This is a genomic window from Streptomyces sp. RLA123, from assembly GCF_056270165.1.
In genome coordinates, this window is the sequence record NZ_JBWDOR010000003.1 from 5,780,455 (window position 1) to 5,894,019 (window position 113,565).

111 protein-coding genes and 1 riboswitch (1 of these 112 only partly in view) are annotated in these 113,565 nt (G+C 72.0%); of the genes, 77 read left to right on the plus strand and 34 right to left on the minus strand.

Annotated features, from left to right (window positions below; translation table 11 throughout):
• Positions 1-1,450, minus strand: the 5' portion of a protein-coding gene (locus RV983_RS26370) for an AMP-dependent synthetase/ligase (RefSeq protein WP_475988203.1). The gene continues 347 nt to the left of window position 1, outside the view; only the first 1,450 of its 1,797 coding nucleotides appear in the window; its start codon is at positions 1,448-1,450; its stop codon lies beyond the left edge, outside the window.
• Positions 1,451-1,728: 278 nt separating this feature from the next.
• Here RV983_RS26370 and RV983_RS26375 point away from each other — a divergent pair, with 278 nt between their 5' ends.
• The 6 genes from RV983_RS26375 (at position 1,729) to RV983_RS26400 (ending at position 6,614) form a co-directional block, all read left to right on the plus strand.
• Positions 1,729-2,496, plus strand: a complete 768-nt coding sequence (locus RV983_RS26375) for a metallophosphoesterase family protein (protein WP_475988204.1) — start codon at positions 1,729-1,731, stop codon at positions 2,494-2,496.
• 99 nt (positions 2,497-2,595) lie between these two features.
• Entirely contained in the window at positions 2,596-3,039 is a 444-nt protein-coding gene (locus RV983_RS26380; RefSeq protein WP_475988205.1) for an SRPBCC family protein, read from the plus strand.
• A gap of 1 nt (position 3,040) precedes the next feature.
• Positions 3,041-4,258, plus strand: coding sequence for an ArsA family ATPase (locus RV983_RS26385; RefSeq protein ID WP_475988206.1), 1,218 nt, complete (start codon positions 3,041-3,043; stop codon positions 4,256-4,258).
• 79 nt (positions 4,259-4,337) lie between these two features.
• Complete coding sequence (locus RV983_RS26390) at positions 4,338-4,739, plus strand: DUF5304 family protein (protein WP_475988207.1); 402 nt, start codon at positions 4,338-4,340, stop codon at positions 4,737-4,739.
• Between the two features lie 89 nt (positions 4,740-4,828).
• A complete protein-coding gene (locus RV983_RS26395; RefSeq protein ID WP_319662104.1) occupies positions 4,829-5,770 on the plus strand; it encodes an ROK family glucokinase in 942 nt (313 codons plus the stop codon).
• A 79-nt stretch (positions 5,771-5,849) separates the two neighbouring features.
• Complete coding sequence (locus RV983_RS26400) at positions 5,850-6,614, plus strand: endonuclease/exonuclease/phosphatase family protein (RefSeq protein WP_475988208.1); 765 nt, start codon at positions 5,850-5,852, stop codon at positions 6,612-6,614.
• Between the two features lie 6 nt (positions 6,615-6,620).
• Here RV983_RS26400 and RV983_RS26405 read toward each other — a convergent pair whose 3' ends face one another.
• Together RV983_RS26405 and RV983_RS26410 are read right to left on the minus strand one after the other, a co-directional pair.
• Positions 6,621-7,148, minus strand: coding sequence for a hypothetical protein (locus tag RV983_RS26405; RefSeq protein ID WP_475988209.1), 528 nt, complete (start codon positions 7,146-7,148; stop codon positions 6,621-6,623).
• Entirely contained in the window at positions 7,141-7,944 is an 804-nt protein-coding gene (locus tag RV983_RS26410; protein ID WP_475988210.1) for an alpha/beta hydrolase, read from the minus strand. Before RV983_RS26410 ends, RV983_RS26405 begins: the two co-directional genes overlap by 8 nt.
• Before the next feature lie 127 nt (positions 7,945-8,071).
• On the opposite strand from RV983_RS26410, the gene RV983_RS26415 reads away from it, so the two are divergent.
• From RV983_RS26415 to RV983_RS26435, 5 genes are all read left to right on the plus strand, one after another.
• Positions 8,072-8,788 carry a lysophospholipid acyltransferase family protein gene (locus tag RV983_RS26415; protein ID WP_475988211.1) on the plus strand — a complete coding sequence of 239 codons (717 nt, stop codon included), beginning with the start codon at positions 8,072-8,074 and terminating at the stop codon, positions 8,786-8,788.
• A 109-nt stretch (positions 8,789-8,897) separates the two neighbouring features.
• The gene (macS, locus tag RV983_RS26420) at positions 8,898-10,031 is read left to right on the plus strand and encodes a MacS family sensor histidine kinase (protein ID WP_475990463.1); all 1,134 of its coding nucleotides are present in this window, start codon (positions 8,898-8,900) and stop codon (positions 10,029-10,031) included.
• Positions 10,032-10,048: 17 nt separating this feature from the next.
• Positions 10,049-10,708: a response regulator gene (locus tag RV983_RS26425; RefSeq protein WP_475988212.1), complete on the plus strand. Its 660-nt coding sequence runs from the start codon at positions 10,049-10,051 to the stop codon at positions 10,706-10,708.
• 174 nt (positions 10,709-10,882) lie between these two features.
• Positions 10,883-11,911: a 6-phosphofructokinase gene (locus tag RV983_RS26430; RefSeq protein WP_475988213.1), complete on the plus strand. Its 1,029-nt coding sequence runs from the start codon at positions 10,883-10,885 to the stop codon at positions 11,909-11,911.
• Positions 11,912-12,042: 131 nt separating this feature from the next.
• Complete coding sequence (locus RV983_RS26435) at positions 12,043-12,693, plus strand: uridine kinase family protein (RefSeq protein WP_475988214.1); 651 nt, start codon at positions 12,043-12,045, stop codon at positions 12,691-12,693.
• A 508-nt stretch (positions 12,694-13,201) separates the two neighbouring features.
• Here the strand turns inward: RV983_RS26435 and RV983_RS26440 are convergent.
• Positions 13,202-15,154, minus strand: coding sequence for an anthranilate synthase family protein (locus RV983_RS26440; protein ID WP_475988215.1), 1,953 nt, complete (start codon positions 15,152-15,154; stop codon positions 13,202-13,204).
• A 486-nt stretch (positions 15,155-15,640) separates the two neighbouring features.
• Here RV983_RS26440 and RV983_RS26445 point away from each other — a divergent pair, with 486 nt between their 5' ends.
• The 3 genes from RV983_RS26445 (at position 15,641) to RV983_RS26455 (ending at position 18,022) form a co-directional block, all read left to right on the plus strand.
• Complete coding sequence (locus RV983_RS26445; RefSeq protein WP_475988216.1) at positions 15,641-16,147, plus strand: anthrone oxygenase family protein; 507 nt, start codon at positions 15,641-15,643, stop codon at positions 16,145-16,147.
• Between the two features lie 105 nt (positions 16,148-16,252).
• Positions 16,253-17,602 carry a class II 3-deoxy-7-phosphoheptulonate synthase gene (locus RV983_RS26450; RefSeq protein ID WP_475988217.1) on the plus strand — a complete coding sequence of 450 codons (1,350 nt, stop codon included), beginning with the start codon at positions 16,253-16,255 and terminating at the stop codon, positions 17,600-17,602.
• A gap of 141 nt (positions 17,603-17,743) precedes the next feature.
• Positions 17,744-18,022: a (2Fe-2S)-binding protein gene (locus RV983_RS26455; RefSeq protein WP_475988218.1), complete on the plus strand. Its 279-nt coding sequence runs from the start codon at positions 17,744-17,746 to the stop codon at positions 18,020-18,022.
• A gap of 9 nt (positions 18,023-18,031) precedes the next feature.
• Here RV983_RS26455 and bfr read toward each other — a convergent pair whose 3' ends face one another.
• The gene (bfr, locus tag RV983_RS26460; protein ID WP_475988219.1) at positions 18,032-18,511 is read right to left on the minus strand and encodes a bacterioferritin; all 480 of its coding nucleotides are present in this window, start codon (positions 18,509-18,511) and stop codon (positions 18,032-18,034) included.
• Between the two features lie 171 nt (positions 18,512-18,682).
• On the opposite strand from bfr, the gene RV983_RS26465 reads away from it, so the two are divergent.
• The gene (locus RV983_RS26465; protein WP_475988220.1) at positions 18,683-19,297 is read left to right on the plus strand and encodes a sulfite oxidase-like oxidoreductase; all 615 of its coding nucleotides are present in this window, start codon (positions 18,683-18,685) and stop codon (positions 19,295-19,297) included.
• A 16-nt stretch (positions 19,298-19,313) separates the two neighbouring features.
• Here the strand turns inward: RV983_RS26465 and RV983_RS26470 are convergent, their stop codons facing one another.
• The 6 genes from RV983_RS26470 to thiO all read right to left on the minus strand — a co-directional run bounded on the left by RV983_RS26470 (position 19,314) and on the right by thiO (position 25,018).
• Positions 19,314-19,811: a DUF4396 domain-containing protein gene (locus RV983_RS26470; protein ID WP_475988221.1), complete on the minus strand. Its 498-nt coding sequence runs from the start codon at positions 19,809-19,811 to the stop codon at positions 19,314-19,316.
• Positions 19,812-19,905: 94 nt separating this feature from the next.
• Entirely contained in the window at positions 19,906-20,766 is an 861-nt protein-coding gene (locus RV983_RS26475) for a deoxyribonuclease IV (RefSeq protein WP_475990464.1), read from the minus strand.
• A 23-nt stretch (positions 20,767-20,789) separates the two neighbouring features.
• Positions 20,790-22,688 (minus strand): Stk1 family PASTA domain-containing Ser/Thr kinase, encoded by a 1,899-nt coding sequence (pknB, locus tag RV983_RS26480; protein WP_475988222.1) that lies wholly within the window; start codon positions 22,686-22,688, stop codon positions 20,790-20,792.
• A 159-nt stretch (positions 22,689-22,847) separates the two neighbouring features.
• Positions 22,848-23,648 (minus strand): thiazole synthase, encoded by an 801-nt coding sequence (locus RV983_RS26485; RefSeq protein WP_475988223.1) that lies wholly within the window; start codon positions 23,646-23,648, stop codon positions 22,848-22,850.
• Positions 23,649-23,654: 6 nt separating this feature from the next.
• Positions 23,655-23,855 carry a sulfur carrier protein ThiS gene (thiS, locus tag RV983_RS26490; RefSeq protein ID WP_475990465.1) on the minus strand — a complete coding sequence of 67 codons (201 nt, stop codon included), beginning with the start codon at positions 23,853-23,855 and terminating at the stop codon, positions 23,655-23,657.
• A gap of 5 nt (positions 23,856-23,860) precedes the next feature.
• On the minus strand, positions 23,861-25,018 hold the full coding sequence (thiO, locus tag RV983_RS26495; protein ID WP_475988224.1) for a glycine oxidase ThiO: 1,158 nt from the start codon (positions 25,016-25,018) through the stop codon (positions 23,861-23,863).
• A riboswitch (TPP riboswitch) is annotated at positions 25,014-25,126 on the minus strand. It overlaps the preceding gene by 5 nt.
• An 81-nt stretch (positions 25,127-25,207) precedes the next feature.
• On the opposite strand from thiO, the gene RV983_RS26500 reads away from it, so the two are divergent.
• From RV983_RS26500 to RV983_RS26520, 5 genes are all read left to right on the plus strand, one after another.
• Positions 25,208-26,419 carry an NAD(P)/FAD-dependent oxidoreductase gene (locus RV983_RS26500; RefSeq protein ID WP_475988225.1) on the plus strand — a complete coding sequence of 404 codons (1,212 nt, stop codon included), beginning with the start codon at positions 25,208-25,210 and terminating at the stop codon, positions 26,417-26,419.
• A gap of 123 nt (positions 26,420-26,542) precedes the next feature.
• Entirely contained in the window at positions 26,543-26,908 is a 366-nt protein-coding gene (locus RV983_RS26505; RefSeq protein ID WP_475988226.1) for an Rv2175c family DNA-binding protein, read from the plus strand.
• Positions 26,909-27,049: 141 nt separating this feature from the next.
• On the plus strand, positions 27,050-27,715 hold the full coding sequence (gene thiE, locus RV983_RS26510) for a thiamine phosphate synthase (RefSeq protein WP_475988227.1): 666 nt from the start codon (positions 27,050-27,052) through the stop codon (positions 27,713-27,715).
• A 122-nt stretch (positions 27,716-27,837) separates the two neighbouring features.
• Positions 27,838-28,755 carry a methylenetetrahydrofolate reductase [NAD(P)H] gene (gene metF / locus RV983_RS26515; RefSeq protein WP_475988228.1) on the plus strand — a complete coding sequence of 306 codons (918 nt, stop codon included), beginning with the start codon at positions 27,838-27,840 and terminating at the stop codon, positions 28,753-28,755.
• Positions 28,756-28,811: 56 nt separating this feature from the next.
• Positions 28,812-29,846, plus strand: a complete 1,035-nt coding sequence (locus tag RV983_RS26520) for a hypothetical protein (RefSeq protein WP_475988229.1) — start codon at positions 28,812-28,814, stop codon at positions 29,844-29,846.
• Here the strand turns inward: RV983_RS26520 and RV983_RS26525 are convergent.
• The 5 genes from RV983_RS26525 to RV983_RS26545 form a co-directional block, all read right to left on the minus strand.
• Positions 29,843-31,342, minus strand: coding sequence for a phytoene desaturase family protein (locus RV983_RS26525; RefSeq protein WP_475988230.1), 1,500 nt, complete (start codon positions 31,340-31,342; stop codon positions 29,843-29,845). The genes RV983_RS26520 and RV983_RS26525 overlap by 4 nt on opposite strands.
• Before the next feature lie 10 nt (positions 31,343-31,352).
• On the minus strand, positions 31,353-31,967 hold the full coding sequence (locus RV983_RS26530) for a DUF4126 domain-containing protein (RefSeq protein ID WP_475988231.1): 615 nt from the start codon (positions 31,965-31,967) through the stop codon (positions 31,353-31,355).
• 285 nt (positions 31,968-32,252) lie between these two features.
• On the minus strand, positions 32,253-32,864 hold the full coding sequence (locus RV983_RS26535; protein ID WP_475988232.1) for a TetR/AcrR family transcriptional regulator: 612 nt from the start codon (positions 32,862-32,864) through the stop codon (positions 32,253-32,255).
• Between the two features lie 34 nt (positions 32,865-32,898).
• Positions 32,899-35,013, minus strand: coding sequence for a YhgE/Pip family protein (locus tag RV983_RS26540; RefSeq protein WP_475988233.1), 2,115 nt, complete (start codon positions 35,011-35,013; stop codon positions 32,899-32,901).
• Positions 34,985-35,782, minus strand: coding sequence for an ATP-binding cassette domain-containing protein (locus RV983_RS26545; RefSeq protein ID WP_475988234.1), 798 nt, complete (start codon positions 35,780-35,782; stop codon positions 34,985-34,987). Before RV983_RS26545 ends, RV983_RS26540 begins: the two co-directional genes overlap by 29 nt.
• A gap of 182 nt (positions 35,783-35,964) precedes the next feature.
• Between RV983_RS26545 and RV983_RS26550 the strand changes: the two genes are divergently transcribed.
• The 3 genes from RV983_RS26550 to RV983_RS26560 all read left to right on the plus strand — a co-directional run bounded on the left by RV983_RS26550 (position 35,965) and on the right by RV983_RS26560 (position 37,954).
• Positions 35,965-36,453 (plus strand): SAV_6107 family HEPN domain-containing protein, encoded by a 489-nt coding sequence (locus tag RV983_RS26550; RefSeq protein WP_475988235.1) that lies wholly within the window; start codon positions 35,965-35,967, stop codon positions 36,451-36,453.
• A gap of 87 nt (positions 36,454-36,540) precedes the next feature.
• A complete protein-coding gene (locus RV983_RS26555; protein WP_475988236.1) occupies positions 36,541-37,311 on the plus strand; it encodes a methyltransferase in 771 nt (256 codons plus the stop codon).
• 235 nt (positions 37,312-37,546) lie between these two features.
• Positions 37,547-37,954 carry a DUF3040 domain-containing protein gene (locus RV983_RS26560; protein WP_475988237.1) on the plus strand — a complete coding sequence of 136 codons (408 nt, stop codon included), beginning with the start codon at positions 37,547-37,549 and terminating at the stop codon, positions 37,952-37,954.
• A 266-nt stretch (positions 37,955-38,220) separates the two neighbouring features.
• On the opposite strand, the gene RV983_RS26565 is transcribed toward RV983_RS26560, so the two are convergent.
• The 4 genes from RV983_RS26565 to RV983_RS26580 form a co-directional block, all read right to left on the minus strand.
• On the minus strand, positions 38,221-40,704 hold the full coding sequence (locus tag RV983_RS26565; RefSeq protein ID WP_475990466.1) for a transglutaminase TgpA family protein: 2,484 nt from the start codon (positions 40,702-40,704) through the stop codon (positions 38,221-38,223).
• Entirely contained in the window at positions 40,704-42,047 is a 1,344-nt protein-coding gene (locus tag RV983_RS26570; RefSeq protein ID WP_475988238.1) for a DUF58 domain-containing protein, read from the minus strand. Before RV983_RS26570 ends, RV983_RS26565 begins: the two co-directional genes overlap by 1 nt.
• Positions 42,048-42,080: 33 nt before the next feature.
• Entirely contained in the window at positions 42,081-43,058 is a 978-nt protein-coding gene (locus tag RV983_RS26575) for an AAA family ATPase (protein WP_475988239.1), read from the minus strand.
• A 109-nt stretch (positions 43,059-43,167) separates the two neighbouring features.
• On the minus strand, positions 43,168-43,710 hold the full coding sequence (locus RV983_RS26580) for a beta-class carbonic anhydrase (protein ID WP_475988240.1): 543 nt from the start codon (positions 43,708-43,710) through the stop codon (positions 43,168-43,170).
• 243 nt (positions 43,711-43,953) lie between these two features.
• Between RV983_RS26580 and mraZ the strand changes: the two genes are divergently transcribed.
• From mraZ to RV983_RS26665, 17 genes are all read left to right on the plus strand, one after another.
• Positions 43,954-44,385 carry a division/cell wall cluster transcriptional repressor MraZ gene (gene mraZ / locus RV983_RS26585; protein ID WP_475988241.1) on the plus strand — a complete coding sequence of 144 codons (432 nt, stop codon included), beginning with the start codon at positions 43,954-43,956 and terminating at the stop codon, positions 44,383-44,385.
• 204 nt (positions 44,386-44,589) lie between these two features.
• Positions 44,590-45,558 carry a 16S rRNA (cytosine(1402)-N(4))-methyltransferase RsmH gene (gene rsmH, locus RV983_RS26590; RefSeq protein ID WP_475988242.1) on the plus strand — a complete coding sequence of 323 codons (969 nt, stop codon included), beginning with the start codon at positions 44,590-44,592 and terminating at the stop codon, positions 45,556-45,558.
• Complete coding sequence (ftsL, locus tag RV983_RS26595) at positions 45,555-46,025, plus strand: cell division protein FtsL (protein ID WP_475988243.1); 471 nt, start codon at positions 45,555-45,557, stop codon at positions 46,023-46,025. Before rsmH ends, ftsL begins: the two co-directional genes overlap by 4 nt.
• A gap of 64 nt (positions 46,026-46,089) precedes the next feature.
• Positions 46,090-48,120 carry a peptidoglycan D,D-transpeptidase FtsI family protein gene (locus RV983_RS26600; RefSeq protein ID WP_475988244.1) on the plus strand — a complete coding sequence of 677 codons (2,031 nt, stop codon included), beginning with the start codon at positions 46,090-46,092 and terminating at the stop codon, positions 48,118-48,120.
• A gap of 200 nt (positions 48,121-48,320) precedes the next feature.
• Positions 48,321-49,916, plus strand: a complete 1,596-nt coding sequence (locus RV983_RS26605) for a UDP-N-acetylmuramoyl-L-alanyl-D-glutamate--2,6-diaminopimelate ligase (protein ID WP_475988245.1) — start codon at positions 48,321-48,323, stop codon at positions 49,914-49,916.
• Positions 49,913-51,337: a UDP-N-acetylmuramoyl-tripeptide--D-alanyl-D-alanine ligase gene (locus RV983_RS26610; RefSeq protein WP_475988246.1), complete on the plus strand. Its 1,425-nt coding sequence runs from the start codon at positions 49,913-49,915 to the stop codon at positions 51,335-51,337. The genes RV983_RS26605 and RV983_RS26610 overlap by 4 nt, the downstream gene beginning before the upstream one ends.
• Positions 51,337-52,401 carry a phospho-N-acetylmuramoyl-pentapeptide-transferase gene (gene mraY, locus RV983_RS26615; protein ID WP_389251344.1) on the plus strand — a complete coding sequence of 355 codons (1,065 nt, stop codon included), beginning with the start codon at positions 51,337-51,339 and terminating at the stop codon, positions 52,399-52,401. The genes RV983_RS26610 and mraY overlap by 1 nt, the downstream gene beginning before the upstream one ends.
• 41 nt (positions 52,402-52,442) lie before the next feature.
• Positions 52,443-53,903 (plus strand): UDP-N-acetylmuramoyl-L-alanine--D-glutamate ligase, encoded by a 1,461-nt coding sequence (murD, locus tag RV983_RS26620; RefSeq protein ID WP_475990467.1) that lies wholly within the window; start codon positions 52,443-52,445, stop codon positions 53,901-53,903.
• Positions 53,904-53,944: 41 nt separating this feature from the next.
• Positions 53,945-55,351, plus strand: coding sequence for a putative lipid II flippase FtsW (gene ftsW / locus RV983_RS26625; protein ID WP_475988247.1), 1,407 nt, complete (start codon positions 53,945-53,947; stop codon positions 55,349-55,351).
• Between the two features lie 6 nt (positions 55,352-55,357).
• On the plus strand, positions 55,358-56,449 hold the full coding sequence (gene murG / locus RV983_RS26630; RefSeq protein ID WP_475988248.1) for an undecaprenyldiphospho-muramoylpentapeptide beta-N-acetylglucosaminyltransferase: 1,092 nt from the start codon (positions 55,358-55,360) through the stop codon (positions 56,447-56,449).
• Positions 56,450-56,563: 114 nt separating this feature from the next.
• Entirely contained in the window at positions 56,564-57,346 is a 783-nt protein-coding gene (locus tag RV983_RS26635) for a cell division protein FtsQ/DivIB (protein ID WP_475988249.1), read from the plus strand.
• A 246-nt stretch (positions 57,347-57,592) separates the two neighbouring features.
• Positions 57,593-58,828, plus strand: a complete 1,236-nt coding sequence (ftsZ, locus tag RV983_RS26640; protein ID WP_475988250.1) for a cell division protein FtsZ — start codon at positions 57,593-57,595, stop codon at positions 58,826-58,828.
• 15 nt (positions 58,829-58,843) lie between these two features.
• Complete coding sequence (pgeF, locus tag RV983_RS26645) at positions 58,844-59,581, plus strand: peptidoglycan editing factor PgeF (RefSeq protein WP_475990468.1); 738 nt, start codon at positions 58,844-58,846, stop codon at positions 59,579-59,581.
• A 12-nt stretch (positions 59,582-59,593) separates the two neighbouring features.
• Complete coding sequence (locus RV983_RS26650) at positions 59,594-60,334, plus strand: YggS family pyridoxal phosphate-dependent enzyme (protein WP_475988251.1); 741 nt, start codon at positions 59,594-59,596, stop codon at positions 60,332-60,334.
• Between the two features lie 63 nt (positions 60,335-60,397).
• Positions 60,398-60,997 carry a cell division protein SepF gene (locus RV983_RS26655; protein ID WP_475988252.1) on the plus strand — a complete coding sequence of 200 codons (600 nt, stop codon included), beginning with the start codon at positions 60,398-60,400 and terminating at the stop codon, positions 60,995-60,997.
• Between the two features lie 63 nt (positions 60,998-61,060).
• Positions 61,061-61,348: a YggT family protein gene (locus RV983_RS26660; RefSeq protein ID WP_319661048.1), complete on the plus strand. Its 288-nt coding sequence runs from the start codon at positions 61,061-61,063 to the stop codon at positions 61,346-61,348.
• A 46-nt stretch (positions 61,349-61,394) separates the two neighbouring features.
• Positions 61,395-62,591: a DivIVA domain-containing protein gene (locus tag RV983_RS26665; protein WP_475988253.1), complete on the plus strand. Its 1,197-nt coding sequence runs from the start codon at positions 61,395-61,397 to the stop codon at positions 62,589-62,591.
• Between the two features lie 234 nt (positions 62,592-62,825).
• Here the strand turns inward: RV983_RS26665 and ileS are convergent, their stop codons facing one another.
• Positions 62,826-65,954 carry an isoleucine--tRNA ligase gene (ileS, locus tag RV983_RS26670; protein WP_475988254.1) on the minus strand — a complete coding sequence of 1,043 codons (3,129 nt, stop codon included), beginning with the start codon at positions 65,952-65,954 and terminating at the stop codon, positions 62,826-62,828.
• 410 nt (positions 65,955-66,364) lie between these two features.
• Entirely contained in the window at positions 66,365-67,063 is a 699-nt protein-coding gene (locus RV983_RS26675; protein WP_475988255.1) for a hypothetical protein, read from the minus strand.
• Positions 67,064-67,085: 22 nt separating this feature from the next.
• On the opposite strand from RV983_RS26675, the gene RV983_RS26680 reads away from it, so the two are divergent.
• The 5 genes from RV983_RS26680 (at position 67,086) to RV983_RS26700 (ending at position 71,614) form a co-directional block, all read left to right on the plus strand.
• Positions 67,086-67,853 (plus strand): TraR/DksA family transcriptional regulator, encoded by a 768-nt coding sequence (locus RV983_RS26680; RefSeq protein ID WP_475988256.1) that lies wholly within the window; start codon positions 67,086-67,088, stop codon positions 67,851-67,853.
• A 109-nt stretch (positions 67,854-67,962) separates the two neighbouring features.
• Positions 67,963-68,523, plus strand: a complete 561-nt coding sequence (lspA, locus tag RV983_RS26685) for a signal peptidase II (protein WP_475988257.1) — start codon at positions 67,963-67,965, stop codon at positions 68,521-68,523.
• Positions 68,524-68,608: 85 nt separating this feature from the next.
• Entirely contained in the window at positions 68,609-69,544 is a 936-nt protein-coding gene (locus RV983_RS26690; protein ID WP_475990469.1) for an RluA family pseudouridine synthase, read from the plus strand.
• Positions 69,537-69,974 carry a GNAT family N-acetyltransferase gene (locus RV983_RS26695; RefSeq protein WP_475988258.1) on the plus strand — a complete coding sequence of 146 codons (438 nt, stop codon included), beginning with the start codon at positions 69,537-69,539 and terminating at the stop codon, positions 69,972-69,974. The genes RV983_RS26690 and RV983_RS26695 overlap by 8 nt, the downstream gene beginning before the upstream one ends.
• A gap of 44 nt (positions 69,975-70,018) precedes the next feature.
• Positions 70,019-71,614: a Na+/H+ antiporter gene (locus tag RV983_RS26700; RefSeq protein WP_475988259.1), complete on the plus strand. Its 1,596-nt coding sequence runs from the start codon at positions 70,019-70,021 to the stop codon at positions 71,612-71,614.
• Between the two features lie 33 nt (positions 71,615-71,647).
• Here RV983_RS26700 and RV983_RS26705 read toward each other — a convergent pair whose 3' ends face one another.
• Positions 71,648-72,751 (minus strand): mechanosensitive ion channel family protein, encoded by a 1,104-nt coding sequence (locus tag RV983_RS26705; RefSeq protein WP_475988260.1) that lies wholly within the window; start codon positions 72,749-72,751, stop codon positions 71,648-71,650.
• Positions 72,752-72,831: 80 nt separating this feature from the next.
• Here RV983_RS26705 and RV983_RS26710 point away from each other — a divergent pair, with 80 nt between their 5' ends.
• The 3 genes from RV983_RS26710 to RV983_RS26720 all read left to right on the plus strand — a co-directional run bounded on the left by RV983_RS26710 (position 72,832) and on the right by RV983_RS26720 (position 74,421).
• Entirely contained in the window at positions 72,832-73,413 is a 582-nt protein-coding gene (locus RV983_RS26710; protein WP_475988261.1) for a dienelactone hydrolase family protein, read from the plus strand.
• A gap of 57 nt (positions 73,414-73,470) precedes the next feature.
• Positions 73,471-73,953 (plus strand): hypothetical protein, encoded by a 483-nt coding sequence (locus RV983_RS26715; RefSeq protein WP_475988262.1) that lies wholly within the window; start codon positions 73,471-73,473, stop codon positions 73,951-73,953.
• Positions 73,954-74,049: 96 nt separating this feature from the next.
• A complete protein-coding gene (locus tag RV983_RS26720; RefSeq protein ID WP_475990470.1) occupies positions 74,050-74,421 on the plus strand; it encodes a hypothetical protein in 372 nt (123 codons plus the stop codon).
• 304 nt (positions 74,422-74,725) lie between these two features.
• Here the strand turns inward: RV983_RS26720 and RV983_RS26725 are convergent, their stop codons facing one another.
• The 3 genes from RV983_RS26725 to RV983_RS26735 all read right to left on the minus strand — a co-directional run bounded on the left by RV983_RS26725 (position 74,726) and on the right by RV983_RS26735 (position 76,743).
• Positions 74,726-75,058: a hypothetical protein gene (locus RV983_RS26725; RefSeq protein ID WP_475988263.1), complete on the minus strand. Its 333-nt coding sequence runs from the start codon at positions 75,056-75,058 to the stop codon at positions 74,726-74,728.
• Positions 75,059-75,107: 49 nt separating this feature from the next.
• The gene (locus RV983_RS26730) at positions 75,108-75,845 is read right to left on the minus strand and encodes a GNAT family N-acetyltransferase (RefSeq protein WP_475988264.1); all 738 of its coding nucleotides are present in this window, start codon (positions 75,843-75,845) and stop codon (positions 75,108-75,110) included.
• 304 nt (positions 75,846-76,149) lie between these two features.
• On the minus strand, positions 76,150-76,743 hold the full coding sequence (locus RV983_RS26735) for a TetR/AcrR family transcriptional regulator (protein ID WP_475988265.1): 594 nt from the start codon (positions 76,741-76,743) through the stop codon (positions 76,150-76,152).
• Positions 76,744-77,010: 267 nt separating this feature from the next.
• Here RV983_RS26735 and RV983_RS26740 point away from each other — a divergent pair, with 267 nt between their 5' ends.
• Both RV983_RS26740 and RV983_RS26745 read left to right on the plus strand, forming a co-directional pair.
• Complete coding sequence (locus RV983_RS26740) at positions 77,011-78,588, plus strand: MFS transporter (protein WP_475988266.1); 1,578 nt, start codon at positions 77,011-77,013, stop codon at positions 78,586-78,588.
• A 172-nt stretch (positions 78,589-78,760) separates the two neighbouring features.
• Positions 78,761-79,663: an NmrA family NAD(P)-binding protein gene (locus RV983_RS26745; protein ID WP_475988267.1), complete on the plus strand. Its 903-nt coding sequence runs from the start codon at positions 78,761-78,763 to the stop codon at positions 79,661-79,663.
• 958 nt (positions 79,664-80,621) lie between these two features.
• Here RV983_RS26745 and RV983_RS26750 read toward each other — a convergent pair.
• Both RV983_RS26750 and RV983_RS26755 read right to left on the minus strand, forming a co-directional pair.
• Positions 80,622-81,041: a DUF5958 family protein gene (locus RV983_RS26750; protein WP_475988268.1), complete on the minus strand. Its 420-nt coding sequence runs from the start codon at positions 81,039-81,041 to the stop codon at positions 80,622-80,624.
• Positions 81,042-81,372: 331 nt separating this feature from the next.
• The gene (locus tag RV983_RS26755; protein WP_475988269.1) at positions 81,373-81,912 is read right to left on the minus strand and encodes a VldE C-terminal domain-containing protein; all 540 of its coding nucleotides are present in this window, start codon (positions 81,910-81,912) and stop codon (positions 81,373-81,375) included.
• 170 nt (positions 81,913-82,082) lie between these two features.
• Between RV983_RS26755 and RV983_RS26760 the strand changes: the two genes are divergently transcribed.
• The 5 genes from RV983_RS26760 (at position 82,083) to dnaE (ending at position 90,693) form a co-directional block, all read left to right on the plus strand.
• Positions 82,083-83,399, plus strand: a complete 1,317-nt coding sequence (locus RV983_RS26760; protein ID WP_475988270.1) for a DUF2252 domain-containing protein — start codon at positions 82,083-82,085, stop codon at positions 83,397-83,399.
• 58 nt (positions 83,400-83,457) lie between these two features.
• Positions 83,458-84,111, plus strand: coding sequence for a hypothetical protein (locus RV983_RS26765; protein WP_475988271.1), 654 nt, complete (start codon positions 83,458-83,460; stop codon positions 84,109-84,111).
• A gap of 73 nt (positions 84,112-84,184) precedes the next feature.
• Positions 84,185-84,994, plus strand: coding sequence for a thioredoxin domain-containing protein (locus tag RV983_RS26770; protein ID WP_475988272.1), 810 nt, complete (start codon positions 84,185-84,187; stop codon positions 84,992-84,994).
• A gap of 127 nt (positions 84,995-85,121) precedes the next feature.
• On the plus strand, positions 85,122-86,786 hold the full coding sequence (locus RV983_RS26775; RefSeq protein WP_475988273.1) for an alkaline phosphatase D family protein: 1,665 nt from the start codon (positions 85,122-85,124) through the stop codon (positions 86,784-86,786).
• 328 nt (positions 86,787-87,114) lie between these two features.
• Positions 87,115-90,693: a DNA polymerase III subunit alpha gene (gene dnaE / locus RV983_RS26780; protein ID WP_475988274.1), complete on the plus strand. Its 3,579-nt coding sequence runs from the start codon at positions 87,115-87,117 to the stop codon at positions 90,691-90,693.
• 100 nt (positions 90,694-90,793) lie between these two features.
• Here the strand turns inward: dnaE and RV983_RS26785 are convergent, their stop codons facing one another.
• Positions 90,794-90,967: a hypothetical protein gene (locus RV983_RS26785; protein ID WP_475988275.1), complete on the minus strand. Its 174-nt coding sequence runs from the start codon at positions 90,965-90,967 to the stop codon at positions 90,794-90,796.
• A 197-nt stretch (positions 90,968-91,164) separates the two neighbouring features.
• On the opposite strand from RV983_RS26785, the gene RV983_RS26790 reads away from it, so the two are divergent.
• The 4 genes from RV983_RS26790 to RV983_RS26805 all read left to right on the plus strand — a co-directional run bounded on the left by RV983_RS26790 (position 91,165) and on the right by RV983_RS26805 (position 95,073).
• The gene (locus RV983_RS26790; protein WP_475988276.1) at positions 91,165-92,394 is read left to right on the plus strand and encodes an NYN domain-containing protein; all 1,230 of its coding nucleotides are present in this window, start codon (positions 91,165-91,167) and stop codon (positions 92,392-92,394) included.
• A gap of 61 nt (positions 92,395-92,455) precedes the next feature.
• The gene (locus RV983_RS26795) at positions 92,456-93,469 is read left to right on the plus strand and encodes an ABC transporter ATP-binding protein (protein WP_475988277.1); all 1,014 of its coding nucleotides are present in this window, start codon (positions 92,456-92,458) and stop codon (positions 93,467-93,469) included.
• Positions 93,470-93,548: 79 nt separating this feature from the next.
• Positions 93,549-94,382 carry an ABC transporter permease gene (locus RV983_RS26800; protein WP_475988278.1) on the plus strand — a complete coding sequence of 278 codons (834 nt, stop codon included), beginning with the start codon at positions 93,549-93,551 and terminating at the stop codon, positions 94,380-94,382.
• A 67-nt stretch (positions 94,383-94,449) separates the two neighbouring features.
• Positions 94,450-95,073 carry an ABC transporter permease gene (locus tag RV983_RS26805; RefSeq protein WP_475988279.1) on the plus strand — a complete coding sequence of 208 codons (624 nt, stop codon included), beginning with the start codon at positions 94,450-94,452 and terminating at the stop codon, positions 95,071-95,073.
• Between the two features lie 10 nt (positions 95,074-95,083).
• Here RV983_RS26805 and ybaK read toward each other — a convergent pair whose 3' ends face one another.
• The 3 genes from ybaK to RV983_RS26820 all read right to left on the minus strand — a co-directional run bounded on the left by ybaK (position 95,084) and on the right by RV983_RS26820 (position 98,034).
• On the minus strand, positions 95,084-95,584 hold the full coding sequence (ybaK, locus tag RV983_RS26810; protein ID WP_475988280.1) for a Cys-tRNA(Pro) deacylase: 501 nt from the start codon (positions 95,582-95,584) through the stop codon (positions 95,084-95,086).
• Between the two features lie 17 nt (positions 95,585-95,601).
• Entirely contained in the window at positions 95,602-96,312 is a 711-nt protein-coding gene (locus RV983_RS26815; RefSeq protein WP_475988281.1) for an LON peptidase substrate-binding domain-containing protein, read from the minus strand.
• 198 nt (positions 96,313-96,510) lie between these two features.
• Positions 96,511-98,034 carry an oxidoreductase gene (locus RV983_RS26820; RefSeq protein WP_475988282.1) on the minus strand — a complete coding sequence of 508 codons (1,524 nt, stop codon included), beginning with the start codon at positions 98,032-98,034 and terminating at the stop codon, positions 96,511-96,513.
• Positions 98,035-98,164: 130 nt separating this feature from the next.
• Between RV983_RS26820 and hisD the strand changes: the two genes are divergently transcribed.
• From hisD to hisF, 8 genes are read left to right on the plus strand one after another with little or no spacing between them, the layout of a single operon-like run.
• Entirely contained in the window at positions 98,165-99,487 is a 1,323-nt protein-coding gene (hisD, locus tag RV983_RS26825; RefSeq protein ID WP_475988283.1) for a histidinol dehydrogenase, read from the plus strand.
• Positions 99,484-100,584, plus strand: coding sequence for a histidinol-phosphate transaminase (locus RV983_RS26830; RefSeq protein WP_475988284.1), 1,101 nt, complete (start codon positions 99,484-99,486; stop codon positions 100,582-100,584). Before hisD ends, RV983_RS26830 begins: the two co-directional genes overlap by 4 nt.
• A 4-nt stretch (positions 100,585-100,588) precedes the next feature.
• A complete protein-coding gene (gene hisB / locus RV983_RS26835) occupies positions 100,589-101,182 on the plus strand; it encodes an imidazoleglycerol-phosphate dehydratase HisB (RefSeq protein ID WP_319661088.1) in 594 nt (197 codons plus the stop codon).
• On the plus strand, positions 101,179-101,331 hold the full coding sequence (locus tag RV983_RS26840) for a hypothetical protein (RefSeq protein ID WP_384284957.1): 153 nt from the start codon (positions 101,179-101,181) through the stop codon (positions 101,329-101,331). The genes hisB and RV983_RS26840 overlap by 4 nt, the downstream gene beginning before the upstream one ends.
• Before the next feature lie 13 nt (positions 101,332-101,344).
• Positions 101,345-101,995, plus strand: coding sequence for an imidazole glycerol phosphate synthase subunit HisH (gene hisH, locus RV983_RS26845; RefSeq protein ID WP_475988285.1), 651 nt, complete (start codon positions 101,345-101,347; stop codon positions 101,993-101,995).
• 14 nt (positions 101,996-102,009) lie between these two features.
• The gene (priA, locus tag RV983_RS26850) at positions 102,010-102,744 is read left to right on the plus strand and encodes a bifunctional 1-(5-phosphoribosyl)-5-((5-phosphoribosylamino)methylideneamino)imidazole-4-carboxamide isomerase/phosphoribosylanthranilate isomerase PriA (RefSeq protein ID WP_475988286.1); all 735 of its coding nucleotides are present in this window, start codon (positions 102,010-102,012) and stop codon (positions 102,742-102,744) included.
• Positions 102,741-103,139, plus strand: a complete 399-nt coding sequence (locus RV983_RS26855; RefSeq protein WP_475988287.1) for a RidA family protein — start codon at positions 102,741-102,743, stop codon at positions 103,137-103,139. Before priA ends, RV983_RS26855 begins: the two co-directional genes overlap by 4 nt.
• Before the next feature lie 3 nt (positions 103,140-103,142).
• Entirely contained in the window at positions 103,143-103,907 is a 765-nt protein-coding gene (hisF, locus tag RV983_RS26860) for an imidazole glycerol phosphate synthase subunit HisF (RefSeq protein WP_475988288.1), read from the plus strand.
• A 120-nt stretch (positions 103,908-104,027) separates the two neighbouring features.
• Here hisF and RV983_RS26865 read toward each other — a convergent pair whose 3' ends face one another.
• On the minus strand, positions 104,028-104,666 hold the full coding sequence (locus RV983_RS26865) for a TIGR03085 family metal-binding protein (RefSeq protein ID WP_475988289.1): 639 nt from the start codon (positions 104,664-104,666) through the stop codon (positions 104,028-104,030).
• Between the two features lie 39 nt (positions 104,667-104,705).
• Positions 104,706-105,479 (minus strand): hypothetical protein, encoded by a 774-nt coding sequence (locus RV983_RS26870; RefSeq protein WP_475988290.1) that lies wholly within the window; start codon positions 105,477-105,479, stop codon positions 104,706-104,708.
• Positions 105,480-105,562: 83 nt separating this feature from the next.
• On the opposite strand from RV983_RS26870, the gene hisI reads away from it, so the two are divergent.
• The 10 genes from hisI (at position 105,563) to RV983_RS26920 (ending at position 113,544) form a co-directional block, all read left to right on the plus strand.
• Positions 105,563-105,916, plus strand: coding sequence for a phosphoribosyl-AMP cyclohydrolase (gene hisI / locus RV983_RS26875; protein ID WP_475988291.1), 354 nt, complete (start codon positions 105,563-105,565; stop codon positions 105,914-105,916).
• Positions 105,917-106,086: 170 nt separating this feature from the next.
• Positions 106,087-107,607 carry an anthranilate synthase component I gene (locus RV983_RS26880; RefSeq protein WP_475988292.1) on the plus strand — a complete coding sequence of 507 codons (1,521 nt, stop codon included), beginning with the start codon at positions 106,087-106,089 and terminating at the stop codon, positions 107,605-107,607.
• Between the two features lie 43 nt (positions 107,608-107,650).
• Positions 107,651-108,331: a TIGR02234 family membrane protein gene (locus RV983_RS26885; RefSeq protein ID WP_475988293.1), complete on the plus strand. Its 681-nt coding sequence runs from the start codon at positions 107,651-107,653 to the stop codon at positions 108,329-108,331.
• Positions 108,332-108,451: 120 nt separating this feature from the next.
• Positions 108,452-108,667, plus strand: a complete 216-nt coding sequence (locus tag RV983_RS26890; RefSeq protein ID WP_475988294.1) for an HGxxPAAW family protein — start codon at positions 108,452-108,454, stop codon at positions 108,665-108,667.
• A gap of 112 nt (positions 108,668-108,779) precedes the next feature.
• Complete coding sequence (locus RV983_RS26895) at positions 108,780-109,196, plus strand: DUF2752 domain-containing protein (protein ID WP_475988295.1); 417 nt, start codon at positions 108,780-108,782, stop codon at positions 109,194-109,196.
• 170 nt (positions 109,197-109,366) lie between these two features.
• Positions 109,367-110,176, plus strand: a complete 810-nt coding sequence (trpC, locus tag RV983_RS26900; RefSeq protein WP_475988296.1) for an indole-3-glycerol phosphate synthase TrpC — start codon at positions 109,367-109,369, stop codon at positions 110,174-110,176.
• A 9-nt stretch (positions 110,177-110,185) separates the two neighbouring features.
• Positions 110,186-110,323: a tryptophan biosynthesis modulator TrpM gene (gene trpM / locus RV983_RS26905; protein ID WP_475988297.1), complete on the plus strand. Its 138-nt coding sequence runs from the start codon at positions 110,186-110,188 to the stop codon at positions 110,321-110,323.
• A 152-nt stretch (positions 110,324-110,475) separates the two neighbouring features.
• Complete coding sequence (trpB, locus tag RV983_RS26910; RefSeq protein ID WP_475988298.1) at positions 110,476-111,726, plus strand: tryptophan synthase subunit beta; 1,251 nt, start codon at positions 110,476-110,478, stop codon at positions 111,724-111,726.
• Positions 111,723-112,532: a tryptophan synthase subunit alpha gene (gene trpA, locus RV983_RS26915; RefSeq protein ID WP_475988299.1), complete on the plus strand. Its 810-nt coding sequence runs from the start codon at positions 111,723-111,725 to the stop codon at positions 112,530-112,532. Before trpB ends, trpA begins: the two co-directional genes overlap by 4 nt.
• Positions 112,533-112,608: 76 nt before the next feature.
• A complete protein-coding gene (locus RV983_RS26920) occupies positions 112,609-113,544 on the plus strand; it encodes a DsbA family protein (RefSeq protein ID WP_475988300.1) in 936 nt (311 codons plus the stop codon).
• Positions 113,545-113,565: the final 21 nt, after the last annotated feature.

The window sequence follows — 113,565 nt, forward strand, 5'->3', positions numbered from 1 at the left end:
CGCGGATGCGGTCCTCGATCATCGCCGGGGCGACGTTCTTGCCGCCCGCGGTGACGATGATCTCCTTCTTGCGGCCGGTGATGGTGATGTAGCCGTCCTCGTCCAGCGCGCCGATGTCGCCGCTGTGGAACCAGCCGTCGGTGACGGCCTCCGCCGTCGCCGCCTCGTTGTTCCAGTAGCCGCTGAACAGGTGCTCGCCGTGGAGCAGCACCTCGCCGTCGTCGGCGATGCGGACGGTGGAGCCGGGCAGCGGCTGGCCGACGGTGCCGATCTTCGTACGGTCCCAGGGGTTGAAGGCCGTGGCCGCACAGGACTCGGTCAGGCCGTAGCCCTCCAGGACGGTGAAGCCGATGCCCCGGTAGAAGTGGCCGAGCCGCTCGCCGAGCGGTGCGCCACCGGAGATGGAGTACTCGGCGCGGCCGCCGAGCACGGCGCGCAGCTTGCTGTAGACCAGCCGGTCGAAGACCTTGTGCTTGAACCGCAGGCCGAGCGCGGGCCCGTTCGCCGAGTCCAGCGCGCGGCTGTACTCGATCGCGACATCGGACGCCTTGTCGAAGATCTTGCCCTTGCCGCCCGCCTGGGCCTGCGCGCGGGCGGAGTTGTACACCTTCTCGAACACGCGGGGCACACCCAGCAGCATCGTCGGCCGGAACGCGGACAACTCGTCCGTGAGGTTCTTGATGTCGCTGACGTGCCCGAGCTTGATCGGGGCCATCACACTGGCCACCTCGACCAGCCGGCCGAAGACGTGCGCCAGCGGCAGGAAGAGCAGCACCGAGGAGTCGCCGGTCCTGAACAGCGGCTTCAGCCGCTCCACCACGTTGCCGCACTCGGCGAAGAACGCGCGGTGGCTGAGCACGCAGCCCTTGGGGCGGCCGGTGGTGCCCGAGGTGTAGACGATGGTGGCGGGGGAGTCGGCCTTGGCGTACGCGCCGCGCTCGTCGACGGTCGCCTCGGCGATGTCGGTCCCGGCGGCGGTCAGCGTCTCCACGGCGCCGCCCTCGATGCGCCACACGTGCTTGAGCTGCGGCAGGCGCTCGCGGACGGACTCCACAGACTTCTCGTGGGCCTCGGTCTCCACGATCGCGGCGACGGCGCCGGAGTCGGAGAGGATCCACTCGACCTGCTCGGCCGAGGAGGTCTCGTACACCGGGACGGTGACCGCGCCCGTGCTCCAGACGGCGAAGTCGAAGAGGGTCCACTCGTACCGGGTGCGCGAGATCAGGGCGACCCGGTCGCCGGGCTGCACGCCCGAGGCGATCAGGCCCTTGGCGGCCGCGCGGACCTCGGCGAGGAAGGCGGTGGCGGTGACGTCCGCCCAGTCCCCGGCGGCGGTCTTGCGGGCGATGACGGCAACGTCCGGGTGCTGAGCGGCGTTGCGGCGGATGAGATCCGTCAGATTGCCGTCCGCGGGGACCTCGTAAAGAGCCGGAAGGCTGAACTCGCGCAAGACTGCTGCTCCTCATCGGCGCCGGCGGCGGTGCTGGCTGCGTCCACTGCGGGGTTGAGCAGTGGACTGCCCGGACGTTACCCACCGGTAAAGCTTCAGCGGTAGGGGTGCCGTGTGGATGTTTTGTGTGTCACATCGTCGTCACATCCCGGCGGTCCGCTGCGGCGCAGCGCGTTTCCACTGGCTGGAAGCCTAGTCGAGCCCTTGATGACCCGCAGGTAACAGGGCTCCCGGCAGTCACCGCTCGCGGCCGGTCCCGGCGTCCTAGAGTGATCGCCATGCGTGTCCATGTCGTCAGCGATGTCCACGGCGCCGCCGAGGCGCTCGCCAGGGCCGGGGACGGCGCCGACGCCCTGATCTGCCTCGGCGACCTCATCCTCTTCATGGACTACGCGGACCACTCGCGCGGCATCTTCCCCGACCTGTTCGGCACCGAGAACGCCTCCCGGATGGTCGCCCTGCGCACCGCCCTGCGCTGGGACGAGGCCCGGGCCCTGGACCGCGAGCTGTGGGGCGGCCTCGGCATCGACCGGGGCACCGCCATCGAGGCCGCCGTGCGCCGCCAGTACGCGGAGCTGTTCGCCGCCTTCCCCACACCGACGTACGCCACCTACGGGAACGTCGACATCCCCGCGCTGTGGCCGGAGTACGCCGGGCCCGGCACGACCGTGCTGGACGGCGCCACCGCCGAGATCGGCGGCCTGGTCTTCGGGTTCGTCGGCGGCGGCCTGCGCACCGCCTACCGCACCCCGTACGAGATCGACGACGAGACCTACGCCGCCAAGGTGGCCGCCCTCGGCAAGGTCGACGTGCTCTGCTCGCACATCCCGCCCGCCGTGCCCGAGCTCTGCTACGACACGGTCGCCCGCCGCTTCGAGCGCGGCAGTGAGGCCCTGCTGGACGCGATCCGCAGCACCCGTCCCACGTACGCGCTCTTCGGGCACGTCCACCAGCCCCTGGCGCCGCGGATGCGCATCGGCACGACCGAATGCGTGAACGTCGGTCACTTCAACTCAAGGAGAACGCCGTGGGCGCTGCGGTGGTGACCGCCCCGGAGGTCTGCGGGCACCCGACCAGGCGGTAGCCTTCAGCGGCAGGCACACGACAGCAGGTACATGACGCGACGTCCCGGAGGGGCCACGGCGATGGCGGAACACACGAGGTCCAGCATCACGATCGACGCGGCCCCGGCCGATGTCATGAGTGTCATCTCCGACTTCGCCCGCTACCCGGAGTGGACCGGGGAGGTGAAGGAGGCCGAGATCATCACCGCCGACACCCAGGGCCGCGCCGAGCAGGTCCGCCTGCTCCTCGACGCCGGTGCGATCAAGGACGACCACACCCTCGCCTACACCTGGGTCGGCACCGACGAGGTGCACTGGACGCTGGTCAAGTCCCAGATGCTCCGCACCCTGGACGGCGCCTACATCCTCGCCCCCGTCGAGGACGGCAAGCGCACCGAGGTCACCTACCAGCTGACCGTCGACGTCAAGATCCCCATGCTCGGCATGATCAAGCGCAAGGCCGAGAAGGTCATCATCGACCGGGCTCTCGCCGGTCTGAAGAAGCGCGTCGAGTCCCAGGGCTGACGTGCGTACGGTCCTGGTCACCGGCGCGGGCGGCGCGGGCCGCACCACCGTCGCGGCCGCCACGGCCACGGCCGCGGCCGCCCCCGGGCGCCGGGTCCTGATTCTGTCCGCGGACCGCGACGGGGCGCTGGAGCGCGTTCTCGGCGCCGCCACCGGCACGGACACCACCCCTGACGGCCGCGCCCCCGCCGCCGTCGTCCCCGTCACCTCCGTGCCGGGGCTGTGGGCCGGCCGGATCGACCCGGCCGCCTCCTTCCGGGCCGACGCCATGGAGCTCCAGGGCCGGATCGGCGCCCTGCTCGAACTGCTCGGCGCCGCGCCGCTGGACCCCGAGGAGCTCACCGAGCTCCCCGGCGCGGAACCGCTCGCCCTGCTCCGCGCCCTGCGCGACACGGCGGACGGCTGGGACCTGGTCGTGGTCGACCTCCCGCCGGTGCGCGCCGCACTTGCCGCGCTCGCCCTCCCGGAGCAACTGCGCCGCTACCTCGCCCGGCTGCTGCCCGAACAGCGCCAGGCAGCCCGCGCCCTGCGCCCGATGCTCGCCCAGCTCGCCGGCGTCCCCGCGCCCGGCCCCTGGGCGTACGAGGCCGCCGCCCGCGCCGACCGCGAACTGGGCGCCGCGCAGGCCGTGGTGGAGGATGCGGCGACGACCGTACGGCTGGTGGTCGAGCCCGGCGCGCACGCCGCCGAGGCGGTCCGCCACGCCCGGGCCGGACTGGCCCTGCACGGCCACCGGCTGGAGGCGATCGTGGCCAACCGGCTGCTGCCCGCGCACTCGCCCGACCCGTGGCTCGCCGAACTGTCGGGACTGCAGCGCAAGGAACTGCGCGCCCTGCGCGCCGAGATCGCGGGCACCGGGACGGCCCTGCACGAACTGCCGCACCTGGGACGCGAACCGCGCGGGACCGGGGACCTGGCGCGGCTCGCGGCCGCGCCGCCCGCACCGGCCGCCGAAGGCCCCGCCGCGCCGCCCTGGACCACCGAGGACCGGCTCGCCACCGAGGGCCACTTCCTGTGGCGGCTGCCGCTGCCCGGCGCGCTGCGGCACACCGTGGACCTCGTCCGCCGCGGCGACGAACTCGTCGTGGACGCCGAGGGCCACCGGCGCATCCTGCCGCTGCCCTCCGCGCTGCGTCGCTGCACGGTGGAGGGCGCCGCCCTGCGGGACGGTGCGCTGCAGGTCCGGTTCGTTCCCGATCCCGCCCTCTGGCCCCGATGACGGCGATGGCCCCCTGAACGCACCGGCTTCGTTCGGGTAACGTCGTAGTCAAAAGCCGGAGCGCCCTACGGAGCCCACCATGAGCGAATCCACGGACCGTAACGACCGCCCCGAGGCCGATCACGACGCCTGGGCCAAGGCGAGCGCGGAGGACATCGCCGCGGAGAAGGCCCGCCGCCGGCAGCAGTCCGGACAGGAGCCGGGCAGCGCCGCGGAGGAACTGCGACGGCTCGCCGAGGCCGTGACCGAGCGGATCTCCCTGCTGCGCAGCCCCGCGGCCGAGATGGCGGCCCAGGGGATCATCGCCCAGGTGAAGCAGGCCGTTGAGCCCGTCGTCGAACGCAACCCCGAGGTCTTCGACCATCTCGCCGCGGCCGGCGCCGAACTGCTGGCCGCCTACCGGGCCGCCGTCAGCGGCCACGAACGGCGCTGGACCTCCGGTGGCGAGGGTTCCTCCAGCGAACGCATTGACCTGGACTGAACACGAACTGAACAACGGGCGGAACGGGGCGGACCTCGCCCTCCGGTACGGTTGGACGCAGCGGGGATCGACCGAATACTGAGGGATACATGGGACTCACCATCGGCGTCGACATCGGCGGCACGAAGATCGCGGCCGGCGTGGTCGACGAGGAAGGCTCGATTCTCGAAATCGTCAAGGTGCCGACTCCGTCGACCTCCGAAGGCGTGGTCGACGCCATCGCCGCCGCCGTCCACGACGTCAGCACGAGCCACACGGTCGAGGCCGTGGGCATCGGTGCCGCCGGCTATGTCGACGACAAGCGGGCCACCGTGCTCTTCGCGCCCAACATCCGCTGGCGGCACGAGCCGCTGAAGGACAAGGTCGAGCAACGCGTCGGTCTTCCCGTCGTGGTGGAGAACGACGCCAACGCCGCCGCCTGGGGCGAGTACCGCTTCGGCGCCGGCCAGGGCCACGACGACGTCATCTGCATCACGCTCGGCACCGGCCTCGGCGGCGGCATCATCATCGGCAACAAGCTGCGCCGCGGCCGCTTCGGCGTGGCCGGCGAGTTCGGCCACATCCGCATGGTCCCGGACGGTCTGCTGTGCGGCTGCGGCAGCCAGGGCTGCTGGGAGCAGTACGCCTCCGGCCGCGCCCTGGTGCGCTACGCCAAGCAGCGCGCCGTCGCCCAGCCCGAGAACGCGGCGCTGTTGCTCTCGCTCGGCGACGGCACCCCCGACGGCATCCAGGGCCAGCACATCAGCCAGGCCGCGCGCGGCGGCGACAGCGTGGCGGTGGACTCGTTCCGCGAACTCGCCCGCTGGGCCGGTGCGGGACTCGCCGACCTCGCGTCGCTTTTCGACCCCTCCGCCTTCATCGTCGGCGGCGGTGTCTCGGACGAGGGCGAACTCGTCCTCGACCCCATCCGCAAGTCCTTCCGCCGCTGGCTGGTCGGCGGTCAGCTGCGGCCGCACGCCCAGGTCCTCGCCGCCCAACTCGGTGGCAAGGCCGGCCTCGTCGGCGCCGCCGACCTGGCGCGCCAGGGCTAGTCGTTCCGTGCCGGTGCCCCCGTACCCCGCTTCCGCGGAGTACGGGGGCACCGTCGTGCGGGCCCGGTAGGGTGACGGCGTGAGCGAGGTCCCGCGGCCGGATCTGCCGGCATCCCGTACGGAGCCGGACGGCTCCGCCGTCATCCGCGTCCTGAGCTACAACGTCCGTTCCCTGAGGGACGACAAAGCCGCGCTCGCCCGGGTCATCCGCGCCTGCGCGCCCGACATCGCGCTGATCCAGGAGGCTCCCCGCTTCTTCCGCTGGCGCAAGGCCGCCGCCCGGCTCGCCCGAGACGCGGGAATGGTGACCGTCACCGGCGGGGCGACCGCCGCCGGCCCGCTGGTGCTGTCCTCGTTGCGGGTCACGGTGGAACGCACCGAGGACGTCCTGCTGCCGCGCACCCCAGGGCTCCACCAGCGCGGCTTCGCGACGGCCGTGGTCCGCGTCGGCGGCGCCCGGCTGTCCGTGCTGAGCTGCCATCTGTCGTTGCAGGCCCAGGAGCGCTACGAGCAGGGCGGGATGCTGCTGGACCGCCTCGCCGCGATGGGCGAGATCCACGCGGTGGCCGGCGGCGACCTGAATGACCGCCCGCAGGGCCGCACTTTCCGCCGGATCGCCGGCGCACTGCAGGACGCCCGGACGGTCCGGCCCTGGGGCGGGGAGTACACCTCCACGCCCGTCGACCCGCACCAGCGCATCGACGCCATCTTCACCACGTCCGGCATCGAGGTCCTCGGCTGCGGTGTCCCGGAGGCGCTGTCCGGCGTCACCCGGAGCGACCTGAGGGCGGCCACGGACCATCTTCCGGTCCTGGCCGCCCTCAGGGTGCCGTCGGTGCCGTGACCGCGGTCAGACGACCGCGCCGCCGCCCGGGAGGTCGTCGTCCTCGTCGCCGCCCGGCCGCATCCGCGTGACCAGGGTGGCGAAGCCGCCGAGGAAGCCGCCGATGCCGACCGTGACGGCCCACCACGGCATCTCCTCCTGGAAGAGGATGAACGCGAAGATCAGCAGCGGACCGCCCAGCGCCCCCAGCCAGGCGAACTTCGTGGTGACGTCGGCATTCGGCAGCGGAGGCGGCTCCGGAGGGACGAAGTGGCCCTCGTCGTCGTCCTCGTCGAGTTCGTAGTCGCGGGGACCGGAGATGACGGGGTGGATGACGATGGAGGTCGTCTCGGGCGTGCTCGGCACCACGAGGTGACCGGGCTTGGAGGAGCCCTCGGCGACGTCCTCGGCCTCCGGCCAGGACGCCGTACCGGGCTCCGGGTCGGCGTCGTACCCCGCCACGATCTGCGCCCAGGCCTCGGCCTCGTCGACCGGCTTGGGCTCGGGCTCGCCGCCCTCGGGCAGCGGACGGCGGTCGTCCTCGGGCTCAGCCACGTGCGGCGTCCTCCTTCTCGTTGCTCTCGTCGTCGCCCGCGGCCGGTCCGGCGCCGGTGAGCCGGCGTACGAACGCGGAGGACTGCTCGAAGATCGTCTCTGCGTCGTGGTCGAGGGTGGCGACGTGGTAGCTGCGTTCCAGCACCGTCTCGGTCACGTCCGTCGACGACACGCGGCTGAGCACGAGCGCCGAGTTGGACGGGTGGACGACATGGTCGACCCGGCTGCGCAGGAGCAGCAGCGGCTGGGTCACCTGGGGCAGGTCGCGTCGCACCAGGTTCCACAAGCGGCTCAGGGAGTGCACCGCGTGCAGCGGGGTGCGGTCGTAGCCCACCTCCACGGAGCCCTCCTTCGCGATGTCGCTGGCGATGCCGGGCACCGAGGGCACGAAGTGCCTCAGCACCGGCACGGCCTTGAGTTGATGGCTGTCGGCCTTGACCGACGGGTTGACGAGGGCGATGCCGCTGATCGCCGCGCCGTGTTGCGCGGCGAGGCGCAGCGTCAGGGCGCCGCCCATGGACATTCCGAAGACAAACACGCGGTCACAGCGTCCGGACAGCGCGCGGAATTCCCGGTCCACCTCGGCGTACCAGTCCTGCCAGCCGGTGACCTGCATGTCCTGCCAGCGCGTACCGTGCCCGGGCAGCAGCGGCGCCGACACGCTCAGACCGCGCCCGGCCAGGTACTCTCCCCAAGGCCGCATGGACTGCGGAGTGCCCGTGAAGCCGTGGCACAGCAGGACGCCGATGTCGCCACCGTCGTGGCGATAGGGCTCGGCCCCGGGCATGAGCGGCACCGTAGGTCTCCTGTTCGGTGGAATGCGCGGAAAGCGATACCTCACAGTACGCGGACGGCCCACACCGGGGGAGAGCCCTGCCCGATCTGGCGTTAAGGTCTTCCCGTCAGACACAGGAGGTCATCGGTTGTTGTACGGCGTGATGAAGATCGCGATCGGTCAGCCCCTGCGAGCCGCCTTCCGGCCGTGGGTGGAGGGCATGGAGAACATCCCCAAGCGGGGACCCGCGATACTGGCGAGCAACCATCTGTCCTTCTCCGACTCCTTCTTCCTGCCCGCCGTGCTCGACCGCAAGGTCACCTTCATCGCCAAGGCCGAGTACTTCACCACGCCGGGCGTCAAGGGCAAGCTCACCGCGGCCTTCTTCAAGGGCGTCGGCCAGCTCCCGGTGGACCGCTCGGGCGCGCGGGGCGCAGGCGAGGCGGCCATCCGCAGCGGCATAAAGGTCATCGAGTCCGGCGAGCTCTTCGGCATCTACCCCGAGGGCACCCGCTCGCCCGACGGCCGCCTCTACCGCGGCAAGCCCGGGGGCCTGGCCCGGATCGCGCTCGCCACGGGCGCCCCGGTGATCCCGGTCGCGATGATCGACACCGAGAAGATCCAGCCGCCCGGCAAGGTCGTGCCCAAGCTCATGCGTCCCGGCATCCGGATCGGCAAGCCGCTGGACTTCAGCCGCTACCAGGGCATGGAGCAGGACCGTTTCATCCTGCGCTCGGTCACCGACGAGGTGATGTACGAGATCATGAAGCTCTCCGGCCAGGAGTACGTGGACGTCTACGCCTCCGCCGCCAAACGCCAGATCGCCGAGGCGGCGAAGAAGCAGCAGGCAGAACCCGGGGCATAGCCCCGGCCAGGGGAACGGGGGAGGGCCCATGGCCAGGGACACGGCCCACGGGCCGGAGGCGCGCCCAGCCGCGGGGGCGGCCGGGCGCCCGCCGGGGCGTGTCGTCGGCATGTCGGTCGAGCAGCCGCTGTGGCGCGCCCTGACGGGTTACCGGGTACTCACCGCCGGCTACGCCGTCGCGCTGTTCGCCGTCGGCTACGAGGGCCACGCCCGGCCGGTGCCGGGCATGGCGTTCATGGCGCTGCTCGTGGTGTGGACGCTGGCCACGCTCGGCAAGGTCAGCTCGCCGCAGCGGTGCACCCGGGGCTTCCTCTTCGTCGACCTCGGCATCGCGCTCACCGGCATTCTGCTGACCCCGGTCATCGAGACGCACCAGCGCATCCTCGAGGGCGGGCCCACCTTGCCGTCGATATGGACGGCGGGCTCGGTCCTCGCGTTCGCGATCAAGGGCGGCTGGCGCTGGGCGGCGGCGGCTTCCTGCCTGGTCGGCGGCGCCAACATGGTCGAGCGCGGGGCGCTCGCACGCGACACCGTGCACAATGTGCTGCTCGTGGCCATCGCCAGCATCGCGATCGGCTACGTGGTCGAGGTCGCCCGCGCCAGTGAGCGCACCCTCGCCCGCGCCCTGCAGATCGAGGCCGCCACCCGCGAGCGGGAGCGGCTGGCCCGCGACATCCACGACAACGTGCTCCAGGTGCTCGCCATGGTGCAGCGGCGCGGCGCGGAGATCGGCGGCGAGGCCGAGGCGCTCGGCACCATGGCCGGCGAGCAGGAGGCCGCGCTGCGTGCCCTGATCAGCGCCGGTCCCGCGGTGCTCGGGGTTCCGGCTCCGCGCGACGCGGGACAGGACCCGGACGCCCCTCGCGACCTGCGTGCCCTGCTCACCCCGTACAGCGGCAGCCGGGTCACCGTGGCCGCCCCCGGCACCCCCGTCCTGCTGCCCTCGCACGCGGCCGCCGAACTCGCCGCGGCGGTGGGCGCCGCCCTGGAGAACGTGCGCAAACACGCGGGGGAGCGGGCGCACGCCTGGATCCTGGTGGAGGACGCGCCCGACGCGGTCCTCGTCAGCGTCCGCGACGACGGGCCCGGCATCCCCGAGGGCCGGCTCGCCGACGCCGAGGCGGAGGGGCGGCTGGGTGTCGCCCAGTCGATCCAGGGGCGGCTGCGCGACCTCGGCGGAACGGCGGAGCTGGTGTCGGTGCCCGGACAGGGGACAGAAGTCGAGTTGAGGCTCGGCAAATGAGAGAGGAGATTGGGTTCATGGCCGTAAAGGTGATGGTGGTGGACGACCACCCCATGTGGCGGGACGCGGTCGCGCGCGACCTCACCGAGGCGGGATACGTCGTGGTGGCGACGGCCGCCGACGGCCCGGAGGCGGTACGCCGCGCCAAGGCCGCCCTCCCGGAGGTGCTGGTCCTCGACCTCAATCTGCCGGGCCTGTCCGGCGTCCAGGTCTGCAAGGACGTGATCGCGGAGAACCCGGCCCTGCGGGTGCTGGTGCTGTCGGCGAGCGGCGAGCACGAGGACGTCCTGGAGGCCGTGAAGTCCGGTGCCACCGGCTACCTGCTGAAGTCCGCCGGCCGGGACGAGCTCCTCGACGCCGTCAGCCGCACCGCCGTCGGCGACCCCGTCTTCACCCCCGGCCTGGCCGGCCTCGTCCTCGGCGAGTACCGGCGGCTGGCCTCGGACCCCGCGCCCGCGACGGCCGACCGGCCCGAGGCGCCGCGGCTCACCGACCGCGAGACCGAGGTGCTGCGTTTGGTGGCCAAGGGGCTGAGCTACAAGCAGATCGCCGAACGGCTCGTCATCTCCCACCGCACCGTGCAGAACCATGTGCAGAACACCCTGGGCAAGCTCCAGTTGCACAACCGCGTCGAGCTGGTCCGCTACGCCATCGAGCGCGGACTGGACGAGGAGTAACCCGTCGGCGCGATCCTTGCGTTGCTCCGCCTGCCGCACTCGGACGAGTGAATCCGGGGTCTCAACATGCCCAAGCATCAAGGGATTTCACCGAACGGCCCATCCCGTATGTGACACCGGTCACGCTAGCGTCGTTGGCGCAGGCAAATGGTGCGAACGGGAAGGGGAACGATCATGCGAGTTGGCGTGCTGACCGGTGGCGGTGACTGCCCCGGGCTCAACGCGGTCATCCGTGCCATCGTGCGCAAGGGCGTCCAGGAGTACGCGTACGAGTTCGTCGGATTCAGGGACGGCTGGCGCGGGCCGCTGGAAGGGGACACCGTGCCCCTCGACATCCCGGCCGTCCGCGGGATCCTGCCGCGCGGCGGTACGATCCTCGGCTCCTCGCGCACGAATCCGCTCAAGACGGAGAGCGGCGTGCGCCGGGTCAAGGAGAACCTCGCCAAGTACGAGGTGGACGCGCTCGTCGCGATCGGCGGCGAGGACACGCTCGGCGTGGCGACCACCCTGTCGGACGAGTACGGGGTCCCTTGCGTCGGCGTACCGAAGACCATTGACAACGACCTCGCCGCCACCGACTACACCTTCGGCTTCGACACGGCCGTCAACATCGCCACCGAGGCCATCGACCGCCTCCACACCACCGCCGAGTCGCACATGCGCGTCCTGGTGGTCGAGGTCATGGGCCGGCACGCGGGCTGGATCGCCCTGCACTCGGGCCTGGCCGGCGGCGCCAACGTCATCCTGCTGCCCGAGCAGCGCTTCGACGTGGACCAGGTCTGCGCCTGGGTGGAGAGCCGTTTCAAGATCCGTTACGCGCCGATCGTGGTGATCGCCGAAGGGGCGATGCCGCAGGACGGCGACGTGGTGCTGAAGGACGGCAGTCTCGACTCCTTCGGCCATGTCCGCCTGTCCGGCATCGGCGAGTGGCTGGCCAAGGAGATCGAGAGCCGCACCGGCAAGGAGGCCCGCACCACGGTGCTCGGCCACGTCCAGCGCGGCGGCACCCCCAGTGCCTTCGACCGCTGGCTGGCCACCCGCTTCGGCCTGCACGCCATCGAGGCGGTCCGCGACCGGGACTTCGGGAAGATGGTCGCCCTGCGCGGCACGGACATCGTCCGGGTCCCCCTGGCGGAAGCGACCAAGCAGCTCAAGACGGTCGACCCGAAGCTCTACGCCGAGGCCGGCGTCTTCTTCGGGTAAACACCTCGTTTCCCCGAAGTCTCCTGGGCTTTCCCCGCTTGCCATGGGCGATCACGCGGCCTTACATTCCCTCCACCCGGCTTGTCCGGCCGCTTCGTTTATCCCCCTTGAGCACATGAGGAGCGCCCGGCATGACGGGTGTACTGGCGGTCGCAGGCGGCACCGCATCCGGCAAGTCCACACTTGCCGAGGCCCTGTCGCTGACGTGTCCCGAGACCATCGCACTGATCCATCTGGATGATTACTACGTGCCCGCGCACGACCCGCTCCGGGGCGTGTGGACGGTCAGCGCCGGCGGGCACGCCGTCCTGGACTGGAACCACCCCGGCTCCATCGACGAGACCGCCGTCGGTGAGGCCGTCGACGCGGCCAGGCTGCGCCCCGGCGTGCGCCTGGTCGTCGTCGAGGGGCTGTTCGCGCTCACCCTCCCGGCCGTCCTGTCTCGGGCGGCCTGGCGGGTGTACGTGGACGCCCCCGACGACGTCCGCCTGGCGCGCAAGATCCTGCGGAAGATCGAGGCGCAGCGGCAGGACCCGCGCCTGTCGCTGCGGAACTACCTGCAGACCGGCCGGGACCGCCATGCCGTCCATGTGGCACCCTCGCGGGCGCGGGCCGACCTGGTCGTCGACGGCACCACCGACGGCCCCGAGATGCTGGCCGCCGTCCTGGGCCTGGTCGGGCCCGCCCTGGCGCCCGCCCCCGAGCCCGTCGCCGCGGTGCGCCCCCGCCGCTCCCGCGCCGCCGCGCCCCGGACGCACCAGCTGCCCGCGGCCGCCGTCTGACGTCCCTCACGTTGTAGGCGTCGATGTGCACGTCCGCGGTGCCGTCGGCCCGGTAGGTCACGTGCACCCACATGGACCAGCTGCCGTCCAGGCAGAGGTCGGCGTCGCAGGGGAGGGGTCCGTGCCGTTCCGCCGGGGGAACGCGCTGGTCAGCAGCGAGCCGGCCCGGTCGCGCGGCAGCCGGAAGCCGACCGTGCGACCCGGTCCATGATCCCGCCGTCGTCCTGGCACCTGACGTCCGTGGCCTCGGACGGGATCGCGCCGCCGAGGAAGGACTCGGTCTGCGCGCAGTCCGCCGACGACGGCTGCGTCAAACAGCGGAAGACGAGGCCGGCCTGGGCGTGGAGGGCGACGCCGAAGGCCGGCAAAAGCGACGGGACCGTCGTCAGGACCCGCTCCCACCGCGTGCGGGACGGGACGGGTGTGCGCGGACTCCATGCGCCGTTCCACGTCCCCGCCCACCCCGTCCGTTCGCCTGCGGCGTGGCCCGGCCGGGCCACACTTCCCGTCAGCCCGCGACCACCACCGACGCCAGCAGCTCCGTCACGATCGCCGTGCCGTTCAGGGTGAGCACGGACTCGGGGTGGAACTGCACGCCGGCGAAACCGGGCCCGCGCATCGCGTGGACGTCGCCCGTGGCCGGGTCGCGGCTCAGCTCGACACGGTGCATGGCCAGCTCCTCCGCCGTCCTGTCGTCGCAGCGCGCGGTGAAGGAGTTGTAGAAGCCGACCGTCTCCATGCGCCCGAACAGGTCGACCGCCGTCTGCGCGCCCTGGAACGGCACCTCCTTGCGCACGAGGCCGAGTCCCAGCTCGGCGGCGATCAGCTCCTGGCCGAGGCACACGCCCAGCAGCCCGTGCCGGTGGTCGCGCACCAGGTCCGCGGCGAGGGCGCGCAGGAACGCCATCTTGGGGTCGGCGGTGTCCGCCGGGTTTCCCGGACCGGGGCCGAGCACGACCGGGCCGCGGTGCGCGAGGACGGTCTCGCGCAGACCCGGCTCGTCGTAGCGGCGCACGGTCACCTCCAGTCCCGACGAGCGCAGCACGTGCGCCAGCATCGCGGTGAAGGTGTCCTCGCCGTCGACCATGAAGGCGTGCCGTCCGGTGAGCGGGCCCGGCCGTTCCCCCTCGCCCGCGGGGGCCTGCATCCGCAGCCAGAACGGCGCGAGGTTGCGGCGCCGTCCCGCCAGCGCGGCCTGCACCCGCGTGTCGTCGCCGAGCCGGCGCCGCGGCCCTCCCGGCTCGCGCGCCGCGCCCGGCCGCACGCCCAGCGCCGCCAGCACGCCCGCCGCCTTCGCGTGCGTCTCGGCGACCTCGCCGTACGGATCCGAGCGGCGCACCAGCGTCGCCCCCACCGGCACCTTCAGACCGCCCGCGGCGTCGATGTCCGCGGTGCGGATCAGGATGGGGGAGTCCAGGGTCTGGACGCCGCCGCCGTCCCGTCCGATCAGCGCCAGCGCGCCCGCGTAGTAGCCGCGGCCCCCGGGCTCGTAGCGCTCGATGACCCGGCAGGCGTTCTGAACCGGCGAACCGGTGACCGTCGCCGCGAACATCGTCTCGCGCAGCACGTCACGGACGTCCATGGTGCTGCGGCCGCGCAGCTCGTACTCGGTGTGCGCCAGGTGCGCCATCTCCTTCAGGCGCGGGCCGACCACGACGCCGCCGAGGTCGCCGACCGTGCACATCATCTTCAGTTCCTCGTCGACCACCATGGTCAGCTCCTCCACCTCCTTCACGTCGCGGAGGAAGGCGAGCAGCCCGTCCATGTCCGGTCCCTGCGCCGGGTAGCGGTAGGTGCCGCTGATCGGGTTCATCACGACCGTGCCGCCCGCCATCCGGACGTGCACCTCCGGGCTCGCCCCGGCCAGCGTCCGCTCCGGCGTGCGCACCACGAACGTCCAGTACGCGCCGCGCTCGCCGTCCAGCAGCCGCCGGAACAGCGCGAGCGCGTCCGCCGCAGAGAAGCCCGGGATCTGTCCGCGGAAGGTCCTGCGGATCACGAAGTTCGCGCCCTCGCCGCGGCCGATCTCGTCCTCGATCACCCGCTCCACGATCCCGGCGTAGGTGTCGTCGTCCACGTCGAAGCCGCCGTGCTCCACGTGCACCCCGTGGCCGGGCAGCGCCCGCTCCAGCTCCGGCAGCGGGATTTCGTACGCCTCCCGCGGGTGCAGGACCACCAGCGGCGTACCGTCGTCCCGCGCCTCGAACCCGCGCTCCCTGATCTGCCGGTACGGCACCAGCGCCAGCGCGTCGGCGACCGGCCGTCCGTCCTCCGGCACCCCCTTCGGGAGCGCGATGTCCGTCAGGCGTTCCACCGCGGACACCGGGCCGAGCAGCACGTCGACCGTGTCCGTGTCCCGCCCCGGCGTTCTGCGCCGGATCAGTGCGAACGGCGGGCATGCCGGGTCCAGCAGCCGCTCCACGAGCGCTGCGGCGGAAAGCGGGTTCTTCTGGTCGTCCACGGCGGTTCCTTCCGATCGTCCGGTCATCCAGGAGGGGGACCACCAGGGAAGGGACGGCCGCGGAAACACCGAAGGCCGCCCTTCGGGCGGCCTTCGCGTCAGTCAGTGGGTACGCGTCGTCAGTGGGCCGCCGGATTCGCGGTCCACCACCACTGCAGGTGCGTCTGCTGTGCGTACATGTTGTGCACGATAACCCATCCTGCCGCCGCGCACGCCCGGAGCGCGACGCGACCGGGGGACCGGGACGGGGATCGCACGGCTGCGGCCCCCCGGCGCGGCGCGTGCCCACGGCGACGCCCACCGCCGAGCGGACGGCGGGGTCGAAGCCGGGTCCGTGCGAGGACTTCGCGACCGCCGTCGACGGACGGCTCCGGGCGGGCAGCCGGGGCGGCCGGGGCGGCCTGTTGTGACCCGGTGGACGTTCGCGTATGGGACCGAGCCTTCCGGCCATGTCGCGTCTCACGGTGCCGGCCCTTCACTGGTGCCATGACACCCCGAGACGCAGTCCTCACGGCGGCCGCGGTCGCCACCGGTCTGATGGCCGGCCTCTTCTTCGCCTTCTCCGTCGCCGTCATGCCCGGCCTCGCCAGGACCGGCGACCGGACCCTGGTGGACGCCATGCAGCGGATCAACGCCGCCATCCAGAACGGCTGGTTCCTGCTGGTCCTCGCGGGGGCCCTGCTGCTCGGCGCCGCCGGAGTGGTGCTCTGCGTCCGCGACGGCGCCCGGGGCGTCCTGCCCTGGGTCGTCGCGGGCACGGTCTGCTACCTGCTCGTCCTCGTCGTCACCCTCGCCGTCAACATCCCGCTCAACGACCGGCTGGACGCCGCCGGGACGCCGGATGCCGTCGCCGGCCTCGCCGCCGTCCGCGAGCGCTTCGAGGCCGTCTGGGTCCGCTGGAACCTGGTGCGCACCCTGCTGTGCACCGGCGCCCTGGCCTGCCTCTGCTGGGCGCTCGTCCTCAGCGGGCGTACCGGCGCGGCCGGGTGCTGACCCCGGCCCGCCGGCCCCCGACCGCCTGTACGCGATGTGGAATCGCCGTCTCATTGACTGGTCGGGTGCGCCGAGCGCCGGACACAACCACGTAATGTGGGGTGCGTGACCGTGAACGCTGATTCTCTCGCCGGGCGCAACACCTGGCGCTCTCTGCCCGCGGCCCAGCAGCCCGAGTACCCCGACGCCGAGGCGCTGAGCCGAGTGATCGCGGAACTCGAGTCGTATCCCCCTCTCGTCTTCGCCGGGGAGTGCGATCAGCTGCGCGACCGTATGGGGGCCGTGGCCCGCGGTGAGGCGTTCCTGCTCCAGGGCGGCGACTGCGCCGAGGCCTTCGACCACGTCGGCGCCGACCAGATCCGCAGCAAGCTCAAGACGCTCCTGCAGATGGGCGCGGTGCTCACCTACGCCGCCTCCGTGCCGGTGGTGAAGGTGGGCCGGATCGCCGGCCAGTACAGCAAGCCGCGCTCCAAGCCGACGGAGACCCGCGACGGGGTGACCCTGCCCACGTACCGCGGTGACTCGGTCAACGGCTTCGACTTCACCGAGGTCTCCCGTGTGCCGGACCCGGACCGGCTGAAGCGGATGTACCACGCGTCCTCCGCCACGCTGAACCTGGTACGCGCCTTCGCCACCGGCGGCTACGCGGACCTGCGCCAGGTGCACGCCTGGAACCAGGACTTCGTCAAGTCCTCGCCGTCCGGGCAGCGTTACGAGGCGCTGGCCCGGGAGATCGACCGCGCGCTGAACTTCATGCACGCCTGCGGCACGGACCCGGAGGAGTTCAAGACCGTCGAGTTCTACTCCTCGCACGAGGCGCTGCTGCTCGACTACGAGAGCGCGCTGACGCGCGTCGACTCGCGGACCGGCCGGCTCTACGACGTCTCCGCGCACATGGTGTGGGTCGGCGAGCGCACCCGGCAGATGGACCACGCGCACATCGAGTTCGCGTCCCGGATCCGCAACCCGCTCGGTGTGAAGCTCGGCCCGACGACCACGCCCGAGGAGGCGCTGGCGCTGATCGACCGGCTGGACCCGGACCGCGAGCCGGGCCGGCTGACGTTCATCACGCGCATGGGCGCGGGCAAGGTGCGCGACCTGCTGCCGAACCTGGTGGAGAAGGTCACCGCCTCCGGTGCCCAGGTGGCGTGGGTGTGCGACCCGATGCACGGCAACACCTTCGAGGCGGCCTCCGGCCACAAGACCCGCCGCTTCGACGACGTCCTGGACGAGGTCAAGGGCTTCTTCGAGGTGCACCACGCCCTCGGCACCCACCCCGGCGGTATCCATGTGGAGCTGACCGGCGAGGACGTCACCGAGTGCGTCGGCGGCGGCGACGAGATCTTCGTCGACGACCTGCACCAGCGCTACGAGACGGCCTGCGACCCGCGGCTCAACCGCAGCCAGTCGCTCGACCTGGCCTTCCTGGTGGCCGAGATGTACCGCGGGCAGTAACCCGGCGGACACCGCGCCGCGGGCGCACACGCGAAGGGGCGCGGATCACATCGATCCGCGCCCCTCGACTATTTTCAGCCACTCGATGGCCGGGTAAGGTTAGGTTAACCTCAGCCGGACCGGAGAAGGGGGTGAACCCGCGTGTACGTCTGCTCATGCTTCGGCATCACCGAAGAGCAGGTCAAGCGGCATGCGGACGCCGGCCGCTGCACTCCGCGCCAGATAGCCTCCGCCTGCAAGGCGGGCACCGACTGCGGTTCCTGTGTCCGCCGCATCCAGGCGCTTCTCGGCCGCGGGGAGAGCTGGGCCGGCCGTACCGTGCCTGCCGTCGGGAGCTCCTCGCCGGCGCCGCATCCCGCGTCCCTGCCGGTCGCGTCCCCCGTGCCCCCGGCGCTGCCGGCCGCGGCGAGCGCCGCCTGACCTGACGCCTCAGCTGTCCGGCTGCTCGATGACCTGGGCGAGGTACAGCGGCTCCCCGAGCTTCTCGATGAGTTCGAGCTGCGTGTCGAGGTAGTCGATGTGGTGCTCCTCGTCCGCGAGGATGTCCTCGAAGATGTTGGCCGAGGTGATGTCCCCCTTGGCCCGCATGACCTCGATGCCGCGCCGGAGCCGGTCGATCGCCTCCACCTCGACCTGGCGGTCGGCCTGGAACATCTCCGTGACGGTCTGTCCCACACGCACATGGAAGAGCCGCTGGTAGTTGGGCAGGCCATCCAGGAAGAGAATGCGGTCCGTCAGCACCTCGGCGTGCTTCATCTCGTCGAACGACTCGTGCCGCGTGTACTTGGCGAGCTTCGTCCAGCCGAAGTTCTCCTGCATCTTGGCGTGCAGGAAGTACTGGTTGATGGCGGTGAGCTCGCCCGTCAGCTGCTCGTTCAGGAACTCGATGACCTCGGGGTCGCCTTGCATGGCAAACCCGTCCTTTCCGGAGAAATCGACACGATGCGCGCATCCTCGCACCGTCGGGCGGGGGCGATCCAGTAAGTCCGCACTTACTCCGATAGACCGATTGGTCGGGATTGTTGGGATATGCCCCACACCTGGTCGGTAGCACTGCATCCGGTCTGTCACCATGGACGCATGGGTCAGTCCGAACGCCACGAAGGAGAGCTTCCTCCGGGGCAGCGGCTCCAGCGGGGCTGGCCGGTGACCCACTACGGTCCGGTGCCGAGGTTCAAGCCCGACCGGTGGGACTTCCAGGTCTTCGGTGCCACGGTGGACGGCGGCAAGCACGCCTGGAACCACGAGGAGTTCTCGGCGCTGCCGTACACGACGGTCATGGCCGATTTCCACTGCGTCACCAAGTTCAGCATGCTCGGCGTCGAGTGGGGTGGCGTCGCCGCCACCGAACTGCTGCGGCTCGCGCCGCCCGCCCCCGAGGTCACGCATGTGATGGTGTGGGCCGAGTACGGCTTCAGCTCCAACCTGCGGCTGTCGGACTTCGCCGCCGGCGGGTCCATATTCGCGACCCATCGCGGCGGCGAGCCGCTGACCGCCGAGCACGGCTTCCCGGCCCGGCTGGTCGTTCCCCACCTCTACGCCTGGAAGGGCCCCAAGTGGGTCAGGGGTGTGGAGTACATGACCGCCGACCGCCGCGGCTTCTGGGAGGAGCGCGGCTACCACAACGTCGGCGACCCCTGGTCGGAGCAGCGCTACTCGTACCAGGAGGAGCCCGGCGACGGGCCCGAGCTGTAGCCTCCCGCCCCGCTGCTCAGTGGTACCGGTGGACGACCGCGTGACCCTTGCCGCGGCCGAGCAGCCACTTGTTGACGGGCGTGGTGACCAGGAACGCCACCACGAAGGACAGCGCGAGACTGATCCAGAAGAGCGCGTCGGCGAGCGTCGCGTCCATGGCGCCGGGGAAGACCACGATCGTCGCGTTGTCGGCGAGCTCCATGAAGACGATCGAGACGGTGTCGGCGGCGAGCGCCACCCGCAGCGCGGTGCGGACGTCCACGCCGGCCCGCAGGACCGCGCGCATCGTGAGCGAGTAGCCGAAGACGAAGGCCAGCACGATGGCCAGGATCATGGTCGGCACGTTGTGCCAGCCGAGCGCGGTGCCGACGGCCATGCCGAGGATCTCGCCGATCGCGCAACCGGTCAGGCAGTGCAGTGTCGCCCGGACGGCGTCGGGCCAGCCCGAGGGCGCCGCGGGGTGGTGGTGCGCGGAGGTGGCGTGCGGTTCGTGTGCGTGCTCGATGTGCTGCATCGTGCGTCTCCCTCACCTGCGCGTCCGGTGGCGGGAATCCCGCCCGGCCGTCATGCAACAAGATACCCCCATGGGGTATTCCCGCACACGGGTGTCAGGCGTCCCGGAGCGCTTGGAGCGTGGCCACGTCCCGTGTCATCCCCGTCTTGTCCGGGCCGTCCGGCGTCTCCACGATCAGGGGGACCCCGGCGGCCGCGGGATGGCTGAACAGCTCCGCGAAGGCCGGAGCGCCGATGTGACCGGCGCCGATGTTCTCGTGACGGTCCTTGTGCGCGCCGACGACGTCCTTGGAGTCGTTGGCGTGGACCAGACGCAGCCGCCCCGGGCCGACCGTGGCGACCAGTTCGTCCAGTACGGCCTTCACACCGCCGGCCGCCGCCAGGTCGTGCCCGGCGGCGAAGACATGGCAGGTGTCCAGGCAGACCCCGAGGCGCGGATGGCGGTCGAGCGCGTCGAAGTACGGGCCCAGGTCCTCCACCAGGGCGCACAGCGAGAAGCCCTGCCCCGCCGTGGGTTCCAGCAGCAGCCAGGGGTCGTCCTCGTGCGTCAGCTCGTCCAGCAGCGGCAGCATTCGCTCCCGCACCTGCGCCAGAGCCGTCTCCCGGGCGCGTCCGCCGGTCGCGGACCCGGTGTGCACGACCGTGCCGAGCGCCCCGATCTCCCGGCCCCGGCGCAGCGAGTGCCGCAGGGAGACCACCGAGTGGTCGGCGGTGGCCGCGGTGTGCGAACCGAAGTTGATCAGGTAGGGGGCGTGGACATAGGCCGGGATCCCCTGCGCGGCGCAGTGCGCGCGGAACTGCTCGTCCTGCCGGGGATCACCCGCCGGGGTGGCCCAGCCGCGCGGGTTGGCGACGAAGACCTGCACGGCCTCCGCGCCCAGCCGTGCGGCCGCCGCGAGGCCCGTGGTGGCCAGGCCCCCGGCGACGGGCACGTGGGCGCCGACCGGGTTGCGCACGACGGCGGCCGTACGGGAACCGGTCAGCTCACCCACAGTGTGATCGTGCTCCCCTTCGGTGCCTCGCCGCCGCCGGCGGGCGACTGGTTGCTGACCTGGCCCGTGAAGAAGAAACGGATCACGCGCACGTCGAACCCGGCGGCCTTCAGCTCCTGGCGGGCCACGTCGGCGTCCTTGCCCCGGACGTCCGGGACCTCGATCATCTGCTGGCCTTTGGACACGGTCAGGGTGACCGTGTCGCCGGACGCCAGCTGCTGCCCGGCGTCCGAGCTCTGCGCGGCGACCCCGCCCTCGTCGGCCCGGTCGGAGAAGACCCGCTGCGCCGCGACCTTCACCCGCAGACCGGCCTCCTGCAACGCCCTGCGGGCGTCCTCCAGCGGCGCACCGACGACGTCGGGAACGTCCACCGGCGCGCCCTTGCTGACCACGAGCGCCACCGCGGAGTCGGGCTTGCGGGTCGTACCGCTGCCCGGGTCGGTGGAGATCACATCGCCGCGCGGGACCTCGCCACTGAACTCCTGGGTCACCCGGCCCGCCGTCAGGCCGGCGGAGGTCAGCTCCTCCCGGGCCCGGCCCAGTGACCTGCCCACCACATCCGGCACCTTCACCTGCTCCGGGCCCCTGGAAACGGTGATGGTGACCGTGCCGTCGTCGCGGATGCGCGTGCCCGGGCCGGGATCGGTGCCGCTGACCTCGCCCTTCGGCGTGGCCGCGTCGAACGCCTCGACCACCTCGACCTTGAGCCCGGCCGCCCGCAGCTGCTTCTCCGCCTCCGCCCGCGCCAGGTTCAGCACCGCGGGGGTCCTGGTGAACTGGCCGTCGTTGATGTACCAGACACCCGCGCCGATGCCGACGACGAGCAGCAGGGCGACCACCGCGGCGATCATGCCCGGCCGGGCCCGCAGCCTGGAGCCGCCGGCTGCCGCGTGCCCGCGGCCGGGGACGGGCTGCCGCCGCGTCGGCTCCGGCGGCATCTCCAGCCGCGTCGTGCGGTGCACCACGGAGGTCGCCTCCTCCGCCCCGGCCGGCGGCACGGGAGCGTGCGCCGTGGGCGGAGCGGCGTCCAGCTGCGCGGGGCTCAGGGCGGCGCGCGTCGTGTGCAGCCGGGCCAGCAGCTCCACCGCGTCCGCGGGACGCAGCGCGGGCCCCCGGGCCGCCGCGCTCGCCACGAGGTCGTCCAGCCGCGGCGCCAGTCCCGGCACAGTGGCCGAGGGCGCGGGGATGTCCTCGTTCAGATGCTGGTAGATCACCTGCATCGGCGTGCCGCCCGCCCGGGGCTTGCCGCCGGTGAGCATTTCGTAGAGCAGCACTCCGCAGGCGTACACGTCGCTGCGCGGGTCGGTCGTGCCGCTCTCGATCTGCTCCGGTGCCATATAGGACACGGTGCCCAGCACGACGCCGGTGGTCGAGGTCGTCGAGGTGTGCGCGTCCACGGCCCTGACCAGGCCGAAGTCCGCCACCTTCACCCGGCCGTCGTCGCCGATGAGGACGTTCTCCGGCTTCATGTCGCGGTGCACCAGGCCCGCCCGGTGCGCGGCGCCGAGGGCCGCCAGCACGGGCTCCAGGATGTCCAGCGCCGCACGGGGCGGCAGCGCGCCCCGGTCGCGCAGCAGGTCCCGGAGAGTGCAGCCGGCGATGTACTCCATCGCCAGGTACACATAGGTGCCGTCGGCACCCTGGTCGTAGATCTGCACCACATTGGCGTGGTCCAGCCGTGCCACGGACTTCGCCTCGCGGATGAAGCGCTCCACGAAGCCGGGCTCGGCCGCCAGCGCCGGGTGCATCACCTTCAGCGCGAGCACACGGTCCAGACGGGTGTCCAGCGCTCGGTAGACCGTCGCCATCCCGCCGACCGCGATCCGGGCTTCCACCCGGTAGCGGCCGTCGAGCGTGCGCCCGACCAGCGGGTCTTGAAGGGTCATATCCACAAACGTGCAGTTTACGGTGTTCGCCTTACCCGCTTGGGCTAACACGGCAACGTTGTGCCGCGGTCGTGCGGTACCGACACGAAACCGTGACGCGGTGCACCGGTCGCCCGCCGGACCACCGCACGTCACCCAGGGTGCGCCGGGCGCGGTGCCTCAGGCGCCGAAGGCCGGCCGCTCCGGGTCGAAGGCGGCGACGCCCTCGGACGGCGAGGAGGCCAGGGCGTGCCGTCGCCGCGGGATGCGGCCCGCACGGTGGGCGAGCCGGCCGGCCTCCACGGCGTGGCGCATGGCCTCGGCCATCAGCACCGGCTCCTGGGCCCGGGTGACCGCGGAGGCGAGCATGACGGCGGCGCACCCCAGCTCCATCGCGAAGGCGGCGTCGGACGCCGTGCCCGCACCCGCGTCGAGGATCACCGGCACGGCGGCCCGCTCCACGATCAGCTCGAAGTTGTGCGGGTTGCGGATGCCGAGGCCGGAGCCGATGGGAGAGCCCAGCGGCATGACCGCGGCGCAGCCGAGGTCCTCCAGCCGGCGGGCCAGCACCGGGTCGTCGCTGGTGTACGGCAGCACCGTGAAGCCGTCGTCGACCAGGGTCTCGGCCGCGTCCAGGAGCTCGACCGGATCGGGCAGCAGCGTGCGCTCGTCCGCGATCACCTCCAGCTTCACCCAGTCCGTGCCCAGCGCCTCCCGGGCCAGCCGGGCGGTGAGGACGGCCTCGCCCGCGGTCCGGCAGCCGGCGGTGTTGGGCAGGACGCGGACGCCTTGGCGGGCCAGCACCGACAGCACGGAGCCCTTGACCGTGGGATCGAGCCGCCGCATGGCGACCGTGGTGAGCTCGGTGCCGGAGGCGAGCAGCGCCTGCTCCAGCACCTCCAGGCTCGGCGCGCCCCCGGTCCCCATGATCAGACGGGAGCCGAAGGCCGTTCCGGCGATGGTCAGCGGGTCGTCGGCCATGTGCGGTCAGCCTCCCTGTACTGCGGTGAGGACCTCGACGCGGTCGCCGTCGCTCAGCGCGGTGGCGGGCCACTGCCCGCGCGGCACCACGGTCTCGTTGAGCGCGGCGGCGACACCGGAGGCGGCGGTGGTCAGCCCGGCGACCAGCCGGTCGAGGGTGAGACCGGGCGTCACCTCGTGCGGCTCGCCGTTGACGGAGACGGTCATCGCGGTCATACGTACTGCTCCTGGGGTGTGAAACGGCCGGGGGAGAAGGGGCGGGCCACCTCGGGCGGTTCCCCGCCCGTCAGCACCTCGGCCATCACGTCGCCGGTGAGCGGGGTGAGCAGCACGCCGTTGCGGTGGTGGCCGGTGGCCACGAGCAGGCCCTCCAGGGCGCTGCGGCCCAGCATCGGGGCGTTGTCGGGGGAGCCGGGCCGCAGTCCCGCGACCGTCTCCACCAGGGGCAGTTCCGTGAGGCCCGGCACCAGCTCGTGGGCGTCGCGCAGCAGCTCGTACACGCCGCCGGCCGTCACCGTGGTGTCCCAGCCCATCTCCTCGCTGGTGGCCCCGACGACCAGTTCGCCGTTCTCCCGCGGCACGAGGTAGACGTGCGCGCCGCGCACCACCGCCCGGACCGTGCGGGACAGGAAGGGCGCGTACGCCGCGGGCACCCGCAGCCGCAGGACCTGGCCCTTCACCGGGCGTACGGGTGGCAGCAGGCGCTCCGGCAGCCCGCCGATCAGGCCGCTGCGGCTCCCGGCGGCCAGCACGGTCTGCCCCGCGGCCAGCGCCGTTCCGTCGTCGAGCACGACGCCGCGCGCCCGGTCGCCGGCGACGTCCACGCCGGTCACCGCGGCGCGGCGGAACACCACCCCGGACAGTTCACAGGCCCGCAGCAGCGCCGCCACCAGCCGCCGCGGGTCGACCTGGTGGTCGCCGTCGACGCGCAGGCCGCCGCGCACGCCGGGCGCGAGCATCGGCTCCAGCCGACGGCACTCCCGGCCGCTCAGCCACTCCGCACGGAGCCCCAAGGAGGTCTGGAACGCGTGCAGTTCGCGCAGCTCGGCCCGGTCGTCGACGTCCAGGGCGACGGCGAGGGTGCCGCACGCCCGGTAGCCGAGGTCCAGGCCCGTGGTCTCCTCCAGCTCGGCCGCGAACGCCGGATAGCGGCGGATCGCGGCGAGGTTCAGGTCGAGCAGGGCCTGCTCGCCGTACTGCAGTTCGGTGACGGGGGCCAGCATCCCGGCTGCCACGAGGGCGGCGCCGCCGCCCGGATCGGGATCGGCGACGACCGTGCGCAATCCGCGCTGGGCCGCCCTCCAGGCGGTGACCAGTCCGATGATCCCGCCACCGATGACGACGACGTCGGACCTGTCATGACCTCGCACGATGTACCGCTCCTCCCTTCGCCGGCATGACCCGGATCAGGTTCGTACGGTCGGCGGCCGGCCAGCCGCCCTCTCAGCCCGGTGCGCCGGGCTCCCGCGAGTGCTTCGACCGCCACTTTAGTACGCACTCCTGGGAGCGAGTAGGGCGCCGCTACCGGGGCGCGCGCCGCGCGGCGTTACGGTGATCGCGTGACCAGCAGCAGCGAGCAGCGAGCCGTCGTCGTCGGGGCCGGGATGGCCGGGGTGCAGACCGCCGTGTCCCTGCGCGAGCAGGGGTGGGGCGGCACGATCACGCTGATCGGCGCGGAGCGGCATCCGCCCTACGACCGGCCCCCGCTGTCCAAGGGCGTCCTCTTCGGCGCCGACGAGGGTCCGGGCGCGCTGCTGGACGTGGACTTCGGCGGTATCGGCGTCGAGCTGCTCCTCGGCCGGCACGCGAGCGCGCTGCGCGCGGAGGAGCGCCGACTGCTCACGGACGCGGGCCCGGTGGAGTACGACAAGCTCGTCCTGGCCAGCGGCGCCGAACCGGTCACGCTGCCCGGCAGCGAGGGTGTGCCCGGCGTGCACGTACTGCGCACCCTGGACGACGCCGCCCGGCTGCGGCCCGTCCTGGAGGCGCGGAACACGGTCGTCGTGGTCGGCGCGGGCTGGATCGGCGCCGAGTTCGCCACCGCCGCCCGGCACGCGGGCTGTGCCGTGACCGTCGTCGAGGCCGCCGACCGGCCCCTGGCGGGTGTGCTGCCCGAGCGGATCGCCGACCGGATGCGCGGCTGGTACGCGGAGGCGGACGTCGCACTGCGCACGGGCGCCTCCGTCGCCGCGGTCGAGCCCGGCCTCGTGCGGCTCGCCGACGGCAGCGTGATCGCCGCGGAGGCCGTCGTCGTCGGCATCGGGGCCCGGCCGGCGACGGGATGGCTGGCCGGCTCCGGGGTCGACCTCGGCCCGGACCGGGCGGTACTCGCCGACGACCGGCTGCGCACCTCCGTGCCCGACGTGTACGCCGTCGGGGACTGCGCCTCCTTCCCCTCCGCCCGCTACGGGGAGCGGCTGCTCATCCATCACTGGGACAACGCGGTCCAGGGACCCCGCACCGCGGCCGCCAACATTCTGGGCGGCGACGAGGTCTACGACCCCGTCCCGTACTTCTGGTCCGAGCAGTTCGGGCGCTTCGTCCAGTACGCGGGACACCACGTCGACTCCGACGAGATGCTGCTGCGGGGCGACCCGGAGGGCCTCGCCTGGTCCGTGCTGTGGCTGCGCGGCGATGTGCTCGTCGCCCTGTTCGCGGTGGGCCGTCCGCGCGACCTGGCACAGGCCCGCAAGCTCATCGCCCGGGATGCCCGTCTCGACCGGACCCTGGTGGCCGACCCCGCGGTGCAGCTCCGGGCCGCCGTCCTGTGACGCTCCGGACGCGGCCGGACGGCCGGTCGGCCCGCCGTCGGCAGCACCTTCCGGAGCGCCCCGCGTGCCCCTGGTGGACGCCACGAGTACCGCGGTACGGGTCCGGGATGGCACGCTTGTCCTGTGACCGAGATCGACGCAAAGATTGATGCCCTCGTACCCTCCTGGCTGAACGTCCCCGACATCGCCGAGCAGCTCGACGTGGAGGTGACCCGGGTCCGCCAGCTGATCAAGGAAGGACAGCTCATCGCGGTGCGCCGCGGGGAGAACAGGGTGCTGATGGTCCCAGCCGACTTCATCGGCGACGGGAAGATCGTGAAGGGCCTCGCCGGCACGCTCAACCTGCTCAAGGACGACGGGTTCAGCGACGAGGAAGCCCTGGAGTGGCTGTTCACCCCCGACGAGAGCCTGCCCGGCACTCCGGTGCAGGCCCTGTGCGAGAACCGCGGGACCGAGGTGAAGCGCCGGGCCCAGGCGCTGGCCGTCTGAGCGGCCCCGCCCCTCCACCGCACCCACCGCGGGCGCTGCCCGTACCGTACGCACCGCAGCCAACGCTTGCACCGCACGTACTGCACGAACCGCATGTACTGCACGAAACGCACGAGCCGCACCTGAGGGGGACCCCACCGCATGAGCATCCGCGCGCGGCTCGCCGACGCCCGGCTCTACCTGTGCACCGACGCCCGCCGGCGCCAGGGAGGCATCGCGGAGTTCGCCGCCTTCGCGGACGCCGTGCTGGCCTCCGGGGTCGACGTCGTGCAGCTGCGCGACAAGGGCATCGAGGCCCGCGAGGAACTGGAGTACCTCGCGGTCCTCGGTGACGCGTGCCGGCGGCACGGGGCCCTCCTTGCGGTCAACGACCGCGCGGATGTGGCGCACGCGGCCGGTGCCGACGTCCTGCACCTGGGCCAGGGCGACCTGCCGGTCCCAGCCGCGCGGGCGATCCTCGGTTCCGGCGGGGACTCCCCGGTCGTCGGACGGTCCTGCCACTCCGAGTCCGAGGCGGCCGCGGCCGCCGTGGAGCCCGGTGCGGACTACTTCTGCACCGGGCCGGTGTGGCCCACCCCGACCAAGCCCGGCCGTCCCGCGCCGGGGCTCGGCCTCGTCCGGTACGCGGCGGGGCTCGGTACGGACCGGCCGTGGTTCGCGATCGGCGGCATCGACCTGGAGAACGTCGGGCAGGTGCTGGACGCGGGCGCCCGGCGGGTCGTCGTGGTCCGGGCCGTCACCGAGGCCGAGGACCCCGGCGCCGCCGCCTCCGAGCTGGCCAAACGGGTCCGCTCGTACACCGGCTGAGCGGCGCGCGCCGGCGTCCCGGACGGCGGGCGCCCCGTAGGGCGTGCCCGGCCTGTCCAGGGAGTGAACATTTCCCCGCGTCCTGTTGGGGCCCGCAGGCCCCCGCGGCTAGCCTGAGGCGCATGGCCCTCGGAACCGCTTCCACCAGGACTGATCACGCGGTCACCATTCGCGAACTGCTGGCCTCGGGGCAGCGCTCGTACTCCTTCGAGTTCATGGCACCGAGGACCGAGAAGGGCGAGCGGACGCTCTGGGACGCCATCCGCCGCATCGAGGCGGTCGGCCCCACCTTTGTCTCCGTCACCTACGGCGCGGGCGGCACCTCCCGCTCCGGCACCGTCCGGGCGACCGAGCGCATCGCCTCCGACACGACCCTCACCCCCGTGGCGCATCTGACCGCGGTCGACCACTCCGTCGCCGAGCTGCGCAACATCATCGGCCAGTACGCCGACGCCGGGATCCGCAACATGCTCGCGCTGCGCGGCGACCCGCCCGGCGACCCGCTCGGGGAGTGGCAGCGGCACCCCGAGGGCGTGGACTACGCCTACGAACTCGTCCGGCTCATCAAGGAGTCGGGCGACTTCTGCGTCGGTGTCGCGGCCTTCACGGAGATGCACCCGCGCTCGACCGACTGGGAGAGTGATACGCGTCACTTCATCGCGAAGTGCCGTGCGGGCGCCGACTACGCCATCACCCAGATGTTCTTCGACGCCGAGGACTACCTGCGGCTGCGTGACCGGGTCGGGAAGGGCGGTTGCGAGACGCCGATCATCCCGGAGATCATGCCGGTCACGAACGTGCGCCAGATCGAGCGCTTCGCGCAGCTGGGCAACGCGCCTTTCCCGCCGGAGCTCGCGGACCGTATCCTCGCGGTCAAGGACGATCCGGCCGCGGTGCGGGCGATCGGGGTCGAGTACGCGACGGAGATGTGTCGGCGGCTGATGGCCGAGGACATTCCCGGACTGCACTTCATTACCCTTAATCACTCCACGGCGTCGTTGGAAATCTACGAGAATCTGGGACTGCACCAGAGGCCGTGAGGGCGGAGCCGCCGCCCCGGTGGGCCGACGACGGTGAACGGTGAGGAAGTGCTCTCATGGCCTACACAGTGCTCTACATCGCCTTCGGGGTGGTCGCGCTGTGGCTGCTCGGCGAAGTACTGCTCCAGTACAAGGCCCGGCTGAGGTGGCGGCTGCTCGCCTTCGGGGGATTCATGGGCGTCGTCCTCGGCGTCTACATGCCGTCCGTCGTCGTGATCGTGCTGGGCGCCTTGGCCTTCGGCACCGGCCAGACCTTCGTCACGCTCTCCTACCGGCGGGGCTTCGTCGAGGGCTGGGCCCTCAACGTCCCCAAGGGTGACGACCCCGACAGCGACGACACCGATGCCGCCGACGACGCTGCCGAGCCCGCGCCGGCCTCGCGCCGCGCCGGCGGACGCCGCGGCCGGGGCGCGCGCGGCGAGGCCTCGGAGGCTCACGAGGGCTACGCCGCCGAGCCCGTGACGCAGGGTCCGGCCGAGGAGCACGGCGCCGGTGTCCCGGACGGCGCGGCAGTCGGGCAGTCGTACGACGCATACGCCGGTCCCCAGGGGGGCGGCCAGGCGCCGCAGGCGCCCGGCATGGACTCCACGCAGGTCTACCAGCCCATGCCCCTGCACGAGGACAGCGGCGAGTACCCGGCGTACAACGCGCAGCCCGGCCACACCCCCGACCCCTACACCAGCGGCGGTTACGAGGGCTACGGCACCACCGGCTACGGCGACTGGAACAACGGGGCGCAGCAGCAGCCCGCCGCGGCCTCGTACGACGCGTACGGCCAGCCGCAGCAGACCGGCGGCTGGGAGACCCAGCAGGCCTACGGCAACTACGGCGGCGGCTACCAGGACCCCTACCAGCAGGGGCAGGGCACCGGCGCCCCGCAGCAGGGATACGGCTACGACACGCCCGCGGGCGGTGTCTGGGTGCCGCAGCAGGGCGGCGAGCAGCAGCCGTACATCCCGCAGCAGCAGAACTCCTACGACCAGCAGCAGCAACAGCAGCAGCCCCCGCACGAGCAGCAGGGCCAGCAGGGCCAGCAGGGCCAGAATCAGGGTCAGTACGACCCGTACAACGACCCCTACCGCTACAACTAGCGGCTGCCGCCGGGACCGCCCACGATCAGGTCGGCGGTGATGGCGCCGGACATGCCGGTGTGCGCGAGCCCGCCGCCGGGATGGGACCAGCCGCCGACGAGGTGGAGGCCGCGCACCGGGGTGCGGTTGCCGGGGTGAAGATGCGCCCCGTCGGCGCCGGCGAGGGCGGGACGGGGGAGCCGTCCGCCCGGGAGCCCCGTCTCGTGCTCGGTGTCGGCCGGGGTGTGCACCTCGCGCCACAGCAGGCGGTCCGCGAGGTCCGGCAGGGCGGCCGAGGCCGCGGCCAGCGCCGCGTCCGCGTAACGGTCCGCGAGGCCGGGGGCGTTCCAGTCCGGGCCGCCGGCGCCCTGCGGGGGCACGGTCGCGCTGACGGTGATCGCCTCCGAACGGTCGTCGGGGCGCAGGGTGTCGTCGTCGGGCCGCAGCACTGTGACGGTCATCCGCTCGTGGAACTCCCCCCGGGCCAGGGCCGCCGCCTCCGCCGTCTGGTCGGGGGCGTGGACGACCGTGCGGTGCGCGGTGCCCTCGGGCCGGGCACCGCGCAGCGCGAGGCACACCGTCAGCCGGCCGGGTCCCTCGCCGTCCAGGCCGGGCGGAACGGCTTCCCCGGGGCCGGGCAGCAGCGCCGACAGCACCCGGGGCGCGATGCCCGCGACGACCTGGTCGGCCTCCACCTTGGTGCCGTCGGCGAGTTCGAGCCCGGCGGCACGGCCGTCCTTCTCCACGACGGCCGTCACGTCCGCGCAGAAGTGGAACTCCACACGCCGTTCCAGGCAGCGTTCGTACACGGCGTCCGCCAGCGCGCGCATGCCGCCGCGCACATACCAGGAGCCGAAGGTCTGCTCGATGTACGGCAGCACGGCGGCGGCGGCCGGGGCCGTCCGCGGGTCGAAGCCGTGGGCGAGGGCGTAGGAGCCGAGCAGAGCGGCGAGCCGCGGATCGCGCAGTTCGCGCGCGGCGGTCTCGGCCAGCGTCGGTGCCCCCCGCCGGAACATGCCGCGGCGGACCGCTGCCGCCGGGTACGGGTCACGGCCGAGGACGGCCGGGCCGGCGGCGAGCGCGTCCTCCAGCAGGGGCCTGCGGGTGGCGTCCCACACGTCGCGGGCGCGCACCAGCAGCTCGCTCCAGCGCTCGCCCGCGCCCTCGCCCAGGGCGGCGTCCAGCGCGGCCACCACACCGCCGCGCGACGCGTTCGGCAGCACCACGTCCGTGCCGTCCGCGAAGAGATGCCGGGCGGCGGGCTCCACCTGGGACAGCGCGACGCTCTGCTCCAGGCTCTTCTTGCCCGTCTTCAGGAACAGGTCGCGGTAGACCGCGGGGAGGTGCAGCAGACCGGGCCCGGTGTCGAAGCCGAAGCCGTCGCGCCCGTACCGGCGGACGGCGCCGCCGTGCGTGTCCACGCGCTCGTACACCGCCACCCGGTGCCCGCCCGTGGCGAGCCGGGCGGCGGCCGCCATGGCGCCCATACCCGCGCCGATCACCGCAATCCGTGCCATGCGCAGGACCCTATCCCCACCCGCTGAGAGCCCCGTGGCCGGACCGGCGCTGACGGCGGCGCTCCCTCCAGCGGCGCCAGTAGCGGCGGATCCGGGACATCACGAAGAACACCGTCATGGTGCCGAGCGCGAGCAGCGTCGCCGCGACGACCGCCGCGGGGACCGGATGGAACAGCGCGAGCACGATGACCCCGGAGACGCCGATGTCCTCGGCGAGACTGACCACGATGTTGCTCGCGGGCTCCGGCGAGGTGTTGACCCCCATCCGCAGGCCCGCCTTCACCAGATGGCTGACCAGGGCCGTCGTGCCGCCGACCGCCCCGGCCGCCAGCTCCGGCAGCGAGCCGTTGTGACCCGCAAGCAGGGCGGCCACGACGGCGCCCGCGACGGGACGGATCGCCGTGTGGACGGCGTCCCACGCCGTGTCGACGTAGGGGATCTTGTCCGCCACCGCCTCGCACAGGAAGAGCACGCCCGCCACGACCAGCACGTCCGTGCGCTCCAGTGCCGGGGGCACCTCGTCGCTGATCCCGGTGGCGCCCATGAGACCGAGCAGGAAGACCACGGCATAGGCGTTGATCCCGCTCGCCCAGCCGCTGGTGAATACGAGCGGAAGAACCGACATGGGCGCTGATGCTAGCGAAGCCGCGCGCGGGGCTTTGAGCGGTACCGCCCAGTAGTGAGTATCCGTACCTAGACGCGCACTTGAGTACGCGCGCGGATGAGAGGGACCCCGCCGGGACGCCAAGCTGGTGTCAACGGACGGGCAAGGCGCCGGGACCGCCGGCACGGGGCGGCGGAACGGCGCGGCGCCCGCCCGGGAACGGGGGCACCACGGGGAAGCGTGGCCCCGGTCCGACCCGGCGGGGGACCGGGTCGCACCGGGGTGACGCGCTCCCGTTTTCCGCTTCTAAGCGCGGGCCCGGCCCGCGACCCTGCCCTGCAACAGCCGGGACAGGGCGGCGTGCACGTCGTCGATCGACCTCTCCGGCTGGAACGACAGCCAGTCCAGCGCCGCCACCAGCACCATCCCGAACAGGGCGGCGGCCGTCAGCGGCACATCGATCTCGTCGCTCAACTCGCCCGCGTCCACGGCCGCCTGAAGCGTCCGCTCCACGACGGCCACTGCCTCCTTGCGCAGCACCATGAGCGTGTCCTGCCACGCCCGGTTGGTGCGCCACAACTCGGCCACGTACAGCTGCGTGAACGACGGGTACTCCGCGATGAAGGCCAGACCCGCGCGGATCATCGCGTCGATCGCGCCCACATGGGTGCCGCCGCGGGCGGTGACGGTGTCGCCCGCCTCCTTCAGGGAGGTGGTGAGCAGGCCGACGCCGTGCCGTAGCAGCTCCTCGAAAAGCTCGTTCTTGCTCGCGAAGTTGTAGTAGACCGTGCCCTTGGCCACGCCGGCGCGCTCGGCGATCTCGTCCACCGTGGTGGCGGAGAAGCCCTGCTCGGCGATGAGGGTGACCGCGGCCTGGTAGAGCTTCTGCCGGGTGGCCTGCCGTCGTGCACTGTTCATGACGTCGATTGTCTCCGGCCGCGCCGCCCCGGCGTCACAGGGACAGCTCCGGGTGCAGCCGGGCCGGCGTCCAGACCTGCTTGCGGCGCGCCGACCACGCGGTGAGCGCAAGCGCGCCCGCGGTGAAGGCCGCCAGCACCAGGCAGGCCCGCCACACCGGCCACAGGCCGCCGCCCGTGATGAGATGCCGCAGTCCCTCGACGACGTAGCTCATCGGCAGGAACGGGTGGACGGCGTTGAAGAAGCCCGGGCTGGTCTGCACGGGGTAGGTGCCGCCGGCCGAGGTCAACTGGAGCATGAGCAACGCCAGCACCAGGACGCGGCCCGCCGGGCCGAAGCGGGCGTTGAGCCACTGCACGATCGCGCCGAAGCAGGCGGTCACCAGCGCCAGGAAGCCGATCGTGCCCGCGGCGCGGGCCATGTGGAGACCGACGGCCCAGTGCAGCACCGCCATGAGCGCGACCGTCTGCAGGACGCCGACGGCGACGACCGGCAACCAGCCCGCCACCGCGATGCGCCACGCGGGGGCGCCCGCCGCCATGGCGCGCTTGCTCAGCGGCGGCAGCAGCATGTACGCCACCATGGCGCCCACCCAGAGGGACAGCGGGATGAAGTACGGGGCGAAACCGGTGCCGTAGTTGGGCGCCTTGTGCAGCGCGCCGGACGCCAGCCGCACCGGGTCGGCCATCACCTTGGTGCGGTCGTCGCGCTCCGCGGTGCCGTAGTCGGGGATCCGCGCGGCGCCGTCGTGGAGGCCGTCGGCGAGCTGCCCGCTGCCGTCGGTGAGCCGGGTCAGGCCGCTGGTGAGGCGGTTGCTGCCGTCCGACAGCCGGTACATGCCGCCGGCCAGGCCGTTCGCGCCGGAGGACAGTTCGGTCAGTCCGCTGTCGAGGCTGCCGGCGCCCGCCGTGGCGGTGTGCAGACCGTTCGAGACCTTCCTGGCGCCGTCGTTGAGTTCGTTGACGCTGTCGACCGCGCTGTGCAGCCGGCCGGCCAGGTGCGGGTCGGACAGGTCGGTGGCGACCGTGTGCAGCGTGCCCAGGTCGCCGCGGAGGTCGTCCAGCTGCGCGTCGTGGGTGCGCACATAGGTGTCGAGCCGGCCGGCGATCCGCACCACCTCGTCCGCGGCGTCCCCGGCCTTGTCCAGCGCCTGGCACTCGGGGGTGACGGCGCCGAGCGGGCACTGCTGCGCAGAGACGACGTGCATCTCGGCCGCGGCTGCCTTGGCGTCGGTGACGGCGCGCCCCGCCTGCCCCGGAAGGTCGCCGAGACCGTCCTTCGCCGCCTGGGATCCCTGCGCGACCAGCCGCGCCACCGCGTTGATCTCCTTGATGTGCTTCTTGACGAAGGCGAGTTCGTCGGACGCGCCGTTGACCTTGTCGGCGAGCGTCTGGGTGCCCGCCGCGACGCGGCCGGCGCCGGTGTCCAGCGTGTCCAGCCCGGTGGCGAGAGCGTGGCTGCCCTTCTTCGCGTCGCGCAGGCCGTCCGCCAGCCGCCGTGCCCCGTCCTCGGCGCTGCTGATGCCGTCACCGAGTTCCTCGGAGCCCGTCCGGGCCGAACCGGCTCCCTTGGTGACGTCGTCCGCGCCGTCTGCCGCCTTCACCGTCCGGTCGTGGAGGTCGGAGAAGGAGACGAAGATCTTGTCGTAGAAGCCGCGCGACGCCTTGGTGGAGGCGGCGGAGCGCACCTCGGAGAAGACCGTGCGGGAGATCTGGCCGACGATGTAGTTGTTGGCGTCGTTCGTGCGCACATGGAGGGCGCCGGTCTCGGGCCGCCGGCCCGCGCTGGAGCCGATACGGGCGCTGAAGTCGGACGGGACGGTCAGCGAGAGGTAGTAGGTGCCGTCCTCGACACCCCTGGCGGCCTCGGCGGCGGTGGTCTCGTGCCAGTCGAAGGTGTCGCTGCCGCGCAGCCCTTCGGCGATGGAGTCGCCCGCGGCGAGCCGGTGACCGTCCACGGTGGCGCCTTTGTCGGCGTTCACCAGGGCGACCGGGATCTTGTCCAGCCGCCCGTAGGGGTCCCAGAACGACCACAGGTACAAGGCGCCGTAGAGCAGCGGCAGAAGCAGCAGCGCCGCCATGGCCGCGCGGGGCAGCCGCCCCCTGCCGAACCTCCTCAACTCAAGCGCTGCCAGCCTCGGCGTGCGCATCCGCCGCCCCCTTCTCGCTCGTGGTGCCGGCGCTCCCACCGGTCCCGGTCTTGGTCTTGTCGCCGGTCGCACTCGTGGTGCCGGTCGCCGCCGCGGGTGCCCCCGTACGGACCACGACGGCGTCCTCGGGCGCCTGCGTGCAGACCGCAAGCACCGTGGTGCCGCCCGCGGCGATGCCGCGCAGCATCGCCCACGCCTGGTCGCGTTCGGCCGGGCCCAGCTTGTGGTCGGTGTCGTCGACGGCCAGGATCTCGGGGCGGCCGAGCAGCGCGAGCGCGGTGCCCAGACGCAGGGCCTCCAGCCGTTCCAGGTCGCGGGCGGCGGTGCGTTCGGCCTTGGGCAGCGTGGCCGGATCCAGCCCGGCCGCCTCCAGCGCCTCCGCGACACGCCGCCGTCCCGCCGCCTCCCGCTCCGCGCGGGGTCGCGCCAGTCCGCGCAGCGAGTCGCCGAAGCGCCTTTGCAGCAGGACCCGTTCGCGCAGGTGCTCGCCCACGGTGAGCGCAGGGTCCAGTTCGCAGACCCCGTCGACGGGGCCGAGGGCGGCGACCCGCCGGACGGCGGCGAGCTGACGGGGCAGCCGGTGCCCGGCCACCTCGGCGTGTCCCTCGCCGGCGCGCATGCGCCCGGTCAGCGCGAGCAGCAGACAGGTGCGGCCGGATCCCGAGGCTCCCTCGACGGCGATCAGACTGCCCGCCGGTGCCGTGAAGGTGATGTCCCGGAACGCCCAGCCCCTGGGCCCCTTGAGCCCGAACCCTTCCGCGGTGATCACTCGCCCGCCCCCGTCCTCGTCCGCGCATAAAATTGAACTGACCAGTCAGTGCAAAAACTTTAGCGTACTTCGCCGCCCCTCACCGAACCCGCAGGTCAGGGCGATTGTCAGAGGTGTGCTTCACGATGAGTTGCGAAAGCCAGGAACTGTCGGACACGTCATACGAAGACAGGAGGTACGTGATGACCGCGCCAGCTCGCAGGACCGCCGCCGGCAGCGGCGCCACCGACGTCCATCCCGTGCTGCGCAGGGCGGGTGCCCCGGCGGCCGCGCTCGATCTGCTCGCCCAGGCCGCCCGGGGGCTCGGGGAGGCCGTCCTACTGGAGACCGCCAACGACCGCTACACCACCGCCCATTTGGCCGCACTGCGCACCGCGGCCGCCGTGCTCGCCGTGCGCGGCCGCCCGGAGCCGACGAAGCGGCGCCGGCAGCGCATCCGCAGCGCGTGGGAGGTGCTGCCCGAGGTCGCGCCCGAACTGGCCGAGTGGAGCGCCCTGTTCGAGGCGGGTGCGAGACGCCGGGCCCTGGCCGAGGCCGGCATACAGGGCGCCGTCACCCGGCGGGACGCCGACGATCTGGTCCGCGCCACCGGGATGTTCCTGCGGCTCGTGGAGCGGATGCTCGCGCTGCAGCCCGCCCTGCCGCGGCAGCAGGTGGACCGCCCGGCTTGATCGGGAGGCTTCGCGCGGCCCACTAGAGTGGGTGCCAGGCCGGGCCGACCGGTCCCGAGCCCCGACCGCCCGCGAGGAGCCGTCCGCATGTCCCGTCCAGGAGGGGCCGAACCGCTGCGTCCCCGCGCAGCCCTGCGTACTGCCGTGGTCTGGGAGGTTCTGCGCGAGGCGCTGGACCGGCAGGCCAAGGCCGCCGGCCGGGACGTGCTCGACGTGCTCGACACGGGTGGGGGCACCGGCAACTTCGCGGTGCCGGTCGCCAGTCTGGGCCACCGCGTCACCGTCGTCGACCCCAGCCCCGACGCGCTCTTCGCCCTGGGGCGGCGCGCCGCCGAGGCCGGTGTCACCGAGCGCGTCCACGGTGTCCAGGGCGACGCCCACGGGCTCCTGGACGTCGTGCCCGCAGGCAGCCAGGACGTGGTGCTCTGCCATGGCGTGCTGGAGTACGTGGACGATCCGGCCGAGGGCATCCGCAACGCCGTCGGCAGCCTGCGCCCCTCCGGAACCCTGAGCCTGCTCGCCGCCGGCCGCCACGGGGCCGTGCTCGCACGCGCCATCGCCGGTCACTTCACCGAGGCCCGGCACACCCTCGACGACGCCGACGGCCGCTGGGGCGAAGGCGATCCGATGCCGCGCCGCTTCACCGCCGACGAACTGACCGGCCTGGTCGCCGACGCGGGCCTGCGGGTCGGCGCGGTGCACGGCGTACGGGTCTTCGCCGATCTGGTCCCCGGCGTCCTGGTGGACACCGAACCGGGCGCCCAGGAGGCACTCCTGCGACTGGAACTCGCCGCCGCCGAGCAACCCGCCTTTCACGCGGTGGCCACCCAACTGCACGTCCTGGCCGAGCGCGGCTGACACCGTCCCCCGGGCCGGGGCCCCTTACACCTTCCGGTCACCCAGCGGGAGGAGTCCGTCACACGCCCCCCGAGATGCGGTTCCGGGCCGTATGCTGGCATGACGTGGCGTTCGACGGGGAAAACCTCCCCCGTCGGATTGGCGCAGTGGGGCGGGTTTCACGGGGGCGATTCCCTGCCTATCCTGGAAGGGTCGTAACGGTCGCTCCCCCGCGACCGACGAGTAGGAGGACTCCGTGCCGCTCTCGGAGCACGAGCAGCGCATGCTCGAGCAGATGGAGCGAGCGCTGTACGCCGAAGATCCCAAGTTCGCGTCGGCGCTTGAGGGAAGCGGGCTGCGCACCTACACCAGGCGGCGGGTCTACCTGGCTGTGGCGGGCTTCCTGGTGGGCATCGGGCTGCTGATGGCCGGCATGATCGCCCAGCAGCCGTGGATCAGTGTCGTGGGCTTCCTGGTCATGCTCGGCTGTGCCGTCCTCGCCGTCACCGGCTGGCGTCGCGCTGCGAGGCCGGGCTCCACCGCGGCCCCTGCGGGACACTCCCATCCGGGCAATCCGGGCCGCGCGCGTCGTCAGCCGCGCCGCGGGATGATGGACCGCATCGAGGAGCGGTGGCAGCGCCGCCGCGACGAACAAGGTCAGTGAGCCACGGACCACCGAATTCCACCGTCTTCCACCTTCTTCGCCCATGGGGGCGGGATCCCGACCGGGACCCGCCCCCATTCGCGTCCCGGTCGCCGGCCGGCGGCGCGCCCGCAAACGCTGATGCCCCCGGGCGGCGCCGCCCCCGCACGCGGCGCAGGCGGGTCAGGCGAACCGTCACCGGTCGTGGAGGTCCGGGAGCGGGAAAGGGGCGGCATTCCCCTGTCGGGAATGCCGCCCCTTCGCCGTGTGCGGGCTCGCCCGCCCCGCTAGGGGGTGCCGCGCCGCAGCGGCCGGCGCATCGCGTCACCGGCGCTCCGGAAGCGGTCGGAGGCGCGCGCGGTCCAGGCTGTCCGGGCCTCGCCGATCTGCCACAGGAGACGTACCGCCGAGCGCGGCAGCATCAGTGCCCGCAGCCGGGTGAAACGGTCAGCGGACCGCCACAGGCCGTCCATCACCAGGTGCACATCGGCCGCGCTCGCCGTGGCCGAGGCCGGCCGCGGCGAGAACAGGGCCTGCTCCACGGCGTCGCCGAGCCGCCGGGCCGCCTCCTGTGATGTGTCTTCCAGCCCACCGTCCCGGACGAGCCGGGCCACCACGGCGCGCGGTGTCTCGGACTCGTTGGGCCGCAGGCCGTAGTCCCAGGCCGTGTCGAGGAGGTCCTGCCAGACCGCCAGGGTGCGCGCGCCCTCACGGGCGCCCGGGTCGGAGAGGTCCCGTCCGGTCAGCCGCAGCCACGCCTTCTCGGTCGCCGGGTCGTGCCTGCCGGTCAGCCGCCGCGTCCGCACCCGGTGCCGCCACAGCAGCGGCACGAGAAGCAGGAGGACCGCCAGCGCGAGCACGCTCCCGACCGCGAACCAGACATTGCCCAGCACGTCCCGCACGCCCTGCCAGAAACCGCCGGCCGGGGGGCCGCTGTCGGCGGACCCGGCCAGTGGGTCGCAGTTGCCGAGCTGGACGTCCTTGGCCGGGCAGGCCGGCGTGGCGGTCGGGCCGTGGGCGGGGGCGACGGTCGCGTCCTGCTGGGGGGTGTCCGGGGCGGCACCGGCCGGGTCCGGGGCCGTGGTCTCCGCGGTGTAGTCCGGGGTGGTGCCCCGGGTCGGGGTGGGCTCGAAGCGGGTCCACCCGACGCCCTCGAAGTACAGCTCGGGCCAGGCGTGCGCGTCCTTCAGCCCCACCGAGTACGTGCCGTCCGATTGGGGCGTGCCCGGGGTGAAGCCCACGGCCACCCGGGCCGGGATGCCCAGCGTCCGGGACATCGCCGCCATGGTGAAGGCGAAGTGGATGCAGAAGCCTTCCTTGTTCTTCAGGAACCGCGTGATCGCCTGCACACCCGTGCCGGAGCGCACCGACGTGTCGTACGTGAAGGCGCCCGAGGTGAACCAGCGTTGCAGCGCAACGGCCCGCTCGTAGTCGTTGGTGGCGCCCTTGGTGATGTCCAGCGCGGTGCGGTTGACCTCGTCGGGCAGGGAGTCCGGCACCTTGGTGTACTCCGCGAGCAGCTTCGCCGGGGCCGGCGGAGCGGCGGCCAGTTGCTGGGCCGTCGGCTGCAGCCGCAGGCTGGTGACCTCGTAGCCGGCACCTGAGGTGCTCTGCCCGCGGTCGCCGATGATGGTGCGGCCCTCCGGCTCGTACCGCCAGCGGCCGTCGACGTGCACTTGCTGGGCGGGGTAAGGCATCGGCAGCCACATCTGCACATAGCCGCGGTCGGCCACGACCGAGGTCTCGGTCAGCGAGGTGGCTATCTGCGGACCGAGCCCCTGCGGGACGGGCAGCACCTTGGGAACGTCGGTGAGGGCGCGCTGGGAGGGCTCCCACTTGTCGCCGGTGAACCGGTCGAGGGAGACGATCCGCAGATACATGTCGCCGGTCGCCTGGCTGTTGGTGCGATAGCGGAGCACCTCGCGGTCCTGGGGCTGGTTCAGGTTGTCCTGCAGGGCGACCACGGGGTTGACCGCGGCGATCGTCCCGCCGCCCCCGCCGCCCTGGCCCGCGCCCGTCGCCTGGAGCAGCCCGCCGCCCAGCCCGGGTGCCAGGCCCGCCAGGAGCGCGACGCCCAGTGCGACCGCCCCGATGCGGTGCCCGGTGCGCACCGGTGCCAGCGCGCCGCCGCCCGACAGCGCCGCCGGGCCGCTCCCGTTGCGCGGCGCCCCGCCCGGCCCGCCGAAGATCCGGCCCCAGCGCGAGAGCCGGTCCCGGCCCTCGGCGAGCAGGAGCAGCAGATAGCCCACGCCGGCGAGCAGGAAGAGCCACCACTTGCTCTCGCCCCCGGACAGCCCGGCCGCGACCGAGTACAGCGCCAGCAGCGGCAGCCCCGCCGGGGCCGCGCTGCCGTAGGTGACCGCGAGCCCGTCCACGACCAGCCCGATCACCACGACGCCGCCCACCAGCAGCAGCCGGATGCCCTCGGTGACCGGCGCCGGGATCGCGAACTGACCCACGTCCTGCACGCCGGCCGTCAGCAGCCGCCCGAACTCGGTGAAGGCCGGGGGCCCGGGGAACACCCCGAGCACGGCCTGGTCGTGGACGAAGAGCACGGTCAGCGCCAGCAGCGACACGATCGCCTGCGCCGCGATCGTCAGCGGCCGGGCCAGCGGCACCCGCCGGGCCGCGGCGCCGACGCCGGTCTGCAGCAGCACCAGGAGCATCGCCTGAAGCACCCACGAGCTCGGTGTCGCCAGGGGCGTCAGCGCGAAGGAGGTCAAAACCGTCGCCAGCGCCGCGAACGCCGCGATCCGTCCGCGTCCGCTCATCATCGGGTTCCCGCCTCCTCTTGGGCGCGGCGCCGGTCGGCGCGCTGCCACAGCTCCGCCAGACCGTCACCGTGGGAGACCGGCAGCACCGTCCAGCCGGCCTCTTGCAGCAGCCGCACGCCGCGCGCGCTGCCGTCCCGGGCGCTCTCCGCACCCGCCGGCGGGTCCGGCAGGTCCGCGCCGATGTACGCGTCGTCGGTGTCCGACCCGCCCCAGGCCTCGCGGCTCATCAGGAAGGCGACGGCGCCGCCGGCCCGCTGGCGCATCCGGGCGGCCATTGCCGCCTGCTCCTCGTCCAGGTCGCCGAAGAAGGCCACGAGCAGCCCCTCGGTGCCGGCCCGCAGTACGTCCTGCGCGCGCGACAGCCCCGCGCCGTCGGAGTGGTCGATCACGGCCAGCGTGTCCAGCAGCACTCCGGCCGCGTCCGAGGTGTCCGAGCCGAAGCCCTCGTGGCCGGGCACGGTGCCGCCGTTGTCGGTCAGCAGCCGCACCGTGTAGCCGCGCCCCAGCATGTGCACCGCGACGGACGCGGCTCCGGAGACCGCCCACTCGAAGGCCGAGTCCGGCCCGGCCCCGAAGTAGGCGAGTGCCCGGGTGTCCAGCAGGACGGTGCAGCGGGCCCGGTGCGGCTGCTCCTCGCGGCGCACCATCAGCTCGCCGTACTTGGCGGTGGAGCGCCAGTGCACGCGGCGCAGGTCGTCCCCGTAGCGGTAGCCGCGCGGGATCACGTCGTCCTCGCCGGCCAGCGCCAGCGCCCGGGTGCGGCTCTCGCCGTAGCCGGAGGAATCGCCCTTGAGTTTCACCGCGGGCAGCGGCTCGACCCGGGGCACCACCGTCAGCGTGTCCTGCGCGCTGAAGGAACGGGTGAGCTCGCACATGCCGAAGGGGTCCGTCAACCGCAACTGCAGCGGCCCCAGCGGGTAGCGGCCCCGCAGGTCGGAGCGGACCCGGTAGGAGACCTCCCGGTGGCCGCCGGGCTCCACGCGGTCCAGCACGAACCGCGGCCGGGGGCCCAGTACATAGGGCACCCGGTCCTGGAGCATCAGCAGCCCGGTGGGCAGCCGCGACACGTTGTCCACCCGCAGGTGCACCCGGGCCTCGGACATCGCGGGCACCCGCGACGGCGTCAGCCGGCGGCTGCCCGCCACGCGGTACCGCGTCCGGTGGAGCACGGCCACGCACAGCAGCGGCAGTACGGCCAGCAGCAGGCCGACGCGCAGCAGGTCGGTCTGGCCGAGCACGAACGCGCAGACCGCGGCGGCCACGCCCGCCGCGAGGAAGGAGCGGCCACGGGTCGTGAGACCGCCCAGGGCGGCGCGGAGGCCGCCTTCACGCTCGGTCACGTGATGCCTCCTGCGCCCCGCCCCGTCTCGGACTCATCGGCTGCCGTAAGGGTCGGGTACCGGGGTGCGCTGCACGATCTCGGCGACGACCTGTTCCGGCGTGCGCCGGTTCAACTGTGCCTGCGCCGTGGGCAGCAGACGGTGCGCCAGGACCACGGGGGCCAGGGACTGGACGTCGTCCGGGAGGACGAAGTCCCGCCCGTCCAGGGCCGCCGCCGCGCGTGCGGCGCGCACCAGGTGCAGCGTCGCGCGGGGGGAGGCTCCCAGGCGCAGGTCGGGATGGTCGCGGGTGGCGGCGACCAGGGAGACGGCGTAGTGCCGTACCGCGGCCGACACGTGCACGGTGCGCACCGCCTCGACCAGCTTGACGATCTCGTGGGCGTGCGCCACCGGCTGGAGGTCGTCCAGCGGGCTGGCACCGGAGTGCACGTCCAGCATCTCCAGCTCCGCCTCCAGGCTCGGGTAGCCGATGGACACCCGGGCCATGAAGCGGTCCCGCTGCGCTTCGGGCAGCGGATACGTTCCCTCCATCTCCACCGGGTTCTGGGTGGCGATGACCATGAAGGGACTCGGCAGCGGGTAGGTGCTGCCGTCGATGGTGACCTGGCGTTCCTCCATCGACTCCAGCAGCGCCGACTGCGTCTTGGGCGACGCGCGGTTGATCTCGTCGCCCACGACGATCTGCGCGAAGATCGCGCCCGGCTTGAACTCGAAGTCGCGGCGCTGCTGGTCGAACACGCTGACGCCGGTGATGTCGGACGGCAGCAGGTCCGGTGTGAACTGGATGCGCCGGACCGAGCAGTCGATCGACCGGGCCAGCGCCTTGGAGAGCATCGTCTTGCCGACGCCGGGGACATCCTCGATCAGGAGGTGTCCCTCGGCGAGCAGCACTGTCAGGGCAGTCCGTACGACCTCGGGCTTGCCCTCGATCACGTTCTCCACCGACCGTCGTACGCGGTCCGCCGTGGCGGTCAGATCGCTGAGGCTTGCTCGCGACTCATAGGTCGTCACCCGGTTCTCCTCGGCCCGTTCCTAGGGTCGCGGCCATTCCTGGACCGGCCCTCCCCGTGTTTACGGAGCATTCTCTCCTTCAACTATGCTCCGCGTCACTCGGCTTCCGTTACTCGTTCGTGATTTCCCGCAGCAGGCCCGTGTGGACGTCGAAGACAAATCCCCGCACATCATCCGTATGTGCCATGAACGGTGAGGTCCGCACACGCTGTATGGACTGCCGGACGTCCTGTTCCACGTCGCGGAACGCCTCCACCGCCCAGGTCGGGCGCTGGCCCACCTCGTCCTCGAGCTCCGTGCGGAAGTCCTCGGTCAGCGACTCCAGGCCGCAGCCGGTGTGGTGGATCAGCACCACCGAGCGGGTGCCGAGGGCGCGCTGGCTGATGGTGAGCGAACGGATGGTGTCGTCGGTGACCACGCCGCCCGCGTTGCGGATCGTGTGGCAGTCGCCGAGCTCCAGGCCGAGCGCGGCGTGCAGGTCGAGCCGGGCGTCCATGCAGGCGACCACGGCGACCTGGAGGACCGGCCGGGCGTCCATGCCGGGGTCGCCGAACCGCGCAGCGTACTTGCGGTTCGCCTCGACCAGGCGATCGGTGACGGAAGAGGTGCCGGTGGCGGCGTGGCCCGCCGGCTGCTGCGCGTTTGTCGACATGGGACGACCGTAGACGGCGTGGGGCCGACACACCCGCTGCCGGGTCCGGCAAAACTCGGTCAAACCCCGCAGTGTGAGGTAACCCACAGGCGCCGGCGCGGATCGCCCATGCGAGTGATTCCGATGCGGCCGCACCCCTGTACGCCCGTGCCGGGGCGGGCTTCTCGTTGACCGTGGGGCCCGGTGGAGTAAAGTGGCGCGAAGTGGGTCGCCAGCCAGTGGCCGGTCAAGCGGGAGGTGCGGATGTTCCTCGGGACGTACGCGCCGCGGCTGGACGACAAGAGCCGGCTGGTCCTGCCTGCGAAGTTCCGCGAGCAGCTCGCCGACGGCCTGGTCATCACCAAGGGGCAGGAACGCTGCCTCTATGTATGGCCCGTGGCAGGCTTCCGCGCCTTCACCGAAGAGCTCGGCAGGGCGCCGGTCACGTCGAAGGCGGCTCGCGACTACATGCGCGTCCTGTTCGCCGGGGCCCACGACGAGGTGCCCGACAAGCAGGGTCGTGTCACCCTCCCTCAGCCCCTGCGCGACTACGCCGGCCTGCACCGGGACTGCGCCGTCATCGGCGCCAACACCCGGGTCGAGGTGTGGGACGCGGCCGCCTGGGAGGAGTACCTGACCGCCCAGGAGGACGCTTTCTCCGCGTTGTCGCAGGAGGTGCCGCCCGGCCTATTGTGACCCCGCCCGTCCCGCCCCACCCGAACCGTCGACAGGAGCCGCGCGCACTCGCTGATCTAGCCTGATGGCTCACGTACGCGTACGTGACACTCGGCCTCCTCCCGCTCCCCGGTCCGCTGGCACTCCTTCCCCGGCGCCAGAGGTCCGTCCACGAGCGGGCGGGGACCCAGTGGTACGTCCCCGGAAGTACTTGAGAAGGGCCCCATGAGCACCACCCCCTCCGAGCCACGCCACGTCCCGGTCATGCTGGACCGCTGCCTGGACATGCTGGCCCCCGCCCTCGGCGCCCCGGGCGCGGTGGTCGTGGACGCCACCCTCGGCCTCGGCGGGCACAGCGAGGCCCTGTTGCGGCGCTTCCCGGAGGCCCGGCTCGTCGCCGTGGACCGCGACCCCGCCGCGCTGAAGCTGGCGGGGGAGCGGCTCGCCCCGTACGGCGACCGGGCCACCCTCGTGCACGCTGTCTACGACGAGCTGCCCGAGGTGCTGGAGCGGCTCGGCGTCCCCCGGGTGCAGGGCATCCTCTTCGACCTCGGCGTCTCCTCCATGCAGCTCGACGAGGCCGACCGCGGCTTCGCCTACGCCCAGGACGCGCCCCTGGACATGCGGATGGACCAGAGCAAGGGCATCAGCGCCGCCGAGGTGCTCAACACCTACCCGCCGGGCCAGCTGGTCCGCGTGCTGCGCGAGTACGGCGAGGAGAAGTTCGCCCGCAAGATCGTCGAAGCGGTCGTCAGAGAGCGGGGCGGCCGGCCCTTCTCCCACAGCGCGCGGCTGGTCGAGCTGATTCGGGAGGCGCTTCCCCAGGCCGCCAAGCGCACCGGAGGCAACCCGGCCAAGCGCACCTTCCAGGCGCTGCGCATCGAGGTCAACGGCGAGCTGACGGTGCTCGAGCGGGCGATCCCGGCCGCCGTCGCCGCGCTCGCGGTGGGCGGGCGGATCGCCGTGCTGTCGTACCACTCGCTGGAGGACCGCCTGGTCAAGGGCGTCCTCACGGCCGGTGCCGCGACCACCGCGCCCCCCGGGCTGCCGGTCGTTCCCGAGGAGTACCAGCCCCGGCTGAAGCTGCTCACACGTGGCGCCGAACTGCCGACGGAGGACGAGATCGCCGCCAACCGCCGGGCGGCCCCCGCCCGGCTGCGCGGCGCCGAGCGGATCAGGGAGGCCCGGGCATGAGACGGCGCACGGCGGCACGGTCGCCCTTCGTCCTGCTGATCGTGCTTCTGCTCGGCGGCGGCCTGATCACCCTGCTGCTGCTCAACTCCGCGGTGAACCGGGACTCCTTCAAGCTCAGCGAGCTGCAGAAGGAGACCACGCAGTACACCGACGACGAGCAGGAGCTCCAGCAGGAGGTCGACCAGTACTCCGCCCCGGACGCGCTCGACCGGGGTGCCCGCGAGCTCGGCATGGTGCCCGGCGGCAACCCGGCCTTCCTCGCCCCCGACGGCTCCGTGCTCGGCGACCCGGGCAACGCGAGTGACGCCCCGGTGCCCCTGCCGTCCTTGAGTACCGCCCCGGCCGCGGTGGCCCCCAGCGGTTCCGCCGCCGCCTCGCTCGGGCCGGCGCCCTCCGTCAGTCCGCCCGCGAGCCCGTCCGCCGGGTCGTCCGCCAGTCCGTCCGTCACCCCTCAGGAGACGCCGTGACCCCCGCCCCCGTACCGGGACGCCGGCGCACCCCGCTGTCCCGCGCCGGTGAAGGTACCGCCGCGTGGTGAGCCACGACGGCGAACCGCCGCGCAGGCGGCCCGTCCCAGGCGCCGGCCGCGAGGCGGCGGGGCGCCGCCAGCCCCCGCGCGGCGGCGGGCGCAGGCCCGTTCCGCCCCGTGAGGCGCACGCCCGCGGCAACCCCCCGCCGCGGCAGCGGGGGCGCCGTCCTGCACCGCGGGGACCGGTCTCGCCCTCCGGGGCGGCGCTGCTGCGGCTGGGCAGACCCCGCCCCCGGCTGCGGCTGGTGAGCCTGGCGCTCACCCTGGTGATACTGACCTTCGTCATCCGGCTCTTCCAGGTGCAGGCCGTCGACGCGGCGACATTCACCGCCAAGGCCGAGATCAACCGGAACTTCAAGGCCACGCTGCCCGCCGAGCGGGGCACGGTCACCGACCGCAACGGCATCGACCTTGCCACCACCGTCGACGCGTACGACATCACCGCCGACCCGCTGCTGTTCACCCCCGAGTACGCCAAGGTCAAGGACGGCCCGCAGCGCGCGGCCGAACTGCTGGCCCCGATCGTCGACGGCGACGCGCAGACCATCGCCAAGCAGCTGGCGAACTACCCCAAGTCGCGCAACGAGATCATCGCCCGCCAGCAGTCGCCGCAGGTCTGGAACCAGATCAAGGACCTGCAGAACGCGCTGGCCGACAAGGCGGCCAAGGGCGACGGCGGCAACTACCTGGCCGGCGTCTTCCGTCTGCGGCACAGCAAGCGGGTCTATCCCGCCGGGGACCTCGCCGCCGGCGTCATCGGCTGGGTCAATGCCTCCGACGTCGGCGGCGGCGGCCTGGAGAACAGCCTCAACAAGCTCCTGGCCGGCAAGGACGGCACGATCACCTACGCCCAGTCCGGAGGCCGCCGGGTGCCCACGGCCAGCGTGCGCGAACGGGCCGCGGAGCCCGGCACGGACGTGGAGCTGACCCTCGACCGGGACATCCAGTGGGCGGCGCAGCGGGCCATCACCGACCAGGTCGCGGAGTCCGACGCGGACCGCGGCTACGTCGTCGTCCAGGACACCCGCACCGGGCAGATCCTCGCCATGGCCAACTCACCCGGCTTCGACGCCAACGACCTGTCCACGGCGGACGCCTCGGCGCTGCACAACTTCGCGATCGAGGACGCCTACGAGCCCGGCAGTGTCAGCAAGCTGATGTCCATGGCCGCCGTGCTCGACGAGGGTGTCGCCACCCCGCAGACCCATGTGACCGTGCCGGGCACGCTGCCCCGCGCCGACCGGGTCTTCCACGACGACGTGGACCACGGCACGTGGTATCTGACGCTCAACGGCGTGCTCGCCAAGTCGAGCAACATCGGCACGATCCTCGCCGCGGAACAGCTCGGCAAGAACCAGAAACAGGCCAATCGCGTCCTCTACTCCTACTTGAGCAGATTCGGGATCGGGCGGCCCACCGGGCTGGACTTCCCCGGAGAGACGCCCGGGATCCTGGCGAAGCCGGACGACTGGAACGCGTCCCAGCAGTACACGATCCCCTTCGGGCAGGGCCTGTCGCTGAACGCCGTCCAGGCCACCTCGGTCTACTCGACCGTCGCCAACGGCGGCGTCCGGGTGGAACCCAGCCTGGTGCGCGGGACGACCGGCCCCGACGGCCGGTTCGTGCCCGCCGCCGAGCCGAAGAAGACCCGGGTGGTCAGCACGAAGACCGCCCGGACGCTCGCCACGATGCTGGAGTCGGTCGTCGGCAGCGAGCAGGGCACCGGCGTCAAGGCCCGGATCGCCGGGTACCGCGTCGCGGGCAAGACCGGCACGGCCAACCGGGTGGACCCGGACACCGGCACCTACAGTGGCTACACCGCCTCCTTCATGGGCTTCGCGCCGGCGGACAAGCCCCGGCTCACCGTCTCCTGCGTGATCCAGAACCCCACGCGCGGCAGCTACTTCGGCGGCCAGATCTGCGGCCCGGTCTTCAAGCAGGTCATGGAGTTCGCCCTGAAGTCCCTGCGGGTGGCGCCGAGCGGTACGCGGACGCCGAGCCTGCCGGTCGAGTGGGGCTCGTCGAAGTCGTGAAGGGGCGTGAGGGACGTGAACGGCGTGCGGGAGGAAAGGGGACGGCGGACATGACCGAGGACGGTCCCGCCGCGGCGGGCACGCACGGTGGTTCGGCGGACGCGGAGCGTGCCGGGCATCCCGGCGGGCGGAGTGCCGGGCGGGAACCGGCGCGGAGGCCTTTTGGCCCCGGGCCCGGCCCGGCGGGTACTCTCACCGCCGTGTCACTCGCTGATCAGTCCCCCACACCCGACCAGCCCCAGCCGGGCGCGCCCCGCCCGACCCGGGTCCGCCCCAAGTCGCCCGCGGATCTGGCCGCGAGGCTCGGCGCGCAGCCTCCCGCGCAGGACGCCGCCCCCATCACCGGGATCACCCACGACTCGCGCGCCGTCCGCCCCGGCGACCTTTACGCGGCCCTGCCCGGGGCCCGCTTCCACGGCGCCGACTTCGCCGCCCAGGCGGCCGATCTCGGTGCCGCGGCGATCCTCACCGACCCGGCGGGCGCCGAGCGCGCCGCCGCGACCGGACTGCCCGTCATGACCGCCCCGGACCCCCGCTCCGCGATGGGTGAACTGGCCGCCGAGATCTACGACCGGCCGGGCGAGAACCTGCTGCAGATCGGCATCACCGGCACCTCCGGCAAGACCACGACCGCGTACCTCGTCGAGGGCGGCCTGCGCGCGGTGCACGGCACCCGCACCGGCCTCATCGGCACCGTGGAGTCGCGGATCGGCGACGAGCGGATCAAGAGCGAGCGCACCACGCCCGAGGCCACCGACCTCCAGGCGCTGTTCGCGGTGATGCGCGAGCGGGGCGTCGGGGCGGTGGTCATGGAGGTCTCCAGTCACGCCCTGGTGCTGGGCCGGGTGGACGGCGCGGTGTTCGACGTCGCCGTCTTCACCAACCTCAGCCCCGAGCACATGGAGTTCCACTCGGGGATGGAGGACTACTTCCAGGCCAAGGCGCAGTTGTTCACCCCGCGCCGCAGCCGGCTCGGCGTGGTCAACCTCGACGACGAGTACGGCCGCCGGCTGGCGCGTGAGGCGCAGGTGCCGGTGACGACCTTCTCCACCGAGGGCCACCCGGACGCGGACTGGCGCGCCGAGCACGTCGAGATCGGCGCGCTGCGCTCCACGTTCACCGCCGTCGGGCCCGGGGGGCGGCGTGTGAGTGCCGTCTCGCCGCTGCCCGGCCCCTTCAACGTCGCCAACGCGCTCGCCGCGATCACCGCCCTCGCGGTGGCCGGGATCGACCCGCAGACGGCCGCCGACGGCGTGGCCGCCGTGCCGGGCGTCCCGGGCCGGCTGGAACGGGTCGACGCGGGCCAGCCGTACCTGGCGGTCGTGGACTACGCGCACAAGACCGACGCCGTCGAGTCGGTGCTGCGGGCACTGCGCAAGGTGACCAAGGGCAGCCTGCACATCGTGCTGGGCTGCGGCGGCGACCGCGATCAGACCAAGCGCGGCCCGATGGGCGCCGCCGCCGCACGGCTCGCCGACACCGTGGTGCTCACCTCCGACAACCCCCGCTCCGAGGATCCGCTCGCGATCCTCACCGCGATGCTGTCCGGTGCCGCCGGGGTCGCGGCGCACGAGCGGGGCCACGTCATCGTCGAGCCGGAACGGGCCGCCGCCATCGCGACGGCCGTCGCGACGGCCCGGCCCGGCGACACCGTACTGGTGGCCGGCAAGGGCCATGAGCAGGGACAGGACATCGCCGGAGTGGTACGCCCCTTCGACGACCGAGAAGTACTCCGCGCGGCCATCGGGCACGCCGCGGGCACACCAGCGCAGGAGAAGGACCAGGACCAGCTGTGATCCCACTCACCCTCGCCGAGGTCGCCCAGGCGGTCGGCGGGAGCACGTACGACATACCGGACCCCGGCCTTCGGGTCACCGGGTCCGTGGAGATCGACTCCCGTCAGGTGCAGCCGGGCGGGCTGTTCGTCGCCTTCCAGGGCGAGCGCGTGGACGGCCACGACTACGCGGAGCGGGCCGTCGCGGCCGGCGCGGTCGCCGTACTGGCCGCCCGGCCGGTCGGTGTGCCCGCGATCGTCGTGGACGACGTCCAGCTCGCCCTCGGCCGGCTTGCCCAGCACGTCATCGACCGGCTCGGCGCGACCCTCGTGGCGCTGACCGGCTCGGCGGGCAAGACCAGCACCAAGGACCTCATCGCCCAGGTGCTCCAGCGGCTCGCCCCGACCGTCTGGACCCCCGGCTCCCTCAACAACGAGATCGGGCTTCCCCTCACCGCGCTGCGGGCCGACGAGTCCACCCGGCACCTGGTGCTGGAAATGGGCGCCCGCGGCATCGGCCACATCCGCTACCTCACCGAGCTGACCCCGCCGCGCATCGGCCTGGTCCTCAACGTCGGGACCGCCCACATCGGCGAGTTCGGAGGCCGCGAGCAGATCGCCCAGGCCAAGGGCGAAATGGTCGAGGCACTGCCGGAGGCCGCCGAGGGCGGCATCGCCGTGCTGAACGCCGACGACCCCTTGGTGCGCGCGATGGAATCGCGCACCAAGGCGCGCGTCGTGCTGTTCGGAGAGGCCCCGGACGCCGAGGTGCGCGCCGAGAACGTCCGTCTCAACGACCGAGGTCAGGCGGTCTTCACGCTCACAACCCCTACCGGGTGCAGCGAAGTGACCTTGCGCCTGTACGGTGAGCACCACGTGTCGAACGCGCTCGCCGCGGCCGCCGTAGCCCGTGAACTCGGCATGCCCACCGAGGAGATCGCCACCGCGCTCTCCGAAGCCGGGACGCTGTCCCGCTGGCGTATGGAGGTCGTGGAACGGCCGGACGGCGTGACGGTCGTCAACGATGCCTACAACGCGAACCCCGAGTCCATGCGGGCCGCCCTGCGCGCGCTCGCGTCGATGGGCCGTGCCGCGGAGGCACGCGGGGGCCGCACGTGGGCCGTGCTGGGCGAGATGGCCGAGCTCGGCGGGGAGTCCCTCGCCGAACACGACGCGGTCGGACGGCTCGCCGTCCGGCTCAACGTCAGCAAGCTGGTGGCGGTCGGCGGCCAGGCGGCCGCCTGGGTGCAAATGGGCGCCTACAACGAGGGTTCGTGGGGTGAGGAGTCGGTGCACGTGTCCGACGCTGAGGCGGCGATCGACCTGTTGCGCAGTGAGCTGCGACCGGGGGACGTCGTGCTGGTGAAGGCATCGAGGGCGGTCGGACTGGAACGGGTGGCGCTCGCGCTCCTCGACGGCGCCGAGGGTGGGGGCGCTGAGTAATGAACCAAGTCCTGGTCTCGGGCGTCCTCGGCCTCTTCCTCTCCCTGATCGGCACTCCGATGCTGATCAAGCTGCTGGCCCGCAAGGGGTACGGCCAGTTCATCCGCGACGACGGCCCCAAGGAACACCACAGCAAGCGCGGTACGCCCACCATGGGCGGCATCGCGTTCATCCTGGCCACGCTCGTCGCGTACGCGCTCACCAAGGTGATCACCTCCGAGCGGCCGACGATCTCCGGCCTGCTGGTGCTCTTCCTCTTCGCGGGCCTCGGCGTCGTCGGCTTCCTGGACGACTACATCAAGATCGTCAAGCAGCGCAGCCTCGGTCTGCGCGCCAAGGCGAAGATGGCCGGCCAGCTGATCGTGGGCATCACCTTCGCGGTGCTGTCGCTCCAGTTCGCCGACTCCCGCGGGGTCACCCCCGCTTCCACCCGGCTGTCCTTCACCCAGGACTTCGGCTGGTCGCTCGGCCCGGTGATCTTCGTGATCTGGGCGCTGTTCATGATCCTCGCGATGTCGAACGGCGTGAACCTCACCGACGGCCTCGACGGCCTCGCCACCGGTGCGTCGGTGATGGTCTTCGCCTCGTACACCGTCATCGGCGTGTGGCAGTACGGCCAGTCCTGCTCCAACGTCGTCACCGCGGGGCCGGGCTGTTACGACGTGCCCCATCCGCTGGACCTCGCGGTGGTCGCGGCCGCGCTCATGGGCGCCTGTTTCGGCTTCCTGTGGTGGAACACCTCACCGGCCAAGATCTTCATGGGCGACACGGGATCGCTCGCACTCGGCGGCGCGCTGGCCGGTCTGGCCATCTGCTCCCGTACCGAGATGCTGCTCGCCATCCTCGGCGGCCTGTTCGTCCTCATCACCCTCTCCGTGGTCATCCAGGTCGGCTCCTTCCGCCTGACCGGCAAGCGCGTCTTCCGCATGGCCCCGTTGCAGCACCACTTCGAACTGAAGGGCTGGGGCGAGGTCCTGGTCGTCGTCCGCTTCTGGATCATCCAGGGCATGTGCATGGCCGTCGGCCTCGGCCTCTTCTACGCGGGCTGGGTGGCCGCGCAGTGACGTCGCCCTCCGGGCAGGAGTCCGGCGCCGTTCCGCGCACGCTGCCCGCGCACGCCGTCGAGGCGGCCCGCGCGCTGGGGCTGCCGGGCCGCCGGGTCACGGTGGCCGGGCTCGGGGTCTCCGGGATCCCCGCCGCCGAGGTGCTGGCCGCGCTGGGTGCGCGGGTCACCGTGGTGGACGGCGGCGACGGCGAGCGGCACCGCGCGCAGGCCGCCGCCCTGGAGGCGCTCGGCGTCGCCGTACGGCTCGGCGACGGCGACACCCTGCCCGAGGGCACCGAACTGATCGTCACCTCACCCGGGTGGAAGCCCGCCAGTCCGCTCTTCACCGCCGCCGAGGCGTCCGGAGTCCCGGTCTGGGGCGACGTGGAGCTGGCCTGGCGGCTGCGGGAGTCGCCCTCGGCGAGCACGGCGGCCCCCTGGCTCGCGGTCACCGGCACCAACGGCAAGACCACGACCGTGCAGATGCTGGCCTCGATCCTGCGCGCCGCGGGCCTGCGCACCGCGGCCGTCGGGAACATCGGCACCCCCGTCCTGGACGTCGTGCTCTCCGACGAGCCGTACGACGTGCTGGCGGTCGAGCTGTCCAGCTACCAGCTGCACTGGGCGCCCTCCGTGCGCCCGCACTCCGCCGCCGTGCTCAACCTCGCCCCGGACCACCTCGACTGGCACGGCTCCATGGCGGCCTACGCCGCCGACAAGGGCCGTATCTACGAGGGCAACACGGTCGCCTGCGTCTACAACCTGGCCGACTCCGCGACCGAGGCCCTGGTGCGCGGGGCCGACGTCGAGGAGGGCTGCCGCGCGATCGGCTTCGGCCTCGGCAGCCCCCGCCCCTCCGAACTCGGCGTCGTGGACGGCATCCTGGTCGACCGCGCCTTCGCCCCCGAGCGGCACACCGCCGCCCAGGAGCTGGCGGAGGTCTCCGACGTGAACCCGCCGGCCCCGCACAACATCGCCAACGCGCTGGCCGCGGCCGCCCTCGCCCGCGCCTTCGGCGTGCAGCCGGCCGCGGTTCGCGACGGCCTGCGCGCCTTCCGCCCGGACGCGCACCGCATCGCGCACGCCGGCACGGTCGACGACGTCACCTACATCGACGACTCCAAGGCCACCAACACGCACGCCGCCGAGGCGTCCTTGGCCGCGTACGAGCACATCGTCTGGATCGCCGGAGGCCTCGCCAAGGGCGCGACTTTCGACGAGCTCGTCACGGGCGCCGCCAAGCGGCTGCGCGGCGTCGTCCTGATCGGCGCCGACCGGGCCCTCATCGGCGAAGCGCTCGCGCGACACGCCCCCGAGGTCCCGGTCGTCGACCTCGACCGCACCGACACTGGGGCGATGGCGGCCGCCGTCCGCGCAGCGCGGGACCTGGCCAACCCGGGTGACACGGTGCTCCTGGCCCCGGCCTGCGCCTCGATGGACATGTTCGCGAACTACAACGTCCGCGGCGACGCGTTCGCCGAGGCCGTACGGGACCTGCGGGCCCCCGGCACCGGGCAGTAGCCGCAGGCCGCTCCGGCACGCACCGCGACCAAGGAGGGGACATGACGGCAGCCGACCACGGTGGCGCCTCCGGTTCTCGTTCCCGCAATGCGCTCGGCGCCCCCGCCCGCCCGGCGCGCCCGGCGGCGGCACTGCCCCGGCCGGGACGCGCGGGGCCGCCCGCGGCCCGCCCCCCGCGGGGCCCGTCGCGGGGGAGCGCCCTGCGCGGCGCCAAGGTGGTCTTCGACCGGGCCAAGCGGGCCTGGGACCGCCCCTTGACGGCCTACTACGTGATCCTCGGCAGCAGCCTGCTGATCACCGTCCTCGGTCTGGTGATGGTCTTCTCCGCCTCCCAGATCAAGGCCCTGGAGTACGGGCTGCCGTCCACCTACTACTTCCGCAAGCAGCTCTTCGCGGCCGTGCTCGGCACCGGGCTGCTCATCGTCGGTTCCCGGATCCCCGTGCGGCTGCACCGGGCGCTGGCCTACCCCCTGCTGGTGGGCTCGGTCTTCCTGATGGCGCTGGTGCAGGTGCCGGGGATAGGGCAGTCGGTGCACGGCAACCAGAACTGGCTCTACCTGGGCGGCCCGTTCCAGCTCCAGCCCAGTGAGTTCGGCAAGCTCGCCCTCGTCCTGTGGGGTGCCGACCTGCTCGCCCGCAAGGACGACAAGAAGCTGCTCGTCCAGTGGAAGCACCTGCTGATCCCGCTGGTGCCGATCGCCTTCCTGCTGCTCGGCCTCATCATGCTCGGCGGCGACATGGGCACCGCCATCATCCTGACCGCGATCCTCTTCGGCCTGCTGTGGATCGCCGGCGCCCCCACCCGGCTGTTCGCGGGCGTCCTGGCGGTGGCCGGCGTCATCGGCTTCCTGCTGATCAAGACCAGCGGCAACCGGATGGGCCGGCTCGCCTGCATCGGCGCCACCGATGTCACCCCCAGTGGCGGCTGCTGGCAGGCCGTGCACGGGATCTACGCCCTGGCCTCCGGCGGATGGTTCGGTTCCGGTCTCGGTGCCAGTGTGGAGAAATGGGGCCAACTGCCCGAACCGCACACCGACTTCATCTTCGCCGTGACCGGGGAGGAACTGGGCCTGACGGGGACGCTGTCGGTGCTCGCCCTCTTCGCGGCTCTAGGCTATGCGGGTATCCGCGTGGCCGGTCGTACGGAGGACCCCTTCGTCAGGTTTGCCGCGGGTGGGGTGACGACGTGGATCACGGCGCAGTTCGTGGTCAACATCGGTGCGGTGCTCGGCCTGCTGCCGATCGCCGGCGTCCCGCTCCCGCTGTTCTCCTACGGAGGCTCGGCCCTCCTGCCGACCATGTTCGCGATCGGGCTGCTCATCTCCTTCGCCAGGAGCGAGCCCGGGGCGCGGGCGGCACTGAAGGCGCGGGGGCCCGGCTACTGGCCGGGGGCAATGACACGGACAATGAGGCGGTTCGTCGCACGGCGGCCGTCCAGGGAGCGGTGAATTTCGGTGCATGTCGTACTCGCCGGTGGGGGGACCGCCGGCCACATCGAGCCCGCGCTCGCGCTCGCCGATGCCCTGCGCAGGCAGGATCCGACCGTGGGGATCACCGCGCTGGGCACGGAACGGGGCCTGGAGACCCGGCTCGTGCCCGAGCGCGGCTATGAGCTGGCTCTGATCCCCGCCGTCCCACTGCCACGCAAGCCCACCCCCGAGCTGATCACCGTGCCCGGGCGGCTGCGCGGCACGATCAAGGCCGCGGAGCAGATCCTCGAGCGCGCCAAGGCGGACGCGCTGGTCGGCTTCGGCGGTTACGTGGCGCTGCCGGGCTACCTGGCCGCCAAGCGGCTCGGTGTGCCGATCGTGGTGCACGAGGCCAACGCCCGTCCCGGACTGGCGAACAAGATCGGCTCGCGCTACACCGACTACGTCGCGGTGAGCACCCCCGACAGCAAGCTCCGGCACGCCCGCTACATCGGCATCCCGCTGCGCCGGTCCATCGCCACGCTGGACCGCGTCGCGATGCGGGCCGAGGCGCGGGCCGCGTTCGGGCTCGACCAGACCCTGCCGACGCTGCTGGTCTCCGGTGGTTCCCAGGGCGCCCGGCGGCTCAACGAGGTGATCGCCTCCGTCGCCCCGCGCCTTCAGCAGTCCGGCGTCCAGATCCTGCACGCGGTCGGCCCCAAGAACGAACTCCCGCGAGCCGACAATATGCCCGGCATGCCGCAGTACATCCCGGTGCCCTACCTCAACCGGATGGATCTGGCCTACGCCGCCGCCGACATGATGCTCTGCCGTGCCGGTGCCATGACCGTCGCCGAGCTGTCCGCCGTGGGCCTTCCCGCGGCCTACGTGCCACTGCCCATCGGCAACGGCGAGCAGCGGCTCAACGCCCAGCCGGTGGTCAAGGCCGGCGGTGGCGTCATCGTCGACGACGCCGAACTCACCGCCGAGTGGGTGCTGGGCCATGTGCTGCCGGTCATGACCAATCCGCACCGACTGTATGAAATGTCGCGCGCCGCGGCCGAATTCGGCCGCCCGCACGCCGACGAACTGCTCGTCGGCATGGTTCACGAGGCGATCGCGGCCCGTCGTCGCTGAGCCCGGTGGGTGGGCCCCGGCCCACCCACCGGCGTGCGCCCGCCGGTGAGCCGGGCGGGGCGGCTAGCCTGCTGCGCAGCGGACGACCCCACTCCCCAACCCCCGGAGGCGAACGTGGCCGTACCGAGGACCGCCGAGCCGGCCGCCGACCAGGACGACGACGAGATCCAGCCGTCGCCGGTACCGGCCCGCCGCCGCCGTGCGATCACGCTCGCGGCGCTCGCGGCCGCCGGGCTGCTCACGGGCACGTCCACCTGGCTGCTGTACGGCTCGGCATGGCTGCGCACGACGTCCGTCACCGTGACCGGCACCGACGTGCTGACCCCGGACGACGTGCGGGACGCCGCCGAGGTGCCGCTGGACGGCCCGTTGGTCTCCGTGGACACCGACGCGGTGGCCGGCCGGCTGCGGGAACGCCTTCCACGGATCGCGAATGTGACAGTGGAACGTTCATGGCCGCACACGGTCGTTCTTAAAGTGACGGAGCGAACTCCCGCGGCCCTGGTGAAAGATGGCGGGAACTTCGTCGAAGTGGACGTCGACGGCGTACGGTTCGCGGAGATCCACGACCTCATCAAAGGTGTACCCGTCATCGAATTGAGCCCCGACCGCGACTCGGCGAGCTTTCGCCATTTCGGGACAAAGCGCCTCCTCGCCGCTGCCGTCCAGGTCGCCGCCGACCTCCCGAAAGCCGCCTACCAGCAGGCACGTCTGATCGAAGTGCGCTCCTGGGACGACATCTCGGTGGAGTTGGCGGGCGGACGCACCGTGGTGTGGGGGAGCGTGGAGCACGGCGAGGAAAAGGCGTTCGCGCTCGGCACGCTCATGAAAGTCGAAGAGCATGCGATCTTCTACGACGTGAGTGCCCCAACAGCCCCTGCGGCATCGGACGGTTGACGTCCCAGCCTTCAGTTCGACACCCTGGTTGGTCCGGCTCCTGCGTGATCACATAGGGTCAAAAGAAAAACGGGAGGTTCGGCGTGTTCGTTGAACGCGAACCGCTTGTCGATTTAGTGTCCTGTCCCAAAGAACGTGCGGGACAGACATACTGGTAACCCTAAACCTGAGGGTTAGGGTTCGGGTCGGCCGGCACCTCCCGACCGTCCCACAGGTATACGTAACTCGAGGCGAGAGGCCTTCGACGTGGCAGCACCGCAGAACTACCTCGCAGTCATCAAGGTCGTCGGCATCGGCGGCGGTGGCGTCAACGCCATCAACCGGATGATCGAGGTCGGTCTCAAGGGCGTCGAGTTCATCGCGATCAACACCGATGCACAGGCCCTGCTGATGAGCGACGCCGACGTGAAACTCGACGTCGGCCGCGAACTCACGCGCGGCCTCGGCGCCGGCGCCAACCCCGATGTCGGCCGCAAGGCCGCCGAGGACCACCGCGAGGAGATCGAAGAGGTGCTCAAGGGCGCCGACATGGTCTTCGTCACCGCGGGTGAGGGCGGCGGCACCGGCACCGGTGGCGCGCCTGTGGTCGCCAACATCGCCCGCACGCTGGGCGCCCTCACGATCGGGGTGGTCACCCGCCCGTTCACCTTCGAGGGCCGCCGCCGCGCCAACCAGGCCGAGGACGGCATCGCCCAGCTGCGCGACGAGGTCGACACCCTCATCGTGATCCCCAACGACCGGCTGCTGTCCATCTCGGACCGCCAGGTGAGCGTGCTGGACGCCTTCCGGTCCGCGGACCAGGTGCTGCTCTCCGGTGTCCAGGGCATCACCGACCTGATCACCACCCCCGGCCTCATCAACCTCGACTTCGCCGACGTGAAGTCCGTGATGTCCGAGGCGGGTTCCGCACTCATGGGCATCGGCTCGGCCCGCGGCGACGACCGCGCGGTCGCCGCCGCGGAGATGGCGATCTCCTCGCCGCTGCTCGAGGCGTCCATCGACGGCGCGCGGGGCGTCCTGCTGTCCATCTCCGGCGGCTCCGACCTCGGCCTGTTCGAGATCAACGAGTCGGCCCAACTGGTCAGCGAGGCCGCGCACCCCGAGGCCAACATCATCTTCGGCGCCGTCATCGACGACGCCCTGGGCGACGAGGTCCGGGTCACCGTCATCGCTGCCGGGTTCGACGGCGGCCAGCCGCCGACCCGCACCAACCGGGACAAGGTGCTCGGCGCATACGGCAGCTCCCGTGACGAGAGCGGCAACACGGCGTCGTCCCAGGTCCGCCCGTCCACCCCGCCGGCCGAGCCCTCGCGCCCGGCCTTCGCGGGTCTGGGCAGTGTCACCCAGCGCGACGAGGAGCCGTCCCGTCCCGAGCCTGTGGCCGACGTCCCGGCCCAGCCGACCGCACCGCAGGTCCCCCCGGCGCGTCCGTACCAGGACACCAGCGCCGAGGAACTCGACGTCCCCGACTTCCTCAAGTAAGCACAGTCTCAGGTGATAACGCACAACCACGCACGTCCGGGCGGCGCCCACTTCGCCTTCACCGACAGGTGGGGCGGGGTGAGCGCCGCTCCGTACGACAGCCTCAATCTCGGCGGTGCGGTCGGCGACGACCCCGCGGCCGTACTCTCCAACCGTGACCTCGCCGCCCGTGAACTGGGTCTGGACCCCGCGCACGTGGTGTGGATGAAGCAGGTGCACGGCAACGACGTGGCCGTCGTCGCCACCCCTTGGGGTGAGCGGCGGGTCCCGGAGGTGGACGCGATCGTCACCACCCGGCCCGGCCTCGCGCTCGCGGTGCTGACCGCCGACTGCGTCCCCGTCCTGCTGGCCGACACCGAGGCCGGAGTCGTCGCCGCGGCCCACGCCGGCCGGCCGGGACTGGTCGCCGGCGTCGTCCCGGCGGCGGTCGAGGCGATGGTCGGCCTCGGCGCCAGGCCGGAGCGGATCACCGCCGTCACCGGGCCGTCGGTCTGCGGCGCGTGCTACGAGGTGCCCGAGCAGATGCGGGAGGACGTCGCCCGCGCCGTCCCCGAGTCGCGGGCCACCACCAGCTGGGGCACCCCCTCCGTCGACGTCGCCGCGGGGGTCCACGCCCAACTCGCCCGTCTCGGCGTTCCCGCAGGTGAGAAATCACATATCTGCACCATGGAGTCGGGCGACCACTTCTCCTACCGCCGCGAGCGCACCACCGGACGCCTCGCCGCATATGTCTGGCTGGACGGCGACCAGTGAGCGACGCACAACATGACTGACCGAACGGAAGAACGCCGGGCCGAACTCGCGGCGAATCTGGCCCGGGTCGAGCAGCGGATCGCCGCGGCGTGCGCGGCGGCCGGCCGGGCCCGGGGCGAGGTGACCCTCATCGTGGTCACCAAGACCTATCCCGCGAGCGACGTCCGGATCCTGTCGGGACTCGGCGTCCGCGAGGTCGCGGAGAACCGCGACCAGGATGCCGCGCCCAAGGCGGCGGCCTGCGGGGACCTGCCGATGACCTGGCACTTCGTGGGCCAGTTGCAGACCAACAAGGTGCGCTCGGTGGTGGGTTACGCCGACGTCGTGCACTCGGTGGACCGTGTCCGGCTGGTGGAGGCGCTGTCCGCCGCGGTCATGAAGTCGGACCGGGCCGGGCGTGAACTGGGCTGCCTCGTTCAGGTCGCGCTGGACGCCGAGTCGGGGGCCCAGGGTAGCCGTGGCGGAATCGCACCGGATGCCGTCGAAGGGATCGCCGAAGCCGTGACTGCCGCTCCAGGGCTGCGACTTGACGGCCTCATGGCGGTCGCGCCGCTGGCCGGAGCCTACGCCGGTCAACCCCGCGCCGCTTTCGACCGGCTGGCGGAAATCTCATCCTGCCTGCGCGAGATGCATCCTGCTGCGAACATGGTCTCGGCAGGGATGAGCGCGGACCTTGAAGAGGCCGTTGCCGCAGGTGCGACACACGTACGCATCGGTAGCGCGGTACTCGGAGTCCGGACCGGGCTCCGGTAACGTCACCAACCAAGTCGGACCACACAAAAAATATGGTCTTTCCCCGCTGAGAGGACGCAGAGCATGGCCGGCGCGATGCGCAAGATGGCGGTCTACCTCGGCCTCGTGGAGGACGACGGGTACGACGGCCCGGGCTTCGACCCGGACGACGAGTTCGAGCCCGAGCCGGAGCCGGAGCGTCCCCGCCGGTCGCACCAGACGCACCAGCCGCACCCGTCCCACCAGCCGCCGCACCAGACGCAACCGGAAGAGCCGGCACGCCTCGTGCACCCGCCGGTCCCTCGGGAACCACGGATCGCCCCAGTGGCATCCATCACACAAGAACGTCATAGCCTGGAGAAGAACGCACCGGTGATCATGCCTAAGGTCGTGTCCGAACGAGAGCCGTACCGGATCACGACACTCCACCCCCGGACGTACAACGAAGCCCGTACCATCGGGGAACACTTCCGCGAGGGCACCCCGGTGATCATGAATCTGACGGAGATGGACGACACGGACGCAAAGCGACTTGTCGACTTTGCGGCCGGTCTGGTCTTCGGGCTGCACGGGAGCATCGAGCGGGTGACGCAGAAGGTGTTTCTCCTGTCGCCTGCTAACGTCGATGTCACGGCGGAGGACAAGGCCCGCATCGCCGAGGGCGGGTTCTTCAATCAGAGCTGAGATACGCAACCGCACGAAAGCCGGCCGCGAGGCCCAAGAGCAGGCAGAGGAGAGGGACGCGCGATGGACATCGCACTCCAGGTGCTGTGGATCGCGTTGATGTGCTTCCTGCTTGTCCTGATCTTCCGGTTGGTGATGGACTATGTCTTCCAGTTCGCCCGATCGTGGCAGCCTGGGAAGCCCATGGTGGTCGTTCTGGAGACCACCTACACTGTCACCGATCCGCCACTCAAGCTTCTGCGGCGGTTCATTCCGCCGCTGCGTCTCGGGGGCGTGGCGCTCGACCTGTCCTTCTTCGTATTGATGATCATCGTGTACATCCTGCTCACCGTCGTGGGGGGCTTGAGATGACCGATGCGGGCTCCCGATATGTCGACGATCACGTTGAGGTGAAGAGATGCCACTGACCCCCGAGGACGTGCGGAACAAGCAGTTCACGACCGTCCGCCTCCGAGAAGGCTATGACGAGGACGAGGTGGACGCCTTCCTCGACGAGGTCGAGTCGGAACTGACGAGGCTGCTGCGCGAGAACGAGGACCTGCGGGCGAAGTTGGCGGCGGCCACCCGTGCCGCCGCGCAGAACCAGCAGCAGGGCATGCGCAAGCCCGAGCCGCAGGACGGCCGCGGCGGCCCCGGTGCCCCCGTGCCCGCGGCCATATCCGGACCGCAGCCGGTGCCGCCGCAGCAGATGGGCGGCCCCCAGGGACCCGGCAGTGGCCTCGCCCTGCCCGCCGGGCCCAGCGCTCAGCAGGGCCACATGGGGCAGCACCCCATGCAGCAGCAGGGTCCCGGCCACATGGGCCAGCACCCGATGCAGCAGCAGGGTCCCGGCCCCATGCAGGGCGGCCACCCCATGCAGCAGCAGGGTCCCGGCCACATGGGCCAGCACCCGATGCAGCAGCAGGGTCCCGGCCCCATGCAGGGCGGCCACCCCATGCAGCAGCAGGGTCCCGGCGGCGACAGCGCCGCCCGTGTGCTCTCGCTCGCTCAGCAGACGGCCGACCAGGCCATCGCCGAGGCCCGCGCCGAGGCCAACAAGATCGTCGGTGAGGCCCGCAGCCGCGCCGAGGGTCTGGAGCGCGACGCCCGCGCCAAGGCGGACGCGTTGGAGCGGGACGCGCAGGAGAAGCACCGCGTGGCCATGGGCTCCCTGGAGTCCGCCCGCGCGACGCTGGAGCGCAAGGTCGAGGACCTGCGCGGCTTCGAGCGCGAGTACCGCACCCGTCTGAAGTCCTACCTGGAGAGCCAGCTGCGCCAGCTGGAGAACCAGGCCGACGACTCGCTCGCCCCGCCGCGGACCTCCGCGGCCCCCTCCCTCTCCTCCGGTTCCGGCGGTATGGGCGGCGGCATGGGTGGCGGGACCATGGGCGGCGGCATGGCCACGGCCGGTGCCGGCACCATGGGCGGCGGCCAGAACTACGGCGGCCAGGGCATGGGCGGCCACGGCGGCCCCAACCCCACCTACGGCGGCCAGCAGCAGATGTCCCCGGCCATGACCCAGCCGATGGCACCGGTCCGGCCGCAGGGGCCGGCGCCGCTGCAGCAGGCGCCCACGCCGATGCGCGGGTTCCTGATCGACGAGGACGACAACTAGTCGCTCGCGCGACGCGCACCACGGCACCACACAGGGCCGGGCCCCCAGGGAATCGCTTCCCTCGGGGCCCGGCCCTTTTGTGTCCTGTGTCTGCGAGGTCCCCTGGCCGGGGGACGCCGGCCGCACCAAAGAACCGCCCCCGTCCACGGTGCTGTGGACGGGGGCGGCCGGGTACCGGGACACCCGGATGGACCAAGCGCATCCGGCGGAGTCCGCCGGACTTCCGGCGGGCGTCTACCGCTTGCGGAGGTGGAAGGTGAGGCCGAGGGCCTCGTCGGTGAAGGCGGGCCCGTAGCCGTCCTCGGGGCCGCCGGAGGCGAAGTCCGTCGCGAGGACCTCGTCCGCGACGAGCCCCGCGTGCTCCTCCAGGGCCGAGGCCAGCTCCGCGTCCGCGGCGGCCCAGCGCAGCGCGATGCGGTCGGCGACGTCCAGACCGCTGTTCTTGCGGGCCTCCTGGACGAGCCGGATCACGTCACGGGCCAGACCGGCCCGCCGCAGCTGCGGGGTGACCTCCAGGTCGAGTGCGACCGTCGCGCCGGAGTCGGAGGCGACCGACCAGCCCTCGCGCGGGGTCTCGGTGATGATCACTTCCTCCGGTGACAGGGCGACCGGCTCGCCGTCCACCAGGACGGAGGCCGTGCCCTCGCGCAGGCCGAGCGAGAGCGCCGCCGCCTCGCACTCCGCGATGGCCTTGGCGACGGCCTGGACGCCCTTGCCGAAGCGCTTGCCGAGCGCGCGGAAGTTGGCCTTGGCCGTGGTGTCCACCAGGGAGCCGCCGACCTCGCTGAGGGACGCCAGGGAGACGACGTTCAGCTCCTCCGCGATCTGCGCCCGCAGCTCCTCGCCCAGCGACTCGAAGCCCGCCGCGGCCACCAGCGCCCGCGAGAGGGGCTGACGGGTCTTGACCCCGGACTCCGCGCGCGTGGCCCGGCCCAGCTCCACCAGACGCCGTACGAGGGCCATCTGCTCGGACAGGGCGGGGTCGACGAGCGCCTCGTCCACCGTCGGCCAGCTCGTCAGGTGCACGGACTCCGGTGCGCCCGGGGCGACCGGGACGACCAGGTCCTGCCAGACGCGCTCGGTGATGAACGGCACCAGGGGTGCCATCAGCCGGGTCACGGTCTCGATGACGTCGTGCAGGGTGCGCAGCGCCGCCCGGTCGCCCTGCCAGAAGCGGCGACGGGAGCGGCGGACGTACCAGTTGGACAGGTCGTCCACGAAGGAGGAGAGCAGCTTGCCGGCCCGCTGGGTGTCGTACGACTCGAGCGCGCCGGTCACATCGCGCACCAGGACGCCGAGTTCGCCGAGCAGCCAGCGGTCCAGCAACGGGCGGTCGGCGGGCGCCGGGTCGGCCTCACCGGGGGCCCAGCCGGCGGTACGGGCGTACAAGGCCTGGAAGGCGACCGTGTTCCAGTAGGTCAGCAGCGTCTTGCGGACGACCTCCTGGATCGTGCCATGGCCGACCCGTCGCGCGGCCCAGGGCGAGCCGCCGGCCGCCATGAACCAGCGCACGGCGTCGGCGCCGTGCTGGTCCATGAGCGGGATGGGCTGCAGGATGTTGCCCAGGTGCTTGGACATCTTCCGGCCGTCCTCGGCGAGGATGTGGCCCAGGCAGACCACGTTCTCGTAGGAGTTCCGGTCGAAGACCAGGGTGCCGACCGCCATCAGCGTGTAGAACCAGCCGCGGGTCTGGTCGATCGCCTCGGAGATGAACTGCGCGGGGTAGCTGCGCTCGAAGACCTCCTTGTTGCGGTACGGGTATCCCCACTGGGCGAACGGCATGGAGCCGGAGTCGTACCAGGCGTCGATGACCTCGGGCACGCGCGTGGTGGGGGCCGAGCACTGCGGGCAGGCGAAGGTGACGTCGTCGATGAAGGGGCGGTGCGGGTCGAGGCCGGTCTGGTCGGCTCCGGTCAGCTCCGACAGCTCGGCCAGCGAGCCGACGCACGTGAGGTGGTTCTCCTCGCAGCGCCAGATGGGCAGCGGGGTGCCCCAAAAGCGGTTCCGGGACAGCGCCCAGTCGATGTTGTTGTTCAGCCAGTCGCCGAAGCGGCCGTGCTTGACCGCCTCGGGGTACCAGTTGGTGCGCTCGTTCTCGCGCAGCAGCGCGTCCTTGACCGCGGTCGTCCTGATGTACCAGGAGGGCTGCGCGTAGTAGAGCAGCGCGGTGTGGCAGCGCCAGCAGTGCGGGTAGCTGTGCTCGTACGGCAGGTGCCGGAAGAGCAGGCCGCGCTCCTGGAGGTCGGCCACCAGTGCCTCGTCGGCCTTCTTGAAGAACTGGCCTCCGACGAGCTCCAGTTCCTCCTCGAAAGTGCCGTCGGGGCGCACCGGGTTGACCACGGGCAGGCCGTAGGCGCGGCAGGTCTTGAGGTCGTCCTCACCGAACGCGGGCGACTGGTGGACCAGACCCGTGCCGTCCTCGGTGGTGACGTACTCGGCGTTGACCACGTAGTGCGCGTTCTCGATCTCGACCAGGGCGAAGGGGCGCTGGTAGGTCCAGCGCTCCATCTCGCGGCCGGTGAAGCTCTGGCCGGTGGGCTCCCAGCCTTCGCCGAGCGCCTTGCCGAGCAGCGGCTCGGCGACGACCAGTTTCTCCGTGCCGTCGGTCGCGACGACGTAGCTGACGTCGGGGTGCGCGGCGACGGCGGTGTTGGACACCAGCGTCCAGGGCGTGGTCGTCCACACCAGGAGCGCGGCCTCACCGGCCAGCGGGCCGGACGTGAGCGGGAAACGCACGAAGACCGAGGGGTCGACCACGGTCTCGTAGCCCTGGGCGAGTTCGTGGTCGGACAGGCCGGTGCCGCAACGCGGGCACCAGGGCGCGACGCGGTGGTCCTGGACGAGCAGGCCCTTGTCGAAGATCTGCTTCAGAGACCACCAGACGGACTCGATGTACTGCGGGTCCATCGTGCGGTAGGCCTCGTCGAGGTCGACCCAGTAGCCCATACGGGTCGTCAACTCGGCGAAGGCGTCGGTGTGCCGGGTCACGGACTCCCGGCACTTGGCGTTGAACTCGGCGATGCCGTAGGCCTCGATGTCCTGCTTGCCGGTGAAGCCGAGCTCCTTCTCGACGGCGAGCTCCACCGGGAGGCCGTGGCAGTCCCAGCCGGCCTTGCGGGTCACATGGTGGCCCTGCATGGTCTTGAAGCGGGGGAAGACGTCCTTGAAGACGCGGGCCTCGATGTGATGCGCGCCGGGCATGCCGTTGGCGGTCGGGGGGCCCTCGTAGAAGACCCATTCCGGCTTGCCCTCGGACTGCTCCAGCGAACGGGCGAAGACCTTGTTCTCCTGCCAGAACGCGAGCACTTCGTGCTCCAGCGCGGGCAGGTCGACCTGGGCGGGGACCTGGCGGTACTGCGTCATCGGATTCTGCCTCCGGCGGACACGTCATTGGTGCGTGCGTATTCCGTCGGAGGGACGAGAGCCGGCTGCTGCGCCGGTCCCGCGGTACCACCCTCCTTGGCGGCGGGCGGGCCCCTGGCGGGGTCGTTCCGCAGCCCCCTCATTGGGGTCGCGCTGCCGGGTCTACCGGCCCTCTCGGGCTTTCTTCCGGCGGCTCCGGGGTGATCTTCACGTCGCGCACACCCCCGGGCTTCCACCGCCCCCGGGTCGCTATGGGCTGCGTGCGGCGCTACTCGTCCCCTTCCACGCCTTTCGCTCTGCCCAGTGTACTGGGGTTCGTCATGCCGAAGGCCAGGGGCGGGACAGGGCCGCGCTGCCGGCCGGGTTGCCCGCGGGGTCGGAGTGACCCGAATGGCCCGGTGCGCACCGCGCTACCGGTCGGTACCGGAATACCTGGCGGAGACCTGGGCACAACGGATGCAGACCTGCCTCCCGACCGGGCAAGGCGGGCGAATCCGGCGGCGTGCCCCGTTGCCGCGGGTCCGGAGCCGATTTATCGTTCCGGCACGATTCGCGAGCAAGATCACAATATGTGAAGGGGCCGCGACCATGGTGGGGAAGAAGACCACCGCCACGAAGAAGGCGACGGCGAAGAAAGCCACGCCCAGGGCCGCCTCCGCGGACCGCGGAAAAGGCGCGCCCAAGGCAGCGGCCCAACGCCCCGCCCCTTCCGCGCCCGCTCGCGGGAAGGCCGCCGCGGCCGGCGGGAGGGTCTCCGCGGCGAAGGCGGCCGCGTCCGCGAAGGCGGGGAAGGCCCTGAAGGCCGTGAAGCCCGGGAAGACCGTGAAGGCGGTATCCGGGGTATCCGGTACCAAAGCGCCGTCCTCGAAGGCGTCGGCCCCTGAGCTGCCCGCGAAGAGCCCGGCGAAAAGCCGCGCAAAGGCCCCTGCCAAGACCGCTTCCAAGCCCGCTGCCACGACGCCTGCGAAGAAGGTGGTGTCCTCCGGAAAAGCGAAATCCGTCACAAAGGCGGCATCCTCGAAGAGGACGGCGTCCGAGAAGCCGCCCGCCAGGAAGGCGGGCGGTGCCGTGAAGCAGACCGCGGAAAGCGCGCGGAAGACCGCGGTCAAGGCCGCAGGGAAGAGAGCTGCCGTGGCGGAGGCTGAGAAGACCACGACGACGGCGCCCACTCGTACCACGGGCCAGTCGGGCAAGGCCGGTAAGACTGCGGGACGGGTGGCGCACAAGACCGCGCCCCCCGCGAAAAAGACCGCCCCCGCGGCGGAGAAGGCGCCGGCGGCCAAGAAGGCCGCCCCGCCGAAGAAGACCGCGACGGCGGGGCGGACGGCCGGGCCCGCCAAGGAGTCCGGGCCGGCGAAGACCGGCACGACCACGAAGGCCACGAAAAAGGGAGCCCAGAAGGTGGTAGCGAAGAAGACCGCGGCCGGTACGGCCGCATCAGGGGGATCCGCCTCCCCGGTGCCCACGGCCCGTATCGCCCGGCCGACCGGCATCGTGGCCCCCGCCGACCTGCCGGTACGGCCCGGTGAGGAGCCCTGGTCCGCCGAGGAGGTGGACGCGGCCCGCGCCGAACTGCTGACCGAGATGGACCGGCTGCGGACGGAGATCTCGACCTCGGAGGACGCCATCACCGGCCTGCTGCGCGATTCCGGTGACGGCGCCGGTGACGACCAGGCCGACACCGGCACCAAGAACATCACCCGCGAGCACGAGATGGCGCTCACCGCCAACGCCCGCGAGATGCTCGCCCAGACCGAGCACGCACGGGAACGGCTCGACTCCGGTACGTACGGGCTGTGCGAGTCCTGCGGCAAGGCCATCGGCAAGGCGCGCATGCAGGCTTTCCCCCGGGCCACGCTCTGCGTCGACTGCAAGCAGCGGCAGGAGCGCCGCTACTGAGATTTCGCGGGGGCAGCGCCCGGCCGCCCCCGCTGTCCGGACGTGTGTGCCGTAACCTCGTCAGCGTCAGGATCCGGCCTGGCCGGGACATCGGGGCTGAAGGACTCACATGGCGAAGGCACAGGAGACGGCGACGGACACGGCCGACGAGCCGATCGGTGGCACGGACGCGACCGTCCCCAAGGGGCCGCGGCGCATCGCCGTGCTGCTCAGCGTGGCGGCGCTGGCGTACGCCCTGGACCTGCTGTCCAAGATCTGGGTGGTGACGCGCCTTGAGGGGCGTGAGCCGATCGACGTCTTCGGGCACTACCTGCGCCTGGAAGCGGTCCGCAACGCGGGCGCGGCCTTCGGCTTCGGACAGGGCATGACGATCATCTTCACCGTGATCGCCGTCACGGTCATCGTGGTGATCGCCCGCATCGCGCGGAAGCTGCACAGCGTGCCGTGGGCGATCGCGCTCGGGCTGCTGCTCGGCGGCGCCTTCGGCAACCTCACCGACCGGGTGTTCCGGGCCCCCGGTTTCCTCCAGGGACACGTGGTCGACTTCGTCGCCCCCGCCCACTTCGCCGTCTTCAACCTCGCCGACTCGGCGATCGTCTGCGGCGGCATCCTGATCGTCCTGCTCTCCTTCCGCGGCCTCGACCCGGACGGCACGGTCCACAAGGACTGACGGCGGCGCCCGGCCGCAGGGAGCCGCCGGAACGCGCGAGCGGGGAAGTCCCGGTCACCCATCCGGCATACTCGACCAGGTGAGTATGTCTGCCGAAGTTCGGTCCCTCCCTGTTCCCGACGGCCTCGAAGGCGAGCGCGTCGACGCGGCCATCGCCCGTATGTTCGGATTTTCCCGGACCAAGGCCGCAGAGTTGGCGGCGGCGGGGAAGGTGACGATCGACGGCAGCACCGCCGGAAAGTCCGACCGTGTGTCGGGTGGCGCCTGGCTGGAGGTCGAGCTGCCCGCCCCGCCGCGGGCCGTGGAGATCGTCGCGGAGCCGGTGCCCGGCATGCGCATCGTCCACGACGACGAGCATGTGGTCGTCGTCGACAAACCGGTCGGCGTCGCCGCGCACCCCAGCCCCGGCTGGACCGGCACCACCGTCATCGGGGGCCTGGCCGCGGCCGGCTACCGGATCTCCACCTCCGGAGCCGCCGAGCGCCAGGGCGTCGTCCACCGGCTGGACGTCGGCACCTCCGGTCTCATGGCCGTGGCCAAGTCGGAGATCGCCTACAGCGACCTCAAGCAGCAGTTCCGCGAGCGGACCGTCGACAAGCGGTACCACGCCCTCGTCCAGGGCCACCCCGACCCGCTCAGCGGCACCATCGACGCGCCGATCGGCCGCCACCCCACGCACGACTACAAGTGGGCCGTGATCGCCGACGGCAAGCCCAGCATCACGCACTACGACCTCGTCGAGGCGTTCCGCGCGGCCTCGCTGCTGGACATCAAGCTGGAGACCGGCCGCACCCACCAGATCCGCGTGCACATGGCCGCTCACCGTCACCCTTGTGTCGGCGACCTCACCTACGGCGCCGACCCGACGCTCGCCAAGCGGCTGGGACTCGGGCGCCAGTGGCTGCACGCCGTGCGCCTGGGCTTCACGCACCCCGGTGACGGCACCTGGGTCGAGTTCGAGAGCGACTACCCCGAGGACCTCCAGCACGCCCTCGACATCGTGCGGGGCGACAGTGCCTGAGACGTACACGATCCGGGTGCCCGACGGCCCCGACGACCTGAAGGCGTACTTCGCCGTGCGGCACGAGGTCTTCGTGCTCGAGCAGAAGGTGCCCGCCGACCTGGAGTACGACGAACTCGACGCGACCGCCGTCCACGTGGTGGCGATCGGTCCCGACGGCGCCCTGGGCGCCTGCCGCCTGCTCCCCGGCGCGGACGGCACCGGCGTCCTCGGCCGTCTGGCGGTGCTCTCCTCGGCCCGCGGGCTGGGCGTGGGGGCGGCGCTGGTGCGGGCCGTGGAGGAGCAGGCCGGGCTGCTCGGACTGCGCGTCGTCGAACTGCACGCACAGGTCCACGCCCTCGGTTTCTACGAGCGCCTGGGCTACGAGTCCTTCGGCGAGGAGTACCAGGAGGCGGGCATCGCCCACCGCTCGATGAGGCGCGCGCTGTGACGTGCTGACCGGGGCCGGCTGCGCGGGCATGTCACGCTAGGGGCGTGGATCAACTCGCGCTGTTCTTCGCCCTGATGCTCGCGGCCATCATCATGGTGCCGCTGGGCGACCGGCTGGGGCTGCCGTCGCCCGTTCTCATGACGCTGCTCGGGGTCGTCCTGGCCCTGCTGCCGTTCGTGCCCAATGTGCAGATCAACCCGGCGTTCATCCTGCCGCTCGTGCTGCCGCCGCTGCTCTACGCCTCCGTGCAGCGCACCTCGTGGCGGCAGTTCGCCGCCAACAAGAGGGCGATCTTCCTGCTCGCCGTCGCCCTGGTGCTCATCACCACGGCGGCCGTGAGCGGCATCGCGAGCGCCGTCGTCCCCGGCATCTCGCTGGCCGGCGCTGTCGCGCTCGGCGCGCTCGTGGCCCCGCCCGACCCGGTGGCGGCCACCGCCGTGGCGGGAAGGCTCGGCCTGCCCCGGCGCATGGTCTCGACGCTGGAGGGCGAGGGGCTGTTCAACGACGTCACCGCGATCGTGGTCTACAACGTGGCCGTCGCCGCGGCCGTCACCGGCTCCTTCTCCTGGCCCGAAGCCCTTGGCGAGCTGCTGCTGTCGGCGGTCGTCGCGGTCGTGGTGGGCCTCGCCCTGGGCTGGATGGCGTCCAAGCTGATGGGGGTCGTGGGCGACCCGACCCTCCAGATCGGGCTGTCGCTGCTCGTCCCCTTCGCGGCCTACGCCATCGCCGACGAGGCCCACGGCTCCGGTGTCCTCGCCGTACTCACCACGGCCCTCTTCCTGGCCGAGCACGCCGTGGACGCCGACGACGTGACGGGGCGACTGGTAGGCGCCACCTTCTGGGAGGTCGTCGACACCCTGGTCACCGGTGTCGCCTTCGGTCTCATCGGCCTGGAGCTGCACAACGTCTTCAGTGCCGGGGCCGGGCGCTGGGGAACGATGGTCGGCCACGCGGCACTCGTCGTCGGTGCCGTGATCGTCGTACGGCTCGCGTACCTGCTGCCCGCCTCCCTGCTGGCCAGGAAGCTGCACAAACGGCGCGACCTGGACGAGGACATCCCCATGAGCGGGCGCGAGACCGTCGTCATGTGGTGGTCCGGCATGCGAGGCGTGGCGTCCGTCGCGCTGGCGCTGGCCATCCCGCACACCATCGACAACGGGAACGCCTTCCCGGCGCACGAGGAGATCCTCTTCATCGCGTTCGCCGTCGTCCTGACCACCCTGGTGCTCCAGGGCCTCACCCTGCCGTGGGTCGTCAGACGGCTCGGGGTCAGCAGCGACACCCAGATCGAGCACGACATGGAGATGCTCCTCGCGCTGCGCGCCATGGCGGCGGCCAAGCAGCGGCTGAAGGAGGTCGAGGCGGCCGAGAGCTTCCCCGAGGAGGTCTCGGAACTCCTGCACCGCCGCGCCTTCGATGTCGGGGCACGGATCTGCCCCGACATCGTCGACGACGACAAGCGCGACCGGCACACCGCGCGAGTGAGCCGCATCAAGACCCTCGAACGCGTGCAGCGGGACATGCTCTCCGCGGCCCGGCACGAGGTCCTCGCGGCGCGCAGCGAGCCCGGCTACGACCCGGAGATCGTCGACCGGGTGCTGCGCCAGCTCGACGTCCGCAGCCTGCGGGTGTCCCGGTAGGGCCCGCGGGCGTTCCGGTCTCCCGGAGGCCCGCTACCGGGCTCCCGGGCCGGGCCCGATGTCGCTCGCGTCCGGAGTCGCCTGCTCCCGGTCCGGGGCCTCGTCCAGGCCCGGCGCCCGGGCCGTGTTGATGCGGGGCAGGGCGTACGGGTGCTCACGGCGCAGCCAGTCGATCATCTGCTCGCGCACCACGCAGCGCACCGTCCAGATGTCGTCCGCGTCCTTCGCCGTGGCCAGCGCCCGCACCTGGATCGTGGAGGGAGTGGTGTCCGTCACCACCAGGCCCCAGGCCCGGCCGTCCCACTGCTCGCACTCCTTGAGGACCTGGAGCAGCCTTTCCCGCATCAGGTCCACGGGAGTGGTGTGGTCCAGATGGAAGTAGACGGTCCCGGTCATCCGGGCGTTGCCGCGCGACCAGTTCTCGAAGGGCTTGCTGGTGAAGTACGACACCGGCATGGTGATCCGCCGCTCGTCCCAGGTGCGGACCACGAGGTAGGTGAGGGTGATCTCCTCGACCGTCCCCCACTCGTCCTCCACCACCACGGCGTCGCCGATCCGCACCATGTCGCCGAAGGCGATCTGCAGCCCCGCGAAGAGGTTCCCCAGCGTCGACTGGGCGGCGATACCGGCGACGATGCCGATCAGGCCCGCGGAGGCCAGCATGGACGCCCCGAAGCCGCGCATCGCAGGGAACGTCAGCAGCATCGCCGCCGCCGCGACGACGCCGACCACCGCCGACACCACCCGCTGGATCAGCGACACCTGGGTGCGCACCCGGCGCACCCGCGCCGCGTCCTGCGCCCCGGAGGCGTACCGCGAGTACGACGCCTCCACGATGGCGGCCGCGACCCGGACCACCAGCCAGGCGCAGGCCCCGATGAGCACCAGGGTCAGCAGCTGGCCGATCGCCCGGGTGTGGCCCCGGGCGAGATGCGCCTGCTCGTACGAACCCCGCAGCAGAGAGCTGCAGATCACCAGTTGCAGCGGCAGCCTGGCGCGCCGCAGCAGCTGCCACAGAGGGGTCTCGGGATGACGGGCGTCGGCGCGGCGCAGCGTGTGGTCGACGGCCCAGCCCACGGCAAGAGTCACGATGAGGGAGCCGCCCACCACGCCCAGCGGCCGTACGACGGAGTCCATGGATTCGACGGTAACGGGCATGATGGAGCCCGTACCCCGACCGTGCGCGTCTCATGGGAAGTGCAATTGTGAGCTCCGGCATGACCATCGTCCTCTTCCACTCGGCCTATGGCCTGCGTCCCGCCGTGCACGCCGCCGCCGACCGCCTGCGCGCGGCCGGGCACGAGGTGCACGTGCCCGACCTGTACGAGGGCCGTACGGCCGAGACCGTCGAAGAGGGCATGGCCATCAAGGACGAGATCGGCCGCGACGAGCTGCTGATGCGCGCCGTCACCGTCTCAGGACCGCTGTCCGAACGCGGCCTGGTGTACGCGGGCTTCTCCCTCGGTGGCTCCGTCGCGCAGAACCTCGCCCTGGCCGACGACAAGGCCCGCGGCCTCCTGCTGCTGCACGGCACCTCCGACATCGCCGACGACGCCGCGACCGACATGCCCGTCCAGCTGCACGTCGCCGAGCCGGACCCCTTCGAGCCCGACGACTGGCTGAACGCCTGGTACCTGCGTATGCGCAAGGCGGGCGCCGACGTGGAGGTCCACCGCTACCGCGGTGCGGGCCACCTGTTCACCGACCCCGGGCTCGACGACTACGACGCCGAGGCCGCCGAGCGTGCGTGGGCGATCGCCCTGGACTTCCTCGCCGACATCGCGGCGGACGCGGAGTAGCGGCCAACCGGCCTTTCCGCGGGGGCCGTTGTCAGTGCCGGATGGCATCATCCGGCCATGGGTGTTCTCTACGGCTACTACTCCGCAGGCGACGACCGGGACGCGGTCCGCGCCGTGGTCCGCGCCGAGGTCCACGACGACGGCGTGGCCCTCGCCGCCGACTACGACCCACTCGTGGTCAAGGGCGTGGACCCGGTGGTCGAACTCCTCCCCGCCGAGGTGCTGATCACCGGCCGTGCGGCCGAGGACGTCCAGACCGACCCCCGCCGTGGCGCCCTCGTCGGCATGGCCGGGGACGGCGAGGTGGTCGCCGTCTCCCTCACCGACACCTTCCGCGACGCCCTCGCCGCGTTCGACCCCCGCCTCCTTGAGGACGTCGCCGTCGGCTGGGCCCGCACCTCGCGCACCCCGGCCGTCCCGGGCGCCTCCCGCGGCGAGTCGGACCCCCGCGCCCTCGGCCGCTTCCTCAAGGACCTCGCCGCCCTCGCCGGCCGCGCCACCGCCACCGGCCGCCGCCTCTACTGCTGGATCTGCCCCTGACGCGGCAGGCACCCGTTCCTGCCGGAGGACCCGCCCCGCGGGCGGGCGTGGCCCGGCGCGGCCCGATGGGGGCGTGAGTAGAGTCGGCGCGTGCTGATGACTCGCGACAACAGCCGGTTCGTCCTGGGCCCGGTTCCGCTGCTCCTGCTGGCGGAAGCCCCGATCCACGACGGCCTGCCCGTGCTGCACGCGCCCGAGGGCCTCATGCCGTCGTGCCCGGAGTGGCGCATCATGCCGAGGCTCACCATGTCGGTGGTCGACGGCCCCGGCGACGCGGGATGCCTCGTCCAGGGCACCCGGTCGCAGGAGGAGGCCGGTGCCATGGCCCAGTGGTGCGGCGCGGTGGAGCAGGCCGGCGGGGCCGTCGTCGTCTCCCTGGACTCCTTCGGCGCTCTGCCCGAGGACATCGACTGGGACGAGCTCTTCACCGGTGGCCGGTCCAGGGGCGGATTCGTCGCCATGGCGTGACCGCGCCGGGTGTCAGACCTCGGCGTCCCGCGGCTCGGCCCCGGTCGAAAGCCGTGGATGCCCGGGAGCACGACGGCATCGTCCGGGATGTCGAGGGGGCAGACGCCCCAGCGCCGGGCGATGCGCATGACGTCGTCCTCGTCGGGCATGGCCTCGTGCCAGGCGTCCCATTCGTGGTCCCGCCAGTCCTGCCGCCGCTCCTCGGGCCGGCGCAGCCCGACGCCGAGTTCCCTCTCGATGCCGGTGGGTTCGCCGAGCCGGAGCGGGATGTGGTCCCCTTCCCCGGTATAGCAGTAGGCGCGGGTCAGCTCACCGGCGTCGACCCTGGCCCAGGCGTGGAATTCCCGATGCGGTCGGTGGTGAAGAACTGGATGTCGCCGAGTCGGCTGCTCAGCGACCGGAGCCAGGCGGGAAAGCGCGGATCGGTCGCGTCGGTGCCGGGAGGAAGATGGACGCGGCTGTGGGCGATCGTCCACGCGGCGACGGGCCTGGCCACGAAGACCCCCTGCCGATAGGCGGCCTCGGTGCCGCCCCGCCAGTCCATGGCCCGGCGGTGCCGCAGCCCGAGGGCGTCCGCCACCTCCTCGGGCCCGGCGTCCCGGACCGCGAGCCAGGACGTCTTGTAGCCGATGCCCATGTTCCCTCCCGCCGTGACGACTCCGGGAGCACCGCAGGCGGCGCACGTTCTACAGGTGCCGCATCCACAGATTGGTCTCGGCGTAGATCCCCTGGTCCCGCTCGCGATCGATCTCGACGGGATCGAGGGCGTCCGCGACGACGTAGCGTCCGGTCTGGGGGAAGGCCATGCCGGTCCACTGCTCCCACTGCGCGACGGTTCCGGGGATGACCATGGAACGGGGAGCGGAGGCGAGAACGGTCGCCCCGAGTCGCTGGTGGGTGCGGATCCATGGATCGAGGTGCAGACCGTCGTCGCGCGTCCAGCGGGCGAAATCGTCCATCGAGGTCAGGGGGTAGCGCGCTTTGAGGGCGGGCCGCACGGGAGCGATCACGCGTCGCAGCCCGTCTTCCACAGCCCGTCGGCGCAGCGCGGTGAGTATCTCCCCGGCCAGCCCGCGGCCCGCGTGGCCGGGCAGCACGGTGGCGGCCATGATGCAGAGGGTGTCGGGCGCGAGGGATGCCTCGTGCTCCGTCACCGACTGCTCCAGGGCGCCGTCGTAGCCCGCGGGCAGCGTGTCGACGTCTCCGTCCCATCTCATGGCCACTCCCGCGGCGTTGGCGACCACCTCGCCGTCGTGCACGAGCAGCACGTCGAAACGGGGAAAGCAGGCTGTCGCCCGGCGGCGGTAGTTCTTCGAGAACGGGTCGTGCAGGACAAAAGTCGGCCAAACGCCTCGAAGCGCGTCCTTGACCTGCTGGTACAGGTCGGGTCGCTCACTGGTCGTCATGATTTCTGTCGTGGGCACCCGTGGACCCTAGAGCGACGGACCCGTCGCCGCATCGAACCCAGCAGTCCTGGGCGGGCGGGCCGTTGGGGCCGCGGTGTGAGCAGCCGTCCGGATCGTCCATCACGGGCCGTCCCGTACGGCGCCCCCGGAAATCGCCTTCCGCATGGGCGGACGGGACAGAGCATCGGTGGTCGCGGTCGGTCGGCAGCGAGGTTCTCGGAACGACTCGCTGCCAGGCGGCCGAGTACCGCTGTCAGTACACGCTGCTGACGTCCCGTCAGGGCGGCAGGATCGATGGAGCGATTGCGGACCGTTCGCCCGGTCACTGCCCTACGGCCGTGCCGGCCTGCTCGCTGCCGCTCCCGGTGAGAGCCGTGCGTGCGGCCTGGAGCAGTTCTTCGGAGATCGGGTTGCCCCGGGTGGCGCGGGCGAGGACGAGCGCGCCGACCATGGTGCAGAGCTGGGCCATGCCGTCGTCGTCGCCGGTGGCCAGCCGGGCGGCGCGGCTCCGTACCCCGTTGACGTAGACCCGCTGGGAGCGGGTGGCCTGGTCGGGGTCGCGCCCCAGATCGCCGGCGAATCCGGAGACGGGGCAGCCGTCCCCGGCGTGATCGCGGTGCCAGATCGAGAGGTACTGGTCGATCAGCGTCCGGCGGGCGGACTCGTGGTCCCCGGCGTGTTCCTCGAGCGCCACCGGCGAGTGCGCCGCCGGGTCCTCGAAGGCGTGGGTGATGGCCGTGTCGACGAGGTCCTCCTTGGAGGCGAACTGCTTGTAGAACGCGCCATGGGTGAGCCCGACGGCTTTCATCAGGTCGGCGATGCTGACCGCGGTGCCTTGCTCGCGGAACATCCGGGAGGCGGTGGCCACGACGTGCTGCCGGTTCTCCTCCGCCTGTGCCTTGGACACGCGGCCCACGGAATCACTCTCCTCAATTGGCTGTCGCTTGTCATCTATTCTAACCTGTGTTTAGTTTGATTGCGACATCTATTTTGGCTCCGGCGGGATCACTGGCAGGTCAGCAGTGCCTTGTGCCGCCCCCCTGCCCATCCGAGGCCGACCGCCCCTGCCCCGCAATCGCCGTACCCCCGACAGCACTGGAGATCCGCTGTGGCACCACCACCCACCCCCACCGAGTCCGCCACGCCCGCGGAGTCCACGCCACCTGTGTCGCCCGTGCCACCCGTGCAACGAAGGGTCTCCGAAGCGGTCCACCGCCGGCGCTGGGCCATCCTGACCGTGCTCGCGTTCAGCCTCCTGGTGGTGATGCTGGACAACTCGATCCTCAACGTGGCGATGAAGACCATCGCCCAGCCCGCTCCCACCGGACTCGGGTCCACGCAGAGCCAGCTGGAGTGGGCGGTCAACTCCTACACGCTCGTCTTCGCCGGACTGCTCTTCACCGCGGGCCTGCTCGGTGACCGGCTCGGCCGCAAGAAGGTGCTGCTCTTCGGCATGCTGGTGTTCGGCGCGGGATCCGCGCTGTCCGCCGTAGCGGACTCCTCCGGGCAGCTCATCGCCTTCCGCGCCGTGATGGGCTTCGGCGGCGCCTTCATCCTGCCCGCCACCCTCGCGATCATCATGAACGTCTTCGAGCCCGCGGAGCAGCCCAAGGCCATCGGCATCTGGACCGGTGTGGTCGGTTTCGCCATCGCCGCCGGCCCGATCACCGGCGGCGTCCTGCTGCAGCACTTCTGGTGGGGCTCGGTCTTCCTGGTCAATGTCCCGATCGTGGTCGCCGCGATCATCGCGATGGCGGCGATCGTCCCCGACTCCAAGGACCCCCGGCCCAACAGGCTCGACCCGGTCGGCGTGCTGCTGTCGATCGCCGGTCTGGCGGTTCTGGTCTACGGCATCATCAAGGGCGGCCAGTCGGGCGACTTCACCCGGCCCGAGGCCTGGGCGACGATCCTGGGCGGCGTGGCGATCCTGGCCGGTTTCGTGGTCTACGAGGCCCGCAGCGACCATCCGGCCCTGGACGTCGGCTACTTCCGCAACCGCCGGTTCTCCGCGTCCGTCGCCGCCATCGGCCTGGTCTTCTTCGCCCTCATGGGCGTCACGTTCTTCAGCGTCTTCTACAACCAGAGCGTGCGCGGCTACAGCGTCCTGGAGTCCGGTCTGCTCGTGCTGCCGCTGGCCGTCTCCCAGATGTACTTCGCTCCGCGGGCACGGCTGGTCGTCAACCGCTTCGGCGCCCGGGCCGTGTGCGCCGGCGGCCTCGTCCTGACCGCCGCGGCCTTCGCGGGTTTCCTGTTGCTCGGCCAGAACACCCCCATCTGGATACTGGAGGTGCTGTTCTTCCTGATGGGCACAGGCATGGCCCATGTGATGCCGCCCGCCACCGTCATGATCATGTCGTCGCTGCCGCGCGAGAAGGCCGGCTCCGGCTCCGCGGTCAACAACACCTTCCGGCAGGTCGGCGGGGCCATGGGGGTCGCCGTGCTGGGATCGCTGATGTCCACTGCCTACCGCAACGGCGTCAACGGCCACCTCGGCATGCTGCCCGCCTCCGACCGGGACGCCGCAGGTGAATCCCTCCAGGCCACCCAGGCCGTCGCCGAGAAGCTGGGGCCGGCCGGCAGTGCACTGGTACGGCTCGCGAACGACTCCTTCATCCATGCCATGCACATCACCGCGACAGCGGCGGCGGCCGTCGCCCTGGTCGGCGCCGTCGTCGTGCTGGCCTTCCTGCCGGGCAAGGATGCCGTCGCGTCCGCCGGCGGTGACAAGCCGCGGCGCCAGGCCGTCCGAACCGAAGGGTGATCACAGAGTCGACCGTCTGCCGGGGCGTCCCCTCAGCACCGCCGCCGACACGGGGGAGACCCACGGCTGCCGACTTCGGTGCCGTTGACCTCCTCCGCCGGGCAGTCGCAAAACCCGGCGCTCGGACCACACCACAACTCAGTTGTTCCACCACCCCTAAGGAGATCCACTGATGGTTGCCGACAACCTTGTTCTCATCCCCGGCGCCGGCGGCGTGGGCCGTACCGTCTTCGAGCAATTGCGTGCTCAGGATGTACCAGTGCGTTTCATGGTCCGCCGTGAGGACGAGCGCGCGGCCGAACTGCGGGCGCTCGGAGCCGAGGTCGTCATCGGCGACCTGACCCGGCCCGAGACGGTGGCGGCGGCGCTGCAGGGCGTGACCCGGATGTACTTCGCGATGCGCGTGTCACCGGACCATCTGCTGGCGGCGACCGTGGTCGCCTCCGTCGCCAAGGAGTACGGGAAACTGGAGGCCCTGGTCGACCTGTCGCAGATGACGGTGTCCCAGATGAGCGCCACCAGCACCGAGGAGTCGCACCAGCAGCGGCTGCACTGGCTGGCGGAGCAGATACTGAACTGGTCCGGCCTGCCCGTGGTGCACATTCGGCCGACGGCGTTCCTGGACACTCCGCTGTTCACCACGTTGGCGGCGCGGTCGATCCAGGAGAACGGCACGATCGCGCTGCCGTTCGGCGCCGGACGCACCTCGCCGGTGGCCGTGGACGACGTGGCCCGGGTCGTCGCCACCGTGCTCCGCGACCCGGCACCGCACATAGGGCAGGTCTACGAGCTGACCGGGCCGCGCGCGGTCGACATGACGGAGCTGGCCGAGGAGTTCTCGCGGGCGCTGGGCCGTCCGGTCTCCTACGTGGACCTGCCCCCGGAGCGGTGGGAGGCCCAGCTCCCGAAGCTGGGGATGCCGCCGCACCTCGAACAGCACGTCGCCACCATGGCCCAACTGCACCGGGACAACCGCTACAACCGCACCGCCGACGGCGTCGAGCGCGTGACGGGCATCCCCGCGCAGACGATCGAGGCGTTCGTGGCCGCCCGAAAGGACTTCTACCTGGGCTGAGCCGCCCCGGCCGAGGCCGGCCCGGAGCGACTGCCGTCCCCGGGGCCGGCCGAGGCCCGGCCCCGACGACCGGCCGGCTCCGACGAGTGGCCGCCCATGGTCCTGCACCGATGGCCTGGCAGATCTCTTGTCCGGTGTTGGCGTGCTCTACGGGGCGAGCCACCTGGCTGGAGCGGTTCTTCTTCGACTCCGAGCCGATGGAGGTTCGGTTGGTCTGCGGAGACAAGGAGCTGACGTCGTCATTGCGATCTATACGCTTCCCGACGTCGGTATCAGCCCTGATCTCTGCCGGACTCGGACGGCCGCCCCGCATGGACTGCCACGAAGCCCCTCAGCGAGTTGGCGCATGCTGCTCTCGCCACGGCGCAACAGGCTCTGGAGGGGCATGGCGAGGACGGTTACATGGCCAAGTGGAATGCATCCCTATCCCGTCACCGCTCTCCAGGACCTGCGCAGGCTGCACCTGCACCACGATCAGTGCGAGCTTCGCATGACATGACGTTGCCGCCCGCGTAGACGCAGGGCGGTCTCCGGGCCGTCCGAGGCTGACCAGTGGGGACAGGCAAAGACAGCCGCCGACCAGATCACCGCTGGCCAGCGGTGCAAACTGGAGCGTCCATGCAGGTCGCCGACCAGCCGTACCAGTTCCAGAAGAACTGACTGGTTGATGACCTCCGGGCGGTCCGCAACGGCTGACACCAACACGGCCGATCACCGGCGAATCCCTCCGGACTCGCACGGCAGGTCTGCCCAGCACCGACCCGGATGAGCCGGGGTCCGCGATGCTCACGGACCGACCTGATAAGGATGAGGCCAGACCTCAAAGCAGATTGCTGGACCGTCGCCCGCCGGACCTGGTAGTGCCAGCGTGTGAGCGACCTGACGACGGTCTCGGCGCCAATGGGGTTGGCGCTGTGCACGAACTCCTAAAGCGGGTGTCGTCCGTGAGCGAGGGCCGTCACGGGGCCGTCTCCCGGGTGGCCGTCAGGTGATGCCAGTGGTGGCTGCAGCCGTGGACACGGCATCGTGCCCTGCGTCTGCTGTCCGCGACGGCCAGCAGGGCGATCAGCAGGCGGAAGGCCTTCATTCGTTCGTGCTGCGGGGTCAGCCCGGCGATCCTCCCCACCTGGTCCTCGATTCGTCCTCGAACGAGCATGACCGCAGGAGTGTGGGTCGGCCGGAGGCCGGAACGCCGGATACTCTCCAGGGCTTCCTCGGCGGTGGGATGGGCCTGGAAGCAGAACCCCGCCAGCAGGCACAGCGTCCCGGTTTGCTCGTCCTCGGGGAGGGATGCGAACCACGCGATCCCCTCGTCGAGCGGGCGCAGGTCCTGGGCGAGTTCGTTCAGGTACTCCCCGGTGCCCGGTCTGTATCGCACGGTTTTCCCTCTTTCTTGGGATGTCCGCCCATCGTCATCTGCCTGAGGTCGTCGCCGCGTTCCCTTATTGCGGACGCGAGCCAGCAGGGCGACGTGCCCCTCTGGAGGGAACTGTCCCTTTTGCTGCCCTTCGTTCTGGTGGCGCGATCGCAGGTTCGCGCGTGCTGCTGCACTGCGAGCTGAGGACGCGACCGGCGGGGCACGATAGCCCGGGGCCGTCTCTGGGCCGTGGAAGCCGGACCAGCGCTGACCAACGTTGACAATCAATGACGGCATCAACGCCGGCCGGCGGGTTGTTCCGCCTGGAGGCCCAACGCAGCCGGGCGGCGGCTCAGTAGACCGATATGTGCACGTGGTCGAAGTGGTTCTGGGTGATGGAGCCGCGGTCCTCCATGAGTTTCCAGCCCTGCTGGGGGAGGCGACTGGACCATATGTGCTGTTCGAAGATCACATACCATATGCCGTATTCGTCCGCGTGCTCGCGGACCCAGGCGACGATGTCGTCGCCGAGGGCCTCGGGCTTGCCGGTGACCTTGTGGCCGGCGGGCATGAGCATGAAGTCGCAGGCGCGGCCCAGGGGGTGTTCGCCGCCGCCGGCGATGCCGCCGTCCTCGCGGTAGCAGCCGGGGCCCCCGCGGAGACCGCGGGGGCCGAACTCCTTGATGACGGCGTCCCGGACGGCCGTCATGCGGGGGGTGATGTGGTCGGGGCCCTTGGCGGCCTCCTCGGGCCAGTTGGCCGCGCGGACCTGGGCGGAGAGTGTGGGCCAGGCCACGGCCGCCAGTACGAGGGCGCCGATCACGAGCAGCCCGAAAACGGTGCGGCGGACACTGCGGCCGCGTGTGGTGTCCCGCCCCCTGGTGGTGTTCATCGCCCCCGACAACGCCCGGCGCGGGCCGGAAGTGCCCGGTTGAACGGGCGGCGTCGGTGACGCGAATATCACGTCCCGCCGGGAGCCGGTCCGGGTGACGCGGGCGTACGCTCCTGCGTTGACCGGTCGACGGCGAGCCGACACCCGTACAACCAGGAGGCGCACGACAGATGGCCACAGGTCTCACGAGCGACGAGCAGCGCGGGGAGCGGATCGTCGAGGTCTTCGGGACCGCGTTCGGCGAGCTGCTCGCGGCCGATCCGGCTGCCTTCCGTGTCAAGTTCCGCAAGATGGCGGCCTCCGCGTTCGCGTTCTACCGCGGCACGGCCTGCCTCTACTACGCGGACCTCGCGGAGGAGAAGGACGGCAGCCCCTTCGTGGACGAGCGCACCTCCCGGGTGTGGATCCACGGGGACCTGCACGCCGAGAACTTCGGCACCTACCTGGACGCCAACGGCCGGCTGATCTTCAACGTCAACGACTTCGACGAGGCCTATGTGGGGCCCTTCACCTGGGACCTGCAGCGCTTCGCCGCCTCCATCGCCCTGATCGGCTACAGCAAGGCCTTGGCCGACGACGTGATCTCCGGCCTGGTGCGCGCCTATGCCACCGCCTATCGCGAGCGCATCCGCGCCCTCGCCCAGGACGAGGCCGTGCCCTCGCTCACCCTGGACACCGCCGAGGGCACCCTGCTGGACGCGCTGCGCCATGCGCGCGCCCAGACCCGGGTGGGTCTGCTCGACTCGATGACCGAGATCCGGGAGTGGGACCGCCGCTTCGCCCCCGACGGCGGTGCCGTCGAACTGGACGAGGCCACCCGCGCCAAGGTGCTGCGGGCTTTCGAGGGGTACCTGGGGACCCTGCCGGAGACCAGCCTGATCAACCCGGACAGCCACCGGGTCAAGGACGTGGTCGGCCGCCGCGGCGTCGGCATCGGCAGCGCGGGCCTGCCCTCGTACAACCTCCTTCTCGAAGGGCACACCGACGCCCTGGAGAACGACGTCGTGATCTACATGAAGCAGGGCCAGACCCCCGCGGTCTCCCGGCACATCGCCGACGAGGCGGTCCGTTCCTACTTCCGCCACGAGGGCCACCGCACGGTGATCTCGCAGCGCGCGCTCCAGGCGCACGCCGACCCGTACCTGGGCTGGACCGAGCTGGACGGCGTCGGCCAGCTGGTCGCCGAGGTGTCCCCGTACGCCGTGGACCTGGACTGGACGGACATCGACGACCCCGCCCAGATCGAGGCGGTCGTGGCCGACCTCGGCCGGGCGACCGCCGCCATGCACGCGGCGGCGGACGACGAGAGCGGCCACTCCCTGGTGCCGTTCTCGACGGAGGACGCGATCGACGAGGCCATCGCGCGGGACGAGAAGGGCTTCCTCGGGGCGCTGGTGGACTTCGCGCACTCCTACGGTGCGCGGGCCCGCGAGGACCACCAGATCTTCGTGGACCTGTTCCGCAACGGCCGGTTCCCGGGGCTCTGATCCGGGGTTTTCCGGGGTTTAGGCATTGCTTACACACCGGCATGGCACACTCGGCGCCATGGAAGGGACCGGACCTCAGCTGAGGGCGCTGCGCGCGGCGTGCTTCGCCGCGCTGTGCGTCACGCTGTCCGCGACCGCCCACATCCTGCTCTCGAGGGAGCCCCTGCCGCTGGCGACCACGGCGGGGGCCGCCGTCGGCGTCTTCGCCGTCGCGTACGCCCTCGGCGGCCGGGAGCGCGGCTACTGGCCGATCGCCGGCCTCCTGGTCCCGCTCGAACTGGCCGTGGACACGCTGTTCACGGCCGGCCAGCAGACCTGCTACGGCCCCGCCGGCGGGCCCGTCACGGGCTCGTGGCGCTCGATCAACGAGGCGCTGGCCTGCCACGGCGGTGATGTCGGCGGACCGCTCGCCGGCGCCGCCGGGGGCACCGGCCACTCCGCCTCGCCCTGGCTGCTGCTCGTCGTGCACGTCGCCGTCGGCCTGGCCGCCGCCTGGTGGCTGCGGCGCGGCGAGGCCGCGTTGCACGGCCTGCTGCGCACCGTCTTCCGGCCGCTGATCGTCGCCGTCGCCGTCGCCGCCTTCCGCGGCGCTGTCCGGCCGCGGCCCACCGCCCGCCGCTCTGTGCCCGCGGCCGCCGCCGCGCCCGCGCTGCCGCTGCTGCTCCACACCGTCGTACGCCGAGGGCCCCCGGCCGTCTTCGCCGCTCGCTGAGCCGAGCCGAGTACGGCTTTTTCACCCCGAACATCCCTCACGCACGTCACGACGACACGGAGAACTCACCACCATGAGCCAGAGGAACAGCCAGACCGCCAAGACCGCCGCCCGCGAGCGCCTGCGGGTGGAGCGGGAGCGCCAGGCCAAGCGGGACAGGGTCCGCCGCCAGTTCGTCGTCGGCGGCGCCGTGGTCGGCGTTCTGGCGCTGGGCGCCGGCATAGCCGTGGCCGTGGTCAAGATGAACGCGCCCTCCTACTGGGAGAAGGCGGCGGACCAGAAGCTGGTCCAGCCGGCCAACTCCACCGGCAAGAACGGCACGTCCATCGAGATCGGTGACGCCAGTGCCAAGCACACGCTGAAGGTGTACGAGGACCTGCGCTGCCCGGTCTGCGCGCAGTTCGAGCAGACCTCCGGCGAGGAGGTCCAGAAGGACGCCAAGGACGGCAAGTACAAGATCTCGTACACGATGGGCGCCTTCCTCGACGACGCGCTCAAGCAGGGCCAGGGCTCGAAGAACGCGCTGAGCGCGCTGGGTGCGGCGCTGAACGTCAGCAAGGACGCCTTCGTGGACTACCACGCGCTGCTGTACTCCAAGGACGTCCACCCCGAGGAGACCAAGGACGACTTCGGCAGCGACGCCAAGCTGATCGAGATCGCGCAGAAGGTCGACGCCCTCAAGGGCAACAAGACCTTCGAGGACGCCGTCCGCAACGGCACCTACGACAAGTGGGCGCTGACGATGGCCAAGCAGTTCGACACCGACGGCATCCAGGGCACCCCGACGGTGAAGCTGGACGGCAAGACGATCGAGAACGTGCAGACCATGACGCCGCAGCAGTTCACGGCGGCGGTGGACGCGCAGCTCGGCGCCAAGCAGTAGGCACCGCACCGCACTTGCGGAGCCACCGGCCCCCGGCGACGTGCCGGGGGCCGGTCGGCGAAGTATTCGCCAACACTTGCGACGCGGGGTGCCGGAGAGTGGTTACTGACGCGTAATCTGATCGGCCGTGACCGAGACCTCTGCACCCTCACAGACCTCTCCGAGAACACCCAGCCGCCGTTCGGTGGTCAAGGCCGGCGCCGCCTTGACGGGCGCCGCGCTCATACCGCTCGCCGCCACCGCCGGCCAGGCGGAGGCGGCGTCCGCGCCCGCCTTCCTGCACGGTGTGGCCTCCGGCGACCCGCTGCCCGACGGCATCCTGCTGTGGACCCGTGTGACGCCGACCCCTGAGGCGGTGCCCGGCTCCGGGCTCGGCCCGGCGATCGAGGTGACCTGGACCGTCGCCACGGACAGGGCGTTCACCTCCGTCGTGGCCGGCGGCACGGCCGGCGCGTCCGCGGCCTGCGACCACACCGTCAAGGCCGATGTGCGCGGCCTGCTGCCGGCGACGGACTACTGGTACCGCTTCTCCGCGGGCGGCGTGGACTCGCCGGTCGCCCGGACCCGTACCGCCCCCGCCGACAACGCCACCGCAGCCCGCCTGCGCTTCGGCGTGGTGTCCTGCTCGAACTGGGAGGCCGGGTACTTCGCCTCCTACCGGCACCTCGCCGCCCGCGGCGACCTGGACGCCTGGCTGCACCTGGGCGACTACATCTACGAGTACGCCGGCGGCGGCTACGCCGCCCGTGGCACCGTCGTCCGCCAGCACGCCCCGGCCCACGAGATCGTCACGCTGGCCGACTACCGCACCCGCCACGGCCGGTACAAGACCGACGCCGACCTCCAGGCGCTGCACGCCGTCGCCCCGGTCGTCGCGATCTGGGACGACCACGAGTTCGCCAACGACGCCTGGTCCGGCGGCGCCGAGAACCACACCGAGGGCGCCGAGGGCACCTGGACCGCCCGGGTGGCGGCCGCCAAGCAGGCCTACTTCGAGTGGATGCCGGTGCGCCCGTCGATCGCGGGCACGACCTACCGCAGGCTGCGCTTCGGCAAGCTCGCCGACCTGTCGCTGCTCGACCTCCGCTCCTTCCGCTCGCAGCAGGCGGGTGCGGGCAGCGGCTCGGTCGACGACCCCGACCGCTCGATCACCGGCCGGGCGCAGCTGGACTGGCTGAAGGCGGGCCTCAAGGCCTCGGACACCACCTGGCGGCTGATCGGCAACTCGGTGATGATCTCGCCAATCGCGTTCGGCGCGCTGCCCGACTACCTTCTCGCGCCGCTGGCGAAGCTGCTCGGCCTGCCCGGCGAGGGGCTGGCGATCAACCCCGACCAGTGGGACGGCTACACCGACGACCGCCGCGAGCTCCTGGCGCACCTGCGGGACCACGGCATCCGCAACACCGTCTTCCTGACCGGCGACATCCACATGGCGTGGGCCAACGACGTCCCGGTCAAGGCCGCCACCTACCCGCTGTCGGCGTCGGCGGCGACCGAGTTCGTGGTCACCTCCGTCACCTCGGACAACCTGGACGACATCCTCAAGGTCGCCCCGCACACCGTCTCCCCGATCGCCGAGGCCGCCGTGAAGGTCGCCAACCGGCACGTGAAGTGGGTGGACATGGACTCCCACGGATACGGCGTGCTGGACGTCACCGGCGAGCGGGCGCAGATGGACTACTACGTCCTGTCCGACCGGACCGATGCCAACGCCACGTCCACGTGGGCACGTTCGTACCGCACGCTGTCCGGCACCCAGAAGGTGGAGCGGGCCGACTCGCCAGTTCGCTGAGCGCCCACTGAGCGCCGGTCGCCGGCCGGCGCGTCCGGAGCCCGCATCCGGACGCGCCGCCCGGCCCCGGTCCGGCCCCGGTCCGGCCGCGGCCCGGGTACGACCCGCGGCGCGGGCCCGGGTCCGCCATTGCGGGGACATCGTCTACGCCCCGGGCGCGCCGGTCCATCGGCGGCCGGGCGTGCCGCGGGGAGAGCGCCTGGGCCGCCTGCCCGGCGCACCGGCCCCGTCGTCCGTGCCGTACGGGGTCACCCGCCCGGTACGGACGTCCCGGCCGTGGTTGTCGGACCCCCGGCGTAGGATTCCCCTCGCCGCCAGATGACCACCGATGCCGGAGGTGTCGCTTCCCGTGACCACGCCCTTCACCCATTTGCATGTTCACACTCAGTACTCGCTGCTGGACGGAGCGGCGCGGCTGAAGGACATGTTCAAGGCCTGCGGTGAAATGGGCATGTCGCACATTGCCATGACCGACCACGGCAACCTGCACGGGGCGTACGACTTCTTCCACCAGGCCAAGGGCGCCGGGATCACGCCGATCATCGGCATCGAGGCGTACGTCGCCCCCGAGTCGCGGCGGAACAAGCGCAAGATCACCTGGGGCCAGCCGCACCAGAAGCGGGACGACGTCTCGGCCTCCGGTTCGTACCTGCACAAGACGATCTGGGCGGCGAGCAGGACGGGGCTGCACAACCTCTTCCGGCTCTCCTCCGACGCCTACGCCGAGGGCTGGCTGACGAAGTACCCCCGGATGGACAAGGAGACCATCGCCCAGTGGTCCGAGGGCCTGATGGCCTCCACGGGGTGCCCCTCCGGCGAGGTGCAGACCAGGCTGCGGCTCGGCCACTTCGACGAGGCGCTCAAGGCGGCGGCGGAGTACCAGGACATCTTCGGCAAGGAGCGCTACTTCCTGGAGCTGATGGACCACGGCATCGAGATCGAGCGCCGGGTCCGCGACGGGCTGCTGGAGATCGGCAAGAAGCTCGGCATCCCGCCGGTCGTGACCAACGACTCGCACTACACGTACGCCAGCGAGGCCGACGCCCACGACGCGCTGCTGTGCATCCAGACCGGCAAGAACGTCTCCGACCCGGACCGTTTCCGCTTCGACGGCACGGGCTACTACCTCAAGACGACGGAGGAGATGCTCGCCATCGACTCCTCCGACGCCTGGCAGGAGGGCTGCCGCAACACCACGCTGCTGGTCGCCGAGCAGGTCGAGACCGACGGCTGGTTCCAGGAGAAGAACCTGATGCCGCGCTTCGATGTGCCCGAGGGGTACACCGAGGTCACCTGGTTCCGCGAGGAGACGCTGCGCGGCATGCACCGCCGCTACCCCGGCGGGATCCCGGACGACCGGATGAAGCAGGCCGAGTACGAGATGGACACCATCATCCAGATGGGGTTCCCCGGCTACTTCCTCGTCGTCGCCGACTTCATCATGTGGGCCAAGAACAACGGCATCGCCGTCGGTCCCGGCCGCGGCTCCGCGGCCGGCTCGATCGTGGCGTACGCCATGGGCATCACCGACCTCGACCCCATCGAGCACGGACTGATCTTCGAGCGCTTCCTCAACCCCGAGCGCGTCTCCATGCCCGATGTCGACATCGACTTCGACGAGCGCCGGCGCGCCGAGGTGATCCGCTACGTCACCGAGAAGTACGGCGCCGACAAGGTCGCCATGATCGGCACCTACGGCACCATCAAGGCCAAGAACGCGATCAAGGACTCGGCCCGCGTGCTGGGCTATCCGTACGCGGTCGGTGACCGGCTCACCAAGGCGATGCCCGCCGACGTCCTCGGCAAGGGCATCCCGCTCAACGGCATCACCGACCCCACGCACCCGCGCTACAGCGAGGCCGGCGAGATCCGCGGGATGTACGAGAACGAGCCCGACGCCAAGAAGGTCATCGACCTCGCCCGGGGCGTCGAGGGCCTGGTCCGGCAGATGGGCGTGCACGCCGCCGGCGTGATCATGTCCAGCGAGACGATCACCGACCATGTGCCGGTCTGGGTGCGGCACTCCGACGGCGTCACCATCACGCAGTGGGACTACCCGAGCTGCGAGTCGCTCGGCCTGCTGAAGATGGACTTCCTCGGCCTGCGCAACCTCACGATCATGGACGACGCCGTCAAGCTCGTGAAGACCAACAAGGGCGTCGACATCGAGCTGCTCGCGCTGCCGCTGGACGACCCCAAGACCTTCGAACTGCTCGGCCGCGGCGACACCCTCGGCGTGTTCCAGTTCGACGGCGGCCCCATGCGCTCCCTGCTGCGCATGATGAAGCCCGACAACTTCGAGGACATCTCCGCCGTCTCGGCCCTGTACCGGCCGGGCCCGATGGGCATGAACTCGCACATCAACTACGCCCTGCGCAAGAACAAGCAGCAGGAGATCACCCCGATCCACCCGGAGCTGGAGGAGCCTCTCAGGGAGGTCCTCGACATCACCTACGGCCTGATCGTGTACCAGGAGCAGGTGCAGAAGGCCGCCCAGGTGCTCGCCGGTTACTCGCTCGGCCAGGCCGACCTGCTGCGCCGCGCGATGGGCAAGAAGAAGCAGGAAGTCCTCGACAAGGAGTTCATCCCCTTCCAGAAGGGCGCGCGCGAGCGCGGCTACTCCGACGCGGCCATCCAGGCGGTGTGGGACGTGCTGGTCCCCTTCGCGGGCTACGCGTTCAACAAGGCGCACTCCTCGGCCTACGGCCTGGTCTCCTACTGGACCGCCTACCTGAAGGCCAACTATCCGGCCGAGTACATGGCCGCGCTGCTCACCTCGGTGCGCGACGACAAGGACAAGTCGGCGATCTACCTCAACGAGTGCCGCCGCATGGGCATCAAGGTGCTCCCGCCGAATGTGAACGAGTCGGACGCCAACTTCACCGCGCAGGGCGACGACGTGATCCTCTTCGGCCTGACCGCCGTCCGCAACGTCGGCCAGAACGTCGTGGACTCGATCATCCGCTGCCGTAAGGGCAAGGGGAAGTACACCGCCTTCCCCGACTTCCTCGACAAGGTCGAGGCCGTCGTCTGCAACAAGCGCACCGTGGAATCGCTGATCAAGGCGGGCGCCTTCGACGAGATGGGCCACACCCGCAAGGGCCTGACCGAGCACTACGAACCGATGATCGACAACGTGGTCGCGGTCAAGCGCAAGGAGGCCGAGGGGCAGTTCGACCTCTTCGGCGGCATGGGCGACGAGGCCGCGGCGGACGAACCGGGCTTCGGGCTCGACGTCACCTTCTCCGACGTCGAGTGGGACAAGACGTATCTGCTCGCGCAGGAGCGGGAGATGCTCGGTCTCTACGTCTCCGACCACCCGCTGTTCGGTATCGAGCACGTCCTCAACGACAAGGCCGACGCGGCCATCGCCGCTCTCGCCGGCGACTACTCCGACGGCTCGATCGTCACCATCGGCGGCATCATCTCCGGCCTCCAGCGCAAGATGACCAAGCAGGGCAACGCCTGGGCGATCGCCACCGTCGAGGACCTGGGCGGCTCCATCGACTGCATGTTCTTCCCGGCCACCTACCAGTTGGTCTCGACGCAGCTGATCGAAGACGCCGTGGTCTTCGTCAAGGGCCGCCTCGACAAGCGCGAGGACATCCCACGGCTGGTCGCGATGGAGCTGATGGTGCCCGACCTCAGCGACGCCGGCACCAACGCCCCCGTGACGATCTCCATCCCGACGGTCAAGGTGACCCCGCCGCTGGTCGCGCGGCTCGGCGAGGTGCTGGCCAGCCACAAGGGCAGCACCGAGGTGCGGGTGCGGTTGCAGGGCGCCCGCTCGACCACGGTGCTGCGGCTGGACCGGCACCGGGTCACCCCCGACCCCGCGCTCTTCGGTGATCTCAAGGCACTTCTGGGCCCCGCCTGCCTCGGTGCGGCCCAGCAGCAGGCGAGCTGACCGACCGCTCCGTCCCGATCACCCTCCGCACACAGGGGAGATGTCGATCAAGGGTGGCACCCCCGAGCGGGATGCCACCCTTGATCACTGACGCCTGGTGCTAGTTGTGGCCGAACTTCTTCTGCCGCTTCTGCGACACATGCGGCTCGGCGCCCGGGGCCGTCATCGTCATGTGCTCGCGCCCGGCGCTCTTCGCGTGCTCTTCGGTGGTCGCGGAGGTGCCGCGCTCGGATCGCTGACCGGTGCGCTCGCCCCGGTTCTTGTTCTTGCCCACGATGTTCCTCCTCGGGGGAAATCACGGAATGGGCCGCACCCAGGCTTGCACGGGAGTACGAAGGTCGCATTTCGGGCAGTTGCCCAGTGTGGCGCGCCGGTGATCGCCCAACAGGTCACAACGAGCCGGTGTTCGGGCAGACTCGGGGAAACGTCGGGGGGACGGACGACAGGACTTCGGAAAAGAGGGTGAGACCGATGGACCGCTGCGTCGTCCTGGTGGACGCCGGTTATCTGCTCGGCGCCGCCGCGAGCCTGCTGGCCGGAGAGCCCTCGCGCTCCCGGATCCTGGTCGATCACGCGGCGATCGTCGCGGGCTTGCGTGAACGGGCCGAGAAGGAGACCGGGCAGCCGCTGCTGCGGATCTACTGGTTCGACGGCGCCCCCGACCGCGTACCGCAGCCGGAACACCGGCGGTTGCGGGTCATGCCGCGGGTCACCGTGCGGCTCGGTGCGCTCACCCGTACCGACGGACGCTGGGCCCAGAAGGGCGTGGACGCCGCCATGCACGCCGAACTGTCCGAGCTGGCCCGCAACCGGGCCTGCTCCGACGTGGTGCTCGTCACCGGCGACGGCGATCTGCTGCCCGGCATGATGTCGGCCAAGGAACACGGCGTCGCCGTCCACCTGTGGGCTGTCCAGGCCGCCGACGGCGACTTCAACCAGTCGGAGGACCTGGTTGCCGAGGCCGACGAACGCCGCGTGCTGGACCGCGAGTGGATCACCCGGGCGATCCGGGTCCGGGAGCCGGCCGGGGTCTGCGTACCGCCCACCCCGCGCCCCGAGATCGCCGCCATCCTCTCCGCCCCGCTCCCCGAACCCGCCCAGGCCAAGCAGCAGCCCGTCGCGCCGGAGGAGCCGCCCACCGCCGAACCGGCCGTGGCCACCGTCGCGCAGAACGGCTCCGGCCTCCTGGCCGATCCCCCCGCGACGGTCGGCAAGGGCCTCGTGCCCACTCCCAAGGACCTCGCCGGGATCGTCCACCGCGGCCACTCCGCACCGCACCCCTCCTCCGCCGCGGCCGGTGCCACGCTGCGCTGGTCCTCCGACCGCGGCATGGTCGGCGGCAGCGACGTGGACGCCGGGCTGCCCACCCTCGCCCAGCTGACCAGCGCCGAGCAGCGCTGGGCCGACCGCGAGGAGGACATCACCGCCGTCAGCGGCGACCCGTACGAGGTCGGACAGGTCTTCGCCCGGCGCTGGATCGGCCGGCTCACCGAGGGCCTGCACCTTCAGCTGCTCTCCGCCGAGTATCCGCGGGTCCCGCACCGCATCGACGGCGAGCTGCTGCGCTACGCCGCCCGCTTCGGACTGCTCGCGCACAAGGACGACCAGATCGACGAGCACGACCGTTACGCCATCCGGGCGGGCTTCTGGCGTGAGGTCGACGCCCGCGCTGTCGTCGCGCGGCCCCCCGCGTCGGAGTGAACGCGCCCCGGGCGGACCCTGGGGCGCCTACCGGCCGGGATGGAGCGTAGTCTCGATCCTCGTGAGTACGGGCACCGGACAGGACACCGCCGCGCGCACGGCGGTGGTCGTGACCGTGCGCGGGCTCGTCAAGACATATCCGGCCGGGCGCGGACGCCGCGCGGCCGCGAAACCGGCCGTGCGGGCCAACGACGGCATCGACCTCGACATCCGCGGCGGCGAGATCTTCGGTCTGCTCGGCCCCAACGGCGCCGGGAAGACCACCCTGGTGCGGCAGTTGACCGGCCTGCTGCGCCCGGACGCCGGAAGCGTCGACCTCCTCGGCCACGACCTGGTGCGCCACCCCGAGCGGGCCTCGCGTCTGGTCGGCTACCTCGGGCAGGAGTCGAGCGCACTGGACGAGCTCACCGTCGCCCTCGCCACCGAGACCACCGGGCGGTTGCGCGGACTGGACGCGCGGTCCGCGCGCGCCGAACGGGACGCCGTGCTGGAGGAACTGGGGCTGACCGAGCTCGCCTCCCACCCGCTGCGCAAGCTCTCGGGCGGTCAGCGCCGACTGGCCTGTTTCGCCACCGTGCTGGTGGGGGAGCGGCCGCTGCTGGTCCTGGACGAGCCGACGACCTCCATGGACCCGGTCGCCCGGCGCGCCGTGTGGGCGGCGATCGACCGGCGCCGCTCGGAACGCGGTGTCACGGTCCTGCTCGTCACCCACAACGTGCTGGAGGCGGAGACCGTCCTGGACCGCGTCGCGGTCATCGACGAGGGCCGTGTGATCGCCTGCGACACCCCGGCCGGCCTCAAGGCGCTCGTTGCCGACGAGGTGCGGCTGGACCTGGTCTGGCGCGACGAGCCCCCGCTGTCCGTGCCCGGCATCGCGGGGCTGCACGAGAGCGCGCAGATCACCGGGCGCCGCTGGACACTGCGGCTGCCCCAGGACCGCGCCCGCGCGGTCGTCGCCGAGGTGACCGGCGGCCCGGCCTTCGCCGCGCTCGACGACTTCACGCTGGCGACGCCGAGCCTGGAGGATGTCTACCTGGCCCTCGGCGGCCGCCGGAGGGGACTGGTCAAGGCGTGAACGGCGGCAATCGAGCCATGGGGGGAACGGCCGTGAACGAGATCCCGGACGGACTCATGGGGGAACGGGGCGGCGCGGCATGACCATCCTCTCCGCGGGAGCGGACACCTCTGCGGCGGCCCGCGCGACGGCTCCGGCCGGCCCTCTCGCCGGCACGGCCGCGCCCCTCGCCCCCCGTGCCCGGCTGCTGCCGGCGATGATGGCGGTCTACCGGGCCCAGCTGTCGCGTGCCCGGGTCGCGCGCATCCCACTGCTGTTCGTCGCGACGTTCCAGTCCGTCGGGATCATGGTGCTCATGCGCGGTGTCGTGCACGGCGGCGCGGCCGCCCGTGCGGTGGTCGCCGGCTCCAGCGTGCTGGTGGTCGCCTTCGTCGCGCTCAACCTGCTCGCCCAGTACTTCGGTCAGCTGCGCGCCTCCGGGGGCCTGGACCACTACGCGACGCTGCCCGTGCCGCCCGCGGCGGTGGTGCTGGGCGCGGCAGGCGCGTACGCGTCCTTCACGGTGCCCGGAACGCTGGTGACCGCCGGCATCGGCTGCGGCCTCTTCCAGCTCCCGTTCACCCATCTGTGGGTACTGGCCGCGGTCATTCCGCTGGCCGGCGCCGCCCTGTCGGGTCTCGGCGCGGCCCTCGGGCTGCTCGCCCCGCGCCAGGAGCTGGCCACGCTCGCCGGGCAGCTCGGCATGTCGGCGGCGCTGCTGCTGGGCGTCCTCCCGGCGGGCAACCTGCCCGCGCCGATCGGGTTCGTACGCGACCTGCTGCCGTCCACGTACGGGGTCGAGGCGTTCATCCGCACATTCGACGCCCACCCCGACTGGCCGGCCGTGATCGGGGACCTGTCGGTGTGCGCCGGCGTCGGCCTGGTCTCGCTGGCCGCGGCCACCTGGGCGTACCGCAGGGCCGCCTGCCGCTGAGGGGCCGGTGTGGCGCGTGTGAGGTGCCGGTGGCGCGTCCCGCGGGTGTACCTGGCACGATGGCAGGGTGACCGCACCTCTGACGCCGCACGATCACTGGCCCTCCATGCCGATGCCGTCGCCCCAGGGCGACGACGCGCGCATGGCTCCCGCGCAGGAGCTCAAGACCGGCGCGCTGACCGCCGTGCTCGTGGCGGTGGCGGGGGTGCTGCTCGGACTGCTGTGGCTGTGGCTGGCGCCCCGGGTGCCGCTGATCTCCGACGGCAAGGCGGTCTACCTCAAGGACACCGAGGGCGAGCAGGCCGTCGGCGGTGACGGCACCTTTGTGCTGCTCGGGCTCGGCATGGGCGTGGTGACCGCCGCTCTGGCCTTCTGGCGGGTGCGGCGCGGGGGAGTGGGCGTGGTGCTCGGCCTCGCCGTCGGCGCGGTGCTGGGCTCCGTGATCGCCTGGCGGATGGGGGTCTGGCTCGGCCCCACCTCGGACCTGATCGCGCACGCCAAGGCCGTCGGCCCGAAGAAGGTCTTCGACGGGCCCCTCCAGCTCCAGGCCAAGGGCGCCCTGCTGGCCTGGCCCGTGGGCGCCGTCCTCACGTACCTGCTGCTGACCGTGGGCCTCGGCCCGCGCGACCCCGAGCCGCCGCTGATGGCCTACTGGGACAACTCCGGGCCGCACCTGCCCCCCAAGGGCTGACGCGGGCCGCTCAGCCGCGGCCGATCGGCGCCGTGACCGCGTCCGTGAGCCTGATCAGGTCCTGCGGGGCCAGTTCGACCTCCAAACCGCGCTTGCCCGCGGAGACGAAGACGGTGGCGTGCTCCAGGGCGGAGGCGTCCAGGACGGTGCGCAGCCGCTTGCGCTGCCCCAGCGGGGAGATCCCGCCCCGCACATAGCCGGTCGTGCGCTCGGCGGCCGCCGGGTCGGCCATCGCCGCCCGCTTGCCCCCCGCCGCGGTGGCCAGCGCCTTGAGGTCGAGCGAACCGGCCACCGGGACGACCGCGACGGTCAGCGCGCCGTCCACGTCGGCCACGAGGGTCTTGAACACCCGGTCAGGAGAGGTGCCGAGCGCCTGCGCGGCCTCCTCGCCGTATCCGAGTTCCGAGGCGGGGTCGTGCGCGTAGGCGTGCACGGTGAAGGCGGCGCCCGCCTTCTCCAGGGCGACGGTGGCGGGCGTACCGCCGGACGGCGACTGCTTCTTCTTGGCCATAAGGAAGTGACGTTCCGTCAGTTGAGGCTCGGGGCCTGGCGGGTGAGGTCCACTGCGGGCAGGGTGCGCAGCTTGTCGATGACGGCGGCCTCCCGGCGTAGAATCCTCAGCTCCCGCTCCAGCCGGGTCGCGGTGTCCGCGGCCTCCAGCAGTTGCTGCTTGGCCGGGGTGTCGACGACGGCTGCCGCGGCCACGAGGTACGACAGCACGGTCGGGTCGTCCGGGAGCTCCTGAACGCCCGCGATGCTGGACTCGCGTGCCCCGGCCAGCCGCTTCTGGTACGTGCGGAAAGCCTGCGCGACGCCGGCCGCGAGCGCGCCGGAGCCGCTGCCGTTCTCCTCCGGCACCGCCTCGACCTCGCCGACGAGGTACGGGCCCGTGGTGTCCACCGACACCAGCCGGAAGCGGGTCGTGCCGGTCGCCACGACCTTGTAGCCGCCGCCCTCGCGCTCACCGATCGTGGCCGCCTCCGCGGTGCAGCCCATCGTGAACAGCGACGCCGCCAGGTCCGGGGCGAAACCCGCCGCCGCGCCGTCCTCCCCGCCCGTGGGCGCCACCTCGTGACCGTCCCGGATCGCCACGACCCCGAACCGGCGCGGCGCCTCCTCCGGCAGCTCGAGCAGGTCGCGGAAGAGGGCGCGGTACCGCTCCTCGAAGACGCTCAGGGGCAGCACGAGGCCGGGGAAGAGCACGGAGCTCAGGGGGAACAGCGGGAGGCGAGCGGTCACGTCGAGCAAGCCTAGGCCCTCCGGGCGGGCTTGCGGGCCTGCGCTTTTTCCCCGCCCGCCCGCCCTCCCCCAACCTTCGGCCGGGGGTGCCCCCAGCCCTGTGAAGTCAGTGGCCCCGGCCCCCACAACAACGGGCGCCGGGGCGTGTGACTTCACAGGGCACCGGGAGGGTGGGCGGGGAAAAACCGGCCCACAAGATCAGCCGCGGCGCAGAAGCCGCGACGCGCCCGCCGCCACCGTCGTCGCCAGGATCCACCCCAGCATCGTGAGGATCGCCGCGGCCCATTGGGCGTCCCCCGTGAGACGCCACGCGTTGTCCTGCCCGAGATTGATGACCGGGAGCAGCAGGTCGAGGGCGAACAGGGGCGCGTTCCAGTTCGGGAAGGCGCCGCCGTCGACCGCCTCCGGCCGGCCGTGGGCCTGGAAGAAGACGGCCCCGACCGCCCAGAGCAGGGCCATCCAGATCGCCGCGCGGCCGGGCCGGTAGCCGTAGCCGACGGTGATGTCCTGGAGGTAGCCCCAGAGCTTTCCGGCGACGGGGAGGGTCTCGCGGCGCCGCCGCTGCTTGGCCAGCTGCACCTCACGGGCGTCGGAGTCCTCGCCGCTCGCCCGCAGGGCGGCGGACAGGTGCTCGTAGGGCTCGGGGCTGTACTCGGGGGTCGCCGCCGCGAGCCAGGCGATACGGGCGCGGAGCGGGAAGGAGCCCTCGGGGCTGAGCGAGCCGTAGCTGAAGCCGGTCAGGTCCATGCCGCCGGTGCCGGGCCAGCAGGTGCGGTTGTCGGTGAGGTTGCCGACCCGCGCGGCGGCCAGTGAGATCGTGCCGGTCGGCGGCTGGTCGAGGGTGAGCCGCAGTTCCGGGGTCTGGACGCGGCGCAGCGACAGCTGCTGGCCGTCCGCGAGCCGGAACCGGGCCCGGTGGATGATCACGCCGTTGCCGAAGCGCCCGTCGTCCAGCCGGACCCCGCCGTCGCTGCTGAAGGGCCGGGTCCCGCCGGAGCTGAGGTAGAGGGTGTGCTCGACGGTCACCCGGGCCGCGTTGAGCGCGTAGCGCCCGTCCGGATTGCGCAGCCGGCTGCCGCGCAGGCTGAGGCGGCCGCCGATGCGGGCGCTGCGCAGGCTGATCTCGCCGGTCGCCTCCATCAGTTCGGCCTCGACGTCCTGGGCGACGCTCAGCCCGTCGGCGGCGAGCGCCCGGCCGTGCCGGTCCTTGCGCAGGGTGATCTGGTTGAGCAGCAGGTCCGTGCCGATGTGGGCGTCGGTGAGCCGTACGCCGCCCTCGATCGTGCACTGGGGCAGGTGCAGGTCCCCGGAGGTGTGCAGCCGGGCGGCCTCCAGCCGCGGTATGGCACAGCGCACCATGCGCAGCGTGGTGAAGCTGCACTCCGCGAGCAGCACCTGCTGCTCGAAGCGGCAGTCGTGCAGTTCCACGTAGGGCACCACCGCGCCGCCGGAGAGGTTGAGCTGCCCGCTGATCTGCGCGCCGGACAGCTTCACGCACGAGACACGCCCGGACACGGCCTGCGGTCCGTCCAGCAGCAGCCGGGCGATCGTCTCGGCGCGCACGGTGCGGTCCTGGCCCCAGAAGCGGTCGGCGGCCGGGTCGTCCCGCTCGGGTATCCCCGTGCGCAGGTCGTACAGCTCGCCGAGGCGGAAGGCCCGCCACAGGCCCTGTTCCACCGGCGTCCAGTCGTGCGGCGGCGCGATGTCCGGCGGCTCGGTCACCGAGATCCCTCCCCTGGCTGGCGACGTCGACGGAAACGCTAGCGGGGATGATCACCTTGTGGGAGCCGTACGCGTATCAGGGACTGATACCCGGCGAAGCGGCGGTGGCCGGTTCTCTACACTTGGGAGGGTGATCTCCCGAATCGATCTGCGCGGTGACGCCTTCCCCGAGGACGGCATCGACCGCGACCTGCTGCCCCGTGCCGAGCTCGACGTGGAGGCCGCCCTGGAGAAGGTGCGGCCGATCTGCGACGACGTGAAGCATCGCGGCACGGCGGCCCTGATCGACTACGCGGAGAAGTTCGACGGCGTCACGATCGACCGGGTGCGGGTTCCGGCCGAGGAGCTGACCCGGGCCCTGGCGGAGCTCGACCCGAAGGTGCGGGCCGCGCTGGAGGAGTCGGTCCGCCGCGCCCGGCTGGTGCACAGGGAGCAGCGCCGCGCCGACCACACCACGCAGGTCGTGCCGGGCGGCACGGTCACCGAGCGCTGGGTGCCGGTGGAGCGCGTGGGCCTGTACGTGCCCGGCGGCCGCTCGGTCTACCCGTCGTCCGTGGTGATGAACGTGGTGCCGGCGCAGGAGGCCGAGGTCGGCTCGATGGCCGTCGCCTCGCCGCCGCAGAAGGACTTCGGCGGTCTGCCGCACCCGACGATCCTGGCCGCGTGCGCGCTGCTCGGGGTGGACGAGGTGTACGCCGCGGGCGGCGCCCACGCCGTCGCGATGTTCGCCTACGGCACCGAGGAGTGCCGTCCGGTGAACATGGTCACCGGGCCCGGCAACATCTGGGTCGCCGCCGCCAAGCGCCTGCTCAAGGGTCGTATCGGCATCGACGCGGAGGCAGGTCCCACCGAGATCGCGATCCTCGCCGACAGCACGGCGGACCCGGTGCACGTCGCCGCCGACCTGATCAGCCAGGCCGAGCACGACCCGCTGGCCGCGGCCGTGCTGGTCACCGACTCCGTCGACCTCGCCGAGGCCGTGGAGAAGGAGCTCCAGACGCAGGTGGCGGCCACCAGGCACGTCGAGGACCGGATCGTCCCGGCGCTGTCCGGCCGCCAGTCCGGCATCGTGCTGGTCGACGGGATCGAGCAGGGTCTGCGGGTCGTGGACGCCTACGCGGCCGAGCACCTGGAGATCCAGACCGAGAACGCGAGCGCCGTCGCCGCCCGGGTGCGCAACGCCGGCGCGATCTTCGTCGGCGCCTACGCCCCCGTCTCGCTGGGCGACTACGCGGCCGGGTCCAACCACGTCCTGCCCACCGGCGGCTGCGCCTGCCACTCCTCGGGCCTGTCCGTGCAGTCGTTCCTGCGCGGCGTCCACGTCGTCGACTACACGCGCGAAGCGCTGGCGGAGGTCGCCGGCCACGTGGTGACCCTCGCCGACGCCGAGGACCTGCCGGCGCACGGCGCTGCGGTGCGGGCACGATTCGACTGGACGGTACCGGGTTCGTGACCGGCATCGACGATCTGCCCATCCGGGACGAGCTGCGCGGCAAGTCCCCGTACGGAGCGCCCCAACTCGACGTCCCCGTACGCCTGAACACCAACGAGAACCCGTACCCGCTGCCCGAGGCGCTGGTCGACCGGATCGCCGAGCGGGTCCGCGCGGCCGCCCGCGACCTCAACCGCTACCCCGACCGGGACGCGGTGGAGCTCCGCACCGAGCTGGCCGCGTACCTGAGCCGCACGTCGGGCCACGAGGTGGGCCTGCCCAATGTGTGGGCCGCCAACGGCTCCAACGAGGTCATCCAGCAGCTGCTGCAGACCTTCGGCGGCCCCGGCCGCACCGCGATGGGCTTCGAGCCCTCGTACTCGATGCACGGCCTGATCGCGCGCGGCACCGGCACCGGCTGGCTCTCCGGGCCCCGCAAGGATGACTTCACCATCGACGTGGCCGGCGCCGGGCGGGCCATCGCCGAGCACCGGCCGCACGTGGTCTTCATCACCTCGCCCAACAACCCCACCGGCTCCGCGGTCGAGGCCGGCACCGTGCTGGCGCTGTACGAGGCCGCGCAGGCCGCCCGTCCCTCGCTGGTGGTGGTCGACGAGGCGTACGGCGAGTTCAGTCACTCCCCGTCGCTGCTGCCGCTGATCGAGGGCCGCCCCAACATGGTGGTGAGCCGCACCATGTCCAAGGCCTTCGGCGCCGCCGGCCTGCGCCTGGGCTATCTCGCGGCGCACCCGGCGGTCGTGGACGCCGTGCAGCTGGTGCGCCTGCCGTACCACCTGTCGGCCGTCACCCAGGCCACCGCTCTCGCCGCCCTGGAGCACACCGATACGCTGCTCGGGTACGTCGAACAGCTGAAGGCCGAGCGGGACCGCCTGGTCGGGGAACTGCGCGCGACCGGGTACGAGGTGACCGACTCGGACGCCAACTTCGTGCAGTTCGGCCGCTTCGAGGACAGCCACCGGGCGTGGCAGGCGATCCTCGACCGCGGCGTCCTCGTCCGCGACAACGGCGTACCGGGCTGGCTGCGGGTGACCGCGGGCACCCCGGCCGAGAACGACGCGTTCCTCGAAGCGGTGCGCGCGCTGAAGAAGGAGCGGTAACCACATGACACGCGTCGGCCGCGTGGAGCGCACGACCAAGGAGACGTCCGTCGTCGTCGAACTCGACCTCGACGGCACCGGCAGGACCGAGATCTCCACCGGAGTCGGCTTCTACGACCACATGCTGGACCAGCTCGGCCGCCACGGCCTCTTCGACCTCACGGTCAAGACCGAGGGCGACCTGCACATCGACACCCACCACACCATCGAGGACACCGCCCTCGCGCTCGGCGCCGCCTTCAAGCAGGCGCTCGGCGACAAGGTGGGCATCTACCGCTTCGGCAACTGCACGGTGCCGCTGGACGAGTCCCTCGCCCAGGTCACCGTGGACCTCTCCGGCCGCCCCTACCTGGTGCACACCGAGCCGGAGAACATGGCGCCGATGATCGGCTCCTACGACACGACGATGACCCGGCACATCCTGGAGTCCTTCGTCGCCCAGGCGCAGATCGCGCTGCACGTCCACGTGCCGTACGGGCGCAACGCCCATCACATCGTGGAGTGCCAGTTCAAGGCGCTGGCCCGAGCCCTGCGCTACGCCTCCGAGCGCGACCCGCGCGCCGCGGGCATCCTCCCGTCGACGAAGGGCGCGCTGTGACCAAGCCGGCCATCCTGTTCATCCTGCTGGGCCTCTTCCTGGCCGGCGGTGTCTACTCGTTCTGGAAGCAGAAGATGCCCAAGGGCGTCATCGTGCTGCTCGGCATCGGCTCGGCCATGTCCCTGGTGTCCGGCCTGATGCGGCTGTAGGGGGTTCGCGCAGATGAGCAAGGCCGCCAGGAAGGTCGTGGTCCTCGACTACGGCTTCGGCAACGTCCGTTCCGCCGAGCGCGCGCTCGCCCGGGTGGGTGCGGACGTCGAGATCACCGCCGACTTCGGCAAGGCCCTGAACGCCGACGGGCTGCTCGTGCCCGGCGTCGGCGCGTTCGCCGCCTGCATGGCGGGGCTGACGTCGGTGCGCGGCGAACAGGCCATCGGCCGCCGGCTCGCCGGCGGCCGCCCGGTGCTGGGCATCTGCGTCGGCATGCAGATCCTCTTCGCGCGGGGCGTCGAGCACGGCGTGACCACCGAGGGATGCGACGAGTGGCCCGGTACGGTCGAGCCGCTGCGCGCGCCGATCGTGCCGCACATGGGCTGGAACACGGTCAAGGCACCCGGGGACTCGCGGCTGTTCGCGGGCCTCGACGCCGAAGCGCGCTACTACTTCGTGCACTCCTACGCGGTGCGTTCCTGGGAGCTGGAGACCGTCAACCCGGCCATCCGGCCCCCCAAGGTCACCTGGGCGACGCACGGCGAGCCCTTCGTCGCCGCGGTGGAGAACGGCCCGCTGTGGGCCACCCAGTTCCACCCCGAGAAGTCCGGCGACGCCGGCGCCCAGTTGCTGGCCAACTGGCTCGACACCTTCAAGGACTAGGACCCGACGCCGTCATGAGCACGACGCACCGCCTCGAACTCCTCCCCGCCGTCGACGTCCGAGACGGACAGGCAGTCCGCCTCGTCCACGGGGAGTCGGGCTCCGAGACGTCCTACGGCGACCCGATGGCCGCCGCCCTCGCCTGGCAGCGGGCGGGCGCCGAGTGGCTGCACCTGGTCGACCTGGACGCCGCCTTCGGCACCGGCGACAACCGTGCGCGGATCGCCGAGGTCGCGCGCTCCATGGACATCAAGGTCGAGCTGTCCGGCGGCATCCGCGACGACGAGACCCTGGCCGCGGCGCTCGCCACCGGCTGCACCAGGGTCAACCTCGGCACCGCCGCCCTGGAGGCCCCGGAGTGGGTCGCCAAGGTCATCGCCGAGCACGGCGACAAGATCGCGGTCGGCCTCGACGTCCGCGGCACCACCCTGCGCGGCCGCGGCTGGACCCGCGACGGCGGCGACCTCTACGAGACGCTGGCGCGCCTGGACTCCGAGGGCTGCGCCCGGTACGTCGTCACCGACATCAACAAGGACGGCACCTTGCAGGGCCCCAACCTGGAGCTGCTGAAGAACGTGTGCGCGGCCACCGGCCGGCCGGTCGTCGCCTCCGGAGGCGTCTCCTCCCTCGACGACCTGCGGGCCATCGCCTCCCTGGTGCCTCAGGGGGTTGAGGGCGCGATTGTCGGAAAGGCGCTCTATGCCGAGGCGTTCACCCTGGAAGAGGCCCTGGAGGCGGTGTCCCGATGACGGAAACCCCCGACGTACGGCGAGTGCACAGTGACAGCCCCTGGGAGGAGCAGTTCGGTTTCGCACGCGCCGTGGCGGCGGGGGACCGTGTCCACGTCGCGGGCACGATGCCGTTCGAGGGCACGGTGCTGTACGGCGAGGGCGATCCGTACGAGCAGGCGAAGGTCGCGTTCACCAAGGCCCTCGCCGCGCTCGAGACGTTCGGCCTGGACGCCGATTCCGTCGTCCGCACCCGGATGTACCTCACCCACACCCATGACGTGGAGGAGGTCGGCCGGGCGCACAAGGAGTTCTTCGACCGCGCCCGCCCGGCCACGACGATCGTCGTGGTCTCGGGGTTCATGGACCCGCGGGTCCTGGTCGAAGTCGAACTCGAAGCATTCCGAGGAGCCTGAGCAATGACCCTGGCGGTCCGAGTCATCCCCTGCCTGGACGTGGACAACGGCCGGGTCGTCAAGGGCGTCAACTTCCGGGACCTCCGTGACGCGGGCGATCCCGTCGAGATGGCCAAGCTGTACGACGCCGAGGGCGCCGACGAGCTGACCTTCCTCGACATCACCGCCTCCTCCGGCAACCGGGAGACCACCTACGACGTGGTGCGGCGCACCGCCGAGCAGGTCTTCATCCCGCTCACCGTGGGCGGCGGCGTACGGTCCGCCGAGGACGTCGACAAGTTGCTGCGCGCCGGCGCCGACAAGGTGGGCGTCAACACCGCGGCCATCGCCCGGCCCGAGCTGATCCGCGAGATCGCCGAACGCTTCGGCCGGCAGGTCCTCGTCCTGTCGGTGGACGCCCGCCGCACGGACGCCGGCACCCCGTCCGGCTTCGAGGTCACCACGCACGGCGGCCGCCGGGGCACCGGCATCGACGCGGTCGAGTGGGCGCACCGCGCGGCGGAACTCGGCGCGGGCGAGATCCTGCTCAACTCCATGGACGCCGACGGCACCAAGGACGGCTACGACACCGAGATGATCGCCGCCGTCCGCAGGCTCGTCACCGTCCCCGTCATCGCCTCCGGTGGGGCCGGCGGGCTTTCCCACTTCGTCCCGGCCGTCGCCGCCGGCGCAGACGCGGTCCTGGCCGCCTCCGTCTTCCACTTCGGCGACCTGCGCATCGGCGAGGTCAAGCAGACACTGCGCGAGGCCGGTCACCCCGTCCGCTGATCCCGCGGCCGGCGCCCACCTGACCGGCCCTGCGAGCGCGGCGGTCGCGGTCGCGGGGGCCGTCTTCGGACTCGCCGCGCCCGCGCTGCGCCGGGCCGAACTCGCGGGCAGGAGCCAGACTCAGCCCGAGATGCCGAGCCGGGCCTCGTAGAGCCGGCCGACGGCCTCCTTGTCGCCCTCGGTCTCGACGCGGGCCGCCTCCTGCCGTCCGAAGGCGAACAGCAGCAACTCCGCCGGCTCGCCGGTGACCGTGACGACCGGTGTGCCGCGGTGCGCCACCGCGGTCTGCCCGTCCGGCCGCCGCAGCACGACACCGACCGGCGCCTTGCGGCCCAGCAGCCGTGCGGAACGCTCCAGACGGGACCAGAGCAGATCGGAGAAGACCGGGTCCAGCTGGCGGGGCGCCCAGTCGTGCTGGGCCCGTCGCACGTCCTCGGAATGGACGTAGAACTCGACGGTGTTGGCGGCCTCGTCGATCTGCTTGAGGGCGAACGGCGACAGCCGCGGTGGCCCGGTGCGGATGAGCTGGATGAGTTCCTCGTACGGCTTCGCCACGAACTCCTTGCGGATGCGCTCCGACCGGGCGGCGAGCTGGGGGATGACCAGGCCGGCCGAAGCGTCGGTGCGCCGTTCGCGGACGACGACGTGGGCGGCCAGGTCACGGGTGGTCCAGCCCTTGCAGAGGGTGGGCGCGTCGGAGCCGGCGCTCTCCAGCAGGTCGGCGAGGAGCAGACGTTCACGCTGGGCATGAGTCGACATGCCGTCAGCCTACGTCGGCTCCTCGCCCACTGGCAGCACCTAGGAGAGCGGTTTGGCCAGCTTCTCGCCATCGGGCTTGTTGCTGAGCGTCAGGGAGCAGGAGACCGTGTCCTTGCCCTGCACCTGATACCCGGCCAGCTTCGGGTAGAGCGCGTAGTAGTAGAACGTGCGGTTGTCCGTGAGGTGGTCCAGGCGCTTGCCGGCGTCCGCCTCGCAGAGCTTGAGGACCTTCTTCTTCAGCGCGGCCTCGGTGGCGAAGGTGCCGGTGATCTTCTCGTGGGCGATGACCTCGGCGTCGTGCGGACCGTTGCAGGAGACCGGCGTGACCTCGGTGACGCTGCTGTCGAGCCCGGGGTCGTTGAAGCACTGGCCGACATCGAGCACGACGTACTTGCGGAACGTCTCGGCGGGCGACGGGGAGGTGTTCGCGTCCGTGGGCTCCGACGACGTCGCGGCCGAGGTCGCCGGGCTGCTGGAGGAAGCCGCCGCGTCCTTGCCGTCGTCGCCGCCCAGCGCCACCGCGAGACCGCCGACGATCACCGCGATCAGCACGACCGCTCCGATGACTATCGCCGCGATCTTCGCTCCGCCGCCGCTGCGCGGGGGAGGTTGCGGGGGCGGATAGCCGCCGTACCCACCCGGCTGCGGCTGCTGCTGGTAGGGCGCCTGCGGGGGCTGGTAGGGCTGCGGCTGGTAGGGCTGGGGCTGCTGCGGCTGGTACTGCGGCGGACCGAAACCCCCGGGGGGCGGCCCGAAACCGCCGCCCTGGCCGGAGCGCGGGTCGTCGGGAGGGGGCTGCGGAGGAAAACTCATGGACGAAGCATGCCCCATACGGGTGATCGTCGTGTGTGCGGGAGTCCAAGTCCCGTCTCCCCGGACGCGGCAGAATGGAGGGCATGGAATCCCCGCTCGACCCAGCCCTCGCGGCCCGCCTCAAGCGCACCGCGGACGGGCTCGTCCCCGCCGTCGCCCAGCAGTACGACACGGGTGAGGTCCTCATGCTCGGATGGATGGACGACGAGGCGCTGCACCGCACCCTGACCACCGGCCGCTGCACGTACTGGAGCCGCAGCCGCCAGGAGTACTGGGTCAAGGGCGACACGTCAGGGCACGTCCAGCAGGTCAAGTCCGTGGCCCTGGACTGCGACGGCGACACGATCCTCGTGAAGGTCGACCAGACCGGCGCGGCCTGCCACACGGGCGACCGCACCTGCTTCGACGCGGACGTGCTGCCGCTTTCTCTTTTGTGAGGCTCGGTTCGCCTCCGGTTCGCTGAGCCACTGCCGACAGTCGACCATGCTCGGCCGCTCGTTCCTCGCGGCCTGCGCGTGCTCTCTTTTTCGGCAGCGGCCGCTCACCTTCGGCTCACTCGCCACGGGAACGCACGGCGCGGAGGGACACGGGGACTAGGCTGCGGGGCATGACCACGGGCACTGTCACTCCCGATCTCGATACGTTCCGCAAGCTGGCGCTGGACCGCCGGGTGATCCCGGTCAGCAGGAAGTTGCTGGCCGACGGGGACACCCCGGTCGGGTTGTACCGGAAGCTGGCGGGGGAGCGGCCGGGGACGTTCCTGCTGGAGTCGGCGGAGAACGGGCGTTCGTGGTCGCGGTATTCGTTCGTGGGTGTGCGGAGCGCGGCGACCCTGACGGAGCGGGACGGGCAGGCGCACTGGCTGGGGACGCCGCCGGTGGCGGTGCCTCAGGGCGGCGATCCGCTGGAGGCGTTGCGGGCGACGACGGAGGCGCTGCACACGCCACGGGACCTGCACGACGACGCGGGGCTGCCGCCGTTCACCGGCGGGATGGTCGGGTACCTGGGGTACGACGTCGTGCGCCGTCTGGAGCGCGTGGGGGACCACGCGCAGGACGACCTGGGGCTGCCCGAGCTCACGATGCTGCTGACCTCGGACCTGGCGGTGCTGGACCACTGGGACGGCTCGGTGCTGCTGATCGCCAACGCGATCAACCACAACGACCTGGACACCGGGGTGGACGAGGCGTACGCGGACGCCGTGGCGCGGCTCGGCGCGATGGCCGCGGACCTGGCCCGGCCGGTGGACACCGCGCCGGCGGAACTGCCGCCGTCACGGCTTCCGGAGGAGATCACGGCGCGCTTCGGGGGCGCCGATTACCACGGGGCAGTGGAGCGGACCAAGGAGTACATCAGGGCCGGGGACGCGTTCCAGGTGGTGCCGTCGCAGCGGTTCGAGACGCCCTGCCCGGCGAGCGCGCTGGACGTGTACCGGGTACTGCGGGCCACCAATCCGTCCCCGTACATGTACCTGTTCCGCTTCGAGGGCTTCGACGTGGTGGGGTCGAGCCCCGAGGCGCTGGTGAAGGTGGAGGACGGCCGCGCCACGGTGCACCCGATCGCGGGCACGCGGCCCCGCGGTGCGACGCCCCGGGAGGACCAGGCGCTGGCCGACGAGTTGCTGGCCGACCCCAAGGAGCGGGCGGAGCACCTGATGCTGGTGGACCTGGGCCGCAACGACCTGGGCCGGGTGTGCGAGCCGGGCAGTGTGGAGGTCGTCGACTTCATGTCGATCGAGCGCTACAGCCACGTGATGCACATCGTCTCGACCGTCACCGGCACCCTGGGGGCCGGCCGCAGCGCGTTCGACGTCCTGACGGCCTGCTTCCCGGCCGGGACGCTGTCGGGGGCGCCGAAGCCGCGGGCGATGCAGATCATCGACGAACTGGAGCCGACCCGGCGCGGGCTGTACGGCGGTTGCGTGGGCTACCTGGACTTCGCGGGCGACTCGGACACGGCCATCGCCATCCGCACCGCGCTGCTCCGCGACGGTACGGCGTACGTCCAGGCGGGCGCCGGCATCGTCGCCGACTCCGACCCGGTCTCGGAGGACACCGAGTGCCGCAACAAGGCGGCTGCGGTGCTGCGCGCCGTCGCCACGGCGAACCGGATGACCGCGGGGGCGTAGCCCCGCGTACGCGTGCCCTGCGGCGAGGGGGGATAGTGGTCGGATGACCAGCGCCGTACCTGAGCCCCGTGCCGCCGCCGATGCCGACGCGGCGGCCGTGCCCCGTGGGCCGCGCCGCGCGGGCGGCCGCCGCAGTATGGCCGTCGCCCTGGCCGGCGGAGTGCTCGGCGCCGCGCTCGTGCTATTGGCCGCGGGCAAGACCTGGCAGCACGGCTTCGCCGGGACGGCCGGGGCCGGGGTGGCGGTGCATGCCGACGGCAGTCAGGTGACGGCGGTGCCGGGCGCACTGGCGCTGGTGGGACTGGCCGCGCTGGTCGCGGTCTTCGCCGTGCGCGGCGTGGCCCGCACGGTCGTGAGCGGGCTGCTCGTGCTGTGCGGGGCGGGCGCCCTGCTCGCCGCGCTGCTCGCCACCGGGGACGGTTCCTCCCTGGACACCGCCGCGGCCACCGCCAGCGGACTGACCCGGGCCACCGCGACGGACACCGCCACCACGGCCTGGCCCACCGTGTCCGCCGTGGGCGGGGCGCTGCTGCTGCTCGCCGGGGTGACCGCCGTCCTGCGGGCCGCGGCCTGGCCGGGAATGTCCAGCCGCTACGAGCGGGACACCGCCGCGCCGGCCCGTCCCTCGGCCGCCCGTTCCGCTCGCGCCGCCGACGGCGAGGAGCGCCCCGAGGACCTGTGGAAGGCGATGGACCGCGGCGAGGACCCCACCGACGCACTCTGACGCGCCGGGCCACCCCCCGCGCGCGGAGCGTGAGCGGAACAGGGGACAATGGGCGGCGACGCGTGCGATCGCGCGGCGAACGACCGAACGAACCTTCTGTAGAACCCCTTGGGAGCACTCATGGCGGGCAACAGCCACGGACACACCCCTGCCGCCTGGACCGGCGTGATCATCGCCTTCATCGGCTTCTGCGTCGCGGGTGCTTTCGTCGTCCTGGCGGAGCCGATCGGCATGTTCGCGGGCCTGGCCGTGGCCGCGGTGGGCGGTCTCATCGGCCTCGGCATGCGTGCCGCCGGTATGGGCAAGCCGGTGGCGCAGAAGGCCGCGCGCGGCTGACCTGCCGCATCACGGACATCGGAGCCGCCCCGGCCACGCGCCGCGGGCGGCTTCGGCGTTTCCACGGTGACCCCGGGTTTTCCCCGGCGGCCCGGCGCGGGACAATCGGCGGGTGACCGAGACCGCCATCGCGCCGAAGGCGAGCGCCCTCGCCGCCCCGTTGGGCCTGCTGGGCGGCGTCGTCGCCGGCTTCGTCTACGTCGGGACCGTCGACCCCAATCACCCCGGGCACTACCCGGTCTGCCCTCTCCTGCACTACACGGGCCTGTTCTGCCCCGGCTGCGGCGGGCTGCGCAGCGCGTACGCGGTGGCGCACGGCGACTTCGGGGCCGCGTTCGGCCTCAACGCCCTCGCCGTCGCGATGTACCTCCTCTTCGCCGTCGGGTGGGTCGTCTGGTTCTCCCGGGCGCTGCGCGGGCGGCCGTTCTCGGTGAGTCTGCGGCCGGCGCACTGGTGGGCGGTGGCGGCGGTCGTGGTGGTCTTCACCGTTGTCCGGAACCTGCCGTTCGGGGCCGCGCTGGCTCCCTGACGGCGCCTGCCGGTGCCCGTGGGTGCCCGTCGGTGCCTGTCCGGTCTGTCCGCCTGGTGGTCGTTGGTCCCGCCGGATGCAGGTCCGGCGGCCCCCGGCGGTTACCATCGCAGTGCTGGTGGAACATCTCACTGGCTTGATCGTTTCGCTTTCGGAAGGGGTCCCCTCGCGTGAGTGTGCTCGACGAGATCATCGACGGCGTCCGCGAAGACCTCGCCGAGCGGCAGGCCCGGGTCTCGCTCGACGAGCTCAAGCAGCGTGCCGCGAAGGCGCGCGACGCGAAGGACGGCGTGGCCGCCCTGCGCGGCGAGGGCGTCACCGTCATCTGCGAGGTCAAGCGGTCCAGCCCGTCCAAGGGCGCACTCGCGGCCATCGCCGATCCGGCGGGCCTCGCCGGGGACTACGAGGCGGGCGGCGCGGCGGTCATCTCGGTCCTGACCGAACAGCGCCGCTTCGGCGGCTCGCTCGCCGACCTGGAGGCCGTCCGGGCCAAGGTCGACATCCCCGTGCTGCGCAAGGACTTCATCGTCACCGCGTACCAGCTCTGGGAGGCCCGTGCCTACGGCGCCGACCTCGTGCTGCTGATCGTGGCCGCGCTGGAGCAGGACGCGCTGGTCTCCCTGATCGAGCGGGCCGAGTCCATCGGGCTCACCCCCCTGGTCGAGGTGCACGACGAGGACGAGGTCGCCCGCGCCGTCGACGCCGGAGCCCGGATCATCGGCGTCAACGCGCGCAACCTGAAGACGCTCGAGGTCGACCGGGGCACCTTCGCCCGCGTCGCTCCGGAGATCCCCGGCCACATCGTGAAGGTCGCCGAGTCCGGCGTCCGCGGCCCGCACGACCTCATCGCCTACGCCAACGACGGCGCCGACGCCGTGCTGGTCGGCGAGTCCCTGGTCACCGGCCGCGACCCCAGGACCGCCGTCGCCGACCTCGTCGCCGCCGGCGCCCACCCCGCGCTGCGCCACGGACGGGGCTGAACCCCCGCCATGCACACCTACGCGCGACTGGCCCGGGGCTGCCGTCCCCGTGGCTGCCGCGCGCCCGCGCGGCGCATTCTCGGGCGCCGCGTGCGGTACCACATCGGCTGCGAGCCGGGGCAGACCAACGGTCGCCGATGGCGCTAGCCGCCGCGCGCGCCGCCCGGACGGAGTCCCGTCCCGGCCTGTGACGCGCGCGGCCGCGAACGCTGACGGCGCCGGCGGCGCCGTAGCGTGACCATTGGTACGCCCAGAGACTCTGGGGGCGCCGACGCGCCCCCGAAGGAGCCGAGAACGTCATGTCCGTTGACTTCTTCATTCCCGACCCCGAGGGCCGGGTGCCCAGCGCCGAGGGCTACTTCGGCCGGTACGGCGGCAAGTTCATCCCGGAGGCGCTCGTCGCCGCCGTGGACGAGGTCGCCGTCGAGTACGACAAGGCCAAGGCCGATCCCGCCTTTGCCGCGGAGCTGAACGACCTGCTGGTGCACTACACCGGCCGCCCGAGCCCGCTCACCGAGGTGGCGCGGTTCGCCGAGCACGCCGGCGGTGCGCGGATCTTCCTCAAGCGGGAGGACCTCAACCACACCGGCTCGCACAAGATCAACAATGTGCTGGGCCAGGCGCTGCTCACCAAGCGCATGGGCAAGACCCGGGTGATCGCCGAGACCGGCGCGGGCCAGCACGGTGTGGCCACGGCGACGGCGTGCGCGCTGTTCGGCCTGGAATGCACGATCTACATGGGCGAGATCGACACCGAGCGCCAGGCGCTCAATGTCGCCCGCATGCGGATGCTGGGCGCCGAGGTCATCTCGGTGAAGTCCGGCAGCCGCACCCTGAAGGACGCGATCAACGAGGCGTTCCGCGACTGGGTCGCCAATGTGGACCGCACGCACTACCTGTTCGGCACCGTCGCCGGACCCCACCCGTTCCCGGCCATGGTGCGCGACTTCCACCGCGTCATCGGCGTCGAGGCGCGCCGCCAGATCCTGGAGCGGGCCGGCCGGCTGCCCGACGCGGCCGCCGCGTGCGTCGGCGGCGGGTCCAACGCCATCGGCCTGTTCCACGCCTTCATCCCGGACGAGGGCGTGCGGCTGGTGGGCCTGGAGGCGGCCGGTCACGGCGTGGACTCCGGCGAGCACGCCGCGACGCTCACCATGGGCGAGCCCGGCATCCTGCACGGTTCGCGCTCCTACGTCCTGCAGGACGACGAGGGCCAGATCACCGAGCCGTACTCGATCTCGGCGGGCCTGGACTATCCCGGCATCGGCCCGGAGCACGCCTACCTCAAGGAGACCGGACGCGCGGAGTACCGCCCGGTCACCGACGCCCAGGCCATGCAGGCGCTGCGCCTGCTGTCGCAGACCGAGGGCATCATCCCGGCCATCGAGAGCGCGCACGCGCTCGAGGGCGCGCTGCAGCTCGGCCGCGAGCTCGGCGAGGACGGCCTGATCCTGGTCAACCTCTCCGGGCGCGGCGACAAGGACATGGACACCGCGGCCCGCTGGTTCGGGCTGTACGACGGGGCCGAGACCGAAGGGGCCGAGAAGTGAGCGGGCAGATCGAACTGCTGGACCGGACCCTGGCCGGCGCGAAGGCCGAGGGGCGGGCGGCCCTGGTCGCCTACCTGCCGGCGGGCTTCCCCACCGTCGACGGCGGCATCGAGGCCGTCAAGGCGGCCCTGGAGGGCGGCGCGGACATCGTCGAGGTGGGCCTGCCGCACAGCGACCCGGTGCTGGACGGCCCGGTCATCCAGACCGCCGACGACATCGCGCTGCGCGGCGGCGTCCGGATCAAGGACGTGCTGCGCACGGTGCGCGAGGCGCACACGGCGACCGGCAAGCCGGTCCTGGTCATGACGTACTGGAACCCGGTCGACCGGTACGGCGCCGAGCGGTTCGCCGCGGAGCTCGCCGAGGCCGGCGGCGCGGGCTGCATCCTGCCGGACCTGCCCGTGCAGGAGTCCGAGGGCTGGCGCAAGGCCGCCGAGCAGCACGGGCTGGCCACCGTCTTCGTGGTCGCGCCGAGCAGCCGGGACGAGCGGCTGGCGAAGATCACGGCGGCGGGCACCGGCTTCGTCTACGCGGCCTCGCTCATGGGTGTGACCGGCACCCGGGCGAGCGTCGGCGCCGAGGCGGCCGACCTGGTGCGCCGCACCCGCGCGCAGACCGCGCTGCCGGTCTGCGTCGGCCTGGGCGTCTCCGACGCGGAGCAGGCGGCCGAGGTCGCCGGCTTCGCCGACGGTGTGATCGTCGGTTCGGCCTTCGTCAAGAAGCTGCTGGACGCGCCGGACCTGGAGCAGGGCCTCACCGCGGTACGCGAGCTCGCCGCGGACCTGGCCAAGGGCGTCCGCCGCTGAGCGGCGACGTCGCCCGAACGGGCGAATTACGGCCGGGGGCGCGCGCAGGTGCGCCCCCGGTTCGTTGTCCCGGGGTGTGAGCGAGAAGAACCGTGAAGGAAAGCGCAGCGCCCGCGAGCGGCTGCAGGAGCAGCGTGTGCAGGACCAACGCCGCCAGAAGCGCAAGAGGACGATGATCGTCGCCGGATCAGTTGTCGGGGTCCTGGTGATCGGCGCCGTCATCGGGATCCTGGCGGCCAACAGCGGAGGCGATTCCGAGGGGGCCGCCGCGGTCTCCCCGGCGGGTGCGACGGGCGAGAACAAACTCGTGATCCCCAGCGGCGCGAGCGACGCACCGTCCACGCTGACCGTCTACGAGGACTTCCGCTGCCCGGCCTGCGGTGCCTTCGAGCAGGGCTACCGGGACACCGTCCACTCCCTGGAGGACAAGGGCCAGCTGAAGGTGGACTACCACCTGGTCCGGATCATCGACGGCAATCTGGGCGGTACCGGCTCGCTCAACGCGGCCAACGCCGCGGCCTGCGCGCAGGACCAGAACAAGTTCCGGGCGTACCACGACGTGCTCTACCGCAACCAGCCGCCGGAGCAGGACGACAAGTTCGCGAGCAAGCCCTACCTGCTCCAGCTCGCCGGCCAGGTGCCGGGGCTGGTGACCCCGGCGTTCACCGCCTGTGTGAACAAGGGCACGTACGACGACTGGGTGGACAAGAACAACAGCGCCTTCAACTCGTCGGGCTTCAACTCCACCCCGACCGTGCTGCTCAACGGGAAGAACATCTACGGGGCCCAAGCGGCGCCGCTGACCCCGCAGAAGCTGGACCAGATGGTCGCCGAGGCCAACAAGGGCAAGAAGCCCGGCACCGTCACGCCGAGCGTGACCCCGCCCAGCGCTCCGGCGAGCGGTTCGGCGGCCACGTCCGCCACGGCGTCGGCGCCGGCCTCCGCTCCGGCCTCCTCCGCCCCGGCGAGCGTGCCCGCGAGCCCGCCGGCGACCCCGTCGACGACCGGCTGAGGCACCGCCGGGAGAGCCGCT

Bases quoted from the DNA above. Each gene is read 5' to 3' on its own strand.
- RV983_RS26520 (WP_475988229.1), top strand. From the start codon at position 28,812: ATGGCCTACACAGTGCTCTACATCGCCTTCGGGGTGGTCGCGCTGTGG.
- RV983_RS26660 (WP_319661048.1), top strand. From the start codon at position 61,061: ATGGACATCGCACTCCAGGTGCTGTGGATCGCGTTGATGTGCTTCCTG.
- RV983_RS26800 (WP_475988278.1), top strand. From the start codon at position 93,549: ATGACCATCCTCTCCGCGGGAGCGGACACCTCTGCGGCGGCCCGCGCG.
- metF (WP_475988228.1), top strand. From the start codon at position 27,838: ATGGCCCTCGGAACCGCTTCCACCAGGACTGATCACGCGGTCACCATT.
- RV983_RS26855 (WP_475988287.1), top strand. From the start codon at position 102,741: ATGACGGAAACCCCCGACGTACGGCGAGTGCACAGTGACAGCCCCTGG.
- ybaK (WP_475988280.1), bottom strand. From the start codon at position 95,584: ATGGCCAAGAAGAAGCAGTCGCCGTCCGGCGGTACGCCCGCCACCGTC.
- lspA (WP_475988257.1), top strand. From the start codon at position 67,963: ATGGCGAAGGCACAGGAGACGGCGACGGACACGGCCGACGAGCCGATC.
- hisF (WP_475988288.1), top strand. From the start codon at position 103,143: ATGACCCTGGCGGTCCGAGTCATCCCCTGCCTGGACGTGGACAACGGC.
- RV983_RS26890 (WP_475988294.1), top strand. From the start codon at position 108,452: ATGGCGGGCAACAGCCACGGACACACCCCTGCCGCCTGGACCGGCGTG.
- RV983_RS26665 (WP_475988253.1), top strand. From the start codon at position 61,395: ATGCCACTGACCCCCGAGGACGTGCGGAACAAGCAGTTCACGACCGTC.
- thiS (WP_475990465.1), bottom strand. From the start codon at position 23,855: ATGACCGTCTCCGTCAACGGCGAGCCGCACGAGGTGACGCCCGGTCTC.
- RV983_RS26790 (WP_475988276.1), top strand. From the start codon at position 91,165: ATGGACCGCTGCGTCGTCCTGGTGGACGCCGGTTATCTGCTCGGCGCC.
- mraZ (WP_475988241.1), top strand. From the start codon at position 43,954: ATGTTCCTCGGGACGTACGCGCCGCGGCTGGACGACAAGAGCCGGCTG.
- RV983_RS26715 (WP_475988262.1), top strand. From the start codon at position 73,471: ATGGGTGTTCTCTACGGCTACTACTCCGCAGGCGACGACCGGGACGCG.
- RV983_RS26555 (WP_475988236.1), top strand. From the start codon at position 36,541: ATGTCCCGTCCAGGAGGGGCCGAACCGCTGCGTCCCCGCGCAGCCCTG.
- RV983_RS26690 (WP_475990469.1), top strand. From the start codon at position 68,609: ATGTCTGCCGAAGTTCGGTCCCTCCCTGTTCCCGACGGCCTCGAAGGC.
- RV983_RS26535 (WP_475988232.1), bottom strand. From the start codon at position 32,864: ATGAACAGTGCACGACGGCAGGCCACCCGGCAGAAGCTCTACCAGGCC.
- trpM (WP_475988297.1), top strand. From the start codon at position 110,186: ATGCACACCTACGCGCGACTGGCCCGGGGCTGCCGTCCCCGTGGCTGC.
- RV983_RS26650 (WP_475988251.1), top strand. From the start codon at position 59,594: ATGACTGACCGAACGGAAGAACGCCGGGCCGAACTCGCGGCGAATCTG.
- dnaE (WP_475988274.1), top strand. From the start codon at position 87,115: ATGCCGGAGGTGTCGCTTCCCGTGACCACGCCCTTCACCCATTTGCAT.
- ftsL (WP_475988243.1), top strand. From the start codon at position 45,555: ATGAGACGGCGCACGGCGGCACGGTCGCCCTTCGTCCTGCTGATCGTG.
- RV983_RS26565 (WP_475990466.1), bottom strand. From the start codon at position 40,704: ATGAGCGGACGCGGACGGATCGCGGCGTTCGCGGCGCTGGCGACGGTT.
- RV983_RS26375 (WP_475988204.1), top strand. From the start codon at position 1,729: ATGCGTGTCCATGTCGTCAGCGATGTCCACGGCGCCGCCGAGGCGCTC.
- hisB (WP_319661088.1), top strand. From the start codon at position 100,589: ATGACACGCGTCGGCCGCGTGGAGCGCACGACCAAGGAGACGTCCGTC.
- RV983_RS26765 (WP_475988271.1), top strand. From the start codon at position 83,458: ATGGAAGGGACCGGACCTCAGCTGAGGGCGCTGCGCGCGGCGTGCTTC.
- RV983_RS26530 (WP_475988231.1), bottom strand. From the start codon at position 31,967: ATGTCGGTTCTTCCGCTCGTATTCACCAGCGGCTGGGCGAGCGGGATC.
- RV983_RS26425 (WP_475988212.1), top strand. From the start codon at position 10,049: ATGGCCGTAAAGGTGATGGTGGTGGACGACCACCCCATGTGGCGGGAC.
- thiE (WP_475988227.1), top strand. From the start codon at position 27,050: ATGAGCATCCGCGCGCGGCTCGCCGACGCCCGGCTCTACCTGTGCACC.
- RV983_RS26760 (WP_475988270.1), top strand. From the start codon at position 82,083: ATGGCCACAGGTCTCACGAGCGACGAGCAGCGCGGGGAGCGGATCGTC.
- RV983_RS26655 (WP_475988252.1), top strand. From the start codon at position 60,398: ATGGCCGGCGCGATGCGCAAGATGGCGGTCTACCTCGGCCTCGTGGAG.
- hisH (WP_475988285.1), top strand. From the start codon at position 101,345: ATGAGCAAGGCCGCCAGGAAGGTCGTGGTCCTCGACTACGGCTTCGGC.
- priA (WP_475988286.1), top strand. From the start codon at position 102,010: ATGAGCACGACGCACCGCCTCGAACTCCTCCCCGCCGTCGACGTCCGA.
- RV983_RS26430 (WP_475988213.1), top strand. From the start codon at position 10,883: ATGCGAGTTGGCGTGCTGACCGGTGGCGGTGACTGCCCCGGGCTCAAC.
- RV983_RS26885 (WP_475988293.1), top strand. From the start codon at position 107,651: ATGACCAGCGCCGTACCTGAGCCCCGTGCCGCCGCCGATGCCGACGCG.
- RV983_RS26710 (WP_475988261.1), top strand. From the start codon at position 72,832: ATGACCATCGTCCTCTTCCACTCGGCCTATGGCCTGCGTCCCGCCGTG.
- ileS (WP_475988254.1), bottom strand. From the start codon at position 65,954: ATGACGCAGTACCGCCAGGTCCCCGCCCAGGTCGACCTGCCCGCGCTG.
- macS (WP_475990463.1), top strand. From the start codon at position 8,898: ATGTCGGTCGAGCAGCCGCTGTGGCGCGCCCTGACGGGTTACCGGGTA.
- RV983_RS26720 (WP_475990470.1), top strand. From the start codon at position 74,050: ATGACTCGCGACAACAGCCGGTTCGTCCTGGGCCCGGTTCCGCTGCTC.
- RV983_RS26745 (WP_475988267.1), top strand. From the start codon at position 78,761: ATGGTTGCCGACAACCTTGTTCTCATCCCCGGCGCCGGCGGCGTGGGC.
- RV983_RS26485 (WP_475988223.1), bottom strand. From the start codon at position 23,648: ATGGCCGACGACCCGCTGACCATCGCCGGAACGGCCTTCGGCTCCCGT.
- mraY (WP_389251344.1), top strand. From the start codon at position 51,337: ATGAACCAAGTCCTGGTCTCGGGCGTCCTCGGCCTCTTCCTCTCCCTG.
- RV983_RS26580 (WP_475988240.1), bottom strand. From the start codon at position 43,710: ATGTCGACAAACGCGCAGCAGCCGGCGGGCCACGCCGCCACCGGCACC.
- RV983_RS26465 (WP_475988220.1), top strand. From the start codon at position 18,683: ATGGGTCAGTCCGAACGCCACGAAGGAGAGCTTCCTCCGGGGCAGCGG.
- RV983_RS26525 (WP_475988230.1), bottom strand. From the start codon at position 31,342: ATGGCACGGATTGCGGTGATCGGCGCGGGTATGGGCGCCATGGCGGCC.
- RV983_RS26725 (WP_475988263.1), bottom strand. From the start codon at position 75,058: ATGGGCATCGGCTACAAGACGTCCTGGCTCGCGGTCCGGGACGCCGGG.
- RV983_RS26395 (WP_319662104.1), top strand. From the start codon at position 4,829: ATGGGACTCACCATCGGCGTCGACATCGGCGGCACGAAGATCGCGGCC.
- RV983_RS26550 (WP_475988235.1), top strand. From the start codon at position 35,965: ATGACCGCGCCAGCTCGCAGGACCGCCGCCGGCAGCGGCGCCACCGAC.
- RV983_RS26380 (WP_475988205.1), top strand. From the start codon at position 2,596: ATGGCGGAACACACGAGGTCCAGCATCACGATCGACGCGGCCCCGGCC.
- hisI (WP_475988291.1), top strand. From the start codon at position 105,563: ATGGAATCCCCGCTCGACCCAGCCCTCGCGGCCCGCCTCAAGCGCACC.
- pknB (WP_475988222.1), bottom strand. From the start codon at position 22,688: ATGACCCTTCAAGACCCGCTGGTCGGGCGCACGCTCGACGGCCGCTAC.
- bfr (WP_475988219.1), bottom strand. From the start codon at position 18,511: ATGCAAGGCGACCCCGAGGTCATCGAGTTCCTGAACGAGCAGCTGACG.
- RV983_RS26470 (WP_475988221.1), bottom strand. From the start codon at position 19,811: ATGCAGCACATCGAGCACGCACACGAACCGCACGCCACCTCCGCGCAC.
- trpB (WP_475988298.1), top strand. From the start codon at position 110,476: ATGTCCGTTGACTTCTTCATTCCCGACCCCGAGGGCCGGGTGCCCAGC.
- RV983_RS26390 (WP_475988207.1), top strand. From the start codon at position 4,338: ATGAGCGAATCCACGGACCGTAACGACCGCCCCGAGGCCGATCACGAC.
- RV983_RS26870 (WP_475988290.1), bottom strand. From the start codon at position 105,479: ATGAGTTTTCCTCCGCAGCCCCCTCCCGACGACCCGCGCTCCGGCCAG.
- RV983_RS26770 (WP_475988272.1), top strand. From the start codon at position 84,185: ATGAGCCAGAGGAACAGCCAGACCGCCAAGACCGCCGCCCGCGAGCGC.
- RV983_RS26705 (WP_475988260.1), bottom strand. From the start codon at position 72,751: ATGGACTCCGTCGTACGGCCGCTGGGCGTGGTGGGCGGCTCCCTCATC.
- RV983_RS26540 (WP_475988233.1), bottom strand. From the start codon at position 35,013: ATGCGCACGCCGAGGCTGGCAGCGCTTGAGTTGAGGAGGTTCGGCAGG.
- ftsW (WP_475988247.1), top strand. From the start codon at position 53,945: ATGACGGCAGCCGACCACGGTGGCGCCTCCGGTTCTCGTTCCCGCAAT.
- RV983_RS26880 (WP_475988292.1), top strand. From the start codon at position 106,087: ATGACCACGGGCACTGTCACTCCCGATCTCGATACGTTCCGCAAGCTG.
- rsmH (WP_475988242.1), top strand. From the start codon at position 44,590: ATGAGCACCACCCCCTCCGAGCCACGCCACGTCCCGGTCATGCTGGAC.
- RV983_RS26445 (WP_475988216.1), top strand. From the start codon at position 15,641: ATGACACCCCGAGACGCAGTCCTCACGGCGGCCGCGGTCGCCACCGGT.
- RV983_RS26435 (WP_475988214.1), top strand. From the start codon at position 12,043: ATGACGGGTGTACTGGCGGTCGCAGGCGGCACCGCATCCGGCAAGTCC.
- RV983_RS26865 (WP_475988289.1), bottom strand. From the start codon at position 104,666: ATGTCGACTCATGCCCAGCGTGAACGTCTGCTCCTCGCCGACCTGCTG.
- RV983_RS26755 (WP_475988269.1), bottom strand. From the start codon at position 81,912: ATGAACACCACCAGGGGGCGGGACACCACACGCGGCCGCAGTGTCCGC.